Below are 115,343 nucleotides of genomic sequence, written 5' to 3' on the forward strand. Positions count from 1 at the left end.
AAAACGTACTTTTGTTTTATTCGGGTCTAATATTTTGAAAACTTGTTCTTGATAAGTTTTAGCGTTGGCTTCTACTTGTTCACGCGATAACGGCGGACGAGTTGCGCTTTTACCAGTTGGGTCACCAATCATGGCAGTATAGTCACCAATCAAGAAAGTAACTTCATGACCCAAATCTTGGAACGTTTTTAGTTTGTTGATAAGAACCGTATGGCCTAAATGTAAATCTGGTGCTGTAGGGTCAAAACCAGCTTTAATTTTAAGAGGACGATTCTCTTTAAGCTTTTTCAGTAAATCTTCTTCTGAAATAATTTCGTGCGTGCCTCGTTGGATGAGGGCAAGCTGTTCTTCGGCGGGCAAGAAATTTGACATCACAAAACCTAAACACATCAGTTATTCAATTTGTGCGATATACTAACATTTTTTCAGCGTCTTGCAGGGGAAGTTGCACATGAGCGCAATCTATATCGGCGTAATGACTGGCACTAGTATGGATGGTGTGGATATTGTTGCGGCTTCATTTGAGCCACTACAGCTTCATGCCACTCTTACAGTTCCATTCGAACCCGAGTTACGTGATGAGCTTATGGCATTAACTTTACCTGATGACAATGAAATTGACCGTATGGGTAAAGCTGATGTTGCTCTAGCCAAAATGATTGGTCACGGGATTAATACCTTAATTGAAAAGCATCAATTAGATCGTAGTCAAATAAAAGCTATTGGATCTCATGGACAAACCATTCGTCACCGCCCAGAACATGGCTTTACGCTACAAATTGGCGATCCAAATATTATTACTGAACTTACTCAGATTCCGGTTGTTTCAGATTTCCGTCGTAGAGATATGGCGGCAGGCGGCCAAGGAGCACCATTAGTTCCAGCTTTCCATCAAGCATTATTTCAACACCCAAGTATTCATCGTGTGATTTTGAATTTGGGTGGTATTGCCAATGTAAGTATGTTGCCTGCCAATAACCCTGACGGCGTATTTGGATTTGATACAGGCCCTGCAAATATTTTGATGGATGCGTGGTGTCATCGCCATACAGGTCATCCATATGATGAAAATGGTGACTGGGCAGCTTATGGTCATCCTATTCGTTCGTTACTTGACCGTCTTCATGCTCATGAATATTTTTCTAAAGAGCCACCTAAAAGTACGGGCCGTGAAGATTTCAATATTGACTGGTTAGATGATCAGTTAATCGATTGGCGAAATGATTTAACTTATGATGAGTTAGAAGATACACCTGAAAATATTCAAGCCACTTTATTAAAGCTTACGGTGCGTGCCATTCAAAAAGCGATTTATCGTTCTGAGATGGAAACAGGTGAAGTATACGTTTGTGGGGGTGGAGCTTATAACTCTTATTTATTAGAACAATTACGCTGGCGTCTACGTAAGCACAATTGGTCTGTTCAACCTACAGATGTTTTAGGACTCTCCCCTACTTGGGTTGAGGCTACAGCATTTGCATGGTTAGCAATGCGTTTTGTAAATGGTTTAAGTGGTAATTTACCAGCAGTAACAGGTGCCTCTGACTTTAGAATTTTAGGAACAATTACTGCAGTCTAAGATTATTTATAGATTCTCTTAGCTAGATTCGACCTCATAGCACATTTACTGACCCGAAATGCTGTTATTTAAATATGCATAAAAACTCATGATAAATGTCAACAAAAATAAGTAAGGCATGTTGTTATGGATTTGACCAACCGTATTCATCAATACACACGTGGGGCTTGGACATTCGATGTAATTGATTCAGGCCCTATTGATGGTCCACTCGTAGTTTTATTGCATGGTTTTCCAGAAACTGCCCATAGTTGGGAGCAAACCTCTGAATTATTGCATCAGCATGGATTTAGAACACTTGCGATTCATCAACGTGGGTATAGTTTAAATGCTAGCCCCCAAAGTCGCTTTCAATATGCTTTAAGTGAGCTAGTCGAAGATGCTGCAAGTTTGATTAAGCAGCTTGGTCAGCCAGTTTATTTAATCGGACATGATTGGGGCTCGGCAATCGCTTCGGGTTTTGCTATAAAGTATCCACAATATATTCAGCATCTCACTTTAGTTTCTGTACCTCATCAAGCCGCTTTTTTAAAAGCCTGTTTAAGCAGCAGACAACTTTTTAAATCTTATTATTTTGCAGTTTTTCAGCTTCCGATCTTGCCCGAGCTTTTATTTAAAAAATTACCTAAATGGGGACATAAGTTTCTTAAATCATCTGGCATGACTGAGCAGCAAATTGAAATATTCGAGAATGAGTTTATAAAAGAAAATAGACTAGGCACGGCGATAAATTGGTATCGCGGTTTTTTCTGGGAGAAACCTCAGAATCCATTTAAAGCAATAAATGTCCCGACTCTTTTTATCTGGGGTAAACATGATATTGCCATTACAGAAAGAAGTGCCGAGTTAAACTCATATTATTTTAAAAAGAGTTATAAGGCCGTTTTTATGGATGCATCGCACTGGATTCCCTATCAGAATGCACCTGAACTCGTGCAGTATTTTTTAGAATCTATCAGTGAAAAATCATGAGCCGATCAATAAAAAAACCTCTCGTTAGGGAGAGGTTTTTTTATTTTAAAATTCTTTTAAATCGAGAATGAAGAACCACAACCACATGTTGTTGTTGCATTCGGGTTTTGCACGATAAAACGTGAACCTTCAAGACCTTCTACATAGTCAACTACTGAACCAATGAGGTATTGATAGCTAAGTGAGTCAACCAGCATTTTCACATCGCCATTTACAAATTCTGCATCATCTTCATTTACGCTTTCAGCAAAATTGAAGCCATATGAAAACCCTGAACACCCGCCTCCTGTCACATACACACGTAACATGAGATCGTCATTCCCTTCACTATCACGGAGTTGGCGTACCTTATTGGCAGCATTATCTGTCAAAACTAGAGCTTGGGCATTCATGATGATTGTTCCTCGGATTTTGCTGTGCCTTTCAAAATAAAAAAGACCCTATATTGAGTATAGCATAATCAATATAGGGTCTGTCTTCGAAGTTTAAAGCGAATCTTGAGTATTTCTATCAAGATTATTTGTAATTTTCGTCTTGTAAGCCACATTCGAAGTTTTTCGCATCTTGCTTACAACGGAATTGCCATAATAGCTTCATCATCCGTTTATCATATACACCATGCTTTGTAAGACTAATTCGTGATTCACGCATGAGCTTTTGATAGCCTGGCTTATCAGCAGCGGGCACATCCATCCAGTATTTTTGTGGAATATCAGCTTTCATTTTACCCAATATAGTAAACGCACGTGGTAATTGGCCTGCCACCCATTCTCTAGATTTCTGGCCAAACCCTGCTGGGAATTTGTCAGGACGAATAATAATATTTCCTGTCACCTGTAAAATTGGATAGTTAACGATTGCCCCTTTCGTCCCTAAGCCCTTTTGCAACTCTAAAGGTTTAAACGCTGCTGCGGGTGCGCCAATAATATCGACTTGATGGTTATTAAATTTAGCTCCGAAGTTAGTTACATCTGCACTTACTGCTTGAGCGCCAACCTGCTGAACCATAATTTTTTGTGCTTCATCATAGTCAAGCACCGCAATTTTTTTACCTGCAGCTTTAGCCACCGTATTAATACTACGATCATTTACTAAAAGGTAAGCATCCCCTACTGGAATAACACCAACCACTTCATAACGACCATTGACCATATATTTACTAAAAGTCGGGCTTGCTAAACCTTGCATGACTTTAACTGCAAGTTTGAGATCTGGAATTGCACCAATCGCATCTAATGACCCAGTAAATGAGTTAAATTGACGCCCACGCATGCCCGATACGCTAATGCCGTCACATTTACCGGCTTTAAAATCTTCGGCAATTACAGCTTCATTTTGATTTACTTTAAGTTCGATATCAGCTCCCCAGTTTTTAGCTGCAAGCTGATAATCTTTCATGAGTGCATAGACATCACCATTTTTACCAACGAAGTCAAAAACACAAATAGTTTGTTTGGCCTCGGCTGCAAATGAAATTGTTGTGAGTCCCATCGCAAGTAAAAGCGTTTTGGAAAATCGCATATTCTTTTCCTTTCCTTGTAGATTTTTTGTTTTTGGCATCAAGAAATTTCACGCTGGTTGGCATGATTCTTAGGAGACATGCTTCATCTAAAATTCACGATTAAGATATTTTTACGAGCAGTTCTGTTTATATGAGTTCAATTAAAGAAAAATAACTATTTAAATATTTATAGCAGTTCTTTGATCACTCACATCCTTGTTGCGTTTTAATACCTTCATATCCAGATGAAGTTTTATCCTTAATTTAGATTAGCGACTTTTTAATCAATCACAATGGCTGAATTGACAGCCTATATAAAACAAAAAAGCCTAGAACTCAGTCTAGGCTTTTAAGGTCAATATGAATTATTCACCAGCCATTGAACATTCAAAGTTAGCTTTGTCTACAGAACAACGTGCTTTTTTCAATACAGACATCATACCTGCATCGTAAATACCACGTTTAGTTAAGTCCATACGGCCATCACGTAGCATTTTTTGGTACTTAAGTTTGTCTTCAGCACTTAGGTTCATTTTGTATTTACCTGGAATCTGTGCTTCTAAACGGTTAATCATTGCAAAGTTTTTAGGTAATTGTTTCACGAACCAATCACGAGATTTTTGACCAAAGCCCGCTGGGAATTTATCCGCACGCAATACAAGGTCAGCAGTTACGTGTAAAACTGGGAAGTTCCACATTACACCGTTTGCACCCAAACCTTTGTTTAGTTCTAATGGTTTGTATGCATAAGCAGGCGCACCTACCATATCTACCTGACCATTGTTAAATTTAGCAGCAAAGTTTGAAATATCAGAAAGAACTGCTTGAGCACCTACACGCTGCACCATAATTTTTTGTGCATCGTCATAACCTAACACGGCGAATTTTTTACCCGCAGCTTTTTCAACAGAGTTGATGTTTTTGTCACGTACGAAAATGAATGCTGAACCTAATGGAGAGATACCAGCAACTTCGTATTTTTTACCACCAAGGTTAGTTGTCATTTTTGCAGCATTACGTGCATCTAATACATAAGTAATCGCACGCTGCGCAATTTGGTTATTAGGAACACCGCCAAGTGAGTCGATTGATCCTGCAAATTTGTTATATTGGCGTGCGCGCATAGCCGTCATTGCTACAGCATCACATTTACCAGCTTTAAAATCATTGTCTGCAACAGCCTCGTCTTGACGAGGAACTAAGTTAATTTCAGTACCCCAGCCTTTTGCAGCTAGAGCCCATTCTTCCATCATTTTATATGAGTCGCCTGCTTTTCCTAAGAGGTCGAATACACATACGGTACTCGCTGCTTGTGCTGAAGCAGAAAAACCAACAACAGAAGCGGCAGCCATAGCAAGTACGATTTTTTTCATTTTCTTCATCCTTCCACGGAACAGATTTTTTTGTTTGAAGTTTCCTTTCAAAGACAGATATTAATCATGTTTTTTAGAAAAAAATAGAGCTTTTACTCAAATATTTTTATCTGTTTGAATCATTGTTTGTTCAATTTAAATTATTTATTAGGGATAAAAATCACTAAGTTTCTATAAGTTACTTTTTATATTCACAATTTTCATACCCATATTCATCTTTGAAATATATGTAGCGTTTTTGTGTTTAAAAAATAAACTACTCTCCATTCAACGTACATTCAAAATTAGTCCGTTCAATCGTACATCGAGCGCGTTTAAGTACACCCATCATGGTTGCGTCATATACACCTTGTTTTGTTAAGCCAAGGCGTCCTTCGCGTAATATTTTTTGATATTTAAGTTTATCTTCGGCTGAAAAATTTAATTTAATTTTAGGCGGTACTCCTGCCTCCAACTGTTTTACCATATTAAAGTTTTGCGGTAACTGTTTAATAAACCATTCACGAGACTTAATTCCAAAGTTGGCGGGGAACTTATCATTTCTGGCAATTAAATCTCCTGTGACATTAACCACAGGAAAAGTAAACATCGCTCCATTCGTTCCGATACCTTTCCCTATCTCTAAAGGTTTATAAGCATAAGCGGGAGCAGCAATCGCATCGACTTGGCCGCTATTAAACTTTTTCACAAAATCGGTAATTTCTGATGGAATAGGATGTGCACCGACACTTTCCACCATAATCTTTTGAGCTGCGTCATATTGTAAAATAGCAAATTTAGTACCACGTACTTTTTCAATTGAGTTCAGGCTTTTATCTCTTACAAACAAATAAGCCAAACCAATCTGGACAATACCGACAACTTCATAGTTTGTTCCATTTTGTGCTGTCACCATACGGTGTTTATTACGTTGATCTAAAACATAACTAATCGCCTTTTGAGCAATTGCATTACTGGTCACGCCACCAATCGCATCAATCGAACCTGCAAATTTATTATAATTTCTTGCTCGCATTGAGGTCATATAAGCTGCGTCACATTTACCTTCACGCAGCCTACGATCTACCAAAGCTTCATCCTGAAATGGAATTAAGGTAATGTCAGCTTGCCAACTTTTCGCTGCAAGTGCCCATTCTTCCATCATTCTGTAGGATTCACCTGATTTCCCCAATAAATCGAATACACACACATTTTGTCCTGCATGTACTGTTCCTATAGCGCAGCAAAATACTGCACTCATTATCCCCGATCTTTTTTTCATTTGACTTTCCTTAGTCTAGTTTTATTAGTAGTTCATTTATTAACCAAATTTTAAATTGTTTTTATTTTAGCCATATTTTTTTAAATAAGGTCTATCTTGTTCAAAATTTAGATATTTTCAGACGAATAGCTTAAATAGGGATAGGCTCACCCCTGCAATCCAAACATTTATAAACTAAAACGCCTAAAACTTTGTCTTCACGGTCAGTTCTCTTTAAAATACAGCATCCCTAACTCACCTCGATAAGACAAGATGATTCAATTTGACCAAGTTTCTTTACGCCGCGGTGGACGTGTCCTATTTCAAAAAGCGTCTATGCAATTACACCCAGGTTGGAAAATTGGTCTGACTGGAGTGAATGGTGCAGGTAAATCAACTTTATTTGCTGCATTGCTTGGAAGTTTAGGCGCAGATGAAGGTTCGCTTACTCGTCCTTCGGGGTGGACCATTGCGCATATGGCACAAGAAGTAAAAGCTTTGGATATGCCCGCAATTGATTTTGTTCTTTCCGGTGATGAAGAGTTTTGGGATATTCAAAATAAACTTGCTCAACCAGATCAACTGAGTGACTTTGAATTGGCTAAATTACATGGCCGCTTTGATGAGATTCATGGTTATTCAGCACCCTCTAAAGCTGCCCAGCTCATGGCGGGCCTTGGTTTTCTAGAAAATCAATTGCGTTTGAATGTTGAGAGTTTCTCTGGTGGATGGCGTATGCGTTTAAATTTGGCGCGTACCCTCATGAGTCGTTCAGATTTACTATTACTTGACGAACCAACCAACCACTTAGATTTAGATGCAATTTTGTGGTTAGAAGATTGGCTTAAAGCCTATGAAGGTACACTCATTCTAATTTCGCATGACCGTGACTTTTTAGATGCGATTACAGATCATATTCTTCATATTGAAAATCAGGAACTCACGCTTTACACCGGAAACTACTCTACCTTTGAAACCACCCGAAGTGAGCGTTTAGCACAACAACAACAAGCTTTTGAGAAGCAGCAAGAAACACGTGCTCATCTACAAAAGTTTATTGATCGTTTTAAAGCAAAAGCGACTAAAGCGCGTCAGGCACAAAGTCGTATTAAGCAACTTGAGCGTATGCAGCAACTCGCTCCTGCTCATATCGATACGCCATTTACGTTTAGTTTCCGTGAACCGACCAAAATGAGTTCACCGTTGCTGACTTTAGAAAACGCCAGCATTGGTTATGGTAATAAACAAATCGCTGAAAAAATTAAACTTCAAATTACCCCAAACTCACGTATTGGTTTACTGGGTATGAACGGTGCAGGTAAATCAACTCTTATTAAGAGTCTAGTTGGTGATTTACCATTACTCAGCGGTGAACGTAAAGCTTCAGAGCTACTTAATATTGGTTACTTTGCACAGCACCAAATGGATGCTTTAGATGGCCATGCGAGTGCAATGTTGCAACTTGCCCGTATCGCAGATAAACAAATTAGTGAAGCGACCCTACGCTCTTTCTTAGGGAGTTTCGGCTTTAGTGGTGAACGCATGGATACCCCATGTGAAAGCTTTTCGGGTGGAGAACGCGCTCGTTTGGCTCTCGCACTGATTGTATGGCAGCGCCCAAATGTTTTAATTCTGGATGAGCCAACCAACCATTTAGATCTTGATATGCGTCATGCACTCAGCATGGCTTTACAAGATTTTGAAGGTGCGGTCGTACTGGTTTCCCATGAACGTCAACTTATTGCTAGTGTATGTGACGAGCTTCTTTTAGTACACGGCGGCAAATGCACTGAGTTTGAAGGTGATTTGCAGGATTATGCAAAATGGCTACGTGAAGCACGTCAGCAACAAATCAATGCTCAAACTGCCGTAGCACAAAATAACTCATCCTCTACCACTGCTGCTCCAGCTAAAATTGATAAAGAAGCACAGCGTAAAGAGGCAGCTCGTCGTCGTGAACAGACTCGACCTATTCGTAAAAATATTGAAAAAGTTGAGTCTCAAATTGAGAAACTTCAGCCACAGCTTGCCAAAATTGAAGAAGCTTTAGCAGATAGTTCCTTATATGAAGCTAATCGCAAAGATGATTTACTTAAGCTGATGAATGAACAAACTGAGCTTAAAGCTAAGCTTGAGCAACATGAAGAGCAACTTTTAGAACTTATGATGGAACTTGAGGAAATGGAAACCTCTTTTGAAAACTAAGTTCTTGCCAGTACTTGTTTTTTAAATACTCGTACTGGCTTTTAGTTCAAATTAGAGCTTTATTTGCGCTACTATATAAAATTCTGAGTTACGCCTAATAAGGTTTCATTTAACTGTTAAATTTTTGAGATAGATTCAAATTTGATAACATATAAAGCTTAAGCTACATCTTAAGGGTTGCCATACACAGATAATTTAACTAAATTCTGTAACTTCGTTTTACCCTTCTTGAGTAGGTATTTAATTCGGGATCAGACAAACTGAATGAATTTTATTGATTTTATTACTAACTTTGAACAATTTTTACCTATTTTAATTCAGGAGTATGGCGCATGGGTCTATGCCATCCTCTTTTTGATTATTTTTTCTGAAACAGCCTTTGTATTTATGTTCTTTTTACCTGGAGATAGCTTACTTCTCACAGTAGGTGCGCTATGTTCAGTGATTGAAATGATGCACTTGGGTTATATGATTACTTTACTAACCGTTGCTGCTACGCTCGGTTATATTGTGAACTATTCTATTGGTCGCCATTTTGGCAATCGTATTTTTGAAGCAAAATCACGTTTTATTAAGAAAGAATACTTAAATAAAACCAACCGTTATTTCTTACAACATGGCGGTAAAACCATTCTTCTAGCACGTTTTATTCCTTTCGCACGTTCTTTTGCGCCGCTAGCTGCTGGTTCTAGCAATATGAGTTATGGAAAATTTTTAATTTACAATGTAGCTGGGGCTATTTTGTGGATTTGTATCCTTTTAACTGCGGGATATCTATTTGGCCATGCACTCATTCAGGTTACAGATTTAGTAGAGAGCTAATATGCTTCGGCTCTAATAAAATTGAATGCATAAAAAAGGGAATGATTGAATCATTCCCTTTTTTTAAGATAAAAATGAAATTATCTAAATTTTTTGTGGTTCTCATTACGGATGTTAACCAAGTTAATTGCTTCCGTTTTAGCTTGGTCTAATTGTCCTTTATCTACCAATACCGTAACGCGATCAATTTCAGCAACCAGCTGATCTAACCCTGCTTGGTATTGCTTTACCTGTACATTTTCTGGTGGTAAACCTTCCAATTTATGAGGTAAAGATTTTTTTGAAGATACTGCTGCCTGACGCATAATCACAAGTTGCTGTTTTGCGTTATTGAGATCTTTCGCTTCAGCAAAGGCTTTTGTGCTCTTTGCTAAAGTTTTCATGTCGCCTTCCAAGTCTGCTGCAAATGCAGAATGACTTACTAAAGCCGCACATGAAATCAGCATACTTGCTAAAAATTTTTGACTCATCATCTTTCTCTCCCTAGACTGATTTAGAATCTTATTACCAATTAAGCATCAATATCTGCATTTAATGCATTTTCTTCAATGAAAGCACGACGTGGTTCAACATCATCGCCCATTAAGCACGAGAACATACGATCTGCTTCGATGGCATCATCAATAGTCACCTGTAACATATTACGGTTTTCAGGGTCCATTGTGGTTTCCCAAAGCTGTTCAGCATTCATCTCACCCAGACCTTTATAGCGCTGGATCATCATTCCACGACGTGAATCTTGCAAAATGTGCTGCCACACCTGATGGAAATTAGCGACTTGAATACGGCGATCACCTTTTTGTAAATATGCACCATCTTCAATTAATTTGAACCAACTCTTCGAGTTCTTCAATAAACGGGCATATTCCGCTGAATTTAGTAAACCAGCATCAAGCAAGTAAGCATGTGGTAAGTTATGAACATATACCGTCACACGTGGCCAATAATGCGCAGTTTTCTCACCTTGAGCATTCTCACGTTCGAATGTTTCAAGTGAAATTTCCGGACGTAAACTTGGTTGTAGTCTTTGTATAGCGTCACGTACTTGATCAGCCCATTGCTGTACATAAGCTTGGTCATGGTTCTGATCAGTTTTAAATGCATCCATTTCAAGTAATGCATCAAGCAAGCTCGCTGGATAACGTAACGTTAAACGTTGTAAGCTTTTTTGTGAAACTTGATAATCCTGAATTACTTTAGCTAGTGCTTCGCCCGTAATCGCAGGCGCATCAGCGCTAATATGTAAAGAGAGCTCATCAATTGCATTAGAAATAAGGTACGTTTCTAGAGCATCATTATCTTTAATATATTGCTCTTGCTTACCTTTTTTCAGTTTATACAAAGGTGGCTGTGCAATATAAATATGACCACGTTCCACCAACTCCGGCATTTGACGGAAGAAGAACGTTAATAACAATGTACGGATGTGTGAACCATCGACGTCAGCATCGGTCATGATAATAATTTTATGATAACGAAGCTTATCAGGGTTGTATTCTTCACGGCCAATACCACAGCCAAGTGCTGTAATTAATGTACCGACTTCCTGACTAGAGATCATTTTGTCAAAGCGAGCACGTTCAACGTTCAGAATTTTACCTTTCAAAGGTAAAATAGCCTGCATTTTACGATTACGACCTTGCTTGGCACTACCACCCGCAGAGTCACCCTCGACCAGATATAATTCAGAAAGTGCTGGGTCTTTTTCCTGACAGTCAGCTAATTTACCCGGTAAACCAGCAATGTCTAACGCGCTCTTACGACGTGTCATTTCACGAGCTTTACGCGCAGCATCACGTGCACGAGCAGCGTCAATAATCTTGCCAGCAATCGATTTAGCAGCTTGTGGGTTTTCAAGTAAGTAAGCAGAGAACTCTTTGTTCATTGCTTGTTCAACCGCTGGTTTTACTTCACTTGATACTAACTTTTCTTTCGTTTGAGACGAGAATTTCGGATCAGGTACTTTAACTGAAATAATCGCCGTTAAACCTTCACGCGCATCGTCACCAGTTACATTCACTTTTTCTTTCTTGAGAATGTTTTCATTTTCAAGATATTGGTTTAATCCACGTGTTAAAGCTGCACGGAAACCTGCTAAGTGCGTACCACCATCTTTTTGCGGAATATTGTTGGTAAAGCAACGTACGTTTTCTTGATAACTTTCATTCCACTGCAATGCAACTTCTACACCAATACCACTTTCGGTATCTGCGGTGAAATGGAAAATCTCATTTAGATGCGTTTTACCCTCGTTAATGTATTTTACAAACTCAGATAAACCGCCTTCGTAGTCGTATACATGCTCAAGGTTAATACGTTCATCACGTAAAACAATACGCACGCCCGCATTTAAAAATGAAAGCTCACGTAAACGACGCGCTAAAATTTCAACGTTAAAAATGGTTTGACTAAATGTCAGTTCACTTGGCCAAAAACGTACAGTTGTACCACTGCTATCCGTTTCACCAATCACACGTAAAGGATATTGTGGATCACCGTGTTGATATTCTTGCTCATGAACTTGGCCAGCGCGATTAATAATTAAATGCAATTTACTTGAAAGTGCGTTAACTACTGATACACCTACACCGTGCAAACCTCCTGAAACTTTATAGCTATTATCATCAAACTTACCGCCTGCATGCAGAATAGTAAGAATTACTTCCGCGGCAGAAACACCTTCTTCAGGGTGAATATCGGTTGGAATACCACGGCCATTATCTGAAACACTCACAGATTCATCTTCGTGAATCGTGACAATAATTTCGTCACAGTGTCCTGCTAAGGCTTCATCGATTGCGTTATCGACAACCTCGAATACCATATGGTGTAAACCGGTACCGTCGTCTGTATCCCCAATATACATACCCGGACGTTTACGAACTGCATCTAATCCACGTAATACTTTAATACTAGAGGAATCATAAGCCTTTTCATTGGTTTGTTCTGTTTGAGAGGCTGATTGAGACTCTGAACTCATGGTTTCTCCCTAGCAAATATAGGTTTATTCAAAGATGGGTAACATCAAAAAATTATGGTGAAGCAAGACTAACTTGACCGGATTCAACATTGAATAATTGATATGAAATAGACAGATCATGTAAATGTTTTTTTACCGATGCATGATCTAAAGTTGTCATAAAAACCTGGCTACCAAGTTGGCTTAATCGTTCAATTAAACGTTGTTGTGCGGTTAAGTCTAATTCTGCTGTCAGATCATCTAATAATACCACAGTTTCCTTATTACTCGCATGCAACATTGCAATTTGTGACAGTTTTAAGGCAATAATCAAGAGTTTTTTCTGACCTCTTGATAAAACATCATCTGCATGTCCAAAAGGCGTTTTTAAACGCAAATCAGCCCGATGTGGGCCATACTCTGTATAACGTCTTTCGATGTCTTTTTGGTGCTGATTCAGCAAATCTTGCATGAGTCCCTGCTCTGTATGAAAACCTGGACTATATTCCAGTTCAATCTCCAGATCTGGCAGTAACTGACTTAAATCATTTTGAAAATAAACATTCCATTGCTCTACGATACTTAAACGCTGTGAGTGTAAAATTTCGCCATAATCACTCAACATTTTGTTCCACGGCTCCAAATCGGTCAATGAAAGATTACGTCTCGTTTTAAGTAAAGTATTTCGCTGTTTTAAAGCACGGGAGTAATATTGCCAAGCAAAATAAAACTCAGGTTCCACGTGGAACATTAACCAATCTAAAAGCTGACGCCGAGGCTTGGCACCATGGTCAATAATATCGGTACTTTGCGGATCAATATGCTGTAAAGGAAGTAATTTGGCGAGCTGACCTTGTGTTGCCACCGTATCACCGTTAACTCTCATTAACTGCTCGCCCGAAGCGAGTTTTTGCATACCGATTTTTTCAGTTGCTGACTGCGCAAATACAATCGCATCGTCAGCTTCATATTGAATATAGTTTTTAGGAATATGTGTGCGGAATGAGCGGCCTGTAGCAAGCAAATGAATTGCTTCTAAAATCGATGTTTTACCTGAACCGTTAGCGCCATAAAAGACATTAAACGGTTGCAACCCATGGAGTGCAACCGTTTCTAAATTACGCACACGTTCAATGTTTAAGCGCGTAAGATGCATAGAATTAAAACCAGATTAAACACGCATCGGCATAACCACATAGGTCTGGTCAGGATGAGCTGGATCTTGTACCAATACAGATTGGTTCGCCTCAGTCATGCTCATATTTACATCATCACCATCTAATACACCTAATACATCAAGTAAATATTGAGCATTAAATGACATTTCTAACGGTGAATTTTGATATTGAATGGCTAAATCTTCAATCGCTTCATCTTGTTCAGGGTTATTTGCACGAAGTTGCAAAGAATCCTGATTAAAGTTTAAGAAAACGCCGCGTAATTTTTCATTACTCAAAATAGCAACACGTTGTAATGATTGCTTAAATACATCGTGACCAATCAACACATGTTTATCACCACCACGTGGAATAACACGGCGGTAATCTGGGAATTTTCCATCAATCAATTTTGTTGTAAAACGAACCGTAATATCACCTTGCTCTTTATCGCGGCTCGGCGTATTAATCGTCACATTTAATAATTCACGACCAATAAGCAAAGTAAGTTGCTCATCTTCAATACTCAATAAACGCTGTAATTCACCGACTGCTTTACGAGGCACGATTGCTTGAACTAACTGAGATGAGCTAGAAGAAGCTAAAATTTCACAAAGTGCAAGACGGTGACCATCGGTTGTTACTGCACGCAATTGATTTTCATCAATTTCTAACAAAGTACCTGTTAAATAAAAACGTACATCTTGTACAGCCATCGCAAAAGCAGTTTTTTCAAATAAACGCTTTAATTCACGCTGGGTTACTTGTACTTGGGTACCTTGGCTATTCTCAGTATTGAGTAACGGATAATCTTCAGCTGGCAGAGTACCTAATACAAAACGGCTATTACCAGATTTTAAAATACATCGTTGATCTTCAGTAATCTGTAAATCAATCAATGCAGCTGCAGGTAAAGATTTACAAATATCCATTAACTTACGAGCAGGAACAGTGGTTTCACCTGCTTCTAGACACGCCCCTTCTGATAAAGCAGTGCTCGCCACCAGTTCAACTTCTAAATCTGAACCAGTAATGGTGAGTGCTTGACCATTAGTCTGAATTTTGACGTTTGAAAGAATATTCAAGGTATGACGACGTTCTACCGCACCGACAACATGCGATAAAACATTGAGTAAACTTTCTTTAGCGATTTTCAAACGCACGATTCATTCCTCTAGCAACTTGGAGCAAACATTTCATTTTTTAGCTGTGTACTATGCTGCACTTATGGAGACTTTGCAACAACGTCTTATGATTTCATTAACTCTGAAGAAGACGTAATAAGTTTTTATAATCTTCATCAAAGATCGGATCTTCTTCCCGCAAACTGACTACTTTTTCACAAGCATGCATCACGGTACTATGGTCACGTCCGCCAAAAGCCATTCCAATTTCTGGAAAACTGTCACCCGTTAACTCACGAGCAAGTCCCATCGCCAATTGACGTGGTCGAGCATAGATTCGTGTTCGTTTTGGGCCTACGAGCTCTTTTAATGGAATTCGGAAATATTCGCTGACGACACGTTGTATATTTTCCACACTAATTGTACGGGCGCGAATGGCCAATACATCTTTTAAAGACTCCCGAACAACATCAAGATCGATCGGAGCACCTTTAAAACGCGAAATCGCAACAACTTTATTCAATGCACCTTCAAGTTCACGTACGTTTGCTACAACTTGTTGAGCAATGAATAATGCGCAGTTTCTAGGTAAATCAACGCCACTATTTTCAGCTTTTTTAAGTAAAATTTCGATTCGGGTTTCAATATCTGGTGGTTCAACACCGACTGATAATCCCCAAGAAAAACGAGAAACCAAACGAGGGTCAAGTTCCGTCAACTCTTTAGGATATCGATCAGAAGTTAAAATAATTTGTTTAGATTCATCAAGTAAGGCGTTAAATGTATAAAAGAACTCAACAAGGCTAGCTTCTTTTCCAGCTAACAAGTGAATATCATCAACCAATAACAAATCTAAAGAACGACAATTTTTCTTAAACTCTTCGACCTTCCCTTTTTGTAGTGAACTCACAAAGTCCTGTACAAAACTTTCTGAAGTCATATACATAACTCGCGCATTCGGTTTAGCCTGAAGTAAAGCATTACCGACCGCTTGCATTAAGTGAGTCTTACCAAGACCTGTTGGGCCATATAAAAACAAAGGGTTATGTTGAGAAGCACCTAATTGAGTCAATACTTTTCTACAGGTTTCTGCTGCCATCTGGTTAGAACGGCCTTCAACAAATAATGAAAAAGTAAATTGAGGGTTTAGGAGTTTCTTTTTAGCAGTTTTAGGATTAACCACATTGTTAGCAACGGGTTCTACTTCTCTTTTAACCTTAACAGGTTGTGATACGGGAGCTGTTTGTAAAGCTGCTGTTGTTGTTGCCGGTTGTTCATTAGAAGACAAAATACTACCAGGACGAGAATCTACCAAGATTTCCACCTGACGCACACGTCCTTCTGACAATTGTTCGGCCAATATTGAAATTAACTCTAAATGATTCTCTTGAATATAACGCGTCCAATAAGGATTAGGAGCATATAGACGTAGTATCCCCTCCACTTCTTCAGCTACTAAAGGGCGAATCCACATCGCAAAGACGTTATCAGAGAGCTCTTGTCGCAAGCGAGTTAAGCAGTCTGTCCAAAGCATGTGTATCCCCTATGTCTGCGTTTTAAATTCAAATCACTTAAAGATTAACCCTTCCTGATGAGAAGGGGTCGCCATTCTACCCAAGTTATCCACATCTGTCATGACAAATTCGGTTGATTTTGTCTAAAAAGAAAACTCTTGTGAATAAATTTAAATTCAAAACCAATTGTGAATAACTTTTTGCACATCCTGTGGATAAATTAACACATAAACTTATCCACAATCCATAAAGACAATAAAAACAGAGTTATCAACAGTTCAAACATATGTTTTTTAAATTTAAAACTACGAAATCCACAGAAAAAGTCCACACTAATAAGAATAAATTTAAATTTTAAAATTTGAATTTATTTAATAGGACCACTTCAAATTGTGGATAACTAAAAATATGAATTTAAATTCAAATATACCAAATCAGAACCAACTTAGCATCTAGGTTTGTTGATAAGTATGTAAATAAGAAGTGTATATCTTAAAAGTCTTAATAAAAATAAATAATTACTTTGTGTATAACTATTAATTAAGAAAAATGAGCTCAATATAAAGAGAAGGGGAATAAATAAAAATTTGACTTAAATACAAAACTTTCTCGGTTTTTCATTGACAGAGTAAACATTGCACAATAAAATCGCGGACCTTTATAGAAAGATCATTTTTGGGAGTTTCGATATGAAACGTACTTTCCAACCATCTGAATTAAAGCGTAAACGCGTTCATGGTTTCCGTGCTCGTATGGCAACTAAAGCTGGTCGTCAAGTATTAGCTCGTCGCCGTGCAAAAGGTCGTCATAGCTTAACTGTTTAATTACTGTTACGCTGACCAGACTTGGGTGTGATGACACTTTACAGTTTTAGCACGGAGCGTCGTGTACGCTGTGCTGCAGATTACAAAAGTGTATTTGATGGTGCGCTTTTTAAAGTGCATCAACCCCATTTTTTATTTCTTGCAAAATTAACCGAACAGCCTCACAGCCGTTTGGGTATTGTCGTTGCTAAGAAAAAAGTGCGTCGTGCGCATGAAAGAAATCGAATTAAGCGTCTTGCTCGTGAGAGCTTTCGTCTACATCAGCCGGAATTTGGGTTAGATATAGATGTTGTTGTGATGCCTAAAGTTGGTATAGAAACGATTACGAACGCTGAGCTATATCAACAATTAGATTTTGCTTGGCAAAAATTACAACGCTTGGCAAAAAAACATTCTAAAGTTGTCCTAACCTCGCAAAATTAAGAGATAACCAATGGTTCGTATTTTGCGTTGGTTCATTCGACTGTATCAAATTGCGATTAGTCCGCTTCTTGGACCCCGTTGTCGTTATATCCCAACTTGTTCCCAATATGCGATAGAAGCCTTACAAACTCATGGTGCAATAAAAGGCGTTTGGTTATCTTCTAAACGTATTTGTCGATGTCATCCATGGGGGGGCTCCGGATATGATCCGGTACCGCCTAAAGCAATTCGTTTTATTTCGTTTCATCAAATAGATTCTCAAACGCATCATGTTGCTGTACCCTTTCGTGATCGTTTAATGAAGCAAAATCTCTCTAACCATTTGGGGTAATAGATATGCAACAATGGGCCAGGTTTGCAATTCTCGGGGCCATGTTTGTCACCGCATATTTGCTCATTTTGGCTTGGCAAAAAGATTATGGAAATGCTGCAACTGCACCGCAACAACAAGCGGCGGCTGTAAGTTCACATGAAATATCTGCTGATTTGCCAAATGCTAAAACTGCAACAGTGGCTTCCGATGTGCCACAAGCAAATATTGCGCAGTCACAAACCACAGATGCAACTGCACCTGTGAATCAACAGCTTATTTCAGTACAAACTGACCTTTATCATCTTTGGATCAATCCAAAAGGTGGTGATATTGTTCGTATTGAATTACTCTCTCACGACAAAAGCAAAGACAGCGGTCAACCTTTTGTTATGCTTGAAAATGATGCCAAGCGTACATATGTTGCTCAATCTGGCTTAATTGGTTTAAATGGACCAGACAGTAGTCGTGGTGGTCGTCCGTTATATGCGGTTGAAAAAACATCATATACTTTGGCTGATGCTAAGGGCGTGCAGGATCAAAAGGGTCAATCTGAAAAAGTTTTAAACGTTCCAATGGTATTTAAGACACCAGAAGGCGTTGAAATCATTAAAACTTTCACCTTTACCCAAGGTCAGTACCCAATTGTTGTAAGTCATCAAGTGATTAACCGTAGCCAACAAAGTTGGCAAGGTCAGATGTTTGGACAATTAAAGCGCGATAATTCTGAAGATCCTGGTAAATCTTCTCAAGGTATTTTCACTCTAGGAACTTTCTTAGGTGGAGCTTGGGGAACACCTGATTCACATTATAACAAGCTTAAATTTGCTAATTTCTCAGAAGAAAAAGTAAATACTGACGCTAAAGGTGGATGGGTTGCGATTGTTCAGCATTATTTTGTAAGTGCTTGGATTCCTGGCAATCTTAAACTTACTCAAGCGAATGGTCAGCCATATGTAGCTAAACTTGAATCTCGTCAGTCTGCGGATCATATGAATATTATTGGTTTTACCTCACCAGTAATTAATGTTCCGGCTGGTACTTCAATGGAAGTGGATGCAAAGCTTTATTCAGGTCCAAAAGTACAATCTGAATTAAAAGATTTGGCTGTAGGTTTGAACCAGACGGTTGATTATGGTTGGTTATGGCCAATTGCCAAATTATTGTTCCTAGGTCTTCAATTCTTCCATAGCATTGTGGGCAACTGGGGGTGGTCAATCATCTTACTTACCATTATGGTGAAGATGATTTTGTGGCCTTTATCTTCAAAAAGTTATCGTTCTATGGCGAAAATGCGTGTGATTGCACCAGAAATGCAACGCATGAAAGAAGAGTTCGGTGAAGACCGTATGCGCTTCTCGCAAGAAATGATGGCTTTATACAAACGTGAACAAGTAAACCCACTTTCAGGTTGTTTGCCGCTATTGCTACAAATGCCAATTTTCCTTGCCTTGTATTGGGTACTTATGGAAAGTGTGGAATTACGCCATGCACCGTGGTTAGGCTGGATTCAAGACTTGTCAGCAATGGATCCTTGGTTCATCTTGCCGTTGATCATGGGTGCTACAATGTTTGCTCAGCAAATGTTGAATCCGCAACCTGCTGATCCAATGCAGGCAAAAGTGTTCCGTATTATGCCGATCATGTTCACGGTATTTATGTTGTTCTTCCCTGCGGGTCTAGTGTTGTACTGGATTGTGAACAACAGTATTACTATTTTACAGCAGTCGTTTATTAATAAGAGCGTTGAGAAAAGTCGTTTAAATAAGACTGAATCAACTTCTTAAACGTTGAACTTTTGCTGAATAAATCCGCTTAAGATGGTAATCTTAGGCGGATTTTTCTTTGGCTGGATTTTAGGTTTTTAGGTGAATAATATGCAAAGTCAAACCACAATTGCCGCGATCGCAACGCCACCTGGGCGTGGTGGTGTGGGTGTGATTCGCTTATCAGGACCTAAGGCTTATGAAATTGCTCAAAAACTGACACAAAAAAACTTGCCTGAAGCACGTATGGCCGGTTTCCGTAAGTTTTATGATGCTGATGACAGCATCATGGATGAAGGAATTGTTCTATGCTTTCCAAATCCGCATTCGTTTACTGGTGAAGATGTTGTTGAGCTACAAGGTCATGGTGGACCAGTTATTCAAAATGCCTTGCTTGGTCGTTTGTTCGAGCTTGGAGCAATCGCTGCAAAAGCTGGTGAATTCTCCATGCGAGCGTTTGAAAATGGCAAGATGGATTTGGTACAAGCAGAAGCCATTGCCGATTTGATTGATGCAACATCGCAAGCTGCCGCTCGTTCAGCAGTTCGCTCTTTACAAGGCGCATTTTCAACAAAAATTAATACCGTTTTAGAAAAACTGATCCATTTACGTTTGCATGTTGAAGCTGCTATTGATTTTCCTGAAGAAGAAATCGATTTCTTGGCAGATGGCAAAATTTTAGCTTTACTTGAAGATGTTCAGCAGTCAGTACAGGCTGTTCAAACCTCTGCACGACAAGGGCAACTCCTCCGTGAAGGTTTGCAAGTCGTGATCGCGGGTAAACCTAATGCTGGTAAATCGAGTTTGTTAAATGCACTTGCTGGTGTAGAACGCGCTATCGTAACGGATATTGCTGGCACAACCCGTGATGTTTTGCATGAAAAAATTAGCTTAAATGGCCTACCAATTACCTTAACAGACACCGCAGGTCTTCGTGAAACGGGTGATATTGTTGAAAAAGAAGGTATTCGACGTGCGATTAAGGAAATTGAGCAGGCTGATTTATTGTTGCTGGTTTACGATTTGAATCAGGGGGACGACCCATTACAACTCGCTCAAGAGTATTTTGCTGAACATATTGAACCGCGTCGTCTAATGTTAATTGGTAATAAATGCGACTTAACGGGCCAATTCGCTGAAATAAGTGATTTTCAAGGGTTCCGCCATATTACGGTTTCTGCAAAACAAGAGATGGGTGTTCAGGGCCTCGTAGATGCGATTACAGCCCATGCAGGCTTTCACCCTGAGGAAGATACATTTATTGCAAGAACGCGCCATTTAGACGCAATGAAGCGTACTCAGCTCTATCTTTCAGAAGCACGTGAGCAACTTGTAGTATTTAATGCCGGTGAACTCGTCGCTGAATCATTACGTCTTGCCCAAAATGCTTTGGGTGAAATTACAGGTGACTTTAGTGCTGATGACCTATTAGGAAAAATCTTCGGTTCATTTTGTATTGGAAAATAATAAAAGTCTGGATGATGTCTGTTGTTACATCATCCAGAATCTTCCTTAGCCATACCTTTTTAGAACTTTTAAAAACTCATCCAACTCATTTTGGTCAATTTCTGCGCCTTTGAGCACGTGGTGATGTAAGTGTTGTTCCATTAACTCACCCATTAAGCCATTTATTGCGCCTTTTACGGCCGCAACTTGCTGCAAAATATCGATGCATGAGGATTCTGGTTGTTCTATCGCATTTTCAATGCTGTTGATTTGTCCTTTGAGTCGTTTTACACGATTAAGAATTTTTTTATCCTGACCAATGTGGCTCATCTACTTTCTCTTAATAATTCAATATACTGGTAGGAAGTATATTGGGTTTAAATTTTATACAGGATTATAGTGTATCACGTCATAATTGCTATCAGTTTGATGAACATTTAGAAAGCTTCTTATGTTCCACGTGAAACATAAGCATAACTGAGTGGGAGTTTGGTTATAACTCAGTAATTAGTTCTGTTTTCATACGTTGAAGTGATTAAAATAATGTGCTTCCCTCCCTATGAGTCGGTTTTATGCTTAAAAAATTAGGAATATTGGCATTATTTAGCTTAACTACAAGTTTAAGTTTCGCCAATGTGGATACTGTTCGGGACAATATTAAAAAACAATATCCTAATTTGAAAATTAGCAATATTCAGAAAACCGAAATGCCAGGGCTATATAGCGCTAATCTAGACCAGCAAATCATTTATGTGGGTGAAGATGCTCAGCATATGTTTGTTGGCTCTATGATACGTTTAAAAGATCAGAAGAATTTAACCAAGGATCTAGTTTTAGGACAAAACTCGATTGACTGGAAACAGCTTCCTTTAAAAGATGCCATTAAAACTGTGAAAGGTAATGGTCAGCATGTATTAGCCGTATTTTCTGATCCAAACTGCCCTTACTGTAAAAAGCTCGAACCTGAGCTTGATAAGCTTAAAGACGTAACAATTTACACGTTTATTTATCCTCTAAAACCCCAGTCGATTGTGGTTTCCAGACAAGTTTGGTGTGCGCCAAATCAATCCTATTCCTGGAAAAAATTGATTGAGCAAGGTGTTAAACCAACAGTTGCAAGCTGTGATAATCCAATTGACCGTAACTTAGAGCTTGGAAAAAAACTAGGATTTAATGGAACTCCTACCTTAATTTTTGCAAATGGTTTTAAATTGGTAGGTGCTCGGTCTGCTGAAGAAATTCAGGCAGTTTGGAAAGAGTTAGGTCTTTAAAATAAATTAAAAAAAAGCACCATCAGGTGCTTTTTTTATGAATTAAAGTTTAGCTTTTTCGTGCAATCAAGTTGTAAATGAAAAGAATAATGACTGCACCAATGACGGAAGCAATAAAGCCCGCAGCTGAATTTTCTCCGTAAAGACCGAGTAATCGACCACCATAAGTGGCTAAAAGTGAGCCTGCAATACCGATCAGTGTAGTTACAATAAAACCTGCTTTATCATCACCCGGATGCAAAGCACGAGCGATTAAACCAGCAAAGAAACCAACCACAATAGCGACAATAAGTGACCACATATTTGTTCTCCAGTTGTTTTTTTGATGAAGTTAATGATTTTGCTTCATATTCTATCCTGCGACAGAGCTGTCTATTTTGTCTGTAGCAGATTGCGACTTTTTGTGTCTTTTTTGTTCAAAACTAAAACTTTATATAAAAAAATAGCACCTTATGGTGCTATTTTTATGAAATTTATAGGCCAATTTCACCAATAAAAGGCAAGTGACGATATTTTTGATCGTAATCTAAGCCATAGCCCACAATGAATCTGTCTTCGACTTCGAAACCCAAAAATTTAACTTCGAGATCAATTTCACGGCGCGAAGGTTTACTCACCAATGTGCATAATTGAATCGAATTTGGTTCACGAGTTTGCAGCATTTCCACAACTTTGCTCAATGTATTGCCTGAGTCAATAATATCTTCAACAACCAATACATCTTTACCGCGAATTTCACCGTCAAGATCTTTTAAAATTTTAACATCTCGACTTGAAGTGGTACCGCCGCCATAGCTAGACACTGTCATAAAGTCGAGTTCATGAGGTTTGGTAATCGTACGGCATAAGTCTGCCATAAAAATAACAGAACCACGAAGTAGACCAATCAGAACCAATTCTTTGTCACTATTTGCATAGTGCGAATTGATTTGCTCGCCGAGCTCTTTGACTTTTGCTTGAATTTCTTCGGTTGAAATCATGATGCTCATTGCAACAGTCATGGCAGATTCCTACAAGATATAAAAGTAAAAATAAAAAAGGTGTTGACCTGCAACACCTCGAAAATCTGAGTTAATGGTAAAATTTTAAAGCAAAATGACTTTTCATGCACCCTTTGAAGGCTCTGAAATTTTATCATTTTGCGGAATATGCCTATCACGTTTTAATGCAAAAGCACATATTCCAAATAATAACAAAAACTTAGTCATTCCTTTTTTACTAGACTGTTTGTTTGTGATATGCGCGTTTTCCATAAATATAAGTCGCCTCAATATTACGGTCATCACCTAAAGTGAATAATGCAAACAGTGAATCTTCAACAGATTTGGATTTAGACTGACGAAGTTGCTGTAATGCCGTTGGTTTAATGTTGAGTACAACAAAGTCTGCTTCTTTACCGAGGTTGAAATTACCTAACTGGTCGTGCAAATCAAGTGCTTTTGCTCCGCCTAAGGTCGCATGATAGAGCGCTTCATAAGCAGAAAGTTTATCACCTTGTAACTGTTGAACCTTATAAGCTTCATTCACGGTTTGCAGCAAACTAAATGATGTACCGGCACCGATATCTGTACCCAAGCCCACTTTTACTTGCTTTTCCCATGTTTTTTTCAATGGAAATAAACCACTACCCAAGAACAGGTTTGAGGTTGGACAAAATGCGATAGCCGACTGTGTGTCATGCATACATTGCCATTCTTGATCTTCTAAATGAACACAATGAGCAAACACTGAGCGTTTACCAGTGAGACCGTAATGTTGATAAACATCTAAGTAGCCTGCTTGTTCTGGAAATAAAGATTTCACCCAAGCAATTTCATCTTTGTTTTCACTTAAATGGGTATGTACATACACATCCGGAAATTCTTGCTTTAACTGCCCTGCTCTTTCTAACTGTTCAGGTGTGGACGTTGGCGCAAAACGTGGGGTAATCGCATACAGAGCACGGCCTTTACCATGCCATTTTTCAATGAGTGCTTTGGTGTCGCTGTAAGCCGTTTCTGGCGTGTCACACAGCGCTTCGGGTGCATTACGGTCCATGAGTACCTTGCCGGCAATTAAACGCATCTGGACGCGTTCTGCGGCTTCAAATAAGGCATCTACAGACTCTGGATGAACTGTACAGAAAACGAGGGCCGTAGTTGTACCGTGTTTTAAGAGTTCCTGAACAAAGAACTGGGCAATTTCATTTGCATACGCTTTGTCTTGAAACTGGATTTCTGTTGGGAAGGTATAGGTATTGAGCCAGCTTAAAAGTTGCTCGCCGTAAGCTCCCACCATTTCGGTTTGCGGAAAGTGGATATGGGTATCAATAAAGCCGGGTACAATCAGTTGTGCTGGATAATGTTGAATCTCAACTCCAGCAGGAAGATGCTGTTGAGCCTCATCCCATGTACCAAACCATTTAATTTTTCCATGCTCACTAATCAATACACCATCTTCCAAATAGCGGACCTGATTTGGAATATCAGTAGGTTCAGAGACGATTTGTTGAATATCTAAAAAACGACCACGCACAACGGTGGTATTTGCGATCAATGACATGGAAAGCCTTTATATTTTCACTTTTTTCGGTTGATTGTACCCCAGTTAGCCAAGATTTAAACGGTATAACGTTTACTTAGTCCCCATTCTGCCAAGATACGGCGGTAAGTCGTTGATGAACGGTCAGCTTCAAAATGTGCTTCCATCATTAAATCAAGCGGAAGGTCTTCTGGCTTTTGTGATTCGACCATGTCTTGGTCTTCAGCAAAAATTTGCGCATTGAATGCATAGACCGCTTCTAAATCGCCAGTTTGGTCAAAGTTACGGGTGAGTGGAACAAATAAACGGGTCTTATTACTTGAAATAGGACAGCAAGCATTTAAGATTTTTAAGACACCCCCTTCAGGAAAATCAACAGTAAGTACCGCTGAAAAAGGTGGATAGACATCGAAGGTGCGTTTCCACAAAAAGCCTTCTGGCTCTAAATGTTTTAGCTCATGTGGATAGTTACTGACATTACTGATATAGACCGTTTTTAAACCATAGTTAGTGCGTTCAGTGTGATATTTGGGTACGACTGGATTATCGCGACTCGCAAAGGCATTGTGATGCACCCAAGCAAAATGAGCGACATCGATAAACCCTTCAAGCTGACGTCCGCTAGAGCCACCAATATCAACAAACGGTGGCAAAATTGCTTGATGTTCTGCATGGTCCCAAGTATCTAGTACGGGAATATTGGCTTGAGCAATATCACGACCATGAATACTGGTCCAAATGAGACCATAACGTTCAACAACTGGAAATTTGGTCAGAGAAAAACGATCTGAAATTTTGGTTAAATCCGGTTGAGCGGGTATTTGGGTACACTTCCCTTCTGTGTTGTAGTGTAGGCCGTGATAAGGACACACAATTTCTTCACCATCTACCCAGCCTTTCGTTAAAGGTACGCCCCGATGAGGACAAATATCGCGAACCAGATGAATTTCGCCACTTTCGGTCTTATACAGTGCCATGTTTACATCTAATAAGGTGACACGTTGAGGGGCTGTAGACACATCTTGAATGCGCGCAACCGGATACCAGTGAGTCGATAAAATTTCCCAATCTTTTGCATCAAAGCTGCTATTACACGGCATGGCAAGTGGCGTTAAAGTTGGAATAGCATTCATGACATCGCTCCTTAAAAAAATCAGGGCTCTCACGAGCCCTTAAAATCTAAGCTTTTTTCTTTTTAGGAGATGCAAAGAGCTTGCCAATATTGATTTTTAATTAAGGAAATAAGAATAGATTATTAAAATACATAAACTTAAATCATTATATTTTTGAATGTTTGTTCTAATTTAGCTTTAAAAAGAAAGTTCATTCTTTGCTATACACTGAAAATGCACTGATTAATTGCGAATAAGGCACAATAAAAAAGCACTTATTCAGTGCTTTTTTAGGTAAATATATTGTTGTGATGAATTAAGACTGCAATTGCTTTTCGTTGTGTCGTAAAGATAGATAGGTAGTGATTGCTAGTACCAATACGATAAAGCTTAATGAGATCCAGATTGGCATGTGGAATACATCAAGCAACAACATTTTTGCACCAATGAACAATAAGATGATGCCTAAGCCATATGGCAAGTAATGCAGTTTAGATGCAGCACCAGCAAGCAAGAAGAACATTGCACGTAAACCTAAAATTGCCATTAAGTTCGCTGTTAAAACAATAAACGGGTCGCTAGTGACCGCGAAAATAGCAGGAATAGAATCTACTGCGAAAATCACATCTGAAGCTTCAACCAAAATCAAAACTAGAAATAACGGCGTTGCCCACAATAAACCATTTTGATGTACAAAAAATTTGTCTCCTTCAAGCTGCGGTGTAATACGCATGTGCTTACGTAACCATTTTAAAATTTTGATGTCTTCGATATTGGTTTCTTCTTCTTGACCTTTTAAGAACTTGAAGCCTGTATATACCAAGAATGCACCGAAGATATAAAGCACCCAAGAGAACTCTTGAACGAACCATGCACCAATAAAAATAAAGATGGTACGCAGTACAATTGCACCTAATACGCCGTAGAGCAAAATTTTACGTTGTAGCGCAGGCGGAATAGCAAACGCTGCAAAAATCATTAACCATACGAAAACGTTATCAATTGCGAGGGACTTTTCGAGTAAGTAGCCTGCAAAGTATTCCATGGTTTTTTGATTTGCTAAGGTCACCCCAGCCGTTTGCTGTAGGTAAAGCCATAAACTGCCACCAAATAAGACTGCGACACTTACCCACGCTACACTCCAGTAAGCAGCTTGCTTAATTGAGACATCCTGACCTTGCTTTTGTTTAAAGCCTAAAAAGTCAATCAGGAGCATGACAACGACTATGCCAAAGAATGCTATATACAGCCATAAATTGCCGATTGATTCCATAAATCCTCCTCACATCCGGCAATTGGGCATAAAAAAACCTCGACCAGTTGCCAGATGAATTAAACATCTGTATCAACATGATCAAGGTCTTGCCTACATCATAAGTTTCATGATGCTCAGATACCGACTTTTTAATAAAAGTGTATTGACGATATCTGACACATAACATTGCTGTTATGTTTGGAGGAGGCTACTCCCCTTGTCAAACTAAATTCTGTATTGGATAAAACCGATCCAATTTCACATAGAATGGCAGATTTTTTTATATTACGCAACTGAACTTAATTTCGTGGTTTCGAGTACTAAAAGATGATAGTTATTTGATAAAACCCCGATCTAAAAGTGGTTTGCATATGATCTGGTAAAGCTGAATAAAGAATGCGGTCAAACTTGTACCGTAAGCATTCCAGAAGTAATAACCTGCCGTATTGACCAGTAGTGCGACAATAAAAGCTCCCAACATATCTAAAGGGAAATGCACTCCTAAATAAATACGTGACCATGCTACGACAAATGACAAAAACAATAAAATGATGCCGATCATTTTGCGCTGAGCAAATAAATAAGACAGGGCAATGGTGCTAAAAATCAGCATATGATTACTTGGAAAAGATGCTGTTGGTGCATGTTCAATAAAAGTAGTGCCCACACCCATCACAAATGGTCTTGGATGGTGATAAAACAGAGAAATAACATAACCCACTAAAAGTGATATGCAGGTTAAAAAGACAGATTTAATGACCCTATTTTTTAAATCTTGATCGCCGTAAAACCATAAAAATGTAAGGATGAATAAAAGGATATACAGGAGATCATTAGCAAAAAAGATAGCAAGACGAATGATAAATTGACTCGCATCCTGAGCACCATTTATGACATGGAATAAGCTAAGGTTGAGTGTTTCTAAAGACATTCATATTCCAAACAAGAACAAAAAACGTGGGCTATGATAAAGAATTAAGCCTATTGTCTTGATAAAGAATTGTCACAAAAGTGAAATATAGTTTGTTTGTGAGTAAAGATTAAACAGCAGGTCTAGATATTTTTTAATGCGTGTTCTGGGCGTTAATATTAAAGTGTTAACGTGTTGGCACTTTATTCGAGAACGTTATTTTATGACTACTCAAGAAAAACAGAAAAAATTAAGTTTAAGGCCCTTATCCCCAAGAGATCCAAAACAGCCGCATAGAGCAGCGACTCCCCTCGAATTATTGTTTGATTTAATTTTTGTGGTGGCGATTGCAACAGCGGGTCAGCAGTTACATCACGCGATTATTGAAAATCACCTCTGGCATGCACTGCCAAGCTATCTGATGGTATTTTTTGCGCTGTGGTGGGCATGGATGAATTTTTCATGGTTTGCTTCGGCTTACGATAATGACGATGCATTGTATAGGTGCCTTACCTTTGTACAGATTGTGGGATCACTGGTGATGGCCGCAGGTATTCCTGATGTGTTCCACAATCAGGACTTTGACATCATTATTGTCGGCTATGTGATTATGCGAATGGCACTTGTTACCCAGTGGCTACGAGCAGCAAAACATGATCCTGCAAGGCGAATTACGGCTTACCGTTATGCTATAGGTATTGTATTGGTTCAGGTGGGTTGGTTAGTCGCTAATTTTGCGCACATACTTTCTATTCCTGTGTTTTTATTTTTAGTGGTCATGGAGCTATCTGTTCCCATCTACGCAGAAAAACATATACCTACACCGTGGCATCCTCATCATATAGTAGAGCGTTATGCCCTCCTGACCATTATTGTTCTAGGTGAATCAATTGTTGGTAGCTTTAATGCAATACGTGATGCGTTAGCCGCTCAGTCAATGAATATCCCTGCCGTTTTCTTAATGATCGGTGGATTGCTACTAATGTTTGCAATGTGGTGGGCTTATTTTGACCGTAGTGAACAACATCATCACGTTAAAGGGGTACGTCCATTTGTTTGGGGGTATGGTCACTATTTTATCTTTGTCAGTATTGCTGCCGTAGGTGCTGCGCTTGCCGCCGCCGTGGATGTCACTACTCACCATGCCCATATTTCCGATTTATATATGGGGGTAATCGTTGCGTTTAGTGTGGTGCTTTATACCACCTGTATATGGATGCTTTACGAGTTTCAATGCTTATCTGGGATTAGCAAATGGTTTTACCCTATTACCGCGCTCATTATTTTATGTATTCCGTTTATTTGTAATAACGTGGGATATAGCGTATTTGCGATGGGCATTGTCTATAGTTTACGTTTAATGGTCTCTAATAAATTTATGAACAATATAGAGCCAGAGCACGGTTAAAAAAGCTTGAAATAAAAAACGGGTTTCAATTTGAAACCCATTTTTTATTGAATCATCTAAAGCGAAAGTTAAGCAGCTTTTGCTTTTAGTGCACTCATAAGTTTTTGATGTAAGCCACCAAAGCCACCGTTAGACATAATTACAACGGCATCGCCCTCACCTGCTTCATTGACAATACGCTCAATAATTTCATCAAGAGAGCGACTGACTTGAGCGCGGTTTGAAGCAGCTTCAATTACAGGTTGTAAATCCCAATCTAAACCTTCTGGCTGATACCAGATCACATCGTCTGCTAAGCGTGCTGAATGTGCCAAGCCATCTTTATGACTGCCCATACGCATGGTATTTGAGCGTGGTTCAATAATGGCCCATAAACGGCGTTCGCCTAAGCGTTTACGTGCGCCGTCTAAAGTGGTGTCAATTGCTGTTGGGTGGTGAGCGAAGTCATCATAAACCTCAATGCCGTTGACTGTACCAAGTAACTCCATACGGCGTTTTACACCGCCAAAGTTAGATAAAGCCTCACAAGCCTTTTCAAGTGCAACACCTACATGTTGAGCGGCTGCAATCGTTGCCAAAGCATTCGCTACGCTATGCTGCCCTGTCATGCTCCATTTCACTTCGCCAATGACATGGCCATTTTCAAGGACTTTAAAATGGCTACCATCAATTGAAATTAATTCGGCAGATAAAGATGCTTTTTCATTTGCTTCCAGACTTGTACGAATTACTGGTGTCCAGCAGCCCATTTCAAGTACTTCATCAATATGAGTTTCGGTAATTGGCGCAATAATGCGACCTTCACTTGGAATAGTACGAACAAGATGATGGAATTGCTTTTGAATTGCTGCTAAGTCATCAAAAATATCGGCATGGTCAAATTCAAGATTGTTTAAAATCGCCGTTTTAGGGTGATAGTGAACAAACTTAGAGCGCTTATCAAAGAAAGCTGAGTCATATTCATCGGCTTCAACGCAGAAGTATTTGCCACCGCCTAAACGAGCGCTTTCACTAAAACCAAGTGGAACACCACCAATTAAAAAGCCTGGGTTTAAACCAGCTTGATCGAGTACCCAAGCAAGCATCGTTGTTGTGGTTGTTTTTCCATGCGTACCCGCTACACCAAGAACATGTTTGCCTTGTAAAACATGTTCAGCCAAGAATTGTGGACCAGAAATATATGGCAGGCCTTCGTTTAGCATGTATTCGACGGCATCAATACCACGCTTCATGGCATTGCCGACAATCACTAAATCTGGATGAGGCTGTAAATGGCTACGATCATAGCCTTGCATGAGTTCAATACCTGCATTTTCTAACTGGGTAGACATAGGTGGGTAAACGTTTGAATCGGAACCAGTTACCTTATGTCCTAAATCACGAGCTAAAAGTGCTAAAGAGCCCATAAAAGTGCCACAAATACCCAAGATATGCAGATGCATTGCTCGCCTTCTCCACTGCTTTTGTACACAGTATTATTGTGAATTACTGTGTGTTCATTATTGATAAATTTGCCAGCAACGATAGCAAGGCTCAACCTGAAAAGATAGTCAAAATTCGTTGTTGTTCTATGTGTTTGAGGCCTTAATAAAAGTACAGCTTTATTTTTAAGATTTAAGCTGAACTACAGTTTTATCTTTTATAATATTTTTAATCCATATTAATACTTATATCATCGTGATGATGAAGGATGTGCCTTTGAGTCCAACTGTTTTAGCTTTTGTGCTATTAATCATTTCTAACTGTTTTATGACACTTGCATGGTATGGGCATCTTAAGTTTTTGCATCATGCTCCATTCTGGCAAGCGATTTTATTCGGTTGGATTATTGCCCTGCTTGAATATAGCTTTATGATTCCAGCAACTCGAATCTTGAGTGATCAAAACTGGACCTTGGGCGAAATGAAAATTACTCAAGAAGTAGTCACTCTCATTGTATTTGTGCCATTTATGGTGTTGCTATTTAAGCAGCCGTTCAAATTAGACTATGTTTGGGCCATGTTATGCCTGTTTGGCTGTGTCTATTTTGTATTTAGAAGCCAGTAAGTTTATTTGAAAACTTGTTTTCAGACAGATCGTTGTTAAATCCATCGGATTCATGCTTTTCTCCCCTAAACTTGGGCTTTGGGGTGAGTGAAAAAACAGCTATAATATTGGCCTCATCTTTTTCTCTCATGCTTGGCTTAGTATAAGTTGAGTTTTTACCATTTTTACGCTTTGGAAATGCCAATGAACGCGGTCGCAACAGATACCCAACCTTTAGTCGGAATTATCATGGGTTCCCAGTCCGATTGGGCAACGCTTGAACATACTGCCAATATGCTTAAACAGCTTGGTGTCCCATTTGAAGCGGAAGTGGTATCTGCTCATCGTACTCCAGACCGTTTATTTGAATATGCAGAAACTGCACGTGACCGTGGCATTCAAGTGATTATTGCTGGTGCTGGTGGTGCTGCGCATTTACCTGGTATGTGTGCTGCAAAAACTGACTTACCTGTATTAGGTGTACCAGTTAAATCATCGATTTTAAATGGCGTAGACTCTTTGCTTTCAATCGTACAAATGCCAGCTGGTATTGCAGTAGGTACTTTGGCAATTGGTCCAGCGGGTGCGACCAATGCTGCGATCATGGCTGCACAAATCTTAGGTTTAACTCGTCCTGAAATCGCAAAAAATGTTGCAGATTTCCGTGCTGCGCAAACTGATAAAGTTGCAAGCAATAATATTCCGGGTCAGGTTTAAGAGGCTGAAATGGATAAAACTATCGGTATTTTTGGTGGTGGGCAATTGGGCCGTATGATGGCGCAAGCAGCTTTACCATTAAATATTCAATGTACTTTTTTTGAAGCAAATACAGATTGTCCAGCAGGTGTTTTAGGCCAAGTTTTTTCGAGCCAAGATGAACAAGGTTTAAAGCAGTTTATTGAAAGCGCTGATGTTTTCAGTCTTGAGTTTGAAAATACACCTGTTGCCGATGTAGATGTTTTGACACAAACCAAAACATTACACCCTCCCCGTATTGCTTTAGCAACTGCGCAAAATCGTTTATCAGAAAAAGCATTGTTTGATGAACTTACAATTCCTGTTGCGCCGTATCGTGCTGTAGATAGCCTAGAAAGCTTGAAAAAAGCTGTTGTTGAGCTTGGTTTACCGATTGTACTTAAGACAGCAACTGGTGGATATGACGGTAAAGGTCAGTTTGTACTGCGTTCAGAAGACCAAATTGATACTGCTTGGGCTGAACTTGGTCCTGCAAAAAGCTTAGTTGCTGAAAGTTTTGTTAAATTTTCTCGCGAAGTTTCAATTATTGCAGTACGTGGCCAAAATGGTGAAGTAAAAACTTGGCCGTTAGCTGAAAACCACCATCACAACGGTATTTTGTCTCATTCAATTGTACCTGCGCCGAACAGTGAAGCTTTACAGCCTGTGGCTCAAGACTACATTACACGTTTGTTAAATCATCTCAACTATGTAGGTGTGCTCACTCTAGAGCTATTTGTGACAGAACAAGGTTTGTGTGCAAATGAGATGGCACCACGTGTGCATAACTCAGGTCACTGGTCGATTGAAGGTGCCGTATGTTCACAGTTTGAAAATCATATTCGAGCTGTTGCAGGTTTACCGTTAGGTTCGACAGACGTTGTTCGACCAACAGTGATGATCAATATTATTGGTCAGTATCCTAAAACTGAAGATGTTTTAGCATTAAATGGTGCGCATCTACATCTTTATAATAAGTCTGAACGCGCTGGCCGTAAGTTAGGGCACATTACATTAATGCCTGTGGATTCTACTGAATTGACGAATTTATGCCGCCAATTAGCGAAAATTTTGCCAGAACCACTCGCTTTAACAGCGGATATGACCATTTAAAATAGTTAAAATTTTCAAAAAAGCGATCTTCGGATCGCTTTTTTTGTCTTTTAAATTTAAAAAATATTGAAAATCTAATATATCCTTGCTGTGGATAACTTTTGTAGGGCTTTTGAATTTAAATAAAGGTTTTAATTTTGAATTCAAAAGTGAAATAAGTTGTTTTGAGTGGTTTTGAATTTAAAATAAGTTATCCCCAATACTTAAAGTTTGAATTTAAATCTGGGGTGCAGGCTTGAGTTTATTTTGAATTTAAAAAATATGTAGTGGATAAGCAATGTTTTGAATTCAAAACCACACCTAAGTTTTAAATTTAAAATGTGTATTCATGAGCAGAAAAGGTCTTGTACTGCATAAATATTATGAAAAGCATAAAGAATATAGAGTGTGAGATAGATTGGATGTGTGGTTTTATAAGTTATCCACAGGTGGGTTAGGCTTGGGTTTTAAATTTAAAATGATGTTTTGAATTTAAAAATTAATAAATCTTGAGTGGGAGGTTTTGAATTCAAAACTTAGTGCAAAATTTGAATTTAAAACTCTGGAAATGAATTTAAAGAAGTAATTATGAATTCAAATTTACGATTTCTCTCTGAAAATTTTGGCTTCATAATGGTATGGTACAAACAAATTTAAATTCAAAAATTGAACTAGGATAATATGCGACGTTTTTCTTGTATTGTTGGGTCTGTATTTTTAGCAATGACCCAGGCTCAAGCAGAGCTGGTAATTAATGGTTCTACTTCTACAATATCTAGTAATGCGACTGTTCCTGTAACAAATAGCAGTACTTATGCACCTAATAATAATTTCCAAGGTTGTTTGGCAAATTTACGTTCACAGGCAATTGCTGCTGGTGTTTCTGGTAGCACTTATGATCGCTATACGCAAAATTTAACGCCAGATTACTCAGTTATTGATAAGTTAAATTATCAGCCAGAATTTTCAACACCGATCTGGGATTATTTGTCTGGTTTAGTAGATGAAGAGCGTGTTGAGCTGGGGAAACAAAAATTGGCCCAGTATCGAGATGTTTTAAATCGTGCATCTCAAGTTTATGGCGTACCGCCTGAAACAATTGTAGCGGTATGGGGCGTAGAAAGTAATTTCGGAGATATCTCTGGAAAATATCCTTTATTGCAAGCACTTGGAACTTTAAGTTGTGAAGGGCGCCGACAAAGTTATTTCCGTACCGAATTTTTTGCCACAATGCGTATTTTACAACGTGGTGATTTAACTGAAGATCAACTTAAAGGCTCATGGGCTGGAGCCTTTGGACATACCCAGTTTATGCCATCGACTTATGAACGCTTAGCTGTTGATTTTGATGGAGATGGCCGTCGCGATTTAGTATCGAGTACAGCAGATGCATTGGCCTCAACTGCTAACTTCTTAAATAAAGCAGGTTGGCAAACGGGCATGCCATGGGGCTTTGAGGTAAAAGTTCCAGCGGGTATGTCTATTGATGGTGAAGGGCGTCGCTCTAAAAAACCTTTGAGTAGCTGGAATGCACGTGGGGTAACTCGAGTTGATGGATCGCCATTAATTCAAGGTGCTTTATCTGGCAGTACACCAGCTGGCTTAATGGCACCAGCAGGTCCAAATGGTCCACTATTTTTAGTATTTAAAAATTTTGATGCTATTTATAGCTATAACGCAGCAGAAAGTTATGGACTTGCAATTGCACATTTATCAGATCGTTTAAAAGGTGGTGGACCATTTGTTGCCTCTTGGCCAACAGATGACGCTGGTACTTCTCGCGCAGAGCGTCGTGAAATTCAGCAGTTTTTGATTAATCGCGGCTATGATATCGGTGCAGTTGATGGACTTATTGGTGATAAAACACGTATTGCTATCCGTCAGGAACAGACCCGTTTAGGTTTAAATCCAACTGGACGAGCAGGGCAACAGATTTTGCGAGCATTTCGTCAAGAACAAGCCCGTAAAATGATGCAATAAGGTATTAAATAAAAAAGGTCTGCATATGCAGACCTTTTTATTATTTGGCGCTAGATTATAATTGGTCGAGCTTTACGGCTTCTAATATATCAAGAATAACCGAAGTCACATCTTGGCTTAAATCACGGTCATTAAAGATTTCATAAGCAGTGATAGTGACATCAGTATCACTTGGTAACTGCTTTTGTTCTTCTTCAATTAAATGTTCGATAGGCAGTAAAGTCTGTTTAACTTCAAGATGTAAAATATCTTTATACTCAACATTTTCATCTTCAAGCTCGATTTCTTGCTCATTAAAGTAAGGTAATAAAATAGAATGAAGGTACGGTTTAAGTTCAATAATATCAAAGAGTTCAATATCTCGAGTCTGTTCAATCGTACTAATGTGGTCATTTACTTCAATCAGGATATGATAATAACTCATCTTGATCTCCATTCTATTTTAGACAGTTCTTACAACCACAATAACATGACTTTGACATGAATTTCGATGTATCTACTTATAAAATAGATACATCATTGATGTCTCATAGCTAATTATTGAGGTAAAGCACTTAATAGATCACGATCAGCGTCAGTCAAAATATTAGTTTTTTTATCGCTGTCTTTACGAACTGAGTACATTAACGCGCCTGGTTGATCACTATGTTTTAAACCAAGTGCATGACCTAATTCATGAGCAATCGTTAAACGTAAATCATCAATAGAGCTATACTCATAAATTGTGATTTGTTTACCGTTATAAAGACCTTTCTTAAACACGTCAGCTTGGGCATTTTGCTGGAACTGTTTTAATGATTGATTGAACTGATCATTAATCTGGTTAAAGTGATTCACTTTTTTATTTAAGTCCGCAGCTTGCTGGTTATAAGCAGCAATATCTTTCTTTAAAGAAACTGTTTGTTTTTGCAAATCTTTTTGAGTTTTCGCAAGAGATTTTGCGGTGTACTCAGGTGCTAATTTACCTTGATTAAATTGCATCATTTGTTGATCAAAATTCTTCAATTTATCATTTAAGATCTGTTTTTTACTTTCAAGATCAGATTGAGTTTGACTTAAATTTTGCTTCAATTGCTTAATTTGTTGCTGCTCATCAATCACACGTTGTTGATCTTGTTTAAACTGAGCCGAGATTTTTTGACGTTGTGCTGAACGATTTTGGCTATCATCGTATACAAGACGAATTTCTAACTTTGCATTTGGATCATAAGTAAAATAATTTTTACCTGTACCTTCTTTCCAGATATCAGCAGCTTGCTGAGTAATCTGAATAAGTTGATCTTGACTTAAACCAAAACGAGGATCAACTTCAGCAATCTTATATGTCAAATGTTGAGCATTTTTTTGCTGAACTTGAGTATTTGCAGGAGTCGCTAAGTGAGCATTGGCCTGAAAATTAGAGAAAGCAAAAGCCAAGCCTAATAACAAAGAAGTTAAGCGCATAGTCGTCACAGGGGGAGATTTGAAAGAAACGTATTATAAGATTGTAAAATGAAAAATCAATCAAAAAATGTACAATTTGGATAAATAAATGAGACTTTAGTCTCGTTTTTGTGTTGTGAATGCCAATTCATTTTTTAGAAAAAATTGAATAGATTTTATTTTGTGTAGTTTATTTAATGAGTTAGTTTTAATGATTTTCACTATTAGAACCATAAAATGAACTCAATAAATTTAAATCTGAATTTGTTAATTTAAAGTTGTGAATGTCTTGCTCTTTTAAAAGAGGGTACATCAGAGATTTAGGATCAGTAGTGTGTTTTAGGCCAAGTGCATGTCCAAATTCATGAGCAAGGGTGAGACGTAAATCATCGAATGAGGTGAAGCCATAAATCTGAATCTGATTTTGACTAAACAAGCCTTTATGAAAAGTTTCTGGAGCAGGAGTTAGACTTAAATTAAATTCTTTAATAGATTGATTAAGCATGCTTTGTTGTTGATTTATCTGCTTAATTTGCGTATTAAGATTTTCTATTTTATTGCTATGTTGAGAAAATTTCGCTTTTAATTCTGACGATAGTTGAGTTAATTCAGCTTGGCGTTTGCTTAACTCAGCTTGAGTAAACTGCCCATAGCTTCCTTGGTTAAAAAGAGTTACATCTTTTTGATATTGTTTAAATTTAAGATTAAGCGTGATTTTTTCTTTATTTAAAAGAGCAGATTCTTGTTCAATTTGTTGTTTATAGAGAAGGAGAGCATTATTTTTCTCCTGCCATTCTTCCTGCTGCTGTAATAACTTATTTATATTAATTTTTCTTTCATTTTGAACAGTTTGATAATTATCAAATACTAAATTAATCGTAAGCTCTGCTTCTGAGTCATAAATAAAATAGGTCTTTCCTGTCTCTTTCTGCCAAATCTCAGCAGCTTCTTGTCCAATTTGAACAAATTGTTCCTTGCTAATATGAAAGCGTGGATCTATATAATTAATCTTATATTTTAGAGGCTGATTAAAAGAAATATTTGATACATGGCTTTGAGCCAAAGCAACTGTGTATAAGCTCATACTTAAGTAAAAGCTCATTCCCCACCATAGAAATTTTTTCATGGTAAAAATAAAAATATAAATAAATTCTTATTGTTAGCAAGTAATTTGGATTCGTCAAAGTGTTAAAAATGACCAGAGATTATGGTTGTTTTGTGATCTTGCTAAAGAAAGGGAAGGAATAAAACTATTTGTTTGGCATTAATGGAAAAATTAATGGATTTAATAACAGTGATTTTAATTTTTAAAAATCTTTATAAATAATAAATAGTTAATTTTTATAATTGACTATTTTGACTATAAAATAATCAAATAAATATAAAAATGATAATTGTTATTTTTTGTAAATAATAAAAAACCGCGCTTTCGCGCGGCCTTTTTTAAAGAGACAAATTATTTTTTGTCATCTTTTACTTCTGTAAATTCAGCATCTACAACGCCATCATCAGCTTTTTGTTGACCAGCATCACCGCCTTGGAATGCATTCGGATCAAAACCTTCAGCGCCACCAGCTTGTTGTGCTTGTTCATAAGCACGTTGAGTGATTGGCATCAAAATATTTTGTAAAGCTTCAGTTTTCGCTTTGATTGCTTCAACATCATTTTCTTTAGTTGCTGCTTCAAGTTCAGAAACCGCTGTGCTTACCGCTGTTTTTTCATCTTCAGTCACTTTGTCACCAAGATCTTTAACAGCTTTGTTCGAGCTTGAAATTAATGCATCAGCTTCGTTACGAGCTTTAGCAAGTTCTTCAAACTTACGGTCTTCTTCAGCATTCGCTTCTGCATCTCTAATCATCGCTTCGATTTCAGCATCAGACAAACCTGAGTTTGCTTTAATCTGAATCGATTGCTCTTTACCAGTGCTCTTGTCTTTTGCAGACACTTTCAAGATACCATCAGCGTTAATATCGAAAGATACTTCAATTTGCGGCACACCACGTGGAGCAGGTGGGATGTCACCTAATTGGAAGTTACCCAACAATTTGTTTTGTTGAGCCATCTTACGTTCACCTTGGTAAACCGAAATATCTACCGCTGGTTGGTTATCAGCAGCAGTAGAGAACACTTGTGATTTCTTCGCAGGAATCGTAGTGTTTTTCTCAATGATTGGTGTTAATACACCACCCATTGTTTCAATACCTAAAGTTAATGGTGTTACGTCAAGAAGTAATACGTCATTCTTGTCACCAGACAATACAGCACCTTGAATTGCTGCACCGATTGCGACTGCTTCGTCAGGGTTCACGTCTTTACGTGGCTCTTTACCGAAGAATTCTTGTACTTTTTGTTGTACAAGTGGCATACGAGACTGACCACCAACCAAAATTACGTCAGAGATGTCAGAAGTCGAAAGACCAGCATCTTTAAGTGCAATACGACATGGTTCAATTGTACGAGCAACTAAGTCTGCAACTAGACCTTCAAGTTTTGCACGCGTTACGTTGATCACTAAGTGTTTAGGACCAGTCGCATCAGCAGTGATGTATGGAAGGTTGATTTCAGTTGCATTTGATGAAGAAAGCTCGATTTTTGCTTTTTCAGCAGCTTCTTTCAAACGTTGTAACGCAAGTGGATCATTTTTCAAGTTCACACTTTGTTCTTTCTTGAATTCTTCAACTAAGTATTCAATTAACGCGTTGTCAAAGTCTTCACCACCAAGGAAAGTATCACCGTTAGTTGATAACACTTCAATTTGTTGGTCGCCATCAAGGTCTGCGATTTCAATGATAGATACGTCAAAAGTACCACCACCTAAGTCGTAAACTGCAACTTTACGGTCGCCTTCTTTTTTGTCCATACCGAACGCAAGAGCTGCAGCAGTTGGTTCGTTAATGATACGTTTAACATCTAAACCAGCAATTTTACCTGCATCTTTAGTTGCTTGACGTTGAGCATCGTTAAAGTAAGCAGGAACGGTAATTACCGCTTCAGTTACTGTTTCACCTAAATAATCTTCTGCAGTTTTTTTCATCTTTTTCAAGATTTCAGCAGAGATCTGTTGAGGTGCTAATTTTTTATCGTTTACTTCAACCCAAGCATCGCCATTGTCTGCTTTGATGATTTTATACGGTACAAGACCAATGTCTTTTTGTACTGCTTGATCTTCATAACGACGACCAATTAAACGCTTGATTGCGAATAATGTGTTCTTAGGGTTTGTTACTGCTTGGCGTTTAGCACTTTGACCAACCAAGATCTCGCCATCTTTATAAGCAATGATCGATGGAGTTGTACGTGCGCCTTCAGCGTTTTCGATTACTTTTACTTTATCGCCTTCAAGTACAGCAACACATGAGTTGGTAGTACCTAAGTCAATACCAATAATTTTCGCCATTTGGTGTGTTCCTCTAAAATTCTGTTGCAATGTTTTTGCTTGTTATTCGATATGAGAGTCAATCGGTTTTTTTCAAGCATTTTTGTGAAAAAAAAATCAAAAAACTCTCAAATTCTTGTGCTTTTAGCAAAGCGATGCTTCGCTTTTGCTCGTTTTATTGACCAACCATCACCATAGCAGGGCGCAACAAACGACCATTTAAGGTATAGCCTTTTTGTAAAACGGTACCGATTTCATTTGCTTTGGCATTTGGGTCAATACCAACGGCTTGGTGTAAATCTGCGTTGAAACCATTTTGAGTGTCAGCTTCTACAACGCCAAATTTCTCAAGAGTTGTTAATAATGACTTCAAGGTTAACTTAATACCTTCAAGTACAGGCGTCTCTTCACCACCAGCTGCCTGAATTGCACGTTCTAAATTGTCGACAGAATCCAACAATTCTTTTGCAAATTTCTCAAGCACAGTCTCTTTATGCTTTTCAGACTCACGTTGAATACGCTCTACACTTTTTTGTGCTTCGTAAACTGCATTTGCAGTACGGGCTTTTTCAAGTTTAAGATTTTCTTCTAGTTTAGTGATCTGCGCTTGTAAAGATTCAACGGTAACGTCGTTTGCTTGCTCTACACCTTCAGCCTGAGTTTGCTCATTAGATTGCTCAGCTTGCTCATTTTGGATGTCTTGAGCTTGCTCATTTTGCTCATTAGCCATTGATGATCTCCGTTTAAATGGGTTTTTAAACATGTACAGTCCTTTTTGGCATCAGTATTTACTGCGTAAAACCTGAACTGCCATGCATATGCTGTAATTCATTAATAGGGATGAAGTATGGGCATTGCCTAAAAATTCAAGCGTACGCGGCAATTTAAAGCTTTTAATTTTGCGGTTTTAAGTAAAAATCTAAATTTTCGATCATAAAAGCTATAAATTCTTGCGTAATTTTCGGTAAATGCTGTCTAGAAGCATACACAACCGACAAACTTAACTCAGGAGCCGCAAAATTTTTAAATAAAGCGGTTAGGCGTTTTTCTTTTAAATCTTTCTCAACTAATAATGACGGTAACATTGCGACTCCCTGAGCATGTAAGCACATATCGTAAAGCGCATTCACATCATTACTTTTAAAAGTAACATTTAAAGGATAGTTCTGAGGTTGTTGTTCATTATCAAAAAGTGTCCAGAACTGATGCTGGCTATGGTGAGCAATACATTCATGCTGAATAAGTTGACGAGGATGGAGCAGGGGACTGTGCTGTTTTAAATAGTCAGGATGAGCACAGAAAACAGACTCGATTTGACAAACTGGCCGAGCGATTAAACCATCTGCTACTTTCTGGGTAATACGAAGTGCCAAGTCTACTTGTGCATCAATAAGATCTATGGTGTTTTCAGTCAAGTAAACATCAAAATGAATATGAGGATGCTGACGTTTAAATTGTCGAATACATTCACCGACCCCAAGCTCAAACAAAAATAAGCCGCAAGTAAAGCGTATTGTTCCATTATGTTGTTCTGGGGCTGCAAGCTCTTGTAATAGTTGTTGCTGTTGTAAAATATTTTCGCAGTAGAGCAGGGCTTTCTCACCTGCAGGGGTAAGAGATATTTTCCGGGTATTTCTCTGAAATAGTCGAGTTGAGAATGTGTGCTCAAGGTGTTCAAGATAGCGCGAAACCATTGCACGAGAATAATTGAGATGCTCTGCGGCCTTAGTTAAATTGCCATGTTGTGCAATAGAAACAAAGACCTGAATTGCTTTTAAAGTATCCATATGGCTAGCTATTATTACAATATATGCAACAGTTTATCTTAAATTAGTGCGTTTATTTTACATAAATTGCAATTTAAAGTGTTCTTCATGAAACAGGAGAATATCTAATGAAATTATTCAATTTAACCGCTTCCGCGCTTGCTACTGCCACCGCATTAACTATGGCTCAGTCAGCTTTTGCTCAAGATCTTAAAATACAAAGTTTCCTAGCTAAACCAGAACATTTTGGCGTCACTTCAACCTTAATAGAAGGCGACAAAGAGGTTTTGCTGGTGAATGCGCAATTTTCAAAATCTGAAGCATTACGTATTGCTGCAAATATTCTAGATAGCGGTAAAACATTGAAAACAATTTTTGTAAGCTATGGCGATCCCGACTATTACTTCGGTTTAGATGTGTTTAAACAGTACTTCCCGAATGTACAAATCATTGCCACTCCGGAAACAGTAAAGCATATCCAAGATACTCAAGCGCTCAAAGTTAAATATTGGGGACCACAAATGGGGGCAAACGCGCCTAGCCAAATTATTGTGCCTCAAGCTTATACGGCTAAAACTTTAAAACTTGAGAATGAATCAATCGAGATTAAAGGTAAAAAAGAACTTACTTATTTATGGGTGCCTTCAGCAAAAGCTGTAGTGGGTGGAATTCCAGTATCTTCAGGCATTCATTTATGGATGGCCGATACACCTAAAACTAAAGACCGTGTGGAAGTTATCCAGTCTTTAGAAAGCATCAAAGCTCTTCAACCTAAAATTGTTGTGCCTGCTCATATGGTTGAAGGTGCTCCACAAGGTCTAGATGCTGTTAACTTCTCAATCAACTATCTTAATAGTTATGAAAAGGCTGCTAAAGCAAGTAAAAATTCGACTGAACTTAGCAAGCTTATGCAAAAGCAATATCCAGCTCTTAAGAGTGTTGATAGTTTGGAGTTGGGGGCTAAGGTCGTTAAAGGCGAAATGCAGTGGCCATAATTTAATATTGACCTCATAGCCACTTTCAAAAGAACCGCGATCATTTCGCGGTTCTTTTATGTCGAAATCAATTTTTTAGGTAAAAAAGCTCTGTAACAATCTACGCAACTTATATAGCGTTTCTATAAATGGAAAAATTATGAATGCGATAGCCAAATACTATAAAAATAAGAAATTGATAAAAATAAACAAATGGTTATCTATAGTTTAAATTATCATATATAAAGGTCAGATTAAGAATTTGAATTTAATAAAAAATTGCACAATTTGTACTTCTATTACTACAAAACACAACCAATGATACGCACGTCAGAAAAAAAAATTGTGAATTATAGGCATCGCGAAGATGAACTTTGCATTTAAACGTTTGTCGTAATGAAAGGAAAGCAATCATGAAAAAATTAGGTCTTATCTCTGTAGTACTTGCTGGTGTTGCATTTACAGCAGTTGGCTGTGCATCTGAAGCTGGTTTAAACGCATCAGGTTCTGCTCAAACAAGTGCTAGCCCATCTGGTGTACATGCAGGCGCTGGTATTGATGCAGGTGTTTCTGGTCAAGCACAACCAGGTCAAGTCGATGCTGGTGCTTCTGGTTCAGTTTCAGGTTCTGCAACTGCTCAGTAATTTGCTGCTAAAAATAAGAGATATGAGTTTATAGAAGATATATGTTCAAGATGCCAATACATATATGAAATGAGCTGCTACTCGTTTTCTATAAATTAGAGAGAATTTATATTCCTCAAAAAAGCCCCAAAAAGAAAAATCTTTTGGGGCTTTTTTATATCTTAAGGAACTTAGTCATCATGACGATAATCTCGGCGATCGTGATCACGATCTTCTACCCGTTTTTTATCCCACTCACGATGTCTTTTTTCCCATTCACGTCGATTTTTTTCTTGTTCACGAACATCTCTACGTTGTTGTTCGTATACGCGTTCTCGTTGGCGTTCTTCCCAGCGTTTCCGTTCCCAATCGTTATAACGACGTCCATCATTACGGTCATAACGTTGATCACCATGATAACCATATCCGTCACCACGATAATAAGGGTCATCTGGAAAAGCAACACAGCCTACAGTTAAAAGACTGGTTGCTAACATAGTGACAACTAGTTTTGCTGACATAGCAGTACCTCTTTTTGTCTGTTAACAATAATTGGCAAAAAAGTCCTGTTTTAATCGACAGATTTGTTAATGACATTTGCTATAAATCAGATTAGCGTAGATTGGTTTTTACCTTTGTATCTTGATTGCATGAGTTGTATGCGAATATAGTCAAACAACAAAGAATTCTGTAGAAAATATGAAGGATAAGAGGGATTCAAGGAGACAGGCATGACAGCATTTAATCAAAAAATTCAAACATTGCTAGATAAGGGGCAGGGCCCCGCTGCTCGGGCACTCGATAGGTTGCCTCGAATAGCCCAAGAGTCTCTTGCTAAAGTTTTGGGATATTCTTATCAATATCCAGATCTCGATTCATTTACTAAATGTATGCTGGCTGTGCAAATTAAACAGGGCAAAGTAGGGTTTATTGGTTCAAATCCAATTGAATCAAGAAGAACCTTTGATGCACAAATGCAGGCTATACGACAAAAACCAACTGACATTGAATCAGTAGAGGATATTCGCTTACCTCTACAAAGTGGAACAATCTTTGCTAGACTTTACCATCCTGCGCCTAATAAAAAGTTACCATTAATCGTGTTCTATCATGGAGGCGGGTTTGTTGTTGGTGGTTTAGATACTCATGATGAAGCTTGTCGTCTATTAGCTAAATACGCAAAAGTCCAAGTGCTTAGTATTGATTATCCATTAGCGCCAGAAGTTTCACCACAACATTTAATTCAATCATGTGAAGATGCATTAGCATGGGTTTATCAAAATCGTAGACAATTAAAAATATTAAAAAATAGAATTGCTGTTGCAGGGGATAGTGCGGGTGGAAATATTAGTACTGTTGTGGCACAAAGATCAGTAAATAAAGCCTATGCGCCACAAGCACAATTACTTATCTATCCAACAGTAGATTTCAAAAGTAGACATCCTTCTTTTTATGCTTATAACGAAGGCTTAGTTTTAACAAATACTGATATTGACTACGTTACCCAATACTACGCAACTCAACATAGTGTAGAACTCGATGATCCAATTATTTCACCTACCTACGGCAATCTAAAGAAAAATCCTCCAGCTTTTGTGATTACCGCTGGACACGATGTCTTACATGATGAAGCGAAAATATATAGTCATAAGTTAAGACAAAATGGTGTGAAAATGCATTACGAGGAATTTCCTGAACAGACTCACGGTTTTATTAACCTGACTCCGATTTCTAGAAAAGCAAAACGTCACACTATTGAAATCAGCAAAAACTTTAGAAAATTTTGGGATAAAAATAGTTAAACATACTTATTAATCCAGGTTTCACGTGGAACATGGATTAAATATAAAAGAGATTTGAAACTCTTAATAAATACTCACTAGAAATCTTTGCCTTAGACGATTAGATTTAACGACTATCTATTTATAAAGTTATTGTAGGGAAATATGAAAAAGCTATTGATGTTGTTTTGTCTAGGTTTAAGTAGTCACTCAGTGTGGGCTAATAGCTTAGTTGAAATGCAAACAAATTTAGGCAACATCGAAATAGAGTTATATGACGATAAAGCCCCGATCAGTGTGAATAACTTTAAAGGCTATATAAAGTCTGGTTTTTATAAAGAAACGATTTTTCACCGTGTAATTCCAGGTTTCATGGCACAAGGTGGTGGAATGACTGTAAATATGCAGGAGAAGACAACAAAAGCACCTATTAAGAACGAAGCAGGAAACGGTATTTCAAATACGCGTGGTACTTTAGCCATGGCGCGTACATCAGATCCAGATTCAGCTACGAGTCAGTTCTTTATAAATGTTGCAGATAATAAATTTCTTAACCGTTCGCCAGGAAATCCAGGATACGCCGTTTTCGGTAAAGTGGTAAAAGGAATGGATGTAGTTGATCGTATTGTTCAGGTTCCTACATCGAACTATGGCATGAATCAAAACGTACCAAAACAGCCTATAAAGATAGTAGACATAAAGATCAAAACATTGAAAAAATAAATTAACAATATAAATCAGCAAGTTAATTGTTTTTAAAATTTTATTTGAGTGAAAAAGAACCGGTCGAACACAGATATTTATAAAAGTGCTTGCGTGCCGGTTTTTTTTCCCTATAATGCACTCATCCCGACGCGATACACGAAAATATCTTAGCTCACAGGGTTAAGATAAAAGATTAGTATTGTGTCGAATCTGTCTCTGACGAAGAGCAGAAAAATCATTAAGAGAATTGAAGAACAACTTGTGTGGATTTTTACTGATTGATTAATCGAAATAATTTTCATTGATTGATTGGTTTAAATTACTCGAAGTTTATTTGAGCGAATTTAAGTCAGTAATTGATGAGCCAGAATTGGTACCTTGTCTTTAAATAAGGTACAAAATGATTTTAACTGAAGAGTTTGATCATGGCTCAGATTGAACGCTGGCGGCAGGCTTAACACATGCAAGTCGAGCGGGGAAAGGTAGCTTGCTACCTAACCTAGCGGCGGACGGGTGAGTAATGCTTAGGAATCTGCCTATTAGTGGGGGACAACATCTCGAAAGGGATGCTAATACCGCATACGTCCTACGGGAGAAAGCAGGGGATCTTCGGACCTTGCGCTAATAGATGAGCCTAAGTCGGATTAGCTAGTTGGTGGGGTAAAGGCCTACCAAGGCGACGATCTGTAGCGGGTCTGAGAGGATGATCCGCCACACTGGGACTGAGACACGGCCCAGACTCCTACGGGAGGCAGCAGTGGGGAATATTGGACAATGGGGGAACCCTGATCCAGCCATGCCGCGTGTGTGAAGAAGGCCTTATGGTTGTAAAGCACTTTAAGCGAGGAGGAGGCTACTTTAGTTAATACCTAGAGATAGTGGACGTTACTCGCAGAATAAGCACCGGCTAACTCTGTGCCAGCAGCCGCGGTAATACAGAGGGTGCAAGCGTTAATCGGATTTACTGGGCGTAAAGCGCGCGTAGGCGGCTAATTAAGTCAAATGTGAAATCCCCGAGCTTAACTTGGGAATTGCATTCGATACTGGTTAGCTAGAGTGTGGGAGAGGATGGTAGAATTCCAGGTGTAGCGGTGAAATGCGTAGAGATCTGGAGGAATACCGATGGCGAAGGCAGCCATCTGGCCTAACACTGACGCTGAGGTGCGAAAGCATGGGGAGCAAACAGGATTAGATACCCTGGTAGTCCATGCCGTAAACGATGTCTACTAGCCGTTGGGGCCTTTGAGGCTTTAGTGGCGCAGCTAACGCGATAAGTAGACCGCCTGGGGAGTACGGTCGCAAGACTAAAACTCAAATGAATTGACGGGGGCCCGCACAAGCGGTGGAGCATGTGGTTTAATTCGATGCAACGCGAAGAACCTTACCTGGCCTTGACATAGTAAGAACTTTCCAGAGATGGATTGGTGCCTTCGGGAACTTACATACAGGTGCTGCATGGCTGTCGTCAGCTCGTGTCGTGAGATGTTGGGTTAAGTCCCGCAACGAGCGCAACCCTTTTCCTTATTTGCCAGCGAGTAATGTCGGGAACTTTAAGGATACTGCCAGTGACAAACTGGAGGAAGGCGGGGACGACGTCAAGTCATCATGGCCCTTACGGCCAGGGCTACACACGTGCTACAATGGTCGGTACAAAGGGTTGCTACACAGCGATGTGATGCTAATCTCAAAAAGCCGATCGTAGTCCGGATTGGAGTCTGCAACTCGACTCCATGAAGTCGGAATCGCTAGTAATCGCGGATCAGAATGCCGCGGTGAATACGTTCCCGGGCCTTGTACACACCGCCCGTCACACCATGGGAGTTTGTTGCACCAGAAGTAGCTAGCCTAACTGCAAAGAGGGCGGTTACCACGGTGTGGCCGATGACTGGGGTGAAGTCGTAACAAGGTAGCCGTAGGGGAACCTGCGGCTGGATCACCTCCTTAACGAAAGATTGACGATTGGTAAGAATCCACAACAAGTTGTTCTTCATAGATGTATCTGAGGGTCTGTAGCTCAGTTGGTTAGAGCACACGCTTGATAAGCGTGGGGTCACAAGTTCAAGTCTTGTCAGACCCACCATGACTTTGACTGGTTGAAGTTATAGATAAAAAGATACATGACTGATGATGTAAGCTGGGGACTTAGCTTAGTTGGTAGAGCGCCTGCTTTGCACGCAGGAGGTCAGGAGTTCGACTCTCCTAGTCTCCACCAGAACTTAAGAGAAGTTCGGATTACAGAAATTAGTAAATAGAGATTGAGATCTTGGTTTATTAACTTCTGTGATTTAAGTATCACGGTATTAAGCATGACCTGACGAAGGCATGTTTATTCATTAACAGATTGGCAAAATTGAGTCTGAAATAAATTGTTCACTCAATAACAAAGAGAGATGAAGTAATTCTGATCTTGGAGTTAATTGAGAACTAGCAAATTAACTGAATCAAGCGTTTTGGTATATGAATTTAGATTGAAGCTGTACAGTGTTTAAGTACACAGACAACAGATAGTAGCGATGAAGAATCGCACGGACAACACTCACTTGTAGGTGTTGACGACTGTTTGGGGTTGTATAGTCAAGTAATTAAGTGCATGTGGTGGATGCCTTGGCAGTCAGAGGCGATGAAAGACGTGATAGCCTGCGAAAAGCTCCGGGGAGGCGGCAAATATCCTTTGATCCGGAGATTTCTGAATGGGGGAACCCACCTACTTTAAGGTAGGTATTGCAACATGAATACATAGTGTTGCAAAGCGAACGAGGGGAAGTGAAACATCTCAGTACCCTTAGGAAAAGAAATCAATTGAGATTCCCTCAGTAGCGGCGAGCGAACGGGGATCAGCCCATTAAGTTATGTGTGTTTTAGTGGAACGCTCTGGGAAGTGCGAACGTAGAGGGTGATATTCCCGTACACGAAAGGGCACACATAATGATGACGAGTAGGGCGAGGCACGTGAAACCTTGTCTGAATATGGGGGGACCATCCTCCAAGGCTAAATACTCCTGACTGACCGATAGTGAACCAGTACCGTGAGGGAAAGGCGAAAAGAACCCCTGTGAGGGGAGTGAAATAGATCCTGAAACCGCATGCATACAAGCAGTGGGAGCCGACTTGTTCGGTGACTGCGTACCTTTTGTATAATGGGTCAGCGACTTATATTCAGTAGCGAGGTTAACCGTATAGGGGAGCCGTAGAGAAATCGAGTCTTAATAGGGCGTTTAGTTGCTGGGTATAGACCCGAAACCAGGCGATCTATCCATGAGCAGGTTGAAGGTTGGGTAACACTAACTGGAGGACCGAACCCACTGTCGTTGAAAAGCCAGGGGATGACTTGTGGATAGGGGTGAAAGGCTAATCAAGCCTGGTGATAGCTGGTTCTCCCCGAAAGCTATTTAGGTAGCGCCTCGGACGAATACCATAGGGGGTAGAGCACTGTTTCGGCTAGGGGGTCATCCCGACTTACCAAACCGATGCAAACTCCGAATACCTATGAGTACTATCCGGGAGACAGACTGCGGGTGCTAACGTCCGTAGTCAAGAGGAAAACAATCCAGACCGCCAGCTAAGGCCCCAAAATCATAGTTAAGTGGGAAACGATGTGGGAAGGCATAGACAGCTAGGAGGTTGGCTTAGAAGCAGCCACCCTTTAAAGAAAGCGTAATAGCTCACTAGTCGAGTCGGCCTGCGCGGAAGATGTAACGGGGCTAAAACTATGTGCCGAAGCTGCGGATTTGACATTAGTCAAGTGGTAGGGGAGCGTTCTGTAAGCCGATGAAGGTGTATTGAGAAGTATGCTGGAGGTATCAGAAGTGCGAATGCTGACGTGAGTAACGACAAAACGGGTGAAAAACCCGTTCGCCGAAAGACCAAGGGTTCCAGTCCAACGTTAATCGGGGCTGGGTGAGTCGACCCCTAAGGCGAGGCCGAAAGGCGTAGTCGATGGGAAATTGGTTAATATTCCAATACTTCTGTGTAATGCGATGAGAGGACGGAGAAGGTTAAGTCAGCCTGGCGTTGGTTGTCCAGGTGGAAGGATGTAGGTATGTATCTTAGGCAAATCCGGGGTACTCTATACTGAGATCCGATAGCAAGCTGTACTTGTACAGTGAAGTGGCTGATACCATGCTTCCAGGAAAAGTCTCTAAGCTTCAGTTACACAGGAATCGTACCCGAAACCGACACAGGTGGTCAGGTCGAGTAGACCAAGGCGCTTGAGAGAACTCTGCTGAAGGAACTAGGCAAAATGGTACCGTAACTTCGGGAGAAGGTACGCTGTTGTTGGTGATGGAACTTGCTTCCTGAGCTGATGACAGCCGCAGAAACCAGGCCGCTGCAACTGTTTATTAAAAACATAGCACTCTGCAAACACGAAAGTGGACGTATAGGGTGTGATGCCTGCCCGGTGCTGGAAGGTTAATTGATGGGGTTAGCGTAAGCGAAGCTCTTGATCGAAGCCCCAGTAAACGGCGGCCGTAACTATAACGGTCCTAAGGTAGCGAAATTCCTTGTCGGGTAAGTTCCGACCTGCACGAATGGCATAATGATGGCGGCGCTGTCTCCAGCAGAGGCTCAGTGAAATCGAAATCGCTGTGAAGATGCAGTGTACCCGCGGCTAGACGGAAAGACCCCGTGAACCTTTACTGCAGCTTGACACTGAACTTTGACCTTACTTGTGTAGGATAGGTGGGAGGCTTTGAAGTTGGAACGCTAGTTCCAATGGAGCCGTCCTTGAAATACCACCCTGGTAATGTTGAGGTTCTAACTCTGTCCCGTTATCCGGGACGAGGACCGTGTCTGGTGGGTAGTTTGACTGGGGCGGTCTCCTCCTAAAGAGTAACGGAGGAGTACGAAGGTGCGCTCAGCGTGGTCGGAAATCACGCGTAGAGTATAAAGGCAAAAGCGCGCTTAACTGCGAGACCCACAAGTCGAGCAGGTACGAAAGTAGGTCTTAGTGATCCGGTGGTTCTGTATGGAAGGGCCATCGCTCAACGGATAAAAGGTACTCTGGGGATAACAGGCTGATACCGCCCAAGAGTTCATATCGACGGCGGTGTTTGGCACCTCGATGTCGGCTCATCTCATCCTGGGGCTGAAGCAGGTCCCAAGGGTATGGCTGTTCGCCATTTAAAGAGGTACGCGAGCTGGGTTTAGAACGTCGTGAGACAGTTCGGTCCCTATCTACCGTGGGCGCTGGAAATTTGAGAGGATCTGCTCCTAGTACGAGAGGACCAGAGTGGACGAACCTCTGGTGTACCGGTTGTGACGCCAGTCGCATCGCCGGGTAGCTATGTTCGGAAGGGATAACCGCTGAAAGCATCTAAGCGGGAAGCCTACCTCAAGATAAGATTTCCCTAGGACTTTATGTCCTCTAAAGAGCCGTTCGAGACTAGGACGTTGATAGGTTGGATGTGGAAGCATAGCGATATGTGAAGCTGACCAATACTAATTGCTCGTGAGGCTTGACTATACAACACCCAAGCAGTTGTATATAAAGCATCAATCGATTCATTATCATACTAAGTAACTTGATTTAGTTATTCCACTAGTTAAAATGAACAAGTTCAGATTCAATCAGCCCATCTGTAAAGATTTGGAAAACGCATTGGCAGACAATAAGACCAAGGCAAGTATCCATAACAGTTGTGCTGGCGACCATAGCAAGAGTGAACCACCTGATCCCTTCCCGAACTCAGAAGTGAAACCTCTTAGCGCTGATGGTAGTGTGGGGTTACCCATGTGAGAGTAAGTCATCGCCAGCTCATTATTCAAACACCCCAATCTCAAAAGAGATTGGGGTGTTTTTTTATGTGCGCGAGAATATAAAAAAATCCATAAAAACTCAGCGCTACAAAAATATGGATTTGCATATAAGCTATGTTGTATGAATATAATGTTGAAGTTTTTTATTTTTGGGTGACCTAGTGAAAATCAATTCTTTCTCCCCATTACCTGAAGATGATAAGGAACTGTCTCTTCCTGAATTAATTTATTGGGCATCTTTAGGTGATCTAGAACAAGTAAAGCAATTATTGATAGATGGTGAGGATCCTAATCAGATAGATGAGGAAGGTTATAGTGCTTTACAAGCAGCTGCTGAAAATGATTATTTAGAGGTAGTAAAGCTCTTAATAGAAAAAGGTGCCTATGTCGCTTATAAAAGCGATTACACAGCATTAGAGCTTGCAGAAATGGCAGGTAATAGTGATGTGGTGAATTATCTAAAAAGTTTGTAAAATTAAAAAAGCCTCTTTCTTAGAAAAGAGGCTTTTTTCTAATTTAAGACAAATGATATTTTTGTAGTTTCTCAACAATTGATTGAAGTCCTTTTACTTCAAATTCGTTGGCTTCGAATTTTTCATCTTTATTGCGTTTAAAGATATCTCGTATTTCAATCACAGCATTTGGATCAATAATACTTAAACTTGAAGTGACTTGGCGTATTTGGCTAATAGAACGAGAACCATTTGTTGAACCATAGCCAATAAATGCGGCTGGTTTGCCACTCCATTCTTTACCCACATAGTCGAGTGCATTTTTTAATGCTGGACTATAACCATGGTTATACTCTGGGCTAATAAAGATAAATGCATCAGCTTTGGCAATTTTATCTGCCCATTCTTGTTGTTTAGGTTGATCATAAATACCAGTGGCAGGTGGATGAGAACCTGAAAATAACGGTAAATTCCACTCTTTTAAATCAACCACTTCTATCTGAAAATCTTTTAGATTGAATGAGAGAATTGCTGTTTCTACCCAATTTGCAACTTTAATTGCTGTGCGTCCTTCGCGAACACTTCCTACGATGATATAGACCAGCATATATTTTTCCTAAGGATTTTTATCTTTATAACTTAATGCATTATATAGGGAGGAGAGAATATGGAATTTGTAAGGATTCTTATGTTGAAAATAAAAGTGATTCAATAAAAAAGCCCTCAAGTGAGGGCTTTTTTCGTTACATCAATTTAATGCCTTGCTGGCCAGCAGGGGTTACTTTGAATATTTCTACTTCAAAAGTAATATTTTTCCCTGCAAGCGGATGGTTAAAATCAATTTCAGTAATATCATCATTCACTGATTTTACGACACCGAATAAGGTGGTCTTTGCCTTATCTTCAAATTCAATCATATGACCAGGAATAGGTCTTTGCTCGAATTTAACGGTATCAAAAGTTTGAATATTTTCAGGATTCCATGGTCCAAATGCATCTTCTGGTGGAAGATGTACTGTACGGCGGTCGCCTGCACGTAAACCAAATAATGCTTTTTCAAAACCTGGTAAAAGGTTTCCATCACCAATGGTCAAACTAACAGGCTCTTCACGACTACGTGTATTGTCAATTTCTACGCCATTTTCAAGAGCAACAGAAAAGTGTAAGTCGACTTTAGAACCGTCAGTAATACGAATTTCTTCATTAGGTTGAATAATTTCGGTCATATTATGCATCCGAATTTTTAGGTCTTTGCTTTTCAAGGAAAAATGTATCGATGAGTAGCAAAATGGTACCTAGAGTAATGGCACTGTCCGCAATATTAAAAGCTGGAAAGTGATGATTTTGGTAATAAACATGAATGAAATCGACCACATACCCTAAAGTAATACGGTCAATTAAATTACCTAATGCTCCACCTAAAATTAAAGCGATGGCTACAGGTAGCACCACCATTTTTTTAGGCATACGTAGCAACCAAAATACAAAAAGTATTGAAACTAAGCCTGCCAAAGATGTGAAGAAATAGCGTTGCCATCCTCCGGCATCAGATAAAAAGCTAAAAGCTGCACCATAGTTATGTAATAGTGTCCAGTTTAAAAATGGGAGCACAGGTACAGGATCTGCATAGTTCAGATGTGTACTCGCAATCCATTTTGTCCATTGATCCAACACAATGGCAAGGACAGAAAGTCCAAGCCAAATGAGGTTGTGTGGATAAAACTGGAATAAGCCTTTTTTAGCTTGTGAATTAGGCATATTTTCTCACTTCGCCACGACCAGTGACGTTCACAATACAACGACCACATAAACCAGGATGATCGGCGTGTGTATTTACATCTGGAAGGACATGCCAGCAACGTGCACATTTTTCACCTTCAGCTGCAGATATTTGTACACGTAAGCCTTCCATTTCAGTTGCTTCACCTTTATCAGCAAATGGATGTACTACGACTTGTGACGTAATAAGAACGAAACGGAGTTCATCAGCCAGTTGGTTTAAAACTGTTTGTAATGATTCATTTGCCCAAAGTTCAACTTTGGCTGAAAGATTACTACCGACAAGTTTAGCGTTACGAGCTGCTTCAATCTGTTTATTTACTGCAGATTTTACGCTAATCAATGTTTGCCAATCTTCTTCAGAAAGTAAGTTTGCTTTTGATGAAACAGGTAGGTCATACCATTCTGAAGTAAACACATATTTCTCAGTTTGTTCTGGAATAAGTGGCCATGCTTCTTGAGCGGTAAAGCTTAAGATTGGACTCATCCAGCGAACAAAGGCTTGAACGATATGGTAAAGCGCTGTTTGTGCAGAACGACGTGCTTGTGAGTCAGCCTTAGTGGTGTATTGACGGTCTTTGATGATGTCTAGGTAGAAACCACCTAAATCATTAATACAGAAGCTTGTTAATGCATTACACACGACATGGAAGTTCATTTCTTCATATGCAGTAATAATGGTTTGTTGTACTTCGTTCGCACGTTGCAAGATGTATTGATCAAGAGCGATAAGGTCATCTACTGCTAAAGCATCTGTACTTGGTTTGAAACCATTTAGGTTCGCAAGCAAGAAGCGTAGCGTATTACGAATACGACGGTAGCTATCACTTACGCGGCTAAAGATTTCTTTAGATGCTGCAATTTCATAGCGATAGTCACTAGACGCTACATATAAACGTAAACCGTCAGCACCAAGCTGTTTGATGATTTCTTCAAGCGGAATATAGTTGCCTAAAGACTTCGACAATTTACGACCATTTTCATCAACTGTAAAACCATGTGTTAGCAAGGCTTTATATGGCGCACGATTGTGAATCGCCATAGAAGTTAATAAAGAAGATTGGAACCAGCCACGGTGTTGGTCTGAACCTTCTAAATATAAGTCAGCAGGGCTTTCTAATTCCTCACGTTGCTCAAGTACAGCGTAATGCGTTGTACCAGAGTCGAACCATACATCGAGTGTATCGCGAACAGCATTATATTGTTCAGCATCTTCACCAATGAAGTCTTTGGCTTCACGTTTGAACCATGCTTCGATGCCTTCTTGTTCGATAAGTTTGGCAACTTCTTCGATGAGTTCAGGCGTACGAGGGTGTAATTCATTCGTATCTTTATGAACGAAGAATGGGATAGGAACACCCCAAGTACGTTGACGTGAAATACACCAGTCTGGACGACCTTCGATCATTGACTCAATACGGTTTTTACCCCAGTTCGGTACAAACTCAATATCGTTCTCGATCGCATTAAGCGCCCCTTCACGTAAACCTTTTTGATCCATGCTAATGAACCATTGTGGTGTAGCACGGAAAATAATTGGAGTCTTGTGGCGCCAGCAGTGTGGATAGCTATGTTTAATTGGTTGATGAGCCCATAAGCGACCTACAGCACCCAAAGCTTCAATAATCTTTGGATTGGCTTTATAGATATGCTCGCCAGCAAAAATTGGCGCGGTTGGTAAATAAACCCCGTTACCGCCCACTGGGTTTTCAACTTTAAGGTTATATTGAAGGCCTACTTTATAGTCGTCTGCACCGTGGCCAGGGGCTGTGTGTACGGCACCTGTACCGCTGGTTGCGATAACGTGTTCACCTAAAATAACCGGAACTTGACGATCGGTAAGTAAAGGATGTTGTAGTGTAAGGTTTTCAAGAGCCGAACCAGTAAAATCAGCTAAAACAACTGGATTTTCGAGCTTATAACGCTCAATTGCAGAAGCAACTAGATCTTTAGCAAGAATGAAGTTTTGCTTGCCGCGTTCAGTTGTTACTTGTACCAATTGATATTCAATTTCGGCATGCAAAGCAACAGCTTGGTTGGCTGGTAATGTCCACGGTGTAGTAGTCCAGATCACGATATCAGTTGGATCTTGAACGTCTACATTTACACGAGCGCTTAAGTCTTTTAGATCGACTACGCCAAAACCAACGTCAATTGCGTCAGATTTTTTATCTTCGTATTCCACTTCAGCTTCAGCAAGTGCTGAACCACAGTCCATACACCAGTTCACTGGCTTTAAGCCTGGCTGAATATGGCCATTTTTCTGAATTAAACCTAAAGCACGAACGATATCGGCTTCTTGTTTGTAATTCATGGTGAGGTAAGGATTATCCCAGTCACCTAAAATGCCAAGACGTTTAAAGTCTGTGCGCTGTAAATCAATTTGTTTTAGAGCATATTCACGGCAAAGCTTACGGAAAGTCGCAGCGTCAACTTTTTCGCCGACTTTACCTACTTTTTCTTCAACTTTTAGCTCAATTGGCAAGCCATGACAGTCCCAACCTGGCACATATGGTGCATCGAAACCTGCCAACGTACGGCTTTTCACGATCACATCTTTTAAGACTTTATTGACTGCGTGACCTAAGTGAATTGTACCGTTCGCATATGGAGGGCCATCATGCAAAATATATTTTTTCTTGCCAATACGCGATGCACGAATCTGCTGATAAATGTTGTCGGTATACCACTCTTCTAACCATTTCACTTCACGTACTGCCAAATTTGCTTTCATTGCAAATTGAGTATCCGGCAGGTTTAGCGTGGCTTTGTAGTCCACTGCATTTTCAGTAGTTTGCTTATCGCTCATGCAAGTTGTCTTCCAGTTTAATCAGCTTGGGAGCCGACATGTTTTACAATCAAAATTCGAATTAAAAAGGAAATTGTGTCGTGTCGTTACGATATTGTCGTAATTGTTGCACGTCATTATCAATTCCTGCCTTAAGTGCCTCAAGCGAAGGGTAGTTCAATTCACCATGAAGATAGTGAAGAAAAGTCACCCGCATAAATAAGCCATACAGATTAGCAGAAACATCAGGGAAATGTACTTCTAATCTCCACTCCGGATGTTCTTGCTGAATGGCAGGACGAGTACCGACATGACCTGCACCATAGAGGCTATTTTCATGATATCCGGCAATTCCTGGTTTTTCAGGCGAGTCCTGAAGCACTTTTTGAGTTAGTGAAGTTGTTTCGCAAATCACTTCAACGCCATAAATACCATTTAAACAAGGCTTATGGCGGTTGAGACGAACATTAATGGTTGGAAAATCCAGAGTTCGTCCAATCTGGTCTCCATATTGAACACGTCCGGTAATACTGTATGGACGGCCTAATAATTTAGCAGCTAAGGCAAGATTTCCTACCTGAAGCACTTGGCGAATACGAGTTGAACTGACGCGTTCACCTTCGAATTCAACCGTATGTAAATTTGTGACTTGAAAGCCGTAATTTTTTAGGAATTCGCTGTTACCTTGACGGTCTTTGCCGAAATGGAAGTCATCTCCTAAAACCAAAGCTTGAGCATTTAATTTGTCTTTTAATAAATCTGCAAATGCAGACGCGCTCATACTACGGAAATGCTGATCAAATTTAGCAACCGCAATGTAGTCAACTCCAAGCTCGGCTAGGTATTCGACCTTTTCCCGTAATGAGTTAATACGAGGAGGAGCATCGTAGCCTTTAAAAAACTCAAGCGGTTGGGGCTCAAAAATCATGACCAATGTTTTTAAGCCTTGTGCTGCAGCAATTTTTTTGAGTTGAGCAATCATCGCTTGGTGACCTAAGTGGACACCATCAAAATTACCAATCGTTACCGCTGTTTGCGGCAACTGGAAATTGGGCGATAACGCATTAAGACGAAGCAGTTTCATGAACTTAAAATATGGCTATTTTTGCAAGGGCTATATATTGCCATATTCTCACAGATTCGTCTTGTTGTTGTGTTTTTACTCAGGTATTTTTCAATATGAATATCTTTTATATCTAAAATATTGATGAATTAAATAAAAATAAATCAATTTTTCTTATTATTAATTTGCCCTACTATAGCTTCATCCACTCTTTGAATAGAGACTCAAGATGAAAAGACCCTTTTACCAATTAAATCAAAGTAAAGATGTTATACGGCATTTTACCCCAAATTGGTTTACAGCAACTATGGGTACGGGGGTGGTCAGCATGATTTTAATTCAGCTGCCATTTGCCAAAACATTTTTATTTATGTTGGCGACGCTGTTATGGCAATTCAATATTGTCCTATTTAGTGTTTTTTCAGCACTCTATTTATTGCGGTGGTTCCTTTTCCCACATGAAGCAAAGCAAATCTTTAATCATCCAAATATGAGCTTGTTTTTAGGGGCGATCCCGATGGGGCTTGCAACTATATTGAATGGTTTCTTAAGCTTTGGCATCGGGCTTTACGGTGAAGTGGCAATCCATATTGCTCAAACTTTATGGTATATCGATGTCTTTTTAGCTTTAGCCATTGCTTGGATTATACCGTTTTGCATGTTTAGCCGTCAGAACCATCAACTACATACCATGACCGCAATTTGGTTGTTACCTGTAGTTGCATGCGAAGTGGCTGCAAGCTCTGTGGGCATGTTGGTTGCACATTTACCAGCAGATTTACACAGCTTTCATTTATTAATGGCGGGCTACGTACTTTGGGGAATCTCTGTTTTACCTGCATTCGCTATTTTGACGATTTTAATGTTGCGTATGGCTTTGCACCAGTTACCAGAAAAAGAAGTGGCGATTTCTAGCTGGCTGTCTTTAGGTCCAATTGGCACAGGTGCTTTAGGTCTATTGTTGCTAGGTGAACAGGCACAAAGAGTGGTTGTACATGTCGGTTTTCCTCAATTTGCCAATGTTTTTCAAGCGCTAGGTGTTGTAGGTAGCCTTGTACTATTAGGCTTTGGGCTATGGTGGCTTGGTCTTGCGATTTTAACAACGCTTCGTCATGCAAAGACAGGTATTCCATTTAATTTAGGTTGGTGGGGCTTAACCTTTCCACTTGGCGTATTTATTTTGGCTTTATTTAACTTAAGTCATCAAGTTGAAATCGTATTTTTACAATACGCTGCTGTAGCATTGAGTATTTTATTGCTGGTGATGTGGAGCGTTGTAATGAAGAAAACCTTAGCTGGAGCTTATAGCGGTCAACTGTTCTTCTCTCCATGTTTAATTGCTTTACAACAAAAAATGCAGTAGTTGTTAAAAGGTGCAAAAAAGCTTTTGCACCTGATTTATACTTATTTTCTAATTTATTAATCTTGAATTGAGCCTTTTTGAATGAACAAAGATATCGCTTTAATTATGGCACTTCCTAATGAATCTAAAGGTTTATTTGAGCAAGCAGGCATCGAAGTTCATTACAGTGGTATCGGTAAGGTCAATGCTGCCTTTAAAGCGTTTGAAGTTATTCAAAAAACAGGGTGTAAGACTTTAATTAACTTAGGTTCGGCAGGAAGCTCTGCATTTAATCGACATGATTTGGTCGAAGTAAAAACTTTTGTACAACGTGATATGGATGTTTCACCACTAGGGTTTGCAGTGGGCGTAACGCCGCTAGATGATCATTTGGCTGCTGAAATTCATCTACAACCGCATTTTGCTGATTTGCCAAAAGGTATTTGTGGAACAGGTGACTCATTTGAAACGGGTCAGCCAAAAGTGGCTTGTGATGTAGTGGATATGGAAGGGTATGCCTTAGCCAAAGTTTGCCATAAGCTAGGCGTACGCCTGATTTCCGTTAAATATATTACCGATGGCGCAGATGATACGGCGCATTTAGATTGGGAAGAAAATTTATTATTAGGTGCACAAAAGCTTTTAGCACTTTATCAAAATCATTTTTAAAAAAAAGATCGGCAATTTTGCCGATCTTTTTAATTTTAACGAGGCAATACGCCGTAGAGCATCAAGTGTACGGTATGTTCAATTGAGCGTTGGAACATGCTACGGTTGCGAAGCGTTTTTCCAGTTACCATTTCCATTTGAGTTGCAAAATCAGCATAGTTTTGCGTAAGCCCCCAAATGTTTAAGATTAAGAGTTCCGGATCGATATCTGGTGAAATTTTTCCTTCTTCTTGCCAAGTTTGAATAACCTTTGCTTTGCGTTTAAATAGCTTTTTCAAAGGTCCTTTCAATATAGGCAAAATGTGCGGTGCCCCTTGAATAATTTCTAGCGCAAATAGTCGAGAAGCTTTGGGTTGGCTACGAGAAAGTTCGATTTTTTGAATTAAATAATGAGATAAGGCTTCGGCTGGTTCTAACTCAGCTTCTAAGGTTTGTAAGGGGGCTAGCCATTTTTGCAAAACGGTGGTGAGCACTTCCACATATAAAGACTCTTTATTTTCATAGTAATAGAAAATATTCGACTTATGCATGTCAGCGAGTTGGGCAATTTCATCCAGACTTGCGCCAGTGAACCCATATAGTGAAAACACATCAAGGGCGGCAGCAAGAAGCTGATTGCGCTTTTGGGTACTCTTCTTTTGTTCCATTTGCTGCATAAATTAAAAAGATAGTGTTTCCATTGTAAGGTAAATCGTTTGATTTGTGCACAGGTGTCTCACTTTTTTAGTGAAAAAACGGATAGTTATTTGAGCAATAGATATACTATTGTGCAAAAAATAGAGAAAATCACTAGTTTATTGTTATTCTTAAAAATATTTTTTAATCTTCGCCCTAAAAAAGAGCAATAAATCATCAGTTTTATTGCTCGTTAATTGTGCTTTTTTCTTTTGAATGGTTCTCATTACTTATCGCAGCCTTAAGTTGCTAAAACCGCGTCGAGTACTTGTTGTTCGAGCTGAGCAAAAGTTATGCTTTTTTTACGCGGGCGTGGCAAATTAACTTGGAAACTTTGAGCAATTTGGCCTTTATCTAATAGGATAATACGGTCAGCTAATTGCACTGCTTCACTCACATCGTGTGTGACCAAAATGGCAGTAAAACCTTGCTCTTTCCATAAACGTTCAATTAAGCTTTGCATCTCAAGACGAGTTAGTGCGTCTAATGCGCCTAAAGGTTCATCTAGCAACAAAATGCGTGGCGTATGAGACAGAGCGCGTGCTAAGGCTGTACGCTGGCGTTGGCCCCCTGATAGTTGTGAAGGCCATTGTCCCGATTTTTCTTTTAAGCCGACTTTTTCGAGTAATTCTTCTGCTAAAGCATGTTGGGCTTTAGGTAAACCTAGTTGAACATTTTGAAGAATATTTCTCCAAGGAAGTAAACGTGGGTCTTGGAACATGACTCGAATATCATCGTTAGTAATGCCTTCACGCAAATGTCGGGCAGATTTAAATTTGATCTCTCCAAAACTGGCTTTTTCAAGTTGGGCAATTAGACGTAATAGGGTACTTTTGCCACAACCACTGCGACCAACAATCGCTAAAAACTCGCCCGGTTGAATATGAAGGTCAAGATCTTCAAGGACCTTTACCTCGCCATAGAATTTATAAAGTTGTTCAATCAGAATTTCTGCGCCTACAACAGGCTCTTGTGATTCTGTACGGTTTTCTGGAATGAGCTCTACGTCATTCTGATTAATATTTAAATTCAGATTTGTCATATCTTCAGCTCCCTTATTTTTGATAACCAGCATGCCAACGTAGTAAATAGCGTTCTAAAACCTGTGCTAACACATCTGCTAACTTACCTAATAGGGCATAAAGAAGAATACCAACCAGCACAACATCTGTTTGTAAAAACTCTCGTGCATTCATAGTCATATAGCCAATACCTGCTTGTGCTGAAATAGTTTCGGCTACAATGAGTAGCACCCAAACCAAGCCTAAAGCAAAGCGTAAACCGACTAAAATAGAAGGCATCGCACCCGGTAAAATGATTTCTTTGTAGAGTTGCCAGCGAGAAAGACCATAGCTTTTACCCATCTCAATCAATTGTGGGTCGACTGAACGGATACCGTGATAGGTATTGATATAAATAGGGAAGAAGACCCCGACTGCCACTAAGAATAATTTGGCTGTTTCATCAATACCGAACCACAAAATTACCAGTGGAATAAGCGCAAGAGCCGGAATATTACGAATCATTTGTAAGGTGGTATCGAGTAGGGTCGAGGCAAAACGCGAAGAGCCGTTTAGTAAACCCAATAGCAAACCTAAACCGCCGCCCACCAAAAGCCCAAGCAAGGCACGACCCGCACTTACTTTGACGTGATGCCATAGTTCTCCGCTCACCAAAAGATGCCAGAAAGCAGACACCACAGCAGTAGGGGCCGGCAAAATACGACTTTCTAAAAGTCCCGAACTTGATGCAATTTGCCAAATAACCAATAAAACAATAGGAAAAATCCAAGGCAGCAAACGCTGCCCGATTTGTCTTGTTCCACGTGAAACAATGTTTACATCTTTACTCATGCAGGCTCCTTGACGGAACTATTTTGCTTCTTCTCGTCTGGAACATAGTTGTTGGCAATAATCTCACCAAATGGTCCGGTTAAATTTGGCTGAGCAAGTTTAGCTTGGGTCTCGATTGGTAATAGCGGGAATACTAACTCGGCAAAACGAATTGACTCTTCAAGATGTGGATAGCCCGAGAAAATAAAAGTATCAATACCAAGGTCTGCATATTCCTGAATACGAGCCGCAACTGTTTCAGGATCACCGACAAGTGCTGTACCTGCGCCACCACGGACTAAACCAATACCTGCCCAAAGGTTTGGAGAGACTTCTAGTTTGTCTCGGTTACCGCCGTGTAGTGCAGCCATACGTTGTTGACCGACCGAGTCCATTTGTGCAAATTTTTTCTGTGCTGCGGCAATGGTTGCATCATCCAGATATTGAATAAGTTCGTTCGCTGCTGCCCAAGCTTGCTCGTTGGTTTCACGAACAATGACATGCAAGCGAATGCCATAAGTTAATTTGCGGCCTTTAGTCTCAGCTTTAGCACGAACATGTTCGATCTTTTGTTTAACTGCTGCAGGTGGTTCCCCCCATGTAAGGTAAGTATCTACTTGCTCAGCTGCGAGATCGACCGCGACATCAGAAGAACCACCGAACCAAAGTGGTGGGTAAGGTTTTTGAACAGGCGGGTAAAGCAGTTTTGCATCATCGACTTGTAGGCGTTCACCATGAAAAGTAAACGCTTCACCCGTATGCGAACGTGTCAAAATTTCACGCCAGATTTTTACGTATTCATTGGCAGTTTGATAACGTGTTGAGTGATCTTCATATAAACCATCACCACGTAGTTCTGCTTCATCGCCACCAGTCACTAAGTTGAGTAACACGCGGCCATTGGACAAACGGTCGAATGTTGCAGCCATACGTGCAGCCAAAGCTGGAGTTGTTACCCCTGGACGTAATGCGACTAAAAACTTAAGGTGCTGCGTTGCATCAATCAGACTCGCTGCGGTAATCCATGGATCTTCACATGAACGGCCTGTTGGAATAAGTACGCCTTCGTAACCTAAATTATCAACCGCCACAGCAATTTGCTTCATATAGGCATGGTCAACCTGACGAGCGCCTTTACTTGTACCTAAATAGCGACTATCACCGTGGGTAGGAATAAACCAGAAAATTTTCATGTGCATTACCTATATGTCTATTGAAATTACTTGGCACCCCAAACAGCTTGTTTAATGCTGATTGGTTTTGGAATGATGCCTTGTTGAGTAAAGATGTCTGCGAGCTGCTGCTGTTCAGCAATGACTTTGCTATTAAGGGGAGCTGCTGCTGATGGACGTGGACGACGTTTAATAAATAAGTCGCTGGTTGCAGGTTTAAGTCCTGTACTTTGGCCAATCGCGCTCGCCGTTTCGTTTTGATGGCTTTGAACCCATTTGTCTGCTTGATTAATCTGTTTGATGAGTTCAGGAACAGCTTTAGGATATTGCTTAACAAAATTTGGAGCGGCTAAGTAAAAGGTATAGTTCGGGCTTAAACCTTTACCTGATGCAAGAACACGAGCTTGATCTTCTAATTGTGCTGAAGCGAAGTAAGGATCCCAAATTGCCCATGCGTCAACAGCACCTTTTTGGAATGCTGCGCGAGCATCGGCAGGAGTAAGCCAGATTGGCGTAATGTCGCTCCATTTTAGGCCTGCTTTTCGCACTGCTTGTACGAGTAAATAATGTGAGCTAGAACCTTTTTGCAGTGCAATACGCTTGCCTTTCAGGTCTTTAAGTTGAGTTACCTGTGAGTTTTTAGGAACTAAAATTGCTGATGCCAATGGTTTAGCCGCTTCATAGGCAATGTAATATAAAGGTTTGCCAGCTGCCTGAGCGTAGACCGGAGGTGTATCTCCCGTGACTCCGATATCGAGTGAGCCAACAGCCAAGGCTTCTAAAATTTGAGGACCAGCAGGGAACTCATTCCACGTGATTTTGGCATTTGGAAATTCTTGTTCAAATAATTTTTGCTGTTTGGCAATTGCAAAGTTAATCGAGCTTTTTTGAAAACCGATACGAAGTTCTTTTACAGTTGGGTCAATTGCCCAAGCAGGTGCGGCAATTGTTAAACCTAATATAGCGACTGCGCTAAAGCGCTTAACTAATTGAGTCCACTGACTCTTATAAAATAATGACTGATGTTGCATATTGATATCCTTGTTCCCTTAAGGCAAGGCACAGCATTTATATGCTTATTGAAGCTGTGCCAAAGCTGGGTTTATTTCAGTTTTAAGATGGCATCTTGAATGGTGAGCTTATTAGGAATGAGCTTTTGCGCATAAAAGGCATCGGCTACATATTGTTGTTCTTGGGCTACCTTGTCAGATATGGGTTGAACGCCAAAACCCATACGTGAAATAGAAGTTTTGAGTACATCAAACTCAAGTGCCGTCGGTTTTTCGAGTAACTTCGCAGCTTCATCTTGATGTGAGCTGACCCATTGGGTGGTTTGGTTGAGTGTCTGCACAACTGTGTTTAAAACTTTTGGATTGTTCTCTGCAAATTTACGATCGGCTAAATAAAACTGATGATTGCTCACTAAGTTTTCGCCCGTTGCTAAAACTCGAGCTTGAATTTGATGTTCAGCCGCGGCAAAGAACGGGTCCCAAATCACCCATGCATCGACAGCCCCTTTTTCAAAAGCAGCACGTGCGTCTGATGGTGGTAAATAAACAGGTTGAATATCACTTAAGTTCAGGTGATTTGCTTCTAAAACTTTCAATAAAAGATAGTGAACATTCGAGCCTTTATTCAGTGCGACACGTTTGCCTTTTAAATCTTGAATAGAGTGAATAGGAGAGTCTTTTTGTACCAGTAGAGCTTCTGCTTTTGGCGCAGCAGGTTGGTTTGCAACATAGACTAAATTTGGATTGGCAGCTTGAGCAAAAATAGGAGGAGCTTCACCTGCTTCACCGAGCGAAACGCTTCCTACATTTAGACCTTCAAGTAATTGAGGACCCGCAGGAAACTCAACCCATTTTACTTGTACGCCTTGTTCTTTTAGTGCTTTTTCCAAGTCACCACGTGCTTTTAAAATAGGAAGGATGCCATATTTCTGGTATCCAATATTTAAAGTTGTTGTGGTGTGTTCCTCTTTTTTGGCACAGCCACCTAGCATCATCACTCCCGCAAGGCTGGCAGCAATGACTGAATATTTTGCCCATGAAGTGGAATTTAAAAGTGCCATGTAGTTTCGTGCTCCCCGAAAGAGAAAAAGAAAAAAGAATTGGATGAGCAGATACCCTAAAGGGATTTTTATTTCATAAAAAATAAGTATTCAGTCTTTATTTATATAAAAAAAAGCTAAAAACATTCGGCGATAAACTTATGCAAAAAAAAGATTTATTAAATAGGAATGAATTTGAAAAAATATATCTAAGTTTATGTAAATAAAATAAAAAAGATGAAAAGAGTAAAAAATGAAGATTTAAATAAAGTACAACCATAAAATAATAGGCTTTATGGCTGTACTTTTTGATCTAAGCTTATCTGAAATAAGAATATCTTAAAAAGTGCATAGATTAGGGAAGCAGTTTTTTAAAGACTAATGAATTTCTTTGGTAGTTATAAAGCGCTTGGCGGGCATTGGGTAAGTCATCAACACTGGCTTGATGAAAGCCATGTTCTAAAAACCAGTGGGCAGTTCGCGTTGTTAACACAAATAATTGACGAATACCTTGTTGTTTGGCCTTTTCTTCAAGAAACTGCAAAATCTGGCTACCGCGATTTGATTTACGATAACTTGGATGTACTGCAACACAGGCAATTTCTGCTGAACGTGTTTCGTTAAATTCTGTCGGGATTGGATAAAGGGCAGCGCATGCCAAAATCATACCGTCTCGCTCAATTACAGCAAATTGGCTAATTTCTTGTTCCAAACGTTCACGTGAGCGATAAACCAAAATGCCTTCTTCTTCTAACGGGCGTAATAAATTCATTAATCCACCGACATCTTGAATATGCGCCATACGAACTTCTTCATAATGCGCATCGGTAATCATGGTACCAATACCATCACGGGTGAACAGTTCTTCAATGAGTGCGCCATCATAGGCATAAGAAATTAAATGAACACGGTGTACACCTGATAGAGAAGCTTTTTTTGCTTCTTGTAAATGCAGGGTTAAGGTCGGGCTGCTGGTTTGATATTGTTGGATATAATAGTCGAGCTGATGTGGACTTAATTCACGCAATAATTGTCCTACTTCATTAAGCAAACCTTGTTGTTCACCTAAAAAGATTAATTTGTCTGCTTTGATATAGGTTGCGGTTTTGGTCGCAACTTCTTCAGCTCTTAAATTAAATACTTCGCCTGTGGTTGAGTAACCTGTCGGGCCAAGTAAAACAATATTGTCATTATCAAGATGACGATGAATCGCGTCAGTGTCTATTGAACGAACTTCGCCAGTAAGCTGAAAGTCCATGCCATCACGAATACCGTAGGGTTTAGCTGTTACGAAATTACCTGATACTACATCTATTCGAGCCCCATACATTGGAGAATTAGCCAATCCCATAGATAACAGTGCTTCGATTTCTAAACGGATAGACCCGACTGCGCTCATGACGCAGCTTAATGACTCGCGTGTGGTAATACGACTGTTGTCATAAAAAGGAGTTTCAATTCCTTTATCTTTAAGGTTTTGATTAATCTGTGGACGTGCGCCGTGTACTAAAATTAAGCGAATACCCAGCGAATGTAATAAAGCAATATCGTGGATAATGTGCTCGAAATTAGGATCGCGAACTGCTTCACCACCAAACATTAAAACAAAAGTTTTATCGCGGTGAGCATTGATATAGGGTGCTGAATGTCGGAACCAATGTACATAATGTTGGGTACTATTATGTGATTTCTCTATGGACTTAGTTGGCATACCGATCTCGAATCAACAGCAAAAAGATATAAAGATGATTCTAAACAAAAAAGCTTAAAGCCGCATGTATTAGATAGAAAAACACCCAAATTTACATTTGGGTGTTCGATATTTTTTAAAATTAATGAACGACTTTAATAATTTTATGGCTTTGTTCATTTACCAGTACATAGTTCCCGTTCACTTTATACCATTTTTGAAAACGCCCCGGCTTGTTTAATCTATCATGTGAACGGTAGTCAATTGCATAACGTGGGTGCTGATATTGATGTGGAACAACTTGACCTTCTCGCCAGATATTAGCATGGTCATCTTTGTGAATTACTTGAACTGGTCTGACTTCATGATTTGGATAGTTACCATGACGGTCATGATCATTTGGTGCAGCCATTGCTGTTGTTGCGATTAAACCACTCATTGAAAGAACAATTGCTGTTGTTAGTTTTTTCATAGTGAACCTCGAATGATCAATTGAATTTTGATAATTGAAGATTAGTAAAAAAATAAAGATAAATCGTGAAGACTAAGAATAATAAATGTGAAAAATTTCGATGAAATAAGAAGAAAATTAGAATATAAGTTGTTTTATAATGTATTGATATATAATAAAAAAGGATAAAACCAATCGGCTTTATCCTTTTTTAATAAGCGATAGTGAGGAGCTATCTGGCTTATAATCCACGAATACTAACAATACTGTTAGAGTCTGTGTCGACTAAAATATAATCATTGTTGATTTTGTACCATTGTTGGTTACGGTCTGGTTTAGGCAAGTTGCTGTCTTTATAGTCAACCTTATAACCATTGCCGCGATAATGCTGTGGCATGACATAGCCCGGCTGCCAACGATGTTGTTTAAGACGTTCAAAACCACGCTCTTCACGCATACGGCGTTCATCGCGAAAATGATCTTCATCGTTGTCACGGTCAAATTTATGCCCACGATCATTCCACTCACCACGGGGTCCACCTTTCGGACCTTTTTGACCATGTCCTCGTTCAAAAGGAGGATCGGCAAAGCTTGCCATACTGGTTGTCAGTACAGTTATGCAAAGGGTTAAGGTCGTGAACAACTTTTTCATGATGCATCCTCGTTTACATCTGATGTCTCTCATGGTGAATACTGTACGCGCAAAATGCAGAGAAACTGTGAAGATCATTTACTGCTTCAATTAAAATTACGGATAGATCCAGAGTTTTTATCAATAATAAAAAAGGCTTGTATATATCTTTTCAGGTATAGCCAAGCCAGATGTGATGATCGGCTGTAATTTATTTTAGCTTTTCATCTGTAATTATTTAATCCTGAGCATCGATACTCTGACCATTGAGTGCCAAACTATCTTCACCCATTAAATAAAGATAAGCCGGCATAATTGCCTCTGGTGTTAATAATGTTTTTGGATCTTCTTCAGGATAGGCTTTTGCACGCATTGCTGTACGTGTTGCCCCTGGATTAATGCAGTTAAAGCGGATATTAGGATAAGTATGTTCCGCTGCAAAGATTTTGCTCACCGCTTCAATCGCGACTTTAGACACTGAATAAGCGCCCCAGAGTGCTCGAGCTTCTCGGCCTACGCCAGAGCTAGTAAATACAACAGAAGCGTTATCTGATTTTTGTAAAAGCGGTAGTAACGCTTGAGTCAGGGCAAATGGCGCACGTAAATTGACTGACATCACATCATCCCATACCTCTGCCGGATAATGTGCCAGTTCTACTCGGTCACCTAAAATGCCTGCATTGTGCAAAATACCATCTAAACGGCCAAATTGCTTTTCAAGCGTGTTCACTAAAAAATCATAATCGCGATCAGAAGCACTCGAAAGCTGTAAGGGCAAAATTGCAGGTTGAGGTGCGCCTAAACCTTCAATTTCATCATAAATGACTTCAAGTTTATTTAAGGTTCTACCATGTAAGACCACAGTTGCACCATGTAAAGCATAACTGAGGGCCGCAGCTCGCCCAATTCCATCACCTGCACCGGTGATTAAAATAATTCGATCTTTGAGTAGATCTGGACGAGGCTGATATTCTGAATATTTCATTGGTAAACCTCCTTCTTTTTATATTGATTAAATAACCGTTAAAAAAGCCTGTAAAACTCTTGTGTTAACTTATCATACGCTGATTTTCCTGTAGAGCAGGAAGCTTTTGACGTAACATCTCGTGTAATTCTGTCACCGTATTTACAATCGAATCGGCTTGCCAAGCAACTAAATCATCACGATGTTCGATAGGTAAATAACCGTATGCTGCCAAGATTGTATACATCTCGGCATTGCGACCAGCATCAATATCACGTGGATGGTCACCCACATAAATAATTTCATTTGCTGGAATATTTAACTGTTTTGCAGCTAAATACATCGGTTCCGGATCTGGTTTAGTTTTAGAAACATCTTCTGGGCATACTAAAACTGCACAGCGTTCAGTCAGCTTTAACTTTTCTAAAAGAGATTCACTTAAACCGCGTGGTTTATTGGTCACAATACCCCACGGAATTTGCTGAGCTTCTAACTCTTCTAGAAGTGGATACATCCCTTCAAACAGGTCTGTATCGACGACAATATTATTGCCGTAAATATCTAAAAAGTTTTGTCGATGCGCCAAGAAAATTGGATTGGCTACATCGAGTTCCGGATAGACCAATTTGACCATGGCGCGCGCGCCCTCAGAAACCTGAGTACGGATGAGGTCTGCATCAACTACAGGGCGTCTTGCATCACGACACATTTGTTGAATAATACGGATAAAGTCGGCAGCCGTGTCGATGAGCGTGCCGTCTAAATCAAATAAAACAGCTTTCATCATGCACCTGTCTTTACGGTATGAACCATATAGTTAACATCAACATTTGGCGCTAACCAATAACGCTTGGTAATCGGGTTATAGTGTAAGCCAGTCATTTCTTTTAAGCTCAGACCTGCATTACGAATGTCATGTGCCATTTCAGATGGTCGAATAAATTTATGATAATCATGCGTACCTTTTGGAAGCATTCGTAGCACATATTCGGCGCCAATAATGGCAAATAAATAAGATTTTGGATTACGGTTGATGGTTGAGAAGAACACATGGCCGCCTGGCTTAACTAAAGCCTGACAAGCTTTAACGATAGATGCAGGGTCTGGAACGTGTTCCATCATTTCCATGCAAGTCACTACATCGTATTGGCCTGCTTGTTCTTGTGCTAATTCTTCAACAGGAATTTGGCGATATTCAATATTTTGAACATTCTCTTGTTCTGCATGCAAACGGCCCACTGCCAAAGGTGCTTCGCCCATATCAATGCCGAGCACATTTGCTCCGCGGCGTGCCATACTCTCGGCCAAGATACCGCCACCACAGCCAACATCGAGAACTTTTTTACCAGCAAGGCCGCCAGCACGCTCATCAATCCAGTTTAAACGTAATGGGTTAATCTGATGGAGTGGGCGAAATTCAGAATGTTGATCCCACCATTTGGCAGCAAGAGCTTCAAATTTTGCGATTTCTTGTAAATCAACATTCAATTGCGACATGGTGCTACCTCTAAACTTGAGTTATCTTTTTGGATGTAGTTCGCCGTTAGTGTAGCGATTATTGGGAAAAAAGCGATAAACCCAATAAAAAACTTCACAGAAGCAAAACGAATTTAGCATATTTGTTTTATATTTAGGGCATAAGCTAATGCATAACAACTTAGAGGAAAAGCTGTAACAATGAAAAAATTGGTTTTGGGTGCTTTGAGTGCAGCAATTATGGCCGTATCGGGTAGTGCCATGGCAGCAGATTTCGTTGCTGGTAAAGACTACACCGTGATTGCCAATCCAGGCAAAGTGGAAGTACCGGGGAAAATCGAAGTACGTGAGTTCTTTTGGTATGGCTGTCCGCACTGTTTTAAACTTGAACCACATATGCAAGCGTGGTTAAAACAGGCGCCGAGTGATATACGTTTCGTACGTACACCAGCTGCAATGAACAAAGTATGGGAACAAGGGGCACGTACTTATTATACATCTGAGGCATTAGGTGTACGTAAGCGCACGCATTTACCATTATTCCATGCGATTCAGGTGAATGGTCAGCAGATTTTTGATCAGGCTTCTGCGGCTAAATTCTTCACACGTTATGGCGTGCCTGAAGAGAAATTTAACAGCACTTACAATTCATTTGCAGTAACTGCAAAAGTTGCTGAGTCAAATAAACTTGCTCAACAGTACCAATTGACAGGTGTTCCTGCTGTGGTCGTAAATGGTAAATATGTTGTACAGGGTGAAGATGGTAAAGTTACTCAAGTACTTAACTACTTAATTGAGAAAGAACGTAAGGTAAAATAAGATGTATTGCCTTAAAAAAGGGACTTCAATAGAAGTCCTTTTTTATGAAAACTTAAATGAGTTTTAAATCTGTATTTAAGTTAATCATCACGAAATAATTCAATTAATTTTGATGATTTTCATCTTCAATCTGGAAATTTAAAGCATCAAAATTGGTGGTTTGGGTCGGCAGTGATAACGCCTGATTAATATATAAATTAATGAGTTTCTGGCGTGAACCAATCGAACGCTGATAATAAGTAGAATTTAAAAGCAGTGATGCGCCATAAGTCAGAGACCAGATATAAGATAAATAGTCACGAATCGACATGTCATAATTTAATGATTTTAAATAACTTTCTGTAATATCTTTAATTGCTAGAATACGTTGCTGACGAATTTCATAAAGCTCTTCAAAAAGATGCTTCAACTTAGACTCTGTCATGGTCAGGTTTTCTTCAAGTTGATGCAATAGAATCGTTTTGCCCGGTGTGAGCAAATGGTGGAGCATGTAACGGGGAGCATATTCTTTGAAATCAGTATTATATTTTTGAGAAATTTCTAAAATTTGTTTTTCGTTTTGAATAATGAGTTCAAGTAGAAGTTCATTTTTACTTCTAAAGTGCTTATAAAGCGTACCCTTGGCAATATCTAGCTCGGCCACTAATTCATCTAGAGTAATTTCCTGATTGTTTTCTAATAACAATTTTTCTGCAACGCTTAGAATTTTTTCTTTGCGCAGCAAAAACTGTGTATGACGATCAAGATTCATAGGTATTCCCGCACCAGTTTGGCCTAACGAATAGTTTACTTCCTGTAAAAAGAAAAAGACTTTTCTCGAAATTTTAGCCTTTTTCTTTCACTCTTTACGTATTAACACATAACCTGTTTTTTGTCATTTGCCAGTTTTACCGTTCCCAGTTAGCAATACCTCTAAACAGTAAGCGAACTTGTGTAGATGCATTTTCAATAAAGGCAGTTTGTTGCTGTTTAAGTTGCTCACCTTGATATTGTTTAGCGAGGTTGAGCCATGTCATTGCCCATGTAAATGACATGTTGGTCAAAATGGTAGACAACACATTTAAGTCTTGAGGATTTTGAATATGTTTAAAATTCTCGAGCTTAGTCAGGTCTGTCGTTAAATCTTCAATCAGAAATTCAATTTCTCTGGCAATGGCTGCACGAACGGTTTCCGAGCCACCCCAACGTTCCGAAATCATAAATTGCCACTGCTTAGGGCTATGGTTAACAGCCTGTACAAATAGCTCAATGCTGGTTTGGGTTTTTGCAGATTTGTGCTGTAAATAACTTTGACCGAGTTGATGTAAAACGCTTTTTAAATGCAGCGCGACTTGGTCGACCAGTTCTTTACCGAGTTCATCCATGTCTTGAAAATGGCGATAAAACGCTGTCGGTACCAATCCAACTTCACGTGCAACTTCACGCAAACTGATACTACTGAACGAACGCCCAGACGTGCTCAGATGCAAGGCTGCATCAAGGAGTGCCTGACGACTTTGCTGTTTTCGTTCATCCCGTATCGACATTAAAAGAACCTATTTAAACCGTGAGCCAAAGTCTAACAAAAAAGAGCAAACTTTCATAAAAAAAATAGTGAACAAGTGTTGACTGAGTGAACACTTATAAATATAGTGTACATATGTTCACTATACGAACATGTGTTCACTCAAATAAATAGCCAGAAACAAAAGAGGAACGTATGAACGCAACACTTAACTATCAGCCGCATTGGGTTCGAGAAGATTTCGTTGATTTTATTTTGCAAAAAATTAACGTGTCTTGGGCATGGAAAAGGGTACTTGCAGAAGTTACCACTGTTCAGCCACTTCATACTGATATGGTGCTTATCAAGCTTAAACCGAATCGTAATTTTAATTTCGATCAGGTTCGTGCAGGTCAAAGTATTTTACTGACTTTGCTTATCGAGGGCGTTTACCAACAGCGTAGTTACTCGATTATTGACGTAACAGCGCAAGGTGAGATCGCTTTAGGTATTAAAGTACAGGGCTTAGTATCTCGTGCAGCTCAACGATTACATGTGGGCGAGTGTATTGAGATTTCACAGCCACAAGGTGATTTTACTTTGCATCAAGGCCCGCAACCTGCAATTTTAATTGCTTCAGGGAGTGGCATTACTGCAATTTATTCACTCTTGCAGCAAGCTTTGAAACAGCAGCTTGAACAAATTCATGTGATTTATTTTAATCGTGCTGAAATTTTCCATGCTGAATTAAAAGCTTTGGCAGAACAGCACCCACAGCTTCAATATCATTTTTTTAATACCACTGATCAAAAACAGCATTTAACTGAAAGCTTACTTCAAAAGCTGGTTCCCAATTTCGAGCAGACCGCAACCTATGTGTGTGGTCATCACGGCATGATGCAGCAGGCAAATGAAATTTATGCTCAAAAAGGTGCTCAGTCGCAGCTTCATCAAGAATATTTCCAGCCACTTCAAGTGACTGGTACACATGCAGCACAGCCTGTTATTTTCCGCCGTGCACAGCATGAGTTTTTAGCTGAAACAAATTTATTGAGTAGTGCCGAGCAAGCAGGACTACGTCCGCAGCACGGTTGCCGTATGGGTGTTTGCAATAAATGCAGCTGTACCAAAGTGAGCGGAGTTACTCAAAACCTGTTAACCGGTGAAATTGAAGACCAACCGAACCGTCCAATTAAACTATGCGTGAGCCAGGCATTAAGCCCAGTCACGATTGATCTATAAAAAGAATTACAGAGGATTAACCCTATGAATATGGCATTAGAATTTTCTACTGTTTCTAAATCTGCTCATTTAACACCGGAACAGACAGAGGAGTTTGGCCGCCGTGTTGAGCAGATTCGTCAAGATGTTATGCAAACTCTTGGTGAGCAAGATGCAAAATATATCTACAAAGTACGTAATTTTGTTCGCTACACCGAAATTGCATCACGTGGCATGTTGATGTTTGGTGGTTGGATTCCACCTGTATGGCTAATAGGTACAGGTTTATTAGGTATCTCTAAAATTGTAGAAAACATGGAGCTTGGCCATAATGTTATGCATGGTCAGTTTGACTGGTTAAATGAACCAAGCCTGAACGGCAATACTTACGATTGGGATACTATTGCCTCTGGTGATGACTGGCGTGAAACACATAACTACGTACATCACACCTATACCAATATTGTGGGTAAAGACCATGATGTCGGTTATGGTCTTTTGCGAGTAAGTGACCAACAAAAGTGGGAGCCTCGCCACCTGTTTAATATTCCACTCGGTCTACAGTTAATGTTTTTCTTTGAGTGGTATGTAGGTGTACAAAATTTACATCTTGAAGATGCATTAGTTTATAAAACTAAGAGCTGGAAACAGGTTTGGAAAGATTCGACTAAAGTCCGTAAAAAAGCAACACGCCAAGTTTTAAAAGACTATGTGTTTTTCCCTGTGATTTCTGGCCCTATGTTTTTACCAGTTTTTGCAGGAAATGTAGTTGCCAACATTATTCGTAACTTATGGTCATCTGCCGTGATTTTTAATGGTCACTTTACTGAAGATGCAGAAACTTTTGAGCCTGATAATACCGACACTGAAACCAAGGCGGAGTGGTATTTACGCCAGATTCGTGGTTCAAGTAATTTTAGTGGTACAGAATGGTTGCACTTTATGAGTGGTAACTTAAGCCATCAGATTGAGCACCATTTGTTTCCGGACATGCCAGCTAACCGTTATAAAGAAGTTGCACCAAAGATTAAAGCACTCTGTGCAGAATATGGCATTAACTACAATGAAGCGAACTTTATGCGTCAGTTCTGGAGTGTATGGGTACGTTTGGCGAAATGTTCACTGCCAAACCATACCACTGGAAAAGTGATGCACACATTGGAAAAGTTAAAAGCAAAATTCAAATTTGCATAATCTAAATGATTTCAAAATAGCTCCTTCTTAGGGGCTATTTTTATTTTTGAGGTGTGAAAATTGCAGACTTACATTTGAAAGTAGGGAATAAACTCAACCTGTCAAAATCCTTTGCTATACTATGCCCAAGTTTGTATTTAAGAGAAGTTAGGAAGGATTATGCGTATTGACCAACGTGCATTAGACCAATTACGTGAAGTGAAAATTACACGAAACTACACCCGTTATGCTGAAGGTTCTGTGCTGGTCGAATTTGGTCACACCAAAGTCCTTTGTACTGCAAGCATTGATAACTCAGTGCCACGCTTTTTAAAAGGCCAAGGCCAAGGCTGGGTAACAGCAGAATATGGTATGTTGCCGCGTTCAACACACTCACGTTGTGACCGTGAAGCTGCTCGTGGTAAACAAACTGGCCGTACTCAAGAAATCCAACGCCTCATTGGTCGTAGCTTACGTGCTATGGTTGATTTGAAAAAGCTTGGTGAAAACACGATTACGATCGACTGCGACGTTATTCAGGCTGATGGTGGTACACGTACTGCTTCAATCACTGGTGCTGCTGTAGCGTTGGTTGATGCCATGAATGTTCTACTTGCTCAGAAGAAAATTAAGCATGATCCGCTTAAAGGATTAGTTGCTGCAATTTCTGTAGGTATCTATCAAGACGAAGTACTTCTTGATCTTTGCTATGAAGAAGATTCGAACTGTCAAACTGACTTAAACGTAGTGATGACACAAGCGGGTGAGTTTATTGAAATTCAAGGTACAGCCGAAGATAAACCGTTTACCCGCGTACAAAGTAATGCCATGTTAGAAATGGCAGAAAAGGGCATTGCCGAGCTGATTAAAAAGCAACAAGAAGCTTTAGGCTGGTAATTTTACGTTTTCTAAAAGACGCATCTTCGGATGCGTTTTTTTATGCCTTCATCAAATCGACATAAAAACATCACTAGGCTGTCACTTTTTCACTTTATTAGTAGTTCGCATTTAAACCGTTTGGAAAAAAATGATGCGAAAACTTTCACTTTTATTTATTACATCTTTAGCACTTATGCTCAGTGCTTGTAACGATGACAACAAGTCAGATAATTCATCGTCAACAACACCGCCAACCAGTAATTGCAAAATGCACTGTGCGCCATAATAAAAATTAAGGATGAAAAAATGAATCGTCGCGAATTTCTTTTAAATTCTACAAAAACCATGTTTGGGACCGCTGCTTTGGCGAGTTTCCCGCTGAGTATTCAAAAAGCACTAGCAATTGATGCCAAGGTTGAAAATGGAACTATTCAAGATGTTAAGCATATTGTCATTTTGACTCAGGAAAACCGTTCTTTCGATAATTACTTCGGAACATTAAAAGGAGTACGTGGTTTTGGTGACCGCTTTACCATTCCAATGACGGAAGGGCGAAAGGTATGGGAGCAATACGATGCTAAGAAAAATAAAGTACTGCCTTACCATTTAGATAGCCGTTTAGGAAATGCTCAGCGCGTTTCAGGAACACCTCACTCATGGTCAGATGGCCAAGCTGCTTGGGATAATGGTCGAATGAGTGATTGGGTGGCTTATAAAAAGCCGCAATCTATGGGCTACTACAAAAAACAAGAAGTTGAATATCAGTTTGCTTTAGCCAACGCTTTTACCATTTGTGATGCCTACCACTGCGCTATGCATGCAGGAACCAATCCAAACCGTAAGTTTATCTGGACAGGCACTAATGGTCCTACAGGTGCAGGCGTGGCTAGTGTCGTAAATGAGTTTGATGGAATTGGCCCATCAACAGAAGGTTATGAATGGACAACTTATCCTGAGCGCTTACAGCAGGCTGGCGTGACATGGAAAGTTTATCAAAACATGCCAGATAACTTTACAGATAACCCATTAGCTGGTTTCAAACAGTATCGCCGTGCAAATGAGCAATCTGGACAACCTGTCAGCAATGACACACTGACGTGTCCAGCATACGATGAAAAAATCGATGCGACACAACCACTTTATAAAGGTATTGCCAATACCATGCCAGATGGTGGTTTTCTAGGAACTTTTAAAGCAGATATTGCGCAAGGTAAATTACCGCAAGTGAGTTGGTTAGTTGCTCCAGCAAATTATAGTGAGCACCCTGGGCCATCTAGTCCTGTACAGGGCGCTTGGTATATTCAGGAAGTATTAAATGCTTTAACTGAAAACGCTGAGTTGTGGAGCCAAACTGTTTTATTGGTGAATTTTGATGAGAATGATGGTTTCTTTGATCATACTCCTTCACCGAGTGCGCCATCTAAAGATGCAAATGGTGTTGTATACGGAAAAACGACTTTAACCGATCAGCAAATATCGTATGAGTACTTTAACCATCCTGCAGTAGCGACCTCCAAATCTCAACCTAAACCAGATGGTCGAGTGTATGGACCGGGTGTGCGTGTCCCTATGTATGTGATTTCACCATGGAGCCGTGGAGGTTGGGTAAATTCGCAAGTCTTTGACCATACTTCTATTTTACAGTTTTTAGAAAAACGCTTTGGTGTGCAAGAGCCGAATATTAGCCCATACCGCCGTGCCGTATGTGGTGATTTAACGACGGCATTTAATTTTAAAACACCAAATCTCATGCCTATAGCCCAATTAGACGGGAAGAAAACAAAAGCTGAAGCCGATGCGATTCGTGTTGCTCAAGCTTTGTTGCCACAAGTTCCCGTACCGAGTCAGCAGCAATTTCCTCAGCAAGAAATGGGGATTAGACCTTCACGTGCTTTACCTTATATTTTGCATACCAGTGCTAAAGTTGATGCAGCACAAAAAACCGTAAAACTAATGTTCTCAAATACGGGTAAACAGGCAGCAGTTTTCCATGTGTATAACCGATTAGATCTTACGGTAGCTCCTCGTCGTTATATGGTTGAGATGGGTAAACAGCTTGATGATGTATGGAATGCTCCAACTGGGCAGTATGACTTGTGGGTACTTGGACCAAATGGTTTCCACCGTGCATTTAAAGGAGATCTAAACCAAGCCAACCAGACGCAAGCACTACCGGAAATTAGAGTGTGTGTGGAGGAGTGTGATGCGAATTTATATTTGAAGGTTCGCCACGATGGTAATAAGTCAGTCAAGCTTAACGTCAAAGCAAATGCTTATCTTCCAAATAAGACATGGATGATCGAGACGAATAGTTCGGAAAAAGAACTGGTTTGGGATATGTCTGAATTTGGTGGTTGGTATGACTTTACGGTGACTTTAGCCGATGATGCTACGTTTAGTCGTCGTTTTGCAGGGCGTATAGAAACTCAAGAAGATTCAATTTCTGACCCATATATGGGTTATTTAGAGTCTTGAGTTGCTGTAATGGATGAATGATTAAGCTGACGTTTTGAGTTAATAATTTATTTTAAATTAGCTAGCACGACGGAGTCTTATCGTTTATTCATCCAGTGGAAGTAGCTAATTCGTTACTTTGGTTTCGCCTAAAGTAAAGTACGCAATAAAGATTAATTAATCTTTATTGCGTACTTAAAGACAACAGTTGCCTTAATAACATTCTTGCGCTTCGACAAAGCTATAATCGCTTTGTCTTGCTCAGGTTGCAGATGACACCTAGCACAATCTAAAGTTGGGAAATATAAAGGAAGAGAGGGTAATATCTTGTTGTGTAGAGGAAGAATAAAAATAAAGACTTACCTTTTGTAACAGAATCTCCCAAGCTTGGTCATATTTATCTTTTACCTTGGAACTCTAATTTTTTAAAAGTGATGGGGAAAATTTATGCTACAAGGTTTTATTGTATTATTAGCAGTTATTACATTTGTCTTAATGGCTGCCGACCCACGAGATAACGGGGCGCAGGCGACTCAGTCAGCATGGCAGAAAACACAAGCGGCAGACATGACCAAGTCGCAGAAACAAACCAATAATGATGTGGATTTTATTTAAGCATTAAAACGCATTGATAAATCAACGGCTTTGACATCTTTAGTCAACACACCCATAGAAATATAGTCGACTCCAGTAGTCGCTACTTCGCGTAAGTTTTCAATGGTGATATTACCAGAAGCTTCGAGTTTACAACGACCAGCTACATGTTTGACTGCATCAATCATTTGTTGCTGACTAAAGTTATCGAGCATAACAATATCCGCACCTGCTTCAAGCGCTTGGTTGAGTTCATCCCACGTTTCAACTTCGACTTCAACAGGTTTGCCTGGTGCAATTTGGTGTGCTTGGGCAATCGCTTGGCCAATACCACCCGCTGCCATAATATGATTTTCTTTAATTAAGAATGCATCAAATAAACCAAGGCGGTGATTTTGTCCGCCACCAACAGCTACAGCATATTTTTGTGCAATACGTAAGCCCGGTAAGGTTTTACGTGTATCAAGAAGTTTTGTATTTAAACCTTCAAGATGTTGAACATATTCAGCCGTTTTTGTTGCAACTGCAGACAAAGTTTGAATAAAGTTTAAAGCAGGGCGCTCTACAGTAAGTAAGCTACGTGCAGAACCTGCAAGCTTTAAAAAGGCTTCATTTGCAGCTACCCGGTCACCTTCTTGTTTTAACCAAGTCACCTGTACCGTGTTGTCATAAGCTGAGATGAGTGCATTTACCCACGGTTGTCCAGCTAAAACCATATCTTCACGGCTAATGATCGTTGCGGTAGCCTGTTCATCTTCTGGTGTGAGCATGGCAGTAATGTCACCGTCCCCAATATCTTCTTGTAATGCTTGTTGAATATTGATTTGAATTGACTGTTCAAGCAAAGACTGAGGTATGCTCATACGATTTCCATTTTGTCGATGACACTAAAACTTGCGATATATTAGCATCGTCGACTTTAAAAATAAGCTGTTTTGTAAGATTAATCGCGATAAACAATCGTGTTGACTACTTTGAAAAGTAGATAACTGATTTAAACTAAAACAATTGGAAAGCAATTTATTGGCATATCAATGAAGCAAATCACACCTTATGAAGTTATAGATGGACAATTAAAAGGGGCGAGGCAAGTTCCTTCTCCAAATTTTAATCAGCGTCCGACTGGTACCGAAATTCAAATGATTGTGGTTCATAATATTAGTTTGCCGCCGTCTCAATTTGGAGGCGGATACATTGAGCAGTTTTTTCAAAATAAATTAGATTGGTCAGTTCATCCTTATTTTCAAACTATTGAAGGGATGCAAGTCTCTACGCATCTGTTAATTTTACGAACAGGTGAAGTCCTACAGTTTGTTAATTTTAATGATCGTGCATGGCATGCAGGGCGTTCGAGTTATTTAGGTAAGGTTGAATGTAATGATTATTCAATCGGTATTGAGCTTGAAGGAAGTGATGACTTGCCTTTTGAAGAAGTACAGTACAGCGTACTAACCGATGTGGTTAGTACTATTCGCCAAGCTTATCCAGAAATTAAAAACCATATTGCAGGGCATTCGGACATCGCACCAGGCCGAAAAACTGATCCAGGACCTTATTTTAAGTGGCAGCACTTTAGACAGTTGTTGGCACAGAAAAAAACTTGAGTTCATTCATCATTTCACAACGAAAAGATTTTCTAGTTTCATTACAATAGCGACTTTCGAATATATAGCTGTAGGTGAGTACGATGGCATTGTGGCGATCGACTTTTATTGTCAGTGCAATGACGATGTTGTCACGTGTGTTGGGGTTGGTACGGGATGTCGTATTACTCAACGTGTTTGGTGCGGGTAAAGATTTCGATACCTTCGTTGTGGCTTTTCGTATTCCCAACTTCTTTCGGAGGCTGTTTGCCGAGGGAGCTTTCTCACAGGCTTTTATTCCGGTACTGACCGAATATAAAACAGGCCGAGCACATGCTGAAGTACAAATCCTGATTAGTCGTGTATTTGGTTGTTTGCTTACGGTCATGACCTTACTCACTTTCGTGGCTATGGTTTTAGCACCGGCAATCATTTATATGTATGCGCCGGGGTTCCATAATGACCCTGAAAAGTTCGATTTAGCTGTCAGCATGTTCCGTCTGACCATTCCATATTTAATGTTTATGTCACTGACTGCTTTTGCCAGCAGTATCTTAAACAGTTATGGTTCTTTTGCGTCACCAGCCTTTTCACCTGTTTTGCTCAATGTCGCAATGATTGCAGGCGCATGGTGGCTTACGCCGTATATGGCTGAACCTATTAAAGCATTAGGGTGGTCGGTTGTTGCAGCAGGTGTTTTACAACTAGCTGTACAAATTCCTGAGTTATGGCGTAAAAACCTACTGATTCCACCTAAAGTTGATTTTAAACATGAAGGTGTAGAGCGTATTCTAAAATTAATGCTCCCAGCATTATTTGGTGTGTCTGTGACTCAGATTAACCTGTTATTAAATACGATTTGGGCATCTTTCATGCAAGATGGTTCTGTCTCTTGGCTCTACAGTGCTGAGCGTATGACTGAGCTACCCCTAGGCTTGATTGGTGTTGCGATTGGTACCGTAATTTTACCTTCGCTTTCAGCACGACATGCTGAGCAAGATCAGGAAAAGTTCCGTGGCATGATTGACTGGGCAGCAAGAGTTATTGTGTTAGTGGGTTTACCTGCAAGTATCGCTTTATTTATGCTTTCTACACCAATTATTCAGGCTTTATTCCAACGTGGTGAGTTTGACCTACGCGATACGCAAATGACAGCGCTTGCTTTGCAATGTATGAGTGCTGGTGTAATTTCCTTTATGTTAATTAAAGTATTTGCACCAGGTTTCTATGCTCAGCAAGATACTAAAACACCAGTTCGTGTGGGTTTAATGTCTGTTGCCGCAAATGCAATTTTAAACGTTGTATTTATTGGATTCTTTAAACTGATCAATTGGCAGGCTGAGCATATGGCGCTTGCACTGGCATCTTCTGGTTCAGCTTTGGTGAATGCTGGCTTACTCTACTTCTATCTACATAAGCGCAATATTTTCCGATTTGGCTCACATTGGAAAAAACTGATACTTCAATATGGTTTAGCAAACCTTGCCATGATTGCAGCACTTTGGTTTGGGTTAAATTGGTACAACGGTGAGCTTTCTCAGTGGGTTCGTGTTGTTGAGGTTGCGGGCCTATGCATAGTTGGTGTGATTGCTTACTTAATTGGTTTGCTGATTACTGGTTTTAGGCCGAGAGATTTAAAACACTAAAATAAAAAAAGCGATCTTAAATGATCGCTTTTTTTATATCTTAAAAAACTTATTTTGGTAAAACTTGTAGCAATTCAATATCAAAAATTAAAGTACTATTTGGACCAATACTGTCGCCAGCACCGACCTCACCATAAGCGAGTTTAGCCGGAATGAAGAAACGGGTTTTACCACCTTCTTTCATCGTTTGTAAACCTTCTGTCCAACCAGCAATGACTTGATTTAATTGGAAGTCGACAGGATGATTACGTGCGATTGAGCTATCAAAAACAGTCCCATCGAGTAAACGACCTTCATAGTTAACTTTTACATGAGAGGTAGCTTTAGGAGCTTTACCAGAGCCCTCTTTTAATACCTGATACTGCAAGCCAGATTTGGTCGTAATCACTCCAGATTTTTTAGCATTCTCTGCAAGGAATGCGGCACCAGCTTGAGCATTTTGTTGACCTAATTTTTGAAATTCGACTAACTGCTTAGCTTCTAAAGTTTTTTTATACTCATTGATTGCTTTAGCCATTTCTTCGTCTGTCAAACGAGCACTTTTCTTCTGTGCACCTTCTTGAAGACCTTGATAAAAGATATCAAGATTTAAATCTGTTAAAGCATCCGTATTATTACGACCCATTAAGTAGCCATAACTATAGCTAAACTGATCCTTTGCTGGGCTTTTATTTGTTATCGGTGCAGCAGCCAAAACAGATAAACTCATTGTCGATGCAGCAATAACCAAACTGATTTTTTTCATGCCATTTTCCAAAAAAACAGGAGAGTATAACGACTCTCCTGGATTGTTATTATTTCACTGAAATGAGTTCAACATCAAAAATCAGTGTACTGTTTGCCGGGATCCCTGGAAGTTCTTGTGGACCATAGGCAAGATTTGATGGAATAAAGAAAGTCGCTTTTCCGCCTTCCTTCATGAGTTGAAGACCTTCGGTCCAACCTGGAATAACCTGATTAAGTGGGAACTCAACTGGCTGACCACGTTTATAAGAACTATCGAAAACCTGACCGTTAATTAAACGACCTTCATAATGTACTTTAACAACTGACTGAGCTGTTGGCTGCTTACCAGTACCTTCTTTAGTAATGATATATTGCAAGCCTGATGCGGTAGTTTTTACCCCAGCTTTAGTTTTGTTTTCAGCAAGGAATTGTGCATCTGCAGAATCAGTAGCTGTACCTGCTTGCTCAGGTTTATCTTGGTGCTGCATTTTTTGTTGTAACTCTTTTTCATAAGCTGCAACAGCTGCTTTTAAATCTTCTTGAGTATAAGCGCTTGGCTGTTTGCTTCGAGCATCATGGATCCCTTGAACAAATGATTTAGTGTCCAATTCAGGAGGAGTTTGTTGTGCAACTTCATACCCAAGCACATAACTGATTTTTTGAATTGGAGAAGCATTTTTATCTGCTTTACGTCCGACTTCTGTGGTCGGATGTTGAGTTGCATAATATACAGGTACAAGTGCAGCACCGCCTAAAACTACAGCGACAGCAATGGGTAAGGCTTTACTCATAAAGGGTTCCAAAAATAATCATTTGAGTCTAAAAGGCTGCTTCGATCTTAGCATGCTTCGACTTAAGCATAGAATGTTTAACAAAAAAAACGAGTGGTTTTTTTATATATTTTAGTTAGTTTTAATTTGGTAAAACTTAAAAAATCAAATAAAAAAGCCGGATCCAATGATCCGGCTTTTTTAAGAAAACTCTTAATTAATCTTCTTTTTGTGCTTTATATGCATAAGCATAGTTATAGCCATAACCACCGCCGCTAGAGCGTTGAATATCATTAAGGATAAAGCCATTCACTTTAACGCCAGCTTGTTCAAAACGATTAACTGTTAACTCAAGCTCTTTCATATGAGACTTAGCATAACGAGCAACAATTAAGTTCACACCAGTGTATTGAGAAATAATAATACCGTCAGTTACTGCAAGTACTGGTGGAGTATCAATAATGATATGGTCATATTGAGTTTGGAACTTCTCTAGTAAATCTTTGAACTGTGTAGAACTCAACATTTCTGAAGGGTTGGTTGGACTCTTACCACGGGTAATCACGTCGAGATTCGCAACTTGCGTTTTATGTAAAACTTGTGTCAAGTCAGCTTGGCCACTTAGTAATTCAGAAAGACCAGGTTTTACGTCAACATCGAAGTATTTATGCATATAACCGCGACGCATATCAGCATCAATCAATAATACGCGTTTATTCCCTTGGGCGAAAATAGTCGCTAAGTTCGTTGAAATAAACGATTTACCAACTTCCGGAGACGGGCCTGCAATCATAATAATATTATTTTTTGCTGAGGTTAAAGCGAAGTGAATGGCAGTACGAATACTACGCAAACTTTCAATCGCAATATCATCGCTACTTTTAACCGCTAGAATAGGAATACTCTTTTTCTTTTTCAAAATACTCATACGAGTCTCTTGAATAGGAGAGCGAGGTACAGTTGCATAAACCGGAAGATCTAATTCATTTTCAATTTGAGTTGAATCATTAACTCCGCTACGCATCATATTGCGTAGTAATGCAATTAATACACCGATAAAACCACCAACAAAAATAGAAAGTATTAGAACAATCAATTTTTTAGGTTTAATCGGTTTAACAGGTTCTACAGCAGTATCAATAATGCGGACATTACCAATCTCACCTGCATTCGCAATTTTAAGCTGTTGATAAGAGTTGAGTAACGATGTATATAGCTCAGTATTGACTTTTACATCACGATAGAGCTGTAAATATAAACGTTGGGTCTCAGGAAGTTGAGTTAAACGATTATTAAGATCAGCAATCTTTTTATTAATCTCTGCAATTTGAGCATCAATTTGACGGATTAGTGGATGATCATTTGTATATTTAGCTGAAAGCTCGGCTTGTTTTTGTTGTAATTCGATCTTGAGTTTTTCAAGGTCAATGTTTTGTTTAAGTAACAGTTCAGATTCGGCATTCACATCTACCGTTTTATATTTTTCACGGAATTGGTTAAATTTGATTTCAGAATCTTCTAGCTGCTTTCTAAGAAGTGGTAATTGTTTCTCAAGGAAAGCTAGTGTTTGCTTGGTTTCTAGAGATTTTCGTTCAATATTTTGTTGATGATAAACATTTAGAACGTTATTGAGTACTTGGGTAATATGCTCTGGATCTTGGCCTAGATAATTTAAACCAATAACACCGGTCACTTTACCTTTTTCAGCAACACTATAGATATCATTAAAATTTTTAACAGCTGTTGGTAGAGCAAGTTTAGTTAAAGTATAGCTTTGTTCTTTCAAATTACCTTGAGCGCTAAGTTGTAGCTGCCAAAGACCTCTATCTGTATTTAGTATATTTTTCTTGTTTAATTGACCATTAAATACAACTTGATCTTTGTAGGTTAAAGTAAATTGATTTGTTCCTTTGAACTCTAACTTTAAAGGTTTATCTAAATAATATTCAGGTACTTTAAGTTCTCGTATCATCAAATTATCATTTTGATTACTGTACAGTACAGATTCATGACGATACTCAAGTCTACTTTTATCTTGTGAAATTAACTTATCAATCAATCCTGATTGGTTATCTTTGATGTTAATATCAAGATTAAGATTCTGAATGACCTGCCCTAAAACCATTCTAGAATGAAGAATCTCTATTTCTGGATCAGCAGGTGATTTTTGAGATAGACCTCCACTGACTTTAGAAAGATCTCCAAGTAGAGCAGCAGAGGCAGCACCTTTACTGTCTTCAACTTGTACCATTGCATCTACAGAGTAAGTATCAGGAGTTATCCGCAAATATAGCAAGGCACAAATTAAACTTAAGACCACGCAACATGCTATGATTTTCCACTGGGCAATCAATGAAAAGAATAACTCTTTTAAATCGATGCTATCTTCGTTAGTTTTAGAGTTTTGGTTCATAAATTTACAACTAATATACAATTATAATTGAGTGCGCCAATCTTGCACATAGCTTTGAATGTTGCGGCAAGTCTGATCAAAAAAAGCTTGGTCATGCTGATAGGGGTCAGGTATATTTTGCCCTTGCCAATGGCCAAGCCTAAAAATTTTACCCTTAGCAAATGGCCAAGTTTGTTCAATATGCTTTTGCTGATTATTGCTCATTACCAAAATCAAATCATTTTGTTTAATCAATTCAGCGCTGAGCTGACGAGCCCTGTGTGGTCTCATATCAATATTCAACTGATCCATACAATGAATAGCTTTGTCATCTGCAGTATGACCTACTAGGGCTGAAATACCAGCAGATGAGATATTTAATGTAGGATGCTGGGCCTTTAAAAAGTACTCTGCCATTGGGCTGCGGCAAATATTACCGACACAGACTACTAAGATGTTTTGTAACTGCATGCTAGTTTTTACCCAATTGATCAAAGGTATACAGTGCACTTGAGAACGGTACAATCTGGTTCATGATACGCTGCCAGCGTGTTAAACCAGTTGCATCGATATACACAATATCATTTTTTTGCATTTGAAATTGATTAGATAATGCAAGGTTACCGAGACTACTTAAGTTGAGCTGATAAATTGTTGATTTTTTTGTTTGTAAATCTGTCCGCATGACATAAATACGGGCAGCGCTTGCAGAATATGGGTTAACTCCTTCACTTTCACCTAATACATCACTTAGTGTCATCCCCTGATCTCGTAATGGAATTGCTGAGCTTTTATTAGATTCCCCCATAACGTAAAGTTTTTGATTTTGTTTGGTATTTACATAAATTGTATCATTAGGTTGTACTAACAATTTGTGTAGTGAATAGCCTTGTTTTTCAAGTGCAACAACATTTAAGTTATAAACTTCGCCATTACGAATAAGCTGAATATCAGTATTGTCACCAGACTCTTGATTTACACCGCCTGCCATACTTAAGGCAGTATAAATACTAATCGGTTGATCATCTAAGGTATATTGACCACTTTTCATAACTTGGCCATTAACAAAGTAGCGTTTTGCCTGATAAGATAAGACTCGAACGACTACGTCAGGCGTTTTTAAATATTTAGCAAATTGATTACGTAAATATTTATTAGTCTCTGTAAGTGTTTTTCCTGCTATATGAACTTGCCCTACAAGTGGTAGTTGAACATTTCCTGTAGAATCAATTGGATATCCAAAAGCTCTAATATCACTAGGAGAACCTTGAATAGGGGGAGTAATTTCAGGATATGCCCAAAGTTGAATAGATAAGACATCCCCAGGACTTAAACGATATTGATAAAAAGAAGTATTAAATAGAGCACTTACATTTCCTTGCGGACGCAAAGCCTCAGAGCTAATCTGTGGAATATTGTTTTGGGTGAGTTGAACAACAGAAACTTCCGCTCCCTGAGCTGTTTTAAAGTTCCCTTGTTCGGGTAAGTCGTAAGTTTGTAAGCCTGAGGTGACTGCACATCCTGTAAACGAAAGTGAAATGGCTAAAAATAATAATGTGCTCTGATGCTTCACATTCAAACCCTTTATTGTTTGTAATCCAATGATACTTTGCATGAAGATATTGGATTGTAGTCTATAATTAACCCAAATCATACTTTATTTGCTAAGCGCAGATTGTATATTTCAAGAAATTTTTGTTTAAAGTCTGCTATATTATCGTAGTAGGTCGTATCCATGATGTTTGTCCATTTAGATCTAAATGGTTAGGTTTTATATATGTTTCAACTCGAACAATTAAAAATATCAATTATCGGCTTAGGGTATGTTGGGCTGCCTTTAGCGGTTGAATTTGGTAAACATAAACCTACAATAGGCTTTGATATAAACCCGCAACGGATACGAGAGTTACAAAGTGGCTATGACCATACATTAGAAGTCACATCAGATGAGCTAAAACAAGTAGAACATCTCTCATACACTGCAGATATCAATGATTTAAAAAATTCAAATTTCTTTATAGTTACTGTACCAACTCCAATTGATGATTTTAAACAACCGGATTTGTCTCCTCTCATAAAAGCATCGCAAAGTATAGCTAAAGTATTAAAAAAAGGTGATACCGTTGTTTATGAGTCAACCGTTTATCCTGGTGCGACAGAAGAAGTGTGCATACCTGAATTAGAAAAATATTCAGGATTAACATTTAATCAAGATTTCTTTGTAGGTTATAGCCCTGAACGTATTAATCCGGGTGATAAACAGCGACGCGTAACCAATATTTTAAAAATTACATCAGGTTCAACACCGTTAGTAGCTGATTATGTTGATCAAGTTTATAAACTAATCATTGAAGCGGGCACTCATAAAGCACCAACTATAAAAGTAGCTGAGGCTGCAAAAGTCATTGAAAATACACAAAGAGATGTCAATATTGCATTGATCAATGAACTGGCTCTTATTTTTAATAAAATGGGTATTGATACTGAAGATGTACTTAAAGCTGCAGGCACAAAATGGAATTTCTTAAACTTTAGACCAGGTTTAGTTGGTGGTCATTGTATTGGTGTTGATCCGTATTATTTAACGCATAAAGCAGAGTCAATTGGTTTACATCCAGAAATTATTTTGGCAGCTCGTCGTTTAAATGATCGTATGGGTGAATATGTTGCAACCCAATTAATCAAAGAAATGGTAAAGCAGCGCATACAAGTGGTAGGTGCTCGTATATTAATTTTAGGTTTGAGTTTTAAAGAAAACTGCCCTGATATCCGGAACACCAAAATTGTAGATATGGTGAAAGCACTAAAGGAATACGATTTAGATCTTGATATTTACGATCCTTGGGTGGATAGTGCCGAAGTTGAAGGCGAGTATGGCTTAGCTCCAGTTACAGAATTAAAGCAAGATCATTATGATGCAATAGTTATTGCTGTTGCTCATGATCAGTTTAAAGCAATGTCGAGTCAAGAGCTCATTGCACTAGGCAAAGAGAAACATGTTTTATATGACTTAAAATATGTTTTGGATAAAGAACAAAGTGATATTCGACTGTAAAAATTACTAGTTATTAGCATAGGAATTTTATGAAAATTTTAGTCACTGGTGGTGCAGGTTTTATTGGTTCTGCTGTCATTAGAAATATTATAAAAAATACTCAAGATGAAGTATTAAATATAGATAAATTAACATATGCAGGCAATTTAGAATCATTGTCTGAAATTGATATGAATCCACGATATCAATTTGCACAAGTTGACATTTGTGATAGTGAGCGTTTAACAGAAATTTTTAAAATTTTCCAACCGGATGCTGTGATGCATCTAGCAGCCGAGTCTCATGTTGATCGTTCTATTGATGGTCCCGCTGAGTTTATTACAACAAATATTGTGGGTACTTATACATTATTAGAGGTTGCACGTAAGTACTGGCTACAATTAAATGAAGAAAAGAAAGCCTCTTTTAAATTTCATCATATTTCAACAGATGAGGTTTATGGTGATTTAGAAGGTACAACAGATTTATTCACTGAAACGACATCATATGCGCCAAGTTCGCCGTATTCAGCAAGTAAAGCAAGTTCCGATCATTTAGTTCGTGCTTGGCATAGAACATATGGTTTACCAACGATAGTAACGAATTGTTCAAACAATTATGGTCCATACCACTTTCCAGAAAAGCTCATTCCATTGGTGATCTTAAATGCGCTGGATGGTAAGGCTTTACCGATTTATGGTAAAGGTGATCAGATCCGTGATTGGTTGTATGTGGAAGATCATGCCAAAGCTTTATATAAAGTTGTGACTGAAGGTAAAGTTGGAGAAACCTATAATATTGGTGGTCATAATGAAAAACAAAATATAGAAGTCGTGAAAACAATTTGTAAAATTTTAGATGAATTAAAACCACAAAATAATCATCAACCTTATGAGACATTAATCACTTTCGTAAAAGATCGTCCAGGACATGATTTACGATATGCAATTGATGCCTCAAAAATTGCAAAAGATTTAGGCTGGAAGCCTGAGGAAACATTTGAAACAGGCATTAGAAAGACTGTTGAGTGGTATTTAAATAATTTAGAGTGGTGCCGCCGGGTACAAGATGGCAGTTACCAAAGAGAAAGATTAGGTGTAAGTGCATAATGAGTACAAAAGGTATAATTTTAGCAGGTGGTTCTGGGACACGTTTGTATCCGATCACAAAAGGCGTTTCAAAACAACTGTTACCAATTTACGATAAGCCAATGGTTTATTATCCATTGTCTGTTTTGATGTTGGCTGGTATTCGTGAAGTTCTTATTATCAGTACGCCAGACGATATTGATGGCTTTAAGCGATTATTGGGTGATGGTTCACAATTTGGTGTTGAATTAAGTTATGCGATTCAACCAAGTCCAGATGGTTTAGCTCAAGCATTTATTATTGGCGAAAAGTTTATTGGCGAAAGTAATGTCTGTTTAGTACTTGGCGACAATATTTTCTATGGTCAAGGTTTTACACCGATGCTACGCCAAGCTGTGGCCCGTCAAAAGGGTGCAACCGTATTTGGTTATCAAGTCAAAGATCCTGAACGTTTTGGTGTTGTTGAGTTTGATGAGCAAAAACGAGCAGTTTCATTAGAAGAAAAACCAAAACATCCAAAATCGAATTTTGCGGTTACAGGACTTTATTTTTACGATAATGATGTAGTGAAAATTGCAAAACAAGTAAAACCATCAGATCGTGGTGAACTTGAGATTACGACAGTGAACCAGATGTATCTAGACCGTGGTGATCTCAATGTTGAGTTACTTGGACGCGGTTTTGCTTGGTTGGATACAGGAACACATGCAAGCTTGCTTGAAGCGGCACAGTTTGTTGAAACCATTGAAAAACGTCAAGGTTATAAAGTGGCGTGTCTCGAAGAAATTGCACTTCATAATGGTTGGTTGACGAAAGCTCAAGTGTTAGAAATTGGCCAAAGTATGAGTAAAAATGATTATGGTCAATATCTTGTATCTTTGGTGAATGAAATATGAATTTAATTAGTTGGATTGATTTACCGAATTTAGGTGATGAGCGCGGTGGCTTAGTTGTTGCTGAGGCTAGTAAAAATATTCCTTTTGAAGTGAATCGTATTTATTATATTTTTGATGCAAAACCAGAAATACCACGCGGGTTTCATGCACATAAAGAGCTACAGCAAGTTGCATTCTGTATAAGAGGGAAGTGCAGAATGCTTATGGATAATGGTATTGATAAACAAGAGGTATGGTTAGAACAAGCCAATAAAGGCCTAATGATTCCTCCATTTGTTTGGCATGAGATGCATGATTTCTCAGAAGATTGCATCTTATTAGTACTAGCAAGTGAGCATTATGATGAAAGTGATTACATTCGAAATTATGATGATTTTTTAATTGCAGTGAATCGCCCATTTATTCATCCGCTATCGGATGTACATTCGGAAAGAATCGGAAAAAATACAAGGGTTTGGCAATATAGCGTTATATTAAAAGATGCAATTATTGGCAATGGATGTAATATTTGTGCCCATACTTTAATCGAAAATGATGTCTTAATTGGTAATAATGTTACTGTAAAATCAGGAGTTTATATCTGGGATGGTATTACGTTAGAAGATAATGTTTTTATTGGTCCATGTGTTGCTTTTACTAATGATAAGAAACCACGCTCTAAGCAGTATCCTGAAAGTTTTGCCAAAACGATAGTAGAGCAGGGAGCTAGTATAGGGGCTAATGCTACCATTTTACCAGGTATAAGAATTGGTCGAAATGCATTGGTTGGTGCTGGCGCAGTAGTAACTAAAGATGTTCCGGAAAATGCAATTGTAGTAGGAAATCCTGCAATTATTAAAGGCTATGTGAAATAATGATTCCTTTCTTAGATTTAAAAAATATAAATAGTCAATATCGTGCAGAACTCATTGAGGCTTGTACTCGTGTCATAGACTCTGGCTGGTACATAGGCGGAAATGAGCTAGCTCAATTTGAACAAAACTTTGCGGAATATTGTGGCGTAAAATTTGCAATTGGGGTTGCAAATGGTTTAGATGCCTTGATTCTTACTCTTCGAGCATGGAAAGAGTTGGGGAAACTAAATGATGGTGATGAAGTAATCGTCCCGTCAAATACATACATTGCGAGTATTTTAGCAATCACTGCAAATAACCTAACTCCAGTTTTAGTTGAGCCGGATATTAATACTTATAATATCGATCCAAGCAAGATTGAAGCTGCAATTACTCCAAAAACGAAAGTAATCTTACCTGTTCATTTATATGGACAATTAGCAGAAATGCCTGCAATCATGGCAATTGCAAATAAATATAATCTACTGGTTTTAGAAGATTCAGCTCAATCACATAGTGCTGAAATTAGTGGAATAAAAGCTGGAAACTGGGGAGATGCTTCTGGTTTCAGTTTCTATCCTGGTAAAAATTTAGGTGCATTAGGGGACGCTGGTGCTGTAACCACTAATAATGAAGAGCTTGCACAAATGTTACGTGCTCTTCGTAATTATGGTTCTCATGAGAAATATAAAAATTTAGTACCTGGTGTAAATAGTCGTCTTGATGAAATTCAAGCTGCCATGCTAGATATTAAATTAAAATATTTAGATCAAGAAATAGCTCATCGCCGTAAAATTGCGCAATTATATTTGCAGCATATAGTAAATCCTTTAATCAAATTACCTTTAGCTCAGAAAAATGCTGAAGAGTATCAGCAACACGTTTGGCATTTATTTGTGATTCGTACTGAGCATCGCGAGGCTTTACAAAAGTACTTGGCTGAACATGGTGTACAAACTTTAATTCATTATCCTATTCCACCTCACAAGCAACAGGCTTATAAAGAATGGAATGATTTAAGTTATCCTGTATCTGAACAAATTCATGCTGAAGTGATGAGTTTACCTATGGGTCCTACATTAAGCATGAAAGATGCTGAAAAAGTAATTCAGATTTGTAATAACTTTAAAGTCTAATATGAATCTACTAAAGACAAGTATATTAAATAGCGTGGCTGTTTTGATTAAAACAGCCACGATGTTTATTTTAAATAAGATTTTAGCTATTTATGTTGGTCCAGCAGGTTATGCTGCTATCGGTCAATTTCAAAACTTTATACAAATGGTGACAACTTTTGCAGGGAGTGCAATTAATACGGCAGTTATTAAATATACTGCTGAGTATTATGAAGATGAATTCAAACAACGAAATATTTGGAGGACAGCAGGAAGTATCGTTTTAATTTTTAGCTTAGTTTTTTCATTAATTATACTAATTTTTCAAAAACAACTTTCTATTTACATTTTTCATACTGATCTTTATCAAACAGTTTTTGTTTGGTTTGCCGTATTCCTGACATTATTTACCTTCAATGCACTTTTTTTAGCCATTTTAAATGGAAAAAAAGAGGTTTTAAGATTAGTTATTGCAAATATTGTGGGAAGTCTTTTTTCTTTAGCGGTTACGAGCCTTTTAGCCATAAAATATAGTTTATATGGTGCTTTAGTTGCACTTTCAATTTACCAGTCCTTAGCTTTTTTAGCGACCCTATTTTTATGCTATAAAGCCCAATGGTTTAAAATTTCATATTTGTTTGGAAAAATAGATAAATTCATAGCAAAAAAGTTTGCTGCTTTTGCATTGATGGCCTTGGTTAGTGCTATCTGTGTACCCCTTTCTCAAATGGCTATTCGAGGTTATCTAACTCATGAATATGGTGTAACTTATGCTGGCTACTGGGAAGCAATGATACGTTTAAGTGCAGCCTATCTAATGTTAGTGACTACAACATTAGGGGTATATTATTTGCCAAGACTTTCAGAATTATCAAGACTTGAGGAAATCAAATCAGAAGTTTACTTGGGTTATAAATTTATATTTCCTTTAGCTGTCATCGGTGGTTTGATAATTTATAGCTTGCGTGATTGGATTATTACTTTATTGTTTACTAAAAGTTTTCTACCAATGCGTGATTTGTTTTTATGGCAAATGATTGGAGATTCTTTAAAAATTGGCAGTTGGATACTTGCATATTTAATGTTAAGTAAAGCTATGACCAGACTGTTTATCATTACAGAAATTGTATTTGCTTTTACCTCTATTTTATTTACGATTTTATTTACAAAAGTAATGGGTTTTGATGGTGTTTCAGTGGCTCACCTTGTAAATTACGCTTTATATTGGGGTGTCATGGGCTTATTTATATTTAAGCTTTTGAAAGAAAAAATGAGTTAAAATATTATGCTATTCAATGAACAACCTTTAGTTTCTATTGTTATACCTTGTTATAACCATGCAAATTTTGTACAAGATTGCATACAAAGTGTCATCACTCAAACTTATCAAAATATTGAACTTATTATTATTGACGATGGATCTAAAGATGAATCTGTCAAAAAAATACAAAATTTGATCCAACAATGTAAAGAAAGATTTGTTAGATTTGAGTTCAGAAATCGACCAAATAAAGGATTAAGTGCAACTTTAAATGAGGCATTAGAATGGTGTCAAGGAGAATACTATTCTGTTATAGCTTCAGATGATATGTTGCTTAAGGATAAGCTAGAAATACAAATTGACTTTTTTAAAAATAGTGCTGACTCGAGTATTGTAGGAGTCTTTGGAGGATATAATTTAATTAATAATTATAATTCCGTAATAAAAACGGTCCATATGAAAGAGAAAAAATATCTATTCGATGAAATATTTTTACATAACTTTGATTTACCTGCACCGACAGCTTTACTTAAGCTTGAGCATATTCGAGCCGTGGGTGGTTATAAAGAAGATTTAAAAATTGAAGACTGGTATATGTGGTTAAAGCTTACTGAAAATAACCATAGTCTAGTTTATCTTGATAAAGTTTTAGTAAATTATCGTTACCATGAAAACAATTTTTCTAAAAACTTTCAAGTAATGAATATAGAAAGGAAGAAAGTTATTGATAATTTTTCATATCATAAGCTATATAAATATGCTGACTTAAAAATTCAATGGTTAAAGGCAACAGACTATTTATATATAAATAAAAAAGATGCATTAGGTTTATTTAATAAGCTGTTTTTAGAAAATCCAAGTCAGATATTTTCAAAAAACTTTTTAAGATTTATGTTTCACTTTATGAAAGCGAGTGTTAAAAATAAATGAGAAAAATTGCTTTTGTGGTGCAGACATTTGATAAGCGCGATCGTGGTGGTGTATTGCGAGTGGTTACATATTTGGCTAATCATTTGACAGAAAAGTATCAAGTTGAAATAGTAAGCTGTGGTGTAATTAATGAATTAGCTTATGATTTAGATGCTAAAGTTCATTTAAAATCTTTAAATATGTTGAAATACAACACAAGTTTCTATACAGGATTAAATAAAATATTTTGGTTTAAAGAGGCTTATAGGAATATCGAGTCAATTATTGAAGATGATATTGTTTGGATTACATCTTCTCCGCCATTATCCTTATTATTCTCTTTTTTGAAATTTAAAAGAAAGACATTAAAGGTTATTGGGTGTGATCATACTTCTACTGTATATGAAAAAAATTTTTTAATACAAAAAACTCGTAATTTCCTACTTTCTAAACTAGATGTAATGATAGGTTTGAACCCGCAAGATGTAGAATATTATAAAAAAAATGGTATTAATTCAGTTTGGATTCCAAATGGAATTGATTTAAGTTATATATCTAGTAGTGAGAATCATAAAAAATATCTAGTGTATGTTGGAAGGTTTAATGAAGAGAAACAACCATTTAAAGCTATTAATTTGTTCGTGAATAGCTCTTTAATAAATCAAGGTGTTATTCTTAAAATGTATGGGCATGGAGATTTTGAACAAGAAGTTAGAGATTATGTGATTGAAAATGGCTATAGTGCGAGTGTAAAGATTATTAAGGGTGAGGTTGATCCAGATGTTATTTATAAAGATGCCCTGGCTTTAATACTGACCTCTAGATTGGAGGGTTTTCCTCTAGTTTTACTTGAAGCGATTTCTCGAAATATACCTTGCTTAAGTTTTAAAACTCCTTATGGACCTTTAAATATAATTAAAGATGGAGAAAATGGTTTTTTTATAGAAGATGATGTGAGTGATTTTAATAATAAATTAAATTTATTAGAAAAAATAGATCGATACAGTATCCATGAAAGTATTAAGTCATATGATATTTTAAATATTCTTAATTTATGGGAAAAATTGTTAGATGAGGATAGCCTAAAGTATGTCTAAGCTTGTTATCGATAAAAGAGCTCCTTTCTTTTTTTTCCTTTCATGTATTCTGATATTAATAGTTGCTAATAGAGGAGATACTCCAGATACTTTTGTATATTATTATATATTTAAGCATATTGATAGTTATAATCTAAAAAGTTTTTCAGATTTTTATTCGGTAACTGGTGTAGAGTTAGGCTATGGTTGGTATGCTTATATTATATCGCTATTTACGAATTCTGAAAATTTCCTATTTGCCATTTATTCGGCTATTAATTTTTTAGTATTATATCTAATTTTGAGAAAATTTAATAAGAAAATTAGTGTATTATCATTACTTATATATGCATCCGGTCCCTTCTTTTTTATGCAGCAGTTTATGCAGATGAGACAGGGCTTAGCTGTTCTATTAGCTTTATATGCTATTATTGCTTTATTTCAGGATAGAAAATTTTCTGTTTTTATAGTATTTTCTGGACTAGCAATGTTAATGCATCAAGTATCTATTGCACTAGTTACTTTATCTTTTTTATTTTATATTATTTTTAATAAAATTGAAATCAGTAAAAGAAATTTTCTAATTTTGGCGATTCCATATCTTTTTATACTAACCATTTTGTTTAAATTTGTTTTTGTTTCAGTTTTAATGGGTATTTCAGGTAGATTAGAAGATTATTATTATAGCTCTTATAATTATTCTGTGGGTATATTTTCCTTACCAAATTTGAAATCTTATATTCTGTGTATTTTTGTTTTATGGTTTTCTAAGAAAGAAATGTATTTAAATCGTTATTTTGTTTTTTTAATGTTTCTATTAATTACATCTGTTGCTTGTCGTATTGGATTTTCAGATTTTGCAATTTTGAGTGGGCGTTTCTCTACAGTTTTTGGTTTCGTTGAGGTAATTTTGTTTCCATTTATTATGTATGAGCTTTTTAACAATAAGGTGTTAGTTTATATTTCCATTTTTATAATTTCGCTTTGTCAATTGTATATTACTTTGAATTTTCAAGCTCCTTATTTGATCGATAATTATTTTACCCCTTTATATTGAGATTGTTATGAAAATTCTTTTTGTAATTAATTCTTTAAAGAACAAATCAGGAACTGAACGTGTTGCCATTGAACTGGTGAACAAGTTATCGTTCATGGCTAATTATGATGTTACTCTCTTAAACAGAGAGTCTCTTAAAAATAATACAGCTTATCCAGTTTCTGATAATGTAAATGTAGTAGCGATATCGGGTAACTTCTTTGAATTTTATAAAAAATTAAAGATACATATTACTCTTTGTTCGTATGATATGGTGATTGTACATAATATGGGTAAATTATCTTTATTATGTGCTCTTTTACCTAAAATCAAAAAATTGGTTACATTAGAGCATGTCTCTTTTGTTAGTAGGCCTAAAAAAGTTCAAATCTTAAGTAAATTCTTTTACAAGTGGATTGATCAGGTTGTTACTTTAACACAACAAGATAAAGAGCAATTTGATAAATTTCATTCTAAAGTTATTGTTATCCCCAATTTTTCACCCTTCCCTATTGTTTTAGAATCTCCGCTGAGTAGTAACCAAATTGTAACAATAGGTCGTTTAACTGATCAGAAAAATTATCTTCATTTATTGAAAGCTTGGAAAAAAATATATCAAATGATACCAGAGTGGCACCTTAATATTTATGGTGAAGGTGAACACAAAAAAATGCTACAAGATTATATTGAGGAGAACTCTCTACAGCGCGTTATTTTGAAAGGAAGTACATCAAATGTGCAAGAGGTATATAGACAATCAGACTTTTTTGTAATGTCGTCTAAGTATGAAGGTTTACCTATGGTTTTAGTAGAGGCGCAGAGCTTTGGTTTACCTATTGTTTCTTATGATTGTCCTTTTGGGCCAAGTGATGTTATTCAAAATCATAAAAATGGCTTGTTGGTTGAGAACCAAAATATTGAGGCATTGGCAGATGCGATTTTACAACTTGCTTCCTCTCCAGATATGTTGGCGCAATTCTCACAAAATTCATTGATCAATGCTAAAAAATATCAGCCTGAACAGATCTTAAAAGTTTGGATTGAAAAGGTTTTGGAAGGTTAAAATTGTATGTTTTCGGTTCTATTATCTCTATATCATAAAGAAAAACCTGAATATCTAGAAAAGTGTTTTGAAAGCATTTGGGATAATCAGAGCTTGAAGCCAAGTGAAATAGTTTTAGTTTTAGATGGGCCTATTGGTGAGCAACTCACAACTTCTGTACAGGAGTGGCAAGTTAAAATCGGTGAAAAACTAAAAGTAGTTGCGTTACCGCAAAACGTAGGGCTTGGTAAGGCATTAAATGAAGGGCTAAAACAGTGTAGTGCTGATTGGGTTTTTCGTATGGATACTGATGATATTTGTACATCTGATCGGTTTGAAAAACAACTTGCTTTCATAAAACAAAACCCAGATGTTGTTTTATTTAGTTCTCAAGTAATGGAATTTAATCAAGAAATTACTGATGCCGATGTAATCAAGTCTGTGCCTTTAACACATGACGAGATTAAAAAATTTGCACAAAAACGTTGTCCCTTTAACCATATGACCGTTGTGTACAAACGTGATGTTATTTTATCTCTCGGAGGTTATCAGCATCATTTATTTATGGAAGACTACAACTTATGGTTACGTGTAATTGGGAATAATTATAAAGTTGCGAACTTACCTGACGTCCTTCTATATGCTCGTGTTGGTAATGGTATGCACGCACGACGTAAAGGTTTCCAATATATTAAAAGTGAAAAACAGTTACTAGATTTAAAAAAACAACTAAAGTTACAAAATCCTGTATATGCTAATATGCTGTTTCTGATACGGTCTGCGTTTAGACTGTTGCCAGCAAATATGCTAGGTAAAATTTATAATACCTTTCTTCGTAAAGATATTAAAAAATGAGTGAATGAAAATATGAAACGTTTAGTAGACATAGTCATTTCTTTAATAGCTCTAACCGTACTGTCGCCAATATTTCTGATAGTTGCTTATAAGGTCCGTAAAAATCTAGGTTCACCAATATTCTTTTATCAAGAAAGACCTGGTAAGGACGGAAAACTATTTAAAATGATTAAGTTCCGTTCGATGAAGGATGCTTTTGACGCGCAAGGAAACCCTTTGCCAGATGAGGCTCGTATTACTCCATTTGGGCAGAAATTGCGTTCTACTAGCTTAGATGAAATGCCTCAGCTTATTAATGTGCTAAAAGGCGATATGAGCGTAGTGGGTCCTCGACCAATGTTAAAAGACTTTGTTGCTTTATATTCTCCAGAACAAGCGCGTCGTCTAGAAGTCCGTCCTGGAATGACCGGTTTAGCTCAGGTGAGTGGACGTAATGAACTGGATTATGAAGAGCGATTTAAATGTGACGTTTGGTATGTAGACAATCACAATGTTTGGGTTGACTTTAAAATTATGTTTAAAACAGTCAAAGTGATGTCAAGACGAGAGGGTATTAATGCACCAGGACATGTAGGACCATCTTTGTTTAAAGGTAATGATGGCCAAGAAAATGCCGATTCATCTGTAAAGTAAATTTTATATCTTGAAATATTTCTTATGATTAAAAAAGCAGTTTTACCAGTAGCTGGTTTAGGAACGCGGTTTTTACCCGCAAGTAAGTCAATTCCAAAAGAAATGGTTACTGTTGTTGATCGTCCAGCTATTGAATATGTAGTTCGTGAGGCGGTAGAAGCAGGAATTGAACAAATTATTTTGGTGACTCACTCTTCGAAAGCTTCGATTGAAAATTATTTTGATCGAAATTTTGAATTAGAAACTATTTTAAACCAAAAAAAGAAATTTGATTTACTTGCAGAGATTACTCAAATTGTTCCTTCTCATGTGAGTGTTGTTAGTGTACGACAACCTCAGCCTCTAGGCTTAGGACATGCTGTCTTATGCGCAAAGAGTGTAGTAGGACTGGATGATTTTGCTGTGCTATTACCAGATGTATTGGTGAAAGATAGCTCGGGGCAGAATGATTTGTCGCGTATGATTTCTCGTTATGATGAAAGTCAATCTGCACAAATAATGGTAGAAGCAGTGCCTGATCACTTAGTAGATCAATACGGTATTGTTGATGTTTTACAAAGCCCAGATGAAGGTAAAAGTATAGCTATGCAGGGTATTGTAGAAAAACCTGCGGTTGGTTCTGCACCATCTAATTTATCTGTTGTTGGTCGTTATGTTTTACCTGCAAAAATTATGCAGTTACTTGAAAATACACCAAAAGGTGCAGGTAATGAAATTCAATTAACAGATGCAATTGCCATGCTGCAACAAACTGATGTGGTTGAAGCTTATCGTATGCAAGGGCAAACCTTTGATTGTGGCAGTAAGCTTGGTTACTTAAAGGCTGTTCTACATTATGGTATTGAACATCCTAAATTGGGAAATGATTTTAAACAGTTGATTCAAGAACTTAAATTATAAAATTTGTAGCTCTACTTAAGTATTTGTAAAAAATAATGAAGATATGAGTGGTTCAATATATTCTCTTCTCGTAGTGAGAAGAGAATTCTATAGAATAAAATCAGGTGTACAATGAAAATCGCGGTATTTGGAACCACCTTGCACGCTGGTGTAATGGCAGCGTTACTAGCTGAATATGGTAATCAGATCTATTGGTGTACAAGTGTCACCTGTGAAGAAAATATATCTGTACTTTCATATCAAGATCAAGAAGTTAATCATTATTTAAATAAACAAAGAAAAGCAGGTTTTTTAATAGAAAGTCCCTTTTCTCAAATTCCTTTGGATATTGAAGTTTATTTATTTTGTTTTAGCCCAACACAAATAGAGCTAGCTTTAAAAACAGTTGAGAAGTTAAGTGAACGTCCAATTGTTCATCCAAAGTTAATGGTTAATGGTTCAACATTTGGTTTACATGGGACAGAAAAATTAAAGCAACATTTACCTAAAGACGAGTGGGTCTATTTTCCTGATGTGATTCAGGAGGGTAATGCAATTAATAGTGTACTCAATGTAAAACATGTCATTGTTGGGGTTGAATCGAATTCTGCTCAAGACACAATGCAAGAATTATTGCGTCCATTTTTCCGATTTAGCTATCAATATTTATTTATGCCGATTTTAGATGCCGAATTTACCAAGCTCAGCATTTCAGGCATGTTGGCGACTCGTATTAGTTATATGAATGATCTTGCTCTAGTTGCTGAAAAGTTGGGTATTGATATTGCTAATGTAAAGCATGGCATAGCTGCCGATACTCGTATTGGTGCAGCTTATTTGTCGGCAGGTGTTGGATTTGGTGGTGAAAATTTTTCACATGATATTTTAACACTCTCTAGTACGGTTTCTGAAACAGGTGTGAAAAGTCGACTTCTAGAGCAAGTGTGGGCGATTAATGAGCAACAAAAAGAGATTTTATTCCGTAAATTGTGGAACTACTATCATTGTGACTTGAGTGGAAAGACTGTTGCAATTTGGGGAGCCTCATTTAAAGAGAATACTCCAAGTACACATAACTCACCTATTCATATTTTATTGGCTGCTTTATGGGCTCAAGGCGTAAAAGTACGTTTACATGATCCGCAAGCTCTTGATGAAATTGCAAGTCTATATGGAAATCGTGAAGATCTGATTTTATGTGCTGATCAATATGAAGCAGTACAAGGGGCACATGCTTTATGTCTAGTTACGGCATGGAAGCAGTATTGGAGTCCTGACTTTAAACAGTTACAACAATTCATGCAGCATCCGCTTATTTTGGATGGGCGTAATATTTATGATCCAGCATATGTCAAATCTAAAGGTTTTGCTTATGAAGGAGTAGGTCGATTATGAGTAAATCTATCGAGAAGTTTCCTAAAGAGCTAGTTTCACCTATTGCGCAGCTCCATTCTTTAGTCGAGAAAAATTCAAAATCACATATAAAAGAATTATTCGCGACAGAGTCTGATCGGTTTCAAAACTACTCTGTAAAGTTTGATCAATTGGTTTTTGATTATAGTAAGCACCGCGTAACTAAAAATGTTTTAGAACAATTGGTGGCTTTAGCAAAAACTAAACAATTGAGTCACTGGATTGAACGGTTATTTTCTCAAGATAAAATTAACTGTACTGAACAGCGTGCGGCTATGCATTGGGCTTTACGCTTACCTTTAGAATATTCTAAATTTCCGGAATTAACTAAAAATGTTCATAGCCAATTGCAGCGTATGTATGCCTTGGTTGAAAAAATCCATGCTGGACAATATCGTGGAACTACTGGCGAAGTCATTCAAGATGTCGTTAACATTGGGGTAGGAGGATCTGATTTAGGACCTCAAATGGTGACCCATGCATTATCGGATTTTAAAGTAAAAACAGCCAAGCCACTCAATGTCCATTTCGTATCGACCATGGATGGTAGTCAGTTGTCGGACCTGCTGCATCAACTGCGCCCAGAAACAACTTTGTTTATTATTTCATCAAAGTCATTTGGTACGATCGATACTTTATCCAATGCACAAACAGTTCGACAGTGGCTTGAAAAAGCGCTAGGGAAACATGAAAGGGTTGTAAAAAGCCATTTTATTGGTGTTTCTACAAAAGCTGACAAAATGTCAGAGTGGGGTATTGCTCCTGAAAACCAATTACTGCTTTGGGATTGGGTTGGTGGACGTTATTCTCTTTGGTCATGTATTGGTTTACCTATAGCATTGTCAATTGGTGTAGAAGGCTTCCAGCAACTTTTAGCTGGAGCCCATGCTGTTGATGAGCATTTCCAAAATACAAGTTTTGAGCAAAATATTCCTGTACTTATGGCATTATTAGGTGTCTGGAATAATAATTTTTTAAATATTCAGACCCATGCTGTATTACCTTATGATGGACGTCTAAAATATTTTGCTGCCTATTTACAACAACTCGAAATGGAGTCTAATGGTAAATCTATACAACGTGATGAGCAAAAAGTTGAATTAGATACTTGTCCAATCGTATGGGGTGAAGTTGGACCGAATGCTCAGCATGCATTTTATCAGTTGCTTCATCAAGGAACTCAAGCTGTAAGCTGTGATTTTATCGCGCCTGTGCAACGTTATAATTCAGATCATTTTACATATGTAGAAAATGCTGAAGCATTGATTGAACAACATCATCTTGCACTTTCAAACTGTTTGGCACAATCGCGTTTATTAGCATTTGGTAATGAAGCTTTAGACGCGAAAGAGTTAGGAAATTTACCTATCTACAAGCAGTATGAAGGAAATCAGCCAAGTTCAACATTACTTTTAAAAGAACTTAATCCCTATAGTTTAGGAATGTTGATTGCTTTATATGAGCATAAAGTATTTGTTCAGTCTGTAATTTGGAACATTAACCCGTTTGATCAATGGGGAGTTGAAAAAGGTAAACAGATTGCTGACCAGTTACTCCCGATTTTAAATGGTGCCCAAAATGATCTTTCAGCACTCGATGCTTCAACGCGTGGCTTGATTAAAATTTTATTAGGAAAAATAGATGGCTAAAATTCTGGTTACTGGTGGTGCAGGCTATATTGGTTCACATACTTGCGTAGAGCTTTTGAATGCAGGTCATGAAGTCATTGTTTTTGATAATCTTTCAAATAGTTCAGAAGAGTCTTTAAATAGAGTTCAGGAACTCACTCAAAAAAGTTTAACTTTTGTAGAGGGGGATATCCGGAATGCAGATGACCTTGATCGCGTATTTCAAAATCATACAATTGATGCAGTGATCCATTTCGCAGGTTTAAAAGCAGTTGGTGAAAGCCAAGAAAAACCGCTTATTTATTTCGACAATAATATTACAGGTAGTATTCAACTGGTTAAGGCAATGGAGAAAGCAGGTGTCTATACACTTGTGTTTAGCTCATCTGCAACAGTATATGATGAAGCGAATACTTCTCCACTAAATGAAGAAATGCCTACAGGTATGCCTAGTAATAATTACGGTTATACTAAATTAATCGTTGAGCAATTATTACAAAAATTGTCTGTTTCTAATTCTAAATGGTCGATTGCGTTACTTCGTTATTTTAATCCAGTAGGTGCACATAAAAGTGGTCGTATTGGTGAAGACCCACAAGGTATTCCAAATAATTTAATGCCTTACGTTACACAGGTTGCTGTTGGCCGCCGTGAAAAACTTTCTATTTATGGCAATGACTATAACACAGTAGATGGTACAGGTGTACGTGATTATATCCATGTTGTTGACTTAGCGAATGCGCATTTATGCGCTCTCAATAACCGTTTAAAAGCGCAAGGTTGCCGTGCATGGAATATTGGCACAGGTAATGGGTCATCGGTATTACAAGTTAAAAATACCTTTGAACAGGTGAATGGTGTAGCTGTAGCTTTTGAATTTTCACCACGTCGAGCAGGTGATGTAGCCACTTCTTTTGCCGATAATGCGCGTGCTGTTGCTGAGCTGGGTTGGAAACCGCAATATGGTTTAGAAGATATGTTAAAAGATAGTTGGAATTGGCAAAAACAAAATCCGACAGGATATAAAAATTGATTATTTAATTTTTCTAAATATCAGTTACCTATCTTTATTGAATTGAGATAAAGCTCTTTTCTAAAAAGAGGCTACAGTTGTAGTGACTACTTTCATGCTAGTATTCGCCACAATCTCCTGTTAGCCTCTTTTTGTCGTCATGGTTTTTCTGCGCCAACAACTGTTATTTATCTTTATTGCTTTTTTGTCTACCTGTATAGGTGTATATGTTGCATGGGATCTGAATCTGACATGGCATAAGTTTTATAGCTATTTGATTTCAGAAAAGGCTATTTTTTCAATTCTCTTTAATTATGCGGTAATTCAACTTTTTTTTATTGTCTTAGGTCGTAAATATACTGCACTCTTTTTAAGCCAATTATTCGTTATATTTTTAAATTTCATTAATAAAAAGAAGCAACAATATTTATTTAGTAATTTAAGCCCTGAAGATATTTTTTTGCTACCAGAGGCAATGAAAGCCACCCCTTGGCACTTACAGCTTATTTTTTTCACGCTCATTATTTTCTTCCTTATTGTACTTCTGATTGCTATACGTAAAGAAAGTAAAGTGACTTTTCATACCTATGTTCCCAATATTGTTATTTTTGGATTGCTGGGTAGTGGCTTAATTTATTTAAATTTTATTAAAAATCCTACTGGGGCTTGTTTCTCTGAAAATAAACCCATGATTTGCGCCAGTTTACAAGAGTTTCCAAATACCAGAAATGACTGGATTGGGGACTATCGGAAAATTCAAGATTATGGTTTTGTGACGTTTTACGTATCTAAGGTATTGGATAATGTAACGAGTGTATTATTACCTAACCGTAAAGTATCTGAGCAAGACATGCTACAAATTTTGCAGCAGCATCATTTGGATCAATCTTTAGATGAGGATGAAAAGGAATATCCGAACATTGTTATCGTGATGGAAGAATCTTTTTGGGATTCTCATCATTTAGATAGTGGTTTACCAAAAGATTTACTATCTTTTATTCATCAAAATCAAGTGTCTAATTTATTGTCTCCTTCTTTTGGTGGAGGTACTGCAAATGTCGAATTTGAAGTACTTACCAGCCTCAACACAACTTTTTTCCCAAATGAATTGTTATATGTTTCTAAGTTGAAAAAGCCAATTTATGCTCTACCTTATTATTTAAATTCAATTGGTTATCAGACTGTCGCAATGCATAATAACTACAGTTATTATTATAATCGTAATAAGGTATATCCAGACCTAGGGTTTGATAAATTTATATCGCTTGAAAATATGATTGCACAAAAAGATCGCTCTACAGTCTTTAATTTGGGAGGGTGGGCTACAGATGATCTTATTTTTGATTCGATTAAGTCCACTTTAGAAGAGAATGAACAACAACCGAAGTTTATTTATGCGATTACAGTCGAAAATCATCCGATGTATAACGATGATCGATTTGGTAAGCAAAATTATAAATTTAATAAAGAGCTGTCTGAAAATGAAAAGCAAAAGTTAAGTACTTATACTGCTGGAACTGGGCGTGCTAACCAGAAGTTGCAAGAGCTTGCTGCATATTTAAAAACAGTAGATCGACCAACAATTTTAGTGGCTTTTGGAGATCATTTGCCGAATCTACAAGAAGTTTATGATAGTTATGGATTCTTTAAAGATGATCCTGACCGGACTAATCTCAAAAACTATCAGACACCGTTTGTAGTATGGAGCAATTATAAATTAGATAAGAAGCCTTTGAAGCAACCTTATATTGCTGCAAGTTTTGTTGCTCCAAAACTATTAAAGCTGGCAGGATTGCCATTGTCAGATTACTATCAATTTGTTGATGATGTATCGAGTTGTTATAGTGCTATTCATCAAAAATTTATCAATGAAAATCAAACATGTAATTTTGATAAAAAAGCGCTGTTAAAAGGTTATGAGAATCTAAATAAAGATGTATTAGATGGGCATAATCATACTTATAAAATTATGCAGAATACGAAAAAAGAGATGGAACAATAATGTTTCCATCTCTTTGATACGAATGCTATTAAGATTGAATTAATCCTGTCAATTCATCTACATAATGCTGCATTGGCTGAGCTTGACGGTCTGCACGGCTTTCAATGTTGAGACGTAGTAAAGGCTCAGTGTTTGAAGCACGTACATTAAAACGCCATGCACCAAAGTCTAGGCTTACACCATCGGTACGGTCAATTTCTGGGTTTTGCTCGGCATAGAAATCGAAAATCTTTTGAATAGTGATTTGTGTATCAGCCACTTTAAAGTTAATTTCACCGCTACAAGGAAACTTGGTAATCATATTTTCAACAAGTGTTGAAAGTGATTGTCCTGTTTCAGAAAGTAGAGCAACGGTGAGTAACCAAGGAATCATGCCGCTGTCGCAGTAAGCAAAGTCACGGAAATAGTGATGGGCACTCATTTCGCCGCCATATATAGCATTGTTCTCACGCATAACGTCTTTAATGAATGCATGACCAGATTTTGACTGTACGGCAATGCCTTTATATTCATCGACGATATCAAACGTATTCCACACTAAACGCGGGTCATGCACAATTTTCTCGCCTGATTGTTTAATCAAGAAAGCTTGAGCCAATAGACCCACAATATAGTAGCCTTCAATGAACTGACCTTTTTCATCGAACAAGAAGCAGCGGTCAAAGTCGCCGTCCCATGCAATCCCCATATCTGCTTTATGCTCAAGTACAGCATTTCGGGTACTGTCACGGTTTTCAATTAAAATTGGGTTAGGAATCCCATTTGGGAAAGTACCATCTGCTTCATGGTGAATTTTAATAAATTCAACTGGTACGTTAAGTGTCTTAAATTTTTCTTCAATAGCATCAATCACATGACCAGCTGCACCATTACCCGCGTTTACCACTAATTTAAGTGGACGGATTTTTGCAGGTTCAATATAGGTGATTAAGTGATCAACGAATTCAGGCAAAATGTTATAACTTTGAGTTGTACCTTTTTGACTAACTTCTTCAAAGTTATTGGTTTCCGCTAAAGCCTGAATTTCTTTTAAACCAGTATCGGCACTAATTGGACGAGCATTTTCTCGAACCAATTTCATGCCGTTATAGTCCATTGGGTTGTGGCTCGCAGTAACTTCGATACCACCTTGCACATCTAAATGGAAAGCGGCAAAGTAAACTTCTTCAGTTCCCGTCATGCCCAAATCAAGCACATTAACACCCGCATCGTTTAATCCGCGGATGGTCGCTTGTTTTAAATCCTCACTGCTTAAGCGAATATCACAACCTACAACCACAGTCTTTGGTTTATAGATTTGTCCGTAAGCGCGGCCAATTTTATAGGCGATTTCTTCATTCAATTCGGTGCCGAGTTTGCCTCGGATATCATAAGCTTTAAAACACGTTAAAGTAGTCATTATTCAATTCAATACATGTGGTTTGAGTTGTGTGCACATTATACATAGATCATGAAACAGGAATGTTTATAGTTTTTATATTCAAATTATTCGCTTCATTTCGATAGTGCGTATCTAAATTTATAAGAAAGATTTTTACGACTTTAGTCTAATAAATAAATTTATAAATTAGGAATTACTTGATTTTACTTAATCATATTGGTCATACCAATTATAACTATTATTTAATGATTGATCTTACCAATGTCTGTGTTTATGATGCGATCTGTGGTTTAAGGAACAGCATTTGCACTTAAATTTTAATTGGTCATACCAATTGTGTTAAATGTTTAAAGATTTAAGGTACAAAAATTTCGCCCCGGCATTTCAAGGAGATGACAATGCTCAATATGTGGCAACAACTTTATGACCCTTTAAATAATATTTGGCTGTCTAGCGCGGTTGCATTAATCCCGATTATTTTCTTCTTTTTGGCATTAGCTGTTTTTCGTTTAAAAGGCAGTATCGCGGGTACAGGCACCGTCATTATTGCATTATTGATTGCGCTCTTTTTCTATCAAATGCCGGGTCAAATGGCCTTTGCTTCTATTGTCTATGGATTCTTCTATGGTCTATGGCCAATTTCATGGATCATTATTGGGGCAGTTTTTCTATATAAAATTTCGGTAAAAACAGGCCAGTTTGAGGTTATTCGCTCAAGCATTTTGTCGATTACCGAAGACCAACGTCTGCAAATGCTATTGGTTGGTTTTGCATTTGGTACATTTTTAGAAGGGGCGGCGGGTTTTGGTGCTCCTGTTGCAATTACCGCTGCACTCCTTGTTGGTTTAGGCTTTAAACCACTCTACGCTGCCGGTCTATGTTTGATCGTAAATACCGCTCCAGTTGCATTTGGTGCGATGGGTATTCCAATTATTGTGGCAGGGCAGGTTTCTGGTGTAGACACAATGGAAATTAGCCAGATGGTTGGGCGTCAGTTGCCATTTTTAACGCTGATTGTGCTGTTCTGGATTATGGCGATTATGGATGGCTGGCGTGGTGTTAAGGAAACTTGGCCTGCGGTGGTCGTTGGTGGTGGTTCGTTTGCGATAGCACAATATCTTACATCTAACTTTATTGGTCCTGAGTTACCTGACATTACCGCAGCAATTGCGTCATTGGTAAGCCTAACTTTGTTGTTCCGCGTTTGGCAACCAAAACATATTTTCCGTTTTGAAGCTGAAGTTGGTCAAACTTTGACTCAGCAACCTACTACAGTTCAACGCTACAGTATTGGGAAAATTGCCAAAGCATGGTCTCCATTTGCGATTTTAACAGTCATGGTGACTATCTGGAGTGTTAAGCCATTTAAAGCATTATTTGCAAAAGATGGTGCTCTTGAACACTGGATTTTTAAACTTGAAGTACCGTATTTGCACAAATTGGTCGAAAAAATGCCGCCGATTGTGGCAGAGATGAAACCATATGAAGCGATTTATAAGTTTGACTGGTTCTCTGCAACAGGTACTGCAATTTTTATTGCTGCGATCATTACTGCTATTTTCTTAAAAATGAAAGCAAGTGAAGCTGTAACGACCTTTGGTGAAACACTTAATGAGTTAAAAACACCGATTTATTCTATTGGTATGGTGTTGGCGTTTGCTTTTATTGCGAACTATTCAGGTTTATCTGCAACTTTGGCGTTGGCTCTAGCACATACGGGTCATGCATTTACTTTCTTCTCGCCATTTTTGGGTTGGCTTGGTGTGTTCCTTACGGGTTCAGACACTTCTTCAAATGCTTTGTTCTCGGCACTACAGGCAACGACAGCGCAGCAAATTGGTATTCCTGAAGTATTGCTTGTAGCTGCGAATACCAGCGGTGGTGTTACAGGTAAGATGATTTCTCCACAGTCGATTGCCATTGCTTGTGCAGCGGTGGGCTTAGTTGGAAAAGAGTCTGACTTGTTCCGTTTCACGGTAAAACATAGCATCATATTCACTGTCTTTGTTGGCATCATTATTACGGTTCAGGCTTATCTGGTTCCGTGGATGATTCCATAACTCCAGTGAAGGAAACGCGATGAGAATCTCCGATCAAGTGGTCATGAAATTGCAGGCATTAATTGAAGAGCGTCACATGAAAAAAGGTGACCGTTTGCCTGCCGAGCGCCAGCTTGCAACGAGCTTAGGAGTTTCTCGTCCGTCTTTGCGTGAAGCAATTCAACAGCTTAATAGTCAAGGGGTGCTCAGTAGCCGCCGTGGCGATGGGACTTATATTCAGCAGTTACCTGAACAGTGGCCACAGCAACTGATTGTGAACCCGATTAGTAACTTGATTGAAGAAGATCCACTGTACCGTTTTGATGTGCAAGAGGCGCGATTATTGCTTGAAGGTGGTACTGCTTGGTATGCCGCATTACGTTCAACACCTGAAGATCGCGCCAAAATTCATCATTATTTTAATGAAAATAGTCGTCATCAAAATGCAGGTGACTCAGCACAGGCTGCGGTCGCAGATGCTGAATTTCACTTAGCAATTGCTGAAGCATCTCACAATGTGGTGCTGATTCAAATGATGCGTAGTCTCTTCGATTTGCTGCAATACAACGTCTTGTTAGGACGTAAAAAAGTTTATAACGACCCCGTAAATGGTGATTTGCTCAGCGAGCAGCATTTTCAGGTGATGGATGCTATTGATCGTAAAGATCCCGAGGCCGCACGCCAAGCTGTCTGCGGTCATATTGAATTTGTGATTAATCATGTGCGTTCTCTGGATGAAGATGAAGCTCGCCAGAAACGCGCAAATCGTTTAAATAGAGTTGATTCAAAATGATTATTTCTTCTGGCAATGATTATCGTGCTGCGGCACAACGTCGCTTACCTCCATTTTTATTTCATTACATTGATGGTGGGGCGTATTCGGAATATACCTTAAAGCGTAACGTTCAAGATTTGTCAGAAATAGCATTGCGTCAACGTGTGCTGAATGACATGTCCGCGTTAAGTTTAGAGACAAAATTGTTTAATGAAACCTTGTCGATGCCGGTTGCATTAGCGCCTGTGGGTTTAACAGGCATGTATGCGCGCCGTGGTGAAGTTCAGGCCGCGATGGCAGCTGATAAAAAGGGCATTCCATTTACGCTTTCAACAGTTTCTGTTTGTCCGATTGAGGAAGTTGCGCCTGCAATTAATCGCCCGATGTGGTTCCAGCTTTATGTATTACGTGACCGTGGTTTTATGCGTAATGCTTTGGAACGTGCAAAAGCGGCAGGCTGTTCAACACTGGTATTTACTGTAGATATGCCTGTGCCGGGTGCGCGTTATCGTGATGCTCATTCGGGTATGAGTGGACCAAATGCGGCGATGCGCCGTTATATGCAGTCGATGTTCCACCCACATTGGTCATGGAATGTGGGCTTAATGGGGCGCCCGCACGACTTGGGGAACATTTCTAAATATTTAGGTAAACCGACTGGGCTTGAAGACTATATTGGTTGGTTAGGTTCGAACTTTGACCCATCGATTTCATGGAAAGACCTTGAGTGGATTCGTGAGTTTTGGGATGGCCCAATGGTAATTAAGGGCATTTTAGACCCTGAAGATGCCAAAGATGCTGTGCGTTTTGGTGCAGATGGTATTGTGGTATCGAACCATGGTGGTCGTCAGTTAGATGGTGTGATGTCGCCTGCTCGTGCATTGCCTGCAATTGCTGATGCCGTGAAAGGTGATTTGGCGATTTTGGCAGACTCTGGCATTCGTAATGGTCTAGATGTGGTACGTATGTTGGCACTCGGTGCCGATACGGTATTACTTGGCCGTGCATTTGTTTATGCCTTGGCAGCAGCAGGTGGGCAAGGGGTGTCGAACTTGCTTGATTTGATTGATAAGGAAATGCGTGTTGCGATGACGCTCACTGGTGCTAAGTCAATTTCGGATATTAATGCTGATTGTTTAGTGCAGGCGATGAAACAAGGTCTTTAAGAAATAGTAAGTGAAGCAGTAAGTACAGCCTCAAAATTTGGTGATTTGCTAATGTTTTATGTATAGGCATTTGTCACTTTTGAAAGGTCAAAAGTAACCAAAAACCTTTTGTTGAGCAAACCGTACTTCCTTGTACAGTTGCTCAACAGGCGGCATCCTTGCCGCCAACGCGTAGCCAATTTGAATTAAATCTAACACCTAGAGATTAGCTGCTGGTGCTAAGCGTTACTTACAGCCTGCGTAGTATGAGCAAAACTTTGTTTTTGCAATATAACTTGAAAAATGGATACAGCGAACAGGTTCTGTAAGTGACAGTGCCTTTGGTCTTGCGTGGCTTTAGCCGCCACTCAGGGCAAAACCAAAGTAACAGAATGAGCTGCTTACACCGAACTTTTCCCTGTAAGACTCTGTCGTGTTTCTCTAAATTTAAAAAACAATGTGATATGGATGACCAAAAGGAAACCATCATGCAAACATTTTCTCCTCAAGCAGTGATCGAACGTTTACAGAATATTGTAGGGCGCACTCATGTTTTGACCGATGACCAAAGTACGCGTCAGTACCGTCAAGGTCGACGTTTTGGTGAGGGGAAAGTGCTGGCTGTGGTGGTGCCAGGCACTTTACTAGAGCAATGGCAGGTGCTCCAAGCTGCGATTGAGGCAGACTGTATTGTAATTATGCAGGCGGCCAATACAGGACTCACTGGTGGTTCAACCCCGTATGGCGATGATTATGATCGTCCTGTTTTAGTCATGAGTACTCGTCGCTTAAAGGGCATTCAAGTCATTCATGACGGTAAGCAAGTGATTTGTTTACCGGGTGCGACCTTAGACAATTTAGAGCAAATTTTAAAAGACTATGATCGTGAACCTCATTCGGTGATTGGTTCATCTTGTATTGGGGCATCGGTACTGGGCGGGGTGTGTAATAACTCTGGTGGTGCGTTGGTACGCCGTGGTCCTGCGTATACTGAACTGGCGTTATATGCTCAAGTGAATGCTGCTGGTCAATTAGAACTGGTGAACCACTTAGGGGTGAATTTAGGCTCGACTCCCGAAGAGATTTTGACTCGTTTAGAGAAGCAGAAATATCAAGCTGTAGATATTTTAGATGACAATGAAAAGCAGGCGTCCGACCATCGTTATGCCCACGATGTGACGCAAGTAGATGAAGATACGCCTGCTCGTTTTAATGCAGACCCGTCACGTTTGTTTGAAGCATCGGGTTCGGCAGGTAAAGTGTGTGTATTTGCGGTTCGTCTTGATACTTATGAAAAAGTAGAGAGCAATGTCTTTTATATTGGTACTAATGATGCCGATGATTTAACCGCTATTCGCCGTTATTTACTGACTTCACTGCCAAGCCTGCCGATTGCAGGTGAATACATTCATCGAGATGCTTATTTAATTGGTGAAAAGTACGGAAAAGACACATTCTTATTTATTGAGAAATTTGGTACAGCCAATGTTCCCAAAGCTTTTGCGATGAAAGATAAAGTCGATGGTTTCTTAGAACGATTTAAAATTAAAGGCTTAACGGATCATATTTTACAGGCGATTACGTTCTTTTTACCGAGTCATTTACCGAAGCGTATGACTGAATATCGAGATCGTTATGAGCATCATTTAGTGCTACGTGTTGAAAATAACTCGAAAGTACAAACTGAGCAGTTTTTAAAAGAATATTTTGCAGTGCACCAGTCAGGTAGCTATTTCGTATGTAGCGAAGAAGAAGGGCGAAAGGCTTTCTTACACCGTTTTGCGATTGCAGGGGCGGCAATTCGTTATCGTGATACTCACCGTAGTGAAGTTGAAGATATTGTGGCGCTTGATATTGCTTTACGTCGTAATGACCGCGAATGGGTAGAGCAACTGCCAGCTGAGATGGAAAATAAAATTCTCCATAAACTCTATTATGGACATTTCTTTTGTCATGTTTTCCATCAGGACTATATTCTTAAAAAGGGTAATGACCCATTAGACATGGAACACCAAATGTGGAAGTTGCTGGATGTACGCCGTGCTGAATATCCGGCAGAGCATAATGTCGGGCATCTCTACATTGCCAAGCCTGCATTGGCCAATTTCTATCAAAAACTCGACCCAACCAATAGCTTTAATGTGGGTATTGGTCATACCTCAAAACTAAAATATTGGGGCAAAGCTAAATCGTAATATCGAGACATAAAAAAGGCGCCGAAGCGCCTTTTTTAGTAGATGTCTTATGCTGCTTCTACTGATTTAGCAAGTACTTCAGCCATCGCTTTAGCAACAGTATAAACATTGTTCATGTTTAAACCTGCTACACAAATACGACCACTACGTACTAAGTAGATTGCATATTCTTCACGCAAGATATCTACTTGCTCAGCAGTTAGACCTGTGTAGCTGAACATACCTTTTTGGTTTACAAGGTAGCTAAAGTCACGGTCTGGTAATGCTTTAGTGAGTTCATCTTTCAAGATGCTACGCATTTTAATAATACGCTCACGCATCTCTTTTACTTCACCTTGCCATTGTTGGTTAAGTTCAGCGTCATTTAACACTTCATCAACCAACCAAGCGCCTGT

101 protein-coding genes, 2 tRNA genes, 3 rRNA genes and 2 pseudogenes (2 of these 108 only partly in view) are annotated in these 115,343 nt (G+C 38.7%); 56 read left to right on the top strand and 52 right to left on the bottom strand.

The features are described 5' to 3' along the window. Positions 1-390, bottom strand: partial view of a tyrosine--tRNA ligase gene (gene tyrS / locus ABLB96_RS02560; protein ID WP_348898113.1) — the 5' end (the start) only. The gene continues 843 nt to the left of window position 1, outside the view; only the first 390 of its 1,233 coding nucleotides appear in the window; its start codon is at positions 388-390; its stop codon lies beyond the left edge, outside the window. Positions 391-451: 61 nt separating this feature from the next. Between tyrS and ABLB96_RS02565 the strand changes: the two genes are divergently transcribed. Further along, positions 452-1,579 carry an anhydro-N-acetylmuramic acid kinase gene (locus ABLB96_RS02565; RefSeq protein ID WP_348898112.1) on the top strand — a complete coding sequence of 376 codons (1,128 nt, stop codon included), beginning with the start codon at positions 452-454 and terminating at the stop codon, positions 1,577-1,579. Positions 1,580-1,705: 126 nt separating this feature from the next. Next, the gene (locus tag ABLB96_RS02570; protein ID WP_348898111.1) at positions 1,706-2,551 is read left to right on the top strand and encodes an alpha/beta hydrolase; all 846 of its coding nucleotides are present in this window, start codon (positions 1,706-1,708) and stop codon (positions 2,549-2,551) included. 56 nt (positions 2,552-2,607) lie between these two features. Here ABLB96_RS02570 and erpA read toward each other — a convergent pair whose 3' ends face one another. The 4 genes from erpA to ABLB96_RS02590 form a co-directional block, all read right to left on the bottom strand. Beyond that, positions 2,608-2,943, bottom strand: a complete 336-nt coding sequence (erpA, locus tag ABLB96_RS02575; protein WP_002115421.1) for an iron-sulfur cluster insertion protein ErpA — start codon at positions 2,941-2,943, stop codon at positions 2,608-2,610. 124 nt (positions 2,944-3,067) lie between these two features. Beyond that, a complete protein-coding gene (locus ABLB96_RS02580; RefSeq protein WP_348898110.1) occupies positions 3,068-4,072 on the bottom strand; it encodes a putative solute-binding protein in 1,005 nt (334 codons plus the stop codon). A 345-nt stretch (positions 4,073-4,417) separates the two neighbouring features. Then, positions 4,418-5,425 carry a putative solute-binding protein gene (locus ABLB96_RS02585; RefSeq protein ID WP_004698179.1) on the bottom strand — a complete coding sequence of 336 codons (1,008 nt, stop codon included), beginning with the start codon at positions 5,423-5,425 and terminating at the stop codon, positions 4,418-4,420. Positions 5,426-5,681: 256 nt separating this feature from the next. Further along, a complete protein-coding gene (locus ABLB96_RS02590) occupies positions 5,682-6,686 on the bottom strand; it encodes a putative solute-binding protein (RefSeq protein WP_348898109.1) in 1,005 nt (334 codons plus the stop codon). A 252-nt stretch (positions 6,687-6,938) separates the two neighbouring features. On the opposite strand from ABLB96_RS02590, the gene ABLB96_RS02595 reads away from it, so the two are divergent. Together ABLB96_RS02595 and ABLB96_RS02600 are read left to right on the top strand one after the other, a co-directional pair. After that, the gene (locus ABLB96_RS02595; RefSeq protein ID WP_348898108.1) at positions 6,939-8,870 is read left to right on the top strand and encodes an ATP-binding cassette domain-containing protein; all 1,932 of its coding nucleotides are present in this window, start codon (positions 6,939-6,941) and stop codon (positions 8,868-8,870) included. 264 nt (positions 8,871-9,134) lie between these two features. Next, positions 9,135-9,692 carry a VTT domain-containing protein gene (locus ABLB96_RS02600; protein WP_348898107.1) on the top strand — a complete coding sequence of 186 codons (558 nt, stop codon included), beginning with the start codon at positions 9,135-9,137 and terminating at the stop codon, positions 9,690-9,692. 80 nt (positions 9,693-9,772) lie between these two features. Here the strand turns inward: ABLB96_RS02600 and cybC are convergent, their stop codons facing one another. The 5 genes from cybC to dnaA all read right to left on the bottom strand — a co-directional run bounded on the left by cybC (position 9,773) and on the right by dnaA (position 16,466). Next, on the bottom strand, positions 9,773-10,165 hold the full coding sequence (gene cybC / locus ABLB96_RS02605; protein WP_348898106.1) for a cytochrome b562: 393 nt from the start codon (positions 10,163-10,165) through the stop codon (positions 9,773-9,775). A 38-nt stretch (positions 10,166-10,203) separates the two neighbouring features. Next, a complete protein-coding gene (gene gyrB, locus ABLB96_RS02610; protein WP_348898105.1) occupies positions 10,204-12,672 on the bottom strand; it encodes a DNA topoisomerase (ATP-hydrolyzing) subunit B in 2,469 nt (822 codons plus the stop codon). A 52-nt stretch (positions 12,673-12,724) separates the two neighbouring features. Next, on the bottom strand, positions 12,725-13,807 hold the full coding sequence (gene recF, locus ABLB96_RS02615; protein ID WP_348898104.1) for a DNA replication/repair protein RecF: 1,083 nt from the start codon (positions 13,805-13,807) through the stop codon (positions 12,725-12,727). 15 nt (positions 13,808-13,822) lie between these two features. Then, positions 13,823-14,971: a DNA polymerase III subunit beta gene (gene dnaN / locus ABLB96_RS02620; RefSeq protein WP_004698161.1), complete on the bottom strand. Its 1,149-nt coding sequence runs from the start codon at positions 14,969-14,971 to the stop codon at positions 13,823-13,825. 97 nt (positions 14,972-15,068) lie between these two features. Then, entirely contained in the window at positions 15,069-16,466 is a 1,398-nt protein-coding gene (gene dnaA / locus ABLB96_RS02625; protein ID WP_348898103.1) for a chromosomal replication initiator protein DnaA, read from the bottom strand. A gap of 669 nt (positions 16,467-17,135) precedes the next feature. Here dnaA and rpmH point away from each other — a divergent pair. The 5 genes from rpmH to mnmE all read left to right on the top strand — a co-directional run bounded on the left by rpmH (position 17,136) and on the right by mnmE (position 21,236). Beyond that, on the top strand, positions 17,136-17,270 hold the full coding sequence (rpmH, locus tag ABLB96_RS02630; protein ID WP_000831329.1) for a 50S ribosomal protein L34: 135 nt from the start codon (positions 17,136-17,138) through the stop codon (positions 17,268-17,270). Between the two features lie 30 nt (positions 17,271-17,300). Beyond that, a complete protein-coding gene (gene rnpA / locus ABLB96_RS02635) occupies positions 17,301-17,693 on the top strand; it encodes a ribonuclease P protein component (RefSeq protein WP_348898102.1) in 393 nt (130 codons plus the stop codon). A 10-nt stretch (positions 17,694-17,703) separates the two neighbouring features. After that, positions 17,704-18,024, top strand: a complete 321-nt coding sequence (yidD, locus tag ABLB96_RS02640; protein WP_002051924.1) for a membrane protein insertion efficiency factor YidD — start codon at positions 17,704-17,706, stop codon at positions 18,022-18,024. Between the two features lie 5 nt (positions 18,025-18,029). Beyond that, positions 18,030-19,790: a membrane protein insertase YidC gene (yidC, locus tag ABLB96_RS02645; protein ID WP_348898101.1), complete on the top strand. Its 1,761-nt coding sequence runs from the start codon at positions 18,030-18,032 to the stop codon at positions 19,788-19,790. Positions 19,791-19,880: 90 nt separating this feature from the next. Next, positions 19,881-21,236 carry a tRNA uridine-5-carboxymethylaminomethyl(34) synthesis GTPase MnmE gene (gene mnmE, locus ABLB96_RS02650; protein ID WP_348898100.1) on the top strand — a complete coding sequence of 452 codons (1,356 nt, stop codon included), beginning with the start codon at positions 19,881-19,883 and terminating at the stop codon, positions 21,234-21,236. A 45-nt stretch (positions 21,237-21,281) separates the two neighbouring features. Here the strand turns inward: mnmE and ABLB96_RS02655 are convergent, their stop codons facing one another. Continuing rightward, on the bottom strand, positions 21,282-21,545 hold the full coding sequence (locus ABLB96_RS02655) for a metal/formaldehyde-sensitive transcriptional repressor (protein WP_348898099.1): 264 nt from the start codon (positions 21,543-21,545) through the stop codon (positions 21,282-21,284). 242 nt (positions 21,546-21,787) lie between these two features. Here ABLB96_RS02655 and ABLB96_RS02660 point away from each other — a divergent pair, with 242 nt between their 5' ends. Then, positions 21,788-22,486: a DsbC family protein gene (locus tag ABLB96_RS02660; RefSeq protein ID WP_348898098.1), complete on the top strand. Its 699-nt coding sequence runs from the start codon at positions 21,788-21,790 to the stop codon at positions 22,484-22,486. Positions 22,487-22,535: 49 nt separating this feature from the next. Here ABLB96_RS02660 and ABLB96_RS02665 read toward each other — a convergent pair whose 3' ends face one another. From ABLB96_RS02665 to ABLB96_RS02690, 6 genes are all read right to left on the bottom strand, one after another. Continuing rightward, complete coding sequence (locus tag ABLB96_RS02665; protein ID WP_000269732.1) at positions 22,536-22,787, bottom strand: GlsB/YeaQ/YmgE family stress response membrane protein; 252 nt, start codon at positions 22,785-22,787, stop codon at positions 22,536-22,538. Positions 22,788-22,959: 172 nt separating this feature from the next. Then, positions 22,960-23,487 carry a hypoxanthine phosphoribosyltransferase gene (gene hpt, locus ABLB96_RS02670; RefSeq protein WP_002051884.1) on the bottom strand — a complete coding sequence of 176 codons (528 nt, stop codon included), beginning with the start codon at positions 23,485-23,487 and terminating at the stop codon, positions 22,960-22,962. Positions 23,488-23,704: 217 nt separating this feature from the next. Beyond that, positions 23,705-25,027: a guanine deaminase gene (gene guaD, locus ABLB96_RS02675; protein ID WP_348898097.1), complete on the bottom strand. Its 1,323-nt coding sequence runs from the start codon at positions 25,025-25,027 to the stop codon at positions 23,705-23,707. Between the two features lie 56 nt (positions 25,028-25,083). After that, the gene (locus ABLB96_RS02680; protein ID WP_348898096.1) at positions 25,084-26,139 is read right to left on the bottom strand and encodes an aromatic ring-hydroxylating dioxygenase subunit alpha; all 1,056 of its coding nucleotides are present in this window, start codon (positions 26,137-26,139) and stop codon (positions 25,084-25,086) included. A gap of 295 nt (positions 26,140-26,434) precedes the next feature. Then, positions 26,435-27,391 carry a TerC family protein gene (locus ABLB96_RS02685; protein ID WP_348898095.1) on the bottom strand — a complete coding sequence of 319 codons (957 nt, stop codon included), beginning with the start codon at positions 27,389-27,391 and terminating at the stop codon, positions 26,435-26,437. 316 nt (positions 27,392-27,707) lie between these two features. After that, a complete protein-coding gene (locus ABLB96_RS02690) occupies positions 27,708-28,304 on the bottom strand; it encodes a phosphatase PAP2 family protein (RefSeq protein ID WP_348898094.1) in 597 nt (198 codons plus the stop codon). Between the two features lie 136 nt (positions 28,305-28,440). On the opposite strand from ABLB96_RS02690, the gene ABLB96_RS02695 reads away from it, so the two are divergent. Further along, positions 28,441-29,691 (top strand): low temperature requirement protein A, encoded by a 1,251-nt coding sequence (locus ABLB96_RS02695; protein WP_348898093.1) that lies wholly within the window; start codon positions 28,441-28,443, stop codon positions 29,689-29,691. 68 nt (positions 29,692-29,759) lie between these two features. On the opposite strand, the gene mpl is transcribed toward ABLB96_RS02695, so the two are convergent. After that, the gene (gene mpl, locus ABLB96_RS02700; protein ID WP_348898092.1) at positions 29,760-31,133 is read right to left on the bottom strand and encodes a UDP-N-acetylmuramate:L-alanyl-gamma-D-glutamyl-meso-diaminopimelate ligase; all 1,374 of its coding nucleotides are present in this window, start codon (positions 31,131-31,133) and stop codon (positions 29,760-29,762) included. Positions 31,134-31,374: 241 nt separating this feature from the next. Here mpl and ABLB96_RS02705 point away from each other — a divergent pair, with 241 nt between their 5' ends. From ABLB96_RS02705 to ABLB96_RS02720, 4 genes are all read left to right on the top strand, one after another. Continuing rightward, positions 31,375-31,737: a DMT family protein gene (locus ABLB96_RS02705; RefSeq protein WP_004711246.1), complete on the top strand. Its 363-nt coding sequence runs from the start codon at positions 31,375-31,377 to the stop codon at positions 31,735-31,737. A gap of 183 nt (positions 31,738-31,920) precedes the next feature. Next, positions 31,921-32,433 (top strand): 5-(carboxyamino)imidazole ribonucleotide mutase, encoded by a 513-nt coding sequence (gene purE, locus ABLB96_RS02710; RefSeq protein ID WP_000994663.1) that lies wholly within the window; start codon positions 31,921-31,923, stop codon positions 32,431-32,433. Positions 32,434-32,442: 9 nt separating this feature from the next. After that, on the top strand, positions 32,443-33,564 hold the full coding sequence (locus tag ABLB96_RS02715) for a 5-(carboxyamino)imidazole ribonucleotide synthase (protein ID WP_348898091.1): 1,122 nt from the start codon (positions 32,443-32,445) through the stop codon (positions 33,562-33,564). 660 nt (positions 33,565-34,224) lie between these two features. Beyond that, a complete protein-coding gene (locus ABLB96_RS02720; RefSeq protein WP_348898090.1) occupies positions 34,225-35,523 on the top strand; it encodes a lytic murein transglycosylase in 1,299 nt (432 codons plus the stop codon). Positions 35,524-35,578: 55 nt separating this feature from the next. Here the strand turns inward: ABLB96_RS02720 and ABLB96_RS02725 are convergent, their stop codons facing one another. The 6 genes and pseudogenes from ABLB96_RS02725 to ABLB96_RS02750 form a co-directional block, all read right to left on the bottom strand. Next, entirely contained in the window at positions 35,579-35,959 is a 381-nt protein-coding gene (locus tag ABLB96_RS02725) for a hypothetical protein (RefSeq protein WP_348898089.1), read from the bottom strand. A 101-nt stretch (positions 35,960-36,060) separates the two neighbouring features. After that, positions 36,061-37,087 (bottom strand): annotated as a pseudogene (locus ABLB96_RS02730) (M57 family metalloprotease). 66 nt (positions 37,088-37,153) lie between these two features. After that, complete coding sequence (locus ABLB96_RS02735; RefSeq protein ID WP_348898088.1) at positions 37,154-38,071, bottom strand: matrixin family metalloprotease; 918 nt, start codon at positions 38,069-38,071, stop codon at positions 37,154-37,156. A gap of 330 nt (positions 38,072-38,401) precedes the next feature. Continuing rightward, positions 38,402-40,342, bottom strand: coding sequence for a molecular chaperone DnaK (gene dnaK / locus ABLB96_RS02740; RefSeq protein ID WP_049065422.1), 1,941 nt, complete (start codon positions 40,340-40,342; stop codon positions 38,402-38,404). A 154-nt stretch (positions 40,343-40,496) separates the two neighbouring features. Further along, positions 40,497-41,051 (bottom strand): nucleotide exchange factor GrpE, encoded by a 555-nt coding sequence (grpE, locus tag ABLB96_RS02745; RefSeq protein ID WP_039250138.1) that lies wholly within the window; start codon positions 41,049-41,051, stop codon positions 40,497-40,499. A 163-nt stretch (positions 41,052-41,214) separates the two neighbouring features. Next, complete coding sequence (locus ABLB96_RS02750; RefSeq protein WP_348898516.1) at positions 41,215-42,108, bottom strand: LysR family transcriptional regulator; 894 nt, start codon at positions 42,106-42,108, stop codon at positions 41,215-41,217. Positions 42,109-42,215: 107 nt separating this feature from the next. Between ABLB96_RS02750 and ABLB96_RS02755 the strand changes: the two genes are divergently transcribed. Further along, positions 42,216-43,082: an MBL fold metallo-hydrolase gene (locus tag ABLB96_RS02755; RefSeq protein ID WP_348898517.1), complete on the top strand. Its 867-nt coding sequence runs from the start codon at positions 42,216-42,218 to the stop codon at positions 43,080-43,082. A 392-nt stretch (positions 43,083-43,474) separates the two neighbouring features. After that, positions 43,475-43,705 (top strand): hypothetical protein, encoded by a 231-nt coding sequence (locus ABLB96_RS02760; protein WP_348898518.1) that lies wholly within the window; start codon positions 43,475-43,477, stop codon positions 43,703-43,705. 170 nt (positions 43,706-43,875) lie between these two features. Here ABLB96_RS02760 and ABLB96_RS02765 read toward each other — a convergent pair whose 3' ends face one another. Then, positions 43,876-44,205 carry a hypothetical protein gene (locus tag ABLB96_RS02765; RefSeq protein ID WP_348898519.1) on the bottom strand — a complete coding sequence of 110 codons (330 nt, stop codon included), beginning with the start codon at positions 44,203-44,205 and terminating at the stop codon, positions 43,876-43,878. A gap of 210 nt (positions 44,206-44,415) precedes the next feature. On the opposite strand from ABLB96_RS02765, the gene ABLB96_RS02770 reads away from it, so the two are divergent. From ABLB96_RS02770 to ABLB96_RS02805, 8 genes and pseudogenes are all read left to right on the top strand, one after another. Continuing rightward, a complete protein-coding gene (locus ABLB96_RS02770; protein WP_348898520.1) occupies positions 44,416-45,486 on the top strand; it encodes an alpha/beta hydrolase in 1,071 nt (356 codons plus the stop codon). A 144-nt stretch (positions 45,487-45,630) separates the two neighbouring features. Next, positions 45,631-46,188: a peptidylprolyl isomerase gene (locus tag ABLB96_RS02775; RefSeq protein ID WP_348898521.1), complete on the top strand. Its 558-nt coding sequence runs from the start codon at positions 45,631-45,633 to the stop codon at positions 46,186-46,188. A gap of 389 nt (positions 46,189-46,577) precedes the next feature. After that, positions 46,578-48,114, top strand: a 16S ribosomal RNA gene (locus ABLB96_RS02780). 59 nt (positions 48,115-48,173) lie between these two features. Beyond that, a tRNA-Ile gene (locus ABLB96_RS02785) sits at positions 48,174-48,250 on the top strand. A 56-nt stretch (positions 48,251-48,306) separates the two neighbouring features. Next, positions 48,307-48,382 (top strand) — tRNA-Ala (locus ABLB96_RS02790). Positions 48,383-48,742: 360 nt separating this feature from the next. Next, a 23S ribosomal RNA gene (locus ABLB96_RS02795) occupies positions 48,743-51,634 on the top strand. 177 nt (positions 51,635-51,811) lie between these two features. After that, a 5S ribosomal RNA gene (gene rrf / locus ABLB96_RS02800) occupies positions 51,812-51,926 on the top strand. The 16S, 23S and 5S rRNA genes sit together here with 2 tRNA genes alongside, the layout of an rRNA operon. 122 nt (positions 51,927-52,048) lie before the next feature. Further along, positions 52,049-52,400: pseudogene (locus ABLB96_RS02805) on the top strand (ankyrin repeat domain-containing protein). A 43-nt stretch (positions 52,401-52,443) separates the two neighbouring features. On the opposite strand, the gene ABLB96_RS02810 reads toward ABLB96_RS02805, so the two are convergent. The 5 genes from ABLB96_RS02810 to ribF form a co-directional block, all read right to left on the bottom strand. Further along, positions 52,444-52,986 carry an NAD(P)H-dependent oxidoreductase gene (locus ABLB96_RS02810; protein ID WP_348897292.1) on the bottom strand — a complete coding sequence of 181 codons (543 nt, stop codon included), beginning with the start codon at positions 52,984-52,986 and terminating at the stop codon, positions 52,444-52,446. A 136-nt stretch (positions 52,987-53,122) separates the two neighbouring features. Then, positions 53,123-53,605: a peptidylprolyl isomerase gene (locus tag ABLB96_RS02815; protein ID WP_348884697.1), complete on the bottom strand. Its 483-nt coding sequence runs from the start codon at positions 53,603-53,605 to the stop codon at positions 53,123-53,125. Position 53,606: 1 nt separating this feature from the next. Continuing rightward, on the bottom strand, positions 53,607-54,137 hold the full coding sequence (lspA, locus tag ABLB96_RS02820) for a signal peptidase II (RefSeq protein ID WP_001133879.1): 531 nt from the start codon (positions 54,135-54,137) through the stop codon (positions 53,607-53,609). Beyond that, the gene (gene ileS / locus ABLB96_RS02825) at positions 54,130-56,967 is read right to left on the bottom strand and encodes an isoleucine--tRNA ligase (RefSeq protein WP_348897291.1); all 2,838 of its coding nucleotides are present in this window, start codon (positions 56,965-56,967) and stop codon (positions 54,130-54,132) included. Before ileS ends, lspA begins: the two co-directional genes overlap by 8 nt. Before the next feature lie 61 nt (positions 56,968-57,028). Beyond that, on the bottom strand, positions 57,029-58,030 hold the full coding sequence (ribF, locus tag ABLB96_RS02830) for a bifunctional riboflavin kinase/FAD synthetase (RefSeq protein ID WP_348897289.1): 1,002 nt from the start codon (positions 58,028-58,030) through the stop codon (positions 57,029-57,031). A 208-nt stretch (positions 58,031-58,238) separates the two neighbouring features. On the opposite strand from ribF, the gene ABLB96_RS02835 reads away from it, so the two are divergent. Both ABLB96_RS02835 and ABLB96_RS02840 read left to right on the top strand, forming a co-directional pair. Then, a complete protein-coding gene (locus tag ABLB96_RS02835) occupies positions 58,239-59,372 on the top strand; it encodes a TDT family transporter (protein ID WP_348897288.1) in 1,134 nt (377 codons plus the stop codon). Between the two features lie 81 nt (positions 59,373-59,453). Further along, positions 59,454-60,020 carry a 5'-methylthioadenosine/S-adenosylhomocysteine nucleosidase gene (locus ABLB96_RS02840; protein WP_348897286.1) on the top strand — a complete coding sequence of 189 codons (567 nt, stop codon included), beginning with the start codon at positions 59,454-59,456 and terminating at the stop codon, positions 60,018-60,020. A 35-nt stretch (positions 60,021-60,055) separates the two neighbouring features. On the opposite strand, the gene ABLB96_RS02845 is transcribed toward ABLB96_RS02840, so the two are convergent. From ABLB96_RS02845 to ubiG, 12 genes are all read right to left on the bottom strand, one after another. Beyond that, on the bottom strand, positions 60,056-60,676 hold the full coding sequence (locus ABLB96_RS02845; protein ID WP_348897284.1) for a TetR family transcriptional regulator C-terminal domain-containing protein: 621 nt from the start codon (positions 60,674-60,676) through the stop codon (positions 60,056-60,058). A gap of 260 nt (positions 60,677-60,936) precedes the next feature. Then, the gene (locus ABLB96_RS02850; protein ID WP_348897283.1) at positions 60,937-61,737 is read right to left on the bottom strand and encodes an ATP-binding cassette domain-containing protein; all 801 of its coding nucleotides are present in this window, start codon (positions 61,735-61,737) and stop codon (positions 60,937-60,939) included. 13 nt (positions 61,738-61,750) lie between these two features. Beyond that, a complete protein-coding gene (gene ssuC, locus ABLB96_RS02855) occupies positions 61,751-62,548 on the bottom strand; it encodes an aliphatic sulfonate ABC transporter permease SsuC (RefSeq protein WP_348897282.1) in 798 nt (265 codons plus the stop codon). Further along, positions 62,545-63,720 (bottom strand): FMNH2-dependent alkanesulfonate monooxygenase, encoded by a 1,176-nt coding sequence (gene ssuD, locus ABLB96_RS02860; protein ID WP_348897281.1) that lies wholly within the window; start codon positions 63,718-63,720, stop codon positions 62,545-62,547. Before ssuD ends, ssuC begins: the two co-directional genes overlap by 4 nt. A gap of 26 nt (positions 63,721-63,746) precedes the next feature. Then, positions 63,747-64,730 carry a sulfonate ABC transporter substrate-binding protein gene (locus ABLB96_RS02865; protein ID WP_348897280.1) on the bottom strand — a complete coding sequence of 328 codons (984 nt, stop codon included), beginning with the start codon at positions 64,728-64,730 and terminating at the stop codon, positions 63,747-63,749. A 71-nt stretch (positions 64,731-64,801) separates the two neighbouring features. Next, positions 64,802-65,770, bottom strand: coding sequence for a sulfonate ABC transporter substrate-binding protein (locus ABLB96_RS02870; protein WP_348897279.1), 969 nt, complete (start codon positions 65,768-65,770; stop codon positions 64,802-64,804). A 334-nt stretch (positions 65,771-66,104) separates the two neighbouring features. Continuing rightward, complete coding sequence (gene argA, locus ABLB96_RS02875; RefSeq protein ID WP_348897278.1) at positions 66,105-67,460, bottom strand: amino-acid N-acetyltransferase; 1,356 nt, start codon at positions 67,458-67,460, stop codon at positions 66,105-66,107. A gap of 121 nt (positions 67,461-67,581) precedes the next feature. Beyond that, on the bottom strand, positions 67,582-67,911 hold the full coding sequence (locus ABLB96_RS02880) for an RcnB family protein (protein WP_348897277.1): 330 nt from the start codon (positions 67,909-67,911) through the stop codon (positions 67,582-67,584). Between the two features lie 220 nt (positions 67,912-68,131). Continuing rightward, complete coding sequence (locus tag ABLB96_RS02885) at positions 68,132-68,542, bottom strand: RcnB family protein (protein WP_348897276.1); 411 nt, start codon at positions 68,540-68,542, stop codon at positions 68,132-68,134. A 217-nt stretch (positions 68,543-68,759) separates the two neighbouring features. Next, positions 68,760-69,506 carry a YciK family oxidoreductase gene (locus tag ABLB96_RS02890; protein ID WP_348897274.1) on the bottom strand — a complete coding sequence of 249 codons (747 nt, stop codon included), beginning with the start codon at positions 69,504-69,506 and terminating at the stop codon, positions 68,760-68,762. A gap of 64 nt (positions 69,507-69,570) precedes the next feature. Next, positions 69,571-70,272: an HAD-IA family hydrolase gene (locus ABLB96_RS02895; RefSeq protein WP_348897273.1), complete on the bottom strand. Its 702-nt coding sequence runs from the start codon at positions 70,270-70,272 to the stop codon at positions 69,571-69,573. Beyond that, positions 70,269-70,982 carry a bifunctional 2-polyprenyl-6-hydroxyphenol methylase/3-demethylubiquinol 3-O-methyltransferase UbiG gene (gene ubiG / locus ABLB96_RS02900; RefSeq protein ID WP_348897272.1) on the bottom strand — a complete coding sequence of 238 codons (714 nt, stop codon included), beginning with the start codon at positions 70,980-70,982 and terminating at the stop codon, positions 70,269-70,271. Before ubiG ends, ABLB96_RS02895 begins: the two co-directional genes overlap by 4 nt. Before the next feature lie 180 nt (positions 70,983-71,162). Here ubiG and ABLB96_RS02905 point away from each other — a divergent pair, with 180 nt between their 5' ends. Then, on the top strand, positions 71,163-71,780 hold the full coding sequence (locus ABLB96_RS02905) for a thiol:disulfide interchange protein DsbA/DsbL (RefSeq protein ID WP_348897270.1): 618 nt from the start codon (positions 71,163-71,165) through the stop codon (positions 71,778-71,780). Between the two features lie 103 nt (positions 71,781-71,883). Here the strand turns inward: ABLB96_RS02905 and ABLB96_RS02910 are convergent, their stop codons facing one another. Together ABLB96_RS02910 and ABLB96_RS02915 are read right to left on the bottom strand one after the other, a co-directional pair. Next, positions 71,884-72,531, bottom strand: a complete 648-nt coding sequence (locus tag ABLB96_RS02910; RefSeq protein WP_212279825.1) for a TetR/AcrR family transcriptional regulator — start codon at positions 72,529-72,531, stop codon at positions 71,884-71,886. Positions 72,532-72,667: 136 nt separating this feature from the next. Next, the gene (locus ABLB96_RS02915) at positions 72,668-73,306 is read right to left on the bottom strand and encodes a TetR family transcriptional regulator (protein ID WP_212279826.1); all 639 of its coding nucleotides are present in this window, start codon (positions 73,304-73,306) and stop codon (positions 72,668-72,670) included. Between the two features lie 173 nt (positions 73,307-73,479). On the opposite strand from ABLB96_RS02915, the gene ABLB96_RS02920 reads away from it, so the two are divergent. The 5 genes from ABLB96_RS02920 (at position 73,480) to ABLB96_RS02940 (ending at position 79,605) form a co-directional block, all read left to right on the top strand. Continuing rightward, positions 73,480-74,505 (top strand): ferredoxin reductase, encoded by a 1,026-nt coding sequence (locus tag ABLB96_RS02920; RefSeq protein ID WP_348897268.1) that lies wholly within the window; start codon positions 73,480-73,482, stop codon positions 74,503-74,505. A 30-nt stretch (positions 74,506-74,535) separates the two neighbouring features. Continuing rightward, positions 74,536-75,678, top strand: coding sequence for an acyl-CoA desaturase (locus ABLB96_RS02925; protein ID WP_348897293.1), 1,143 nt, complete (start codon positions 74,536-74,538; stop codon positions 75,676-75,678). Positions 75,679-75,837: 159 nt separating this feature from the next. Further along, complete coding sequence (gene rph / locus ABLB96_RS02930) at positions 75,838-76,554, top strand: ribonuclease PH (protein WP_348897267.1); 717 nt, start codon at positions 75,838-75,840, stop codon at positions 76,552-76,554. Positions 76,555-76,842: 288 nt separating this feature from the next. Then, a complete protein-coding gene (locus tag ABLB96_RS02935; protein WP_348897266.1) occupies positions 76,843-79,011 on the top strand; it encodes a phosphocholine-specific phospholipase C in 2,169 nt (722 codons plus the stop codon). A gap of 426 nt (positions 79,012-79,437) precedes the next feature. Next, positions 79,438-79,605: a hypothetical protein gene (locus tag ABLB96_RS02940; protein ID WP_348897264.1), complete on the top strand. Its 168-nt coding sequence runs from the start codon at positions 79,438-79,440 to the stop codon at positions 79,603-79,605. On the opposite strand, the gene nadC is transcribed toward ABLB96_RS02940, so the two are convergent. Then, complete coding sequence (gene nadC, locus ABLB96_RS02945; protein ID WP_348897263.1) at positions 79,602-80,447, bottom strand: carboxylating nicotinate-nucleotide diphosphorylase; 846 nt, start codon at positions 80,445-80,447, stop codon at positions 79,602-79,604. The genes ABLB96_RS02940 and nadC overlap by 4 nt on opposite strands. Before the next feature lie 171 nt (positions 80,448-80,618). On the opposite strand from nadC, the gene ampD reads away from it, so the two are divergent. Further along, the gene (ampD, locus tag ABLB96_RS02950) at positions 80,619-81,188 is read left to right on the top strand and encodes a 1,6-anhydro-N-acetylmuramyl-L-alanine amidase AmpD (RefSeq protein WP_348897262.1); all 570 of its coding nucleotides are present in this window, start codon (positions 80,619-80,621) and stop codon (positions 81,186-81,188) included. Between the two features lie 74 nt (positions 81,189-81,262). Beyond that, on the top strand, positions 81,263-82,813 hold the full coding sequence (murJ, locus tag ABLB96_RS02955) for a murein biosynthesis integral membrane protein MurJ (protein ID WP_348897261.1): 1,551 nt from the start codon (positions 81,263-81,265) through the stop codon (positions 82,811-82,813). 49 nt (positions 82,814-82,862) lie between these two features. On the opposite strand, the gene ABLB96_RS02960 is transcribed toward murJ, so the two are convergent. From ABLB96_RS02960 to ABLB96_RS02980, 5 genes are all read right to left on the bottom strand, one after another. Beyond that, positions 82,863-83,558 (bottom strand): FKBP-type peptidyl-prolyl cis-trans isomerase, encoded by a 696-nt coding sequence (locus ABLB96_RS02960; protein WP_348897260.1) that lies wholly within the window; start codon positions 83,556-83,558, stop codon positions 82,863-82,865. Between the two features lie 49 nt (positions 83,559-83,607). Continuing rightward, positions 83,608-84,330 (bottom strand): FKBP-type peptidyl-prolyl cis-trans isomerase, encoded by a 723-nt coding sequence (locus tag ABLB96_RS02965; protein WP_310674583.1) that lies wholly within the window; start codon positions 84,328-84,330, stop codon positions 83,608-83,610. 196 nt (positions 84,331-84,526) lie between these two features. Beyond that, a complete protein-coding gene (locus ABLB96_RS02970) occupies positions 84,527-86,722 on the bottom strand; it encodes a polysaccharide biosynthesis tyrosine autokinase (protein ID WP_348897259.1) in 2,196 nt (731 codons plus the stop codon). A 21-nt stretch (positions 86,723-86,743) separates the two neighbouring features. Then, positions 86,744-87,172 carry a low molecular weight protein-tyrosine-phosphatase gene (locus ABLB96_RS02975; RefSeq protein WP_348897258.1) on the bottom strand — a complete coding sequence of 143 codons (429 nt, stop codon included), beginning with the start codon at positions 87,170-87,172 and terminating at the stop codon, positions 86,744-86,746. Between the two features lies 1 nt (position 87,173). After that, positions 87,174-88,316, bottom strand: a complete 1,143-nt coding sequence (locus ABLB96_RS02980; RefSeq protein ID WP_348897257.1) for a polysaccharide biosynthesis/export family protein — start codon at positions 88,314-88,316, stop codon at positions 87,174-87,176. Between the two features lie 162 nt (positions 88,317-88,478). Here ABLB96_RS02980 and tviB point away from each other — a divergent pair, with 162 nt between their 5' ends. From tviB to ABLB96_RS03065, 17 genes are all read left to right on the top strand, one after another. Further along, positions 88,479-89,756, top strand: a complete 1,278-nt coding sequence (tviB, locus tag ABLB96_RS02985) for a Vi polysaccharide biosynthesis UDP-N-acetylglucosamine C-6 dehydrogenase TviB (RefSeq protein WP_348897256.1) — start codon at positions 88,479-88,481, stop codon at positions 89,754-89,756. A 29-nt stretch (positions 89,757-89,785) separates the two neighbouring features. Next, complete coding sequence (gene rfbB / locus ABLB96_RS02990; protein WP_348897255.1) at positions 89,786-90,844, top strand: dTDP-glucose 4,6-dehydratase; 1,059 nt, start codon at positions 89,786-89,788, stop codon at positions 90,842-90,844. Then, positions 90,844-91,719: a glucose-1-phosphate thymidylyltransferase RfbA gene (gene rfbA / locus ABLB96_RS02995; protein WP_348897254.1), complete on the top strand. Its 876-nt coding sequence runs from the start codon at positions 90,844-90,846 to the stop codon at positions 91,717-91,719. Before rfbB ends, rfbA begins: the two co-directional genes overlap by 1 nt. Beyond that, positions 91,716-92,573, top strand: coding sequence for a WxcM-like domain-containing protein (locus ABLB96_RS03000; protein ID WP_348897253.1), 858 nt, complete (start codon positions 91,716-91,718; stop codon positions 92,571-92,573). The genes rfbA and ABLB96_RS03000 overlap by 4 nt, the downstream gene beginning before the upstream one ends. Next, complete coding sequence (locus ABLB96_RS03005; RefSeq protein ID WP_348897251.1) at positions 92,573-93,688, top strand: DegT/DnrJ/EryC1/StrS family aminotransferase; 1,116 nt, start codon at positions 92,573-92,575, stop codon at positions 93,686-93,688. The genes ABLB96_RS03000 and ABLB96_RS03005 overlap by 1 nt, the downstream gene beginning before the upstream one ends. Before the next feature lies 1 nt (position 93,689). After that, positions 93,690-94,946, top strand: coding sequence for an O-antigen translocase (locus ABLB96_RS03010; protein WP_348897250.1), 1,257 nt, complete (start codon positions 93,690-93,692; stop codon positions 94,944-94,946). 6 nt (positions 94,947-94,952) lie between these two features. After that, complete coding sequence (locus ABLB96_RS03015; RefSeq protein ID WP_348897249.1) at positions 94,953-95,858, top strand: glycosyltransferase; 906 nt, start codon at positions 94,953-94,955, stop codon at positions 95,856-95,858. Then, positions 95,855-96,934, top strand: coding sequence for a glycosyltransferase (locus ABLB96_RS03020; RefSeq protein ID WP_348897248.1), 1,080 nt, complete (start codon positions 95,855-95,857; stop codon positions 96,932-96,934). The genes ABLB96_RS03015 and ABLB96_RS03020 overlap by 4 nt, the downstream gene beginning before the upstream one ends. Further along, the gene (locus ABLB96_RS03025; RefSeq protein ID WP_348897247.1) at positions 96,927-97,970 is read left to right on the top strand and encodes an EpsG family protein; all 1,044 of its coding nucleotides are present in this window, start codon (positions 96,927-96,929) and stop codon (positions 97,968-97,970) included. The genes ABLB96_RS03020 and ABLB96_RS03025 overlap by 8 nt, the downstream gene beginning before the upstream one ends. A 7-nt stretch (positions 97,971-97,977) precedes the next feature. Then, positions 97,978-99,012, top strand: coding sequence for a glycosyltransferase family 4 protein (locus tag ABLB96_RS03030; protein WP_348897246.1), 1,035 nt, complete (start codon positions 97,978-97,980; stop codon positions 99,010-99,012). A 6-nt stretch (positions 99,013-99,018) separates the two neighbouring features. Further along, positions 99,019-99,846: a glycosyltransferase gene (locus ABLB96_RS03035; RefSeq protein WP_348888659.1), complete on the top strand. Its 828-nt coding sequence runs from the start codon at positions 99,019-99,021 to the stop codon at positions 99,844-99,846. 12 nt (positions 99,847-99,858) lie between these two features. Then, entirely contained in the window at positions 99,859-100,479 is a 621-nt protein-coding gene (locus ABLB96_RS03040; protein ID WP_348897245.1) for a sugar transferase, read from the top strand. A gap of 24 nt (positions 100,480-100,503) precedes the next feature. Beyond that, the gene (gene galU, locus ABLB96_RS03045; RefSeq protein WP_348897243.1) at positions 100,504-101,379 is read left to right on the top strand and encodes a UTP--glucose-1-phosphate uridylyltransferase GalU; all 876 of its coding nucleotides are present in this window, start codon (positions 100,504-100,506) and stop codon (positions 101,377-101,379) included. A gap of 111 nt (positions 101,380-101,490) precedes the next feature. Beyond that, positions 101,491-102,753 (top strand): nucleotide sugar dehydrogenase, encoded by a 1,263-nt coding sequence (locus ABLB96_RS03050; RefSeq protein WP_348897241.1) that lies wholly within the window; start codon positions 101,491-101,493, stop codon positions 102,751-102,753. Next, positions 102,750-104,420, top strand: coding sequence for a glucose-6-phosphate isomerase (gene pgi, locus ABLB96_RS03055; protein WP_348897240.1), 1,671 nt, complete (start codon positions 102,750-102,752; stop codon positions 104,418-104,420). Before ABLB96_RS03050 ends, pgi begins: the two co-directional genes overlap by 4 nt. Then, positions 104,413-105,432: a UDP-glucose 4-epimerase GalE gene (galE, locus tag ABLB96_RS03060; protein WP_348897238.1), complete on the top strand. Its 1,020-nt coding sequence runs from the start codon at positions 104,413-104,415 to the stop codon at positions 105,430-105,432. The genes pgi and galE overlap by 8 nt, the downstream gene beginning before the upstream one ends. A gap of 139 nt (positions 105,433-105,571) precedes the next feature. Continuing rightward, the gene (locus tag ABLB96_RS03065) at positions 105,572-107,413 is read left to right on the top strand and encodes a sulfatase-like hydrolase/transferase (protein ID WP_348897237.1); all 1,842 of its coding nucleotides are present in this window, start codon (positions 105,572-105,574) and stop codon (positions 107,411-107,413) included. A 28-nt stretch (positions 107,414-107,441) separates the two neighbouring features. Here ABLB96_RS03065 and ABLB96_RS03070 read toward each other — a convergent pair whose 3' ends face one another. Continuing rightward, complete coding sequence (locus tag ABLB96_RS03070; protein ID WP_348897236.1) at positions 107,442-108,812, bottom strand: phosphomannomutase CpsG; 1,371 nt, start codon at positions 108,810-108,812, stop codon at positions 107,442-107,444. A 374-nt stretch (positions 108,813-109,186) separates the two neighbouring features. On the opposite strand from ABLB96_RS03070, the gene lldP reads away from it, so the two are divergent. The 4 genes from lldP to dld all read left to right on the top strand — a co-directional run bounded on the left by lldP (position 109,187) and on the right by dld (position 114,948). Continuing rightward, positions 109,187-110,854, top strand: coding sequence for an L-lactate permease (gene lldP, locus ABLB96_RS03075; protein ID WP_348897234.1), 1,668 nt, complete (start codon positions 109,187-109,189; stop codon positions 110,852-110,854). Between the two features lie 19 nt (positions 110,855-110,873). Then, positions 110,874-111,626, top strand: a complete 753-nt coding sequence (gene lldR, locus ABLB96_RS03080) for a transcriptional regulator LldR (protein WP_348897233.1) — start codon at positions 110,874-110,876, stop codon at positions 111,624-111,626. Then, the gene (lldD, locus tag ABLB96_RS03085; RefSeq protein ID WP_348897232.1) at positions 111,623-112,774 is read left to right on the top strand and encodes an FMN-dependent L-lactate dehydrogenase LldD; all 1,152 of its coding nucleotides are present in this window, start codon (positions 111,623-111,625) and stop codon (positions 112,772-112,774) included. The genes lldR and lldD overlap by 4 nt, the downstream gene beginning before the upstream one ends. Positions 112,775-113,241: 467 nt before the next feature. Continuing rightward, positions 113,242-114,948 carry a D-lactate dehydrogenase gene (gene dld, locus ABLB96_RS03090; protein WP_348897230.1) on the top strand — a complete coding sequence of 569 codons (1,707 nt, stop codon included), beginning with the start codon at positions 113,242-113,244 and terminating at the stop codon, positions 114,946-114,948. Between the two features lie 47 nt (positions 114,949-114,995). Here the strand turns inward: dld and ABLB96_RS03095 are convergent, their stop codons facing one another. After that, positions 114,996-115,343, bottom strand: the end of a protein-coding gene (locus tag ABLB96_RS03095) for an amino acid aminotransferase (RefSeq protein WP_004706039.1). The gene runs 867 nt beyond the window's last position; only the last 348 of its 1,215 coding nucleotides appear in the window; its start codon lies beyond the right edge, outside the window; the stop codon is at positions 114,996-114,998.

This window comes from Acinetobacter sp. XH1741 (assembly GCF_041021895.1).
GTDB lineage: Bacteria > Pseudomonadota > Gammaproteobacteria > Pseudomonadales > Moraxellaceae > Acinetobacter.

Excerpts from the sequence above, each read along its gene's own strand:
- ABLB96_RS02910 (WP_212279825.1), bottom strand. The coding sequence starts at position 72,531 with ATGAATCTTGATCGTCATACACAGTTTTTGCTGCGCAAAGAAAAAATT.
- erpA (WP_002115421.1), bottom strand. The coding sequence starts at position 2,943 with ATGAATGCCCAAGCTCTAGTTTTGACAGATAATGCTGCCAATAAGGTA.
- ABLB96_RS02680 (WP_348898096.1), bottom strand. The coding sequence starts at position 26,139 with ATGAATGCTATTCCAACTTTAACGCCACTTGCCATGCCGTGTAATAGC.
- pgi (WP_348897240.1), top strand. The coding sequence starts at position 102,750 with ATGAGTAAATCTATCGAGAAGTTTCCTAAAGAGCTAGTTTCACCTATT.
- grpE (WP_039250138.1), bottom strand. The coding sequence starts at position 41,051 with ATGGCTAATGAGCAAAATGAGCAAGCTCAAGACATCCAAAATGAGCAA.
- lldR (WP_348897233.1), top strand. The coding sequence starts at position 110,874 with ATGAGAATCTCCGATCAAGTGGTCATGAAATTGCAGGCATTAATTGAA.
- recF (WP_348898104.1), bottom strand. The coding sequence starts at position 13,807 with ATGCATCTTACGCGCTTAAACATTGAACGTGTGCGTAATTTAGAAACG.
- lldD (WP_348897232.1), top strand. The coding sequence starts at position 111,623 with ATGATTATTTCTTCTGGCAATGATTATCGTGCTGCGGCACAACGTCGC.
- ABLB96_RS02565 (WP_348898112.1), top strand. The coding sequence starts at position 452 with ATGAGCGCAATCTATATCGGCGTAATGACTGGCACTAGTATGGATGGT.
- ABLB96_RS02665 (WP_000269732.1), bottom strand. The coding sequence starts at position 22,787 with ATGTGGTCACTTATTGTCGCTATTGTGGTTGGTTTCTTTGCTGGTTTA.
- ABLB96_RS02660 (WP_348898098.1), top strand. The coding sequence starts at position 21,788 with ATGCTTAAAAAATTAGGAATATTGGCATTATTTAGCTTAACTACAAGT.
- hpt (WP_002051884.1), bottom strand. The coding sequence starts at position 23,487 with ATGACTGTTGCAATGAGCATCATGATTTCAACCGAAGAAATTCAAGCA.
- ABLB96_RS02770 (WP_348898520.1), top strand. The coding sequence starts at position 44,416 with ATGACAGCATTTAATCAAAAAATTCAAACATTGCTAGATAAGGGGCAG.
- ABLB96_RS02765 (WP_348898519.1), bottom strand. The coding sequence starts at position 44,205 with ATGTCAGCAAAACTAGTTGTCACTATGTTAGCAACCAGTCTTTTAACT.
- ssuC (WP_348897282.1), bottom strand. The coding sequence starts at position 62,548 with ATGAGTAAAGATGTAAACATTGTTTCACGTGGAACAAGACAAATCGGG.
- ABLB96_RS03015 (WP_348897249.1), top strand. The coding sequence starts at position 94,953 with ATGCTATTCAATGAACAACCTTTAGTTTCTATTGTTATACCTTGTTAT.
- ABLB96_RS02655 (WP_348898099.1), bottom strand. The coding sequence starts at position 21,545 with ATGAGCCACATTGGTCAGGATAAAAAAATTCTTAATCGTGTAAAACGA.
- ABLB96_RS03070 (WP_348897236.1), bottom strand. The coding sequence starts at position 108,812 with ATGACTACTTTAACGTGTTTTAAAGCTTATGATATCCGAGGCAAACTC.
- ABLB96_RS02880 (WP_348897277.1), bottom strand. The coding sequence starts at position 67,911 with ATGAAAAAACTAACAACAGCAATTGTTCTTTCAATGAGTGGTTTAATC.
- ABLB96_RS02590 (WP_348898109.1), bottom strand. The coding sequence starts at position 6,686 with ATGAAAAAAAGATCGGGGATAATGAGTGCAGTATTTTGCTGCGCTATA.
- ABLB96_RS02810 (WP_348897292.1), bottom strand. The coding sequence starts at position 52,986 with ATGCTGGTCTATATCATCGTAGGAAGTGTTCGCGAAGGACGCACAGCA.
- ABLB96_RS02970 (WP_348897259.1), bottom strand. The coding sequence starts at position 86,722 with ATGAACCAAAACTCTAAAACTAACGAAGATAGCATCGATTTAAAAGAG.
- ubiG (WP_348897272.1), bottom strand. The coding sequence starts at position 70,982 with ATGTCGCAATTGAATGTTGATTTACAAGAAATCGCAAAATTTGAAGCT.
- yidD (WP_002051924.1), top strand. The coding sequence starts at position 17,704 with ATGGTTCGTATTTTGCGTTGGTTCATTCGACTGTATCAAATTGCGATT.
- ABLB96_RS02845 (WP_348897284.1), bottom strand. The coding sequence starts at position 60,676 with ATGCAGCAAATGGAACAAAAGAAGAGTACCCAAAAGCGCAATCAGCTT.
- cybC (WP_348898106.1), bottom strand. The coding sequence starts at position 10,165 with ATGATGAGTCAAAAATTTTTAGCAAGTATGCTGATTTCATGTGCGGCT.
- nadC (WP_348897263.1), bottom strand. The coding sequence starts at position 80,447 with ATGAGCATACCTCAGTCTTTGCTTGAACAGTCAATTCAAATCAATATT.
- ABLB96_RS02895 (WP_348897273.1), bottom strand. The coding sequence starts at position 70,272 with ATGATGAAAGCTGTTTTATTTGATTTAGACGGCACGCTCATCGACACG.
- ABLB96_RS02850 (WP_348897283.1), bottom strand. The coding sequence starts at position 61,737 with ATGACAAATCTGAATTTAAATATTAATCAGAATGACGTAGAGCTCATT.
- ABLB96_RS02720 (WP_348898090.1), top strand. The coding sequence starts at position 34,225 with ATGCGACGTTTTTCTTGTATTGTTGGGTCTGTATTTTTAGCAATGACC.
- ABLB96_RS02870 (WP_348897279.1), bottom strand. The coding sequence starts at position 65,770 with ATGGCACTTTTAAATTCCACTTCATGGGCAAAATATTCAGTCATTGCT.
- galE (WP_348897238.1), top strand. The coding sequence starts at position 104,413 with ATGGCTAAAATTCTGGTTACTGGTGGTGCAGGCTATATTGGTTCACAT.
- purE (WP_000994663.1), top strand. The coding sequence starts at position 31,921 with ATGAACGCGGTCGCAACAGATACCCAACCTTTAGTCGGAATTATCATG.
- ABLB96_RS03025 (WP_348897247.1), top strand. The coding sequence starts at position 96,927 with ATGTCTAAGCTTGTTATCGATAAAAGAGCTCCTTTCTTTTTTTTCCTT.
- rfbB (WP_348897255.1), top strand. The coding sequence starts at position 89,786 with ATGAAAATTTTAGTCACTGGTGGTGCAGGTTTTATTGGTTCTGCTGTC.
- ABLB96_RS03000 (WP_348897253.1), top strand. The coding sequence starts at position 91,716 with ATGAATTTAATTAGTTGGATTGATTTACCGAATTTAGGTGATGAGCGC.
- mnmE (WP_348898100.1), top strand. The coding sequence starts at position 19,881 with ATGCAAAGTCAAACCACAATTGCCGCGATCGCAACGCCACCTGGGCGT.
- ABLB96_RS02775 (WP_348898521.1), top strand. The coding sequence starts at position 45,631 with ATGAAAAAGCTATTGATGTTGTTTTGTCTAGGTTTAAGTAGTCACTCA.
- galU (WP_348897243.1), top strand. The coding sequence starts at position 100,504 with ATGATTAAAAAAGCAGTTTTACCAGTAGCTGGTTTAGGAACGCGGTTT.
- ABLB96_RS02725 (WP_348898089.1), bottom strand. The coding sequence starts at position 35,959 with ATGGAGATCAAGATGAGTTATTATCATATCCTGATTGAAGTAAATGAC.
- rph (WP_348897267.1), top strand. The coding sequence starts at position 75,838 with ATGCGTATTGACCAACGTGCATTAGACCAATTACGTGAAGTGAAAATT.
- ABLB96_RS02750 (WP_348898516.1), bottom strand. The coding sequence starts at position 42,108 with ATGGATACTTTAAAAGCAATTCAGGTCTTTGTTTCTATTGCACAACAT.
- ABLB96_RS02890 (WP_348897274.1), bottom strand. The coding sequence starts at position 69,506 with ATGAAATATTCAGAATATCAGCCTCGTCCAGATCTACTCAAAGATCGA.
- ABLB96_RS02885 (WP_348897276.1), bottom strand. The coding sequence starts at position 68,542 with ATGAAAAAGTTGTTCACGACCTTAACCCTTTGCATAACTGTACTGACA.
- ABLB96_RS02905 (WP_348897270.1), top strand. The coding sequence starts at position 71,163 with ATGAAAAAATTGGTTTTGGGTGCTTTGAGTGCAGCAATTATGGCCGTA.
- ABLB96_RS02685 (WP_348898095.1), bottom strand. The coding sequence starts at position 27,391 with ATGGAATCAATCGGCAATTTATGGCTGTATATAGCATTCTTTGGCATA.
- gyrB (WP_348898105.1), bottom strand. The coding sequence starts at position 12,672 with ATGAGTTCAGAGTCTCAATCAGCCTCTCAAACAGAACAAACCAATGAA.
- ABLB96_RS02915 (WP_212279826.1), bottom strand. The coding sequence starts at position 73,306 with ATGTCGATACGGGATGAACGAAAACAGCAAAGTCGTCAGGCACTCCTT.
- ABLB96_RS02920 (WP_348897268.1), top strand. The coding sequence starts at position 73,480 with ATGAACGCAACACTTAACTATCAGCCGCATTGGGTTCGAGAAGATTTC.
- ABLB96_RS02965 (WP_310674583.1), bottom strand. The coding sequence starts at position 84,330 with ATGAGTAAAGCCTTACCCATTGCTGTCGCTGTAGTTTTAGGCGGTGCT.
- ABLB96_RS02760 (WP_348898518.1), top strand. The coding sequence starts at position 43,475 with ATGAAAAAATTAGGTCTTATCTCTGTAGTACTTGCTGGTGTTGCATTT.
- lldP (WP_348897234.1), top strand. The coding sequence starts at position 109,187 with ATGACAATGCTCAATATGTGGCAACAACTTTATGACCCTTTAAATAAT.
- ABLB96_RS02585 (WP_004698179.1), bottom strand. The coding sequence starts at position 5,425 with ATGAAAAAAATCGTACTTGCTATGGCTGCCGCTTCTGTTGTTGGTTTT.
- rfbA (WP_348897254.1), top strand. The coding sequence starts at position 90,844 with ATGAGTACAAAAGGTATAATTTTAGCAGGTGGTTCTGGGACACGTTTG.
- ABLB96_RS02980 (WP_348897257.1), bottom strand. The coding sequence starts at position 88,316 with ATGCAAAGTATCATTGGATTACAAACAATAAAGGGTTTGAATGTGAAG.
- ssuD (WP_348897281.1), bottom strand. The coding sequence starts at position 63,720 with ATGAAAATTTTCTGGTTTATTCCTACCCACGGTGATAGTCGCTATTTA.
- rpmH (WP_000831329.1), top strand. The coding sequence starts at position 17,136 with ATGAAACGTACTTTCCAACCATCTGAATTAAAGCGTAAACGCGTTCAT.
- ABLB96_RS02940 (WP_348897264.1), top strand. The coding sequence starts at position 79,438 with ATGCTACAAGGTTTTATTGTATTATTAGCAGTTATTACATTTGTCTTA.
- ABLB96_RS02840 (WP_348897286.1), top strand. The coding sequence starts at position 59,454 with ATGAACAAAGATATCGCTTTAATTATGGCACTTCCTAATGAATCTAAA.
- ABLB96_RS02695 (WP_348898093.1), top strand. The coding sequence starts at position 28,441 with ATGCGTGTTCTGGGCGTTAATATTAAAGTGTTAACGTGTTGGCACTTT.
- ABLB96_RS03030 (WP_348897246.1), top strand. The coding sequence starts at position 97,978 with ATGAAAATTCTTTTTGTAATTAATTCTTTAAAGAACAAATCAGGAACT.
- dnaK (WP_049065422.1), bottom strand. The coding sequence starts at position 40,342 with ATGGCGAAAATTATTGGTATTGACTTAGGTACTACCAACTCATGTGTT.
- ABLB96_RS03035 (WP_348888659.1), top strand. The coding sequence starts at position 99,019 with ATGTTTTCGGTTCTATTATCTCTATATCATAAAGAAAAACCTGAATAT.
- ABLB96_RS02600 (WP_348898107.1), top strand. The coding sequence starts at position 9,135 with ATGAATTTTATTGATTTTATTACTAACTTTGAACAATTTTTACCTATT.
- rnpA (WP_348898102.1), top strand. The coding sequence starts at position 17,301 with ATGACACTTTACAGTTTTAGCACGGAGCGTCGTGTACGCTGTGCTGCA.
- ABLB96_RS02595 (WP_348898108.1), top strand. The coding sequence starts at position 6,939 with ATGATTCAATTTGACCAAGTTTCTTTACGCCGCGGTGGACGTGTCCTA.
- ABLB96_RS02580 (WP_348898110.1), bottom strand. The coding sequence starts at position 4,072 with ATGCGATTTTCCAAAACGCTTTTACTTGCGATGGGACTCACAACAATT.
- ABLB96_RS02735 (WP_348898088.1), bottom strand. The coding sequence starts at position 38,071 with ATGAAAAAATTTCTATGGTGGGGAATGAGCTTTTACTTAAGTATGAGC.
- guaD (WP_348898097.1), bottom strand. The coding sequence starts at position 25,027 with ATGTCATTGATCGCAAATACCACCGTTGTGCGTGGTCGTTTTTTAGAT.
- ABLB96_RS03050 (WP_348897241.1), top strand. The coding sequence starts at position 101,491 with ATGAAAATCGCGGTATTTGGAACCACCTTGCACGCTGGTGTAATGGCA.
- ABLB96_RS03065 (WP_348897237.1), top strand. The coding sequence starts at position 105,572 with ATGGTTTTTCTGCGCCAACAACTGTTATTTATCTTTATTGCTTTTTTG.
- ABLB96_RS02835 (WP_348897288.1), top strand. The coding sequence starts at position 58,239 with ATGAAAAGACCCTTTTACCAATTAAATCAAAGTAAAGATGTTATACGG.
- ABLB96_RS02865 (WP_348897280.1), bottom strand. The coding sequence starts at position 64,730 with ATGCAACATCAGTCATTATTTTATAAGAGTCAGTGGACTCAATTAGTT.
- yidC (WP_348898101.1), top strand. The coding sequence starts at position 18,030 with ATGCAACAATGGGCCAGGTTTGCAATTCTCGGGGCCATGTTTGTCACC.
- ribF (WP_348897289.1), bottom strand. The coding sequence starts at position 58,030 with ATGAAACTGCTTCGTCTTAATGCGTTATCGCCCAATTTCCAGTTGCCG.
- ABLB96_RS02755 (WP_348898517.1), top strand. The coding sequence starts at position 42,216 with ATGAAATTATTCAATTTAACCGCTTCCGCGCTTGCTACTGCCACCGCA.
- ABLB96_RS02690 (WP_348898094.1), bottom strand. The coding sequence starts at position 28,304 with ATGTCTTTAGAAACACTCAACCTTAGCTTATTCCATGTCATAAATGGT.
- argA (WP_348897278.1), bottom strand. The coding sequence starts at position 67,460 with ATGCCAACTAAGTCCATAGAGAAATCACATAATAGTACCCAACATTAT.
- dnaA (WP_348898103.1), bottom strand. The coding sequence starts at position 16,466 with ATGCTTTGGACAGACTGCTTAACTCGCTTGCGACAAGAGCTCTCTGAT.
- tviB (WP_348897256.1), top strand. The coding sequence starts at position 88,479 with ATGTTTCAACTCGAACAATTAAAAATATCAATTATCGGCTTAGGGTAT.
- ABLB96_RS03010 (WP_348897250.1), top strand. The coding sequence starts at position 93,690 with ATGAATCTACTAAAGACAAGTATATTAAATAGCGTGGCTGTTTTGATT.
- ABLB96_RS03020 (WP_348897248.1), top strand. The coding sequence starts at position 95,855 with ATGAGAAAAATTGCTTTTGTGGTGCAGACATTTGATAAGCGCGATCGT.
- ABLB96_RS02975 (WP_348897258.1), bottom strand. The coding sequence starts at position 87,172 with ATGCAGTTACAAAACATCTTAGTAGTCTGTGTCGGTAATATTTGCCGC.
- ileS (WP_348897291.1), bottom strand. The coding sequence starts at position 56,967 with ATGAGCGATAAGCAAACTACTGAAAATGCAGTGGACTACAAAGCCACG.
- ABLB96_RS03040 (WP_348897245.1), top strand. The coding sequence starts at position 99,859 with ATGAAACGTTTAGTAGACATAGTCATTTCTTTAATAGCTCTAACCGTA.
- ampD (WP_348897262.1), top strand. The coding sequence starts at position 80,619 with ATGAAGCAAATCACACCTTATGAAGTTATAGATGGACAATTAAAAGGG.
- dld (WP_348897230.1), top strand. The coding sequence starts at position 113,242 with ATGCAAACATTTTCTCCTCAAGCAGTGATCGAACGTTTACAGAATATT.
- ABLB96_RS03005 (WP_348897251.1), top strand. The coding sequence starts at position 92,573 with ATGATTCCTTTCTTAGATTTAAAAAATATAAATAGTCAATATCGTGCA.
- ABLB96_RS02715 (WP_348898091.1), top strand. The coding sequence starts at position 32,443 with ATGGATAAAACTATCGGTATTTTTGGTGGTGGGCAATTGGGCCGTATG.
- ABLB96_RS02815 (WP_348884697.1), bottom strand. The coding sequence starts at position 53,605 with ATGACCGAAATTATTCAACCTAATGAAGAAATTCGTATTACTGACGGT.
- ABLB96_RS02570 (WP_348898111.1), top strand. The coding sequence starts at position 1,706 with ATGGATTTGACCAACCGTATTCATCAATACACACGTGGGGCTTGGACA.
- ABLB96_RS02705 (WP_004711246.1), top strand. The coding sequence starts at position 31,375 with ATGAAGGATGTGCCTTTGAGTCCAACTGTTTTAGCTTTTGTGCTATTA.
- mpl (WP_348898092.1), bottom strand. The coding sequence starts at position 31,133 with ATGCATCTGCATATCTTGGGTATTTGTGGCACTTTTATGGGCTCTTTA.
- ABLB96_RS02925 (WP_348897293.1), top strand. The coding sequence starts at position 74,536 with ATGGCATTAGAATTTTCTACTGTTTCTAAATCTGCTCATTTAACACCG.
- lspA (WP_001133879.1), bottom strand. The coding sequence starts at position 54,137 with ATGCCTAATTCACAAGCTAAAAAAGGCTTATTCCAGTTTTATCCACAC.
- ABLB96_RS02960 (WP_348897260.1), bottom strand. The coding sequence starts at position 83,558 with ATGAAAAAAATCAGTTTGGTTATTGCTGCATCGACAATGAGTTTATCT.
- ABLB96_RS02935 (WP_348897266.1), top strand. The coding sequence starts at position 76,843 with ATGAATCGTCGCGAATTTCTTTTAAATTCTACAAAAACCATGTTTGGG.